Genomic DNA, 115,009 nt, shown 5'->3' on the forward strand with positions numbered 1-115,009 from the left:
TCTCCCCATCCCCCGGACGTGAGCCGCACGCCGGTGATGCCGACGACGACGTCAAGGAGGGCAGCCGTGGCCACCTCATCCTCAACGGCACCTGCCGCACCCGCCGCCAAGCGGGACCGTACCCACTACCTCTACATCGCGGTCATCGCCGCGGTGGCCGCCGGTATCGCCGTGGGCCTGATCGCCCCGGACTTCGCGGTCGAGCTGAAGCCGATCGGTACCGGCTTCGTCAACCTGATCAAGATGATGATCTCGCCGATCATCTTCTGCACGATCGTGCTCGGTATCGGTTCGGTACGGAAGGCCGCGAAGGTCGGCAAGGTCGGCGGTATCGCGCTCGGCTACTTCGTGCTCATGTCGTTCGTCGCGCTCGGCATCGGCCTGGTCGTCGGCAACATCATCGAGCCGGGCACCGGCCTCGCGCTGACCGACGCCGTCAAGGAGACCGGCCAGGCCCAGGTCTCGGCCGAGGCCAAGGACACCACCGAGTTCCTGCTCGGGATCATCCCGACGACGTTCGTGGCCGCGTTCACCGTGCCCGAGGTCCTCCAGACGCTGCTGATCGCCCTGCTCGCCGGGTTCGCGATCCAGGGCATGGGCTCCACCGGCGCGCCGATCCTGCGCGGCGTCGAGCACATCCAGCGCCTCGTCTTCCGCATCCTCGGCATGGTCATGTGGGCCGCGCCCGTCGGTGCGTTCGGCGCCATGGCCGCGGTGACGGGGTCCGCCGGCCTCGACGCGCTCAAGCAGCTCGCCATCCTGATGCTGTCCTTCTACCTCACCTGTTTCCTCTTCGTCTTCCTGGTGCTCGGCGCGCTGCTGAAGATCTTCACGGGCCTCAACGTCTTCTCGCTCTTCAAGTACCTGGGCCGTGAGTTCCTGCTGATCCTCTCGACCTCCTCCTCCGAGTCCGCGCTGCCGCGCCTCATCGCGAAGATGGAGCACCTGGGCGTCAGCAAGCCCGTGGTCGGCATCACCGTCCCGACCGGCTACTCGTTCAACCTCGACGGCACCATGATCTACATGACCATGGCGTCCCTGTTCATCGCCGACGCCATGGGTACGCCGATGTCGGTCAGTGAGCAGATCCCGCTGCTCCTCTTCCTGCTCGTCGCCTCGAAGGGCGCGGCGGGTGTCACCGGCGCCGGTCTCGCGACCCTGGCCGGCGGTCTCTCCTCGCACAAGCCCGCCCTGGTGGACGGCCTCGGCCTGATCGTCGGCATCGACCGCTTCATGAGCGAGGCCCGCGCCCTCACGAACTTCGCGGGCAACGCGGTCGCCACGGTCCTGATCGGCACCTGGACCAACGAGATCGACAAGACGCGCGTCGCGGAGGTCCTCGCCGGTCAGCACCCCTTCGACGAGAAGACGCTCATCGACGAGAAGGACGGCTTCCACCCGGACTCCGAGTCCGCGGACGTCCCCGAGCAGGGCGGCGAGAAGGAACTCGCCAAGGCCTGACCCAGGCCAGGCCCGGTCCGCCACAACCCGGTCCGGGCCCGTCGACTCCGGGCGGCTGAGGTGCTCCCCCGTCCCTCAGCCGCCTGGGCACAGCACCCCTGGCGGTGCGGAACAGCAGTCAGATCCCGAAAACCCCGGGCGGCCCGGACACTCCCCAGTAGTCCAGCCCCCCGGCCTGGGGCCCCCGGCAGGTCCGCCGGAGCCCCGGGACCTCGAAAAACGCCGAGCGGCCAGGCACTCCCCCGAAGCCTGGCCGCTCGGCCATTTCCGTGCCCGGTGCGACAGTTCACCGGTACGGCGGTCAGCTGACCCGTTGTTCGGACGGCACTGCGGTCAGTGGGCACGTCGCTCGGTCGGCACGTCGCTCAGCTCGGCCACCAGTGCGGTGGCCCGGGAGGCGGGGACGCCCGCCGCCGACAGCAGGGTGACCGCGGCTGAGCGGCCCGCCTCCTCCGGTGCGAGGAGCCCGTCGTTCACCGCCTCCATCAGCGCGAACAACATCTGCTCGTGCGCATACGCCAGCGCCGGCGCAGGCAGGGGTGAGGTGAAGACGCCCTCCTCCAGGCCCCGTCGGAGCACCTCGACAGCCGCCTCCCGCACCGGGGTGAACCGGTCGCGGATCCCCTGCACGGTGACACTGCGCTGGGCGAGCCCGACGAGGATGCGGTAGCGGTCGGCGACCTGCCAGACCGCAAGCGTGGACCGGGCCACGCACTCCGCCGGATCCTCGGCGGCGCCCTCGGTGCCCTCCGCGTGCGCGGCGGCAACCGCCTCGACGGCGCCGTCGAGCAGCGTGCTGATGAGCGCCTCCCGGTTCGGGAAATGCCCGTACACGGTCCGTCGTACGACACCCGCGGCGCGCGCGATCTGGTCCATCGAGGCGTCGGGGTCGCGCAGCAGCTCGGCGAGAGCGACATCGAGAATGCGGCGGCGATTCACGTCGGCGCGGCTGGTGGTGCCCGTGGTCATGGCTGACATTGTGCCTTCCTTTCCTTCTATTTGCACACCACTGTGCATCGGGGTATGTTGCACAGTATTGTGCAACTGCACGTCAATGTGCAAAAGGATCAGTCACCAGCCGGTGATCACCAGCCAGCAAGGAAGGCGACCCCGTGGCCATGCGACTTGTCAGGACGGAACCCGTCGAGGGGGCGACCCGCCCCTACGCCCGGCGCTGGTGGGCGCTCCTCGTGCTGTGCCTGAGCCTGCTGATCATCGTGATGGCGAACACCGCCCTCACCGTCGCCGCCCCCGACATGACCCAGGACCTGGGCCTTTCCAGCGCCGATCTCCAGTGGGTCATAGACGGCTACACCGTCCCGTACGCGGCCCTGATGCTGCTGCTCGGCGCGATCGGCGACAAGTACAGCCGGCGCGGGGCGCTCGTCCTCGGCCTGGTCGTCTTCGGCGCGGGGTCGGTCGCGGGCTCGCTGGTCGGGTCGGCCACCGGGGTCATCGCGGCCCGTGCCGTCATGGGCGTGGGCGCCGCACTGATCATGCCCGCGACGCTCTCCCTCCTCGCCGCGACCTTCCCGCGCGCCGAACGCGCCAAGGCGATCACCCTGTGGACCGCCACCGCCGGCCTCGCCATCGCGGCCGGACCGCTGGTCGCGGGCGCGCTGCTGGAGAACCACGGCTGGTCCTCGACGTTCCTGATCAACGTGCCGATCGCCGCGCTCGCGATCGTCGGCGCCCTCGTCCTCGTACCGCCGTCCAAGGCCGGGCACCACGACCGGATCGACTACGTCGGTGGGCTGCTGTCCGTGGTGTGGATCGGCGCGCTGGTCTACACGATCATCGAGGGTCCGCACTTCGGCTGGGGCGTCAAGGCGGTCACGGCGGCGGTCGCCGCAGGTCTCGGCCTCGTCCTCTTCGTCGGGTGGGAACTGCGCCACCCGCGCCCGGTCCTCGACGTACGCCGCTTCACACAGCGCCGGTTCGCGGGCTCCAACCTCGCGGTCGCCCTGTTCTTCCTGGCGGTCTTCGGCGCGTTCTACTACCTCACCCAGCACCTCCAGTTCGTGCTCGGCTACGACGCCCTGGACACCGGCCTGCGCATGCTGCCGCTGGCGGGTGCGGTCTTCGTCGGCTCGGCCCTCACCGGCTACTTCACCCCGCGCGTCGGCATGAAGGTCACGGTCACGGCGGGCATGGTCGGCGGTACGGCGGCCCTCGCGCTGCTCTCGCAGGTGGACTCCGGCTCGTCGTACGGAACCTTCGTCGCCCCTCTCGTCGTCCTCGGCCTTGCGATCGGCCTCGCGCTCTCCCCGTGCACGGACGCGATCATGGGGGCGTTCCCCGAGGCCGAACTGGGCGTCGGCGGCGCGGTGAACGACACCTCGCTGGAGCTTGGCGGCTCGCTCGGCATCGCGATCCTCGGCTCACTGCTCTCCACGTCGTACGCCTCCCATCTCGCCGACGCGACGAACGGCAGCAAGCTGCCGGCGGGCGCGCTGAGTTCGGCCCAGGACTCGGTCGGCGCGGGCTACCAGGTGGCCCAGGCGATCGGCACACAGGCCCGGCAGCTCGCGGCACAGGCGTCGCAGGCGGCGAGCGCGGGAAACACCGGGCAGGCTGCCGAGTTGAAGGCGCAGGCCACCCAACTCGCCCAGGGGGCGCGGCAGATGGCGGACGCGGTCGGCTCGTCCTTCTCGGATGCGGTGGCCCACACGAGCCTGATCGGGGCGGTGATCCTGGGGGTGGGGACGGTGCTGGTCGCTGTTCTGCTGCCGGGGAAGGGGAGCGTGGACGGCGGTCGTACGGAGGAAACCGAAACGGAGTCGGAGCCGGAAACGGATTCGGGGCCGGAGTCGGATTCGGGGCCGGAGTCGGACTCCGGGGCGGATGTACCCGCCCGGTCATCCAAGTCCTCAGGGTCATCGGAGTCGTCCGAGGCGTCAGACTCATCCGAGTCCGACGACGCGTCCGAGCTCACGCGTACGGGTCGGTGATCTCCCTCAACAGCGTGAGTGCCTGGCGGAGTTGAGTCATCCGGCGCTTGCCGAGGTGGGCCTCCCACTCCGCCTCCACCTCGGCCACCACCCTGGCGGCGACGGGCTGCGCGGCACGAGCCCGCTCCGCGAGACACACCAGCCGGGCCCGTCTGTCGGACGGGTCCGGCTCTCGTGTCACGTAGCCCGCCTTCTCCAGCTGGTCGACCAGGAAGCCGGCGGTCTGCTTGGTGATCTGGGCCTGCTCGGCGAGTTCGGTGAGCCTGGTGCCGTCCGGGCCGACGCGCTGGAGTACGCGGGCCTGGGCGGGCGTGAAGTCGTCGAAACCGGCCTCGGAGAGCACGGCGAAGATGCGGCTCTCCAGGGCCCGGTACGGGAGGAAGAGGAGCAGTCCGGTGCTGAGCTCACTCTCGGGTGCGGTGGGTACGGCGGTCATGGCCGACACTCTCCTCCAGCTTGACTTGGTAAGAGTCCCTGACTAATTTGGTCAGAGAAGCTTACCACTTGAGTCGGCGGTGATCCCCATGGGTGTCGTGCTGGAGACGGACGAACGCTGGCAGGTGGTGGATGCCGAGCGGACGAGTCTGGCGGAGCTGCTGGCAGGGCTGAGCGTGGCGGAGTGGGAGCGGCCCACCCGGTGCGGCGACTGGCGCGTACGGGATGTGGCCGCGCATCTGACCATCGCGGCACGCATGTCGTACGGCACGGTGGCGCGGGAATTCGTCCGAGCCCGGGGGAACGTCGACCGGATGATCCACGACACGGCGGTCCAGGAGGCGCGGCTACCGGTCGAGGAGATCGTCGCCAACCTGCGCGCGACGATCGGCTCCCGTCGGCTGGCGCCCGGTACGACCCGCCGCGAACCCCTCCTCGACATTCTCGTCCACGGCCAGGACATCGCACAGGCGCTGGGCAGGGAGCGCGTGATGCCTCCGGCGGCGGCGCGGGATGCGGCGGACCGGGTGTGGACGATGCGGTTTCCGCCGAGGCCGTGGCCGTTGCCGGAGGGGCGGTTGGTCGCCACGGACATCGAGTGGACGCGGGGAGAGAAGGGCAGGGAGATCCGCGGGCCGATCTCGGAGCTGCTGCTTCTGCTGACGGGGCGGGGGTAGGGGGTGGGTTGTCTTCCATCCATCCACCCACCCACCTGCCTGCTTGCCCGCCCGTCCGTCCGTTTGCTGCGTATTCAGGGATCAGAGCCGGAGGTCGGCCACGAGCCGGAACCGTTCCAGTACCGCCGGTGTCGTGTCGTCCACGGTGAACCCGGGGTCGTCCAGGGCAGCCCGCATCTCGGCACTGTGCCAGAACCGCTCATGGCCTGCCCGCCACGCGGCCACATCGGCGTAGCCCTCGCCCTCGTCCAGCGCGTGGGCGAGATCCACCTCGGCCAGCGGGACCACCCGTACGCCCGTGACCTCGATGATCCCGACCGGTCGGTCCTCGGAGTCGACGACCACCGAACGGCTCCCGACCTCCGGCAGAGACTCACCCTCGTGCTCGTAGTCGACGATGAGTCCGGTCGTGGATGTCTTCGAACCGTCGAGAACCGCGGCGACGAGCTGGTCGCGCAGCGGACCGGGAAAGGCGAACTCGGCCTTGGGAAGCCCCTCGGGTGCCGGAAGCCCTTCCGGCGTCGGGAGGCTCTCCGGTGTCGGAGGGTTCTCGGGCTGGGGCGGCTGCTCGGCGGTCGTCATGCCGTCACGGTAGAGCGGCGCGCTCGTTCCGGGCGCGCCCATTACCTGCGTTGCCGCTGCCTGCGTCAACTGCTGCCTGCGGTACCGCAGGTCACCTAAGGGCAATGCCGTTGTTCTAGTTGCGGGCGTACGCTGCTGCGTAGTGCTTCCCGGGGGTGGTGCGGGTGTCGGCGAGTTATCGGGGCTGGGGCTGCTGACCTGGGTGTATCGGCCTGGGTTGGTGGATCGTGTGGTGGCTGCCTGTGGTCGTGCGGAGCATCGTAGACGTCTGCTGCCGGCCCGGCTGGTGGTGTATTTCGTGCTCGCCCTTGCCCAGTTCTCGCCGGCACCATATCTGGAGGTGATGCGGCACCTGGTCGAGGGCCTGCGGAGCCAGGGGCTGTTGGGCGAGTGGCGCATCCCTGCGAAGTCGTCACTGTTTCGGGCCCGCCAGCGCCTGGGATCGGAGCCGTTGCGGGTGCTGTTTGCCACGACCGCGAAGCCGATGGGCACCGGGGCCACTCCCGGGGTGCTTCTGGCGGGGGATGCGGCTGCTGGCGGTGGACGGCACGTGCTGGGACGTGGCCGACAGCGCGGCACCTGGCCCACGCGGTACGCAGGCCACTACTCGAACGCGCCATCCTGCCCGAAGAGTGCTTCGCTCCGTTGATGGCCGCCGCCGTCTATGACCCAGATCCGAGCTTCTGCCGCTGGTTCGTCGAGCCGGCGCTCTACACATTCGGACGCCGCAGGGTAATGACAGCACTGCTCGACTACCTCCGCTCGGGCACGGACGCAGAGCGAGCAGGCGCCGAGCGCGCTTGGTACTGCACTCACTTGCCACTGCGCGCGGATCGGTCCCCGGCCTACGCACCCGATGGGAGACGCGATCTGCTCCTGGACGAAGCCCACGACGTGATGAACGAGTGGCTGGCAGCTTCCGAAGCTCAGGTGCGTGATCGCGCCGTATCAGTGGGACGAAACGAAGACTGAGGCTCCCGTAGCCACGGGGCTGTCGCTCGGCGCTTGAGGGTTACCGGACAGCCCTTACTCGCCCCCGTTGTGGTTTGCCTCGTACGTCGCCATCCGACGGGACCGGGCGTGGCTCGGCCGAACGGACACCGCCAACGCCGCCGGATCGGCCGTTCGGCCGATCCTCACCAACTTCCCTCTCCCTACGGTGAGCGATGTCAACCCCAGCCGCTGGGACACGCGATTCGGCTGGTGAACTGCTGTTCCTGCTCTGCGTACCGCCAAAGAACAGGAACCCGAGGCGTCTCCGGTCGATTCAGGAGCGAAGAAGGAAAATGGAGATGTCTGGTGCTGAAATGCCTGCAGCGGTGGTGACGCCAGGACTCGACCGCCATGCCGAGCTGAGGGAGTTCCTGCATTCGCGCAGGGCCCGGCTCAAGCCCGAGGACGTGGGCCTGCCGACGCACGGTCGTCGTCGCGTTCCCGGGCTGAGGCGCGAGGAGCTGGCGCAGCTGGCGGGGGTGTCGTTCACGTACTACGTGCGATTGGAGCAGGGGTACGGCGACGGCATCTCGGTCCAGGTGCTGAACGCGGTAGCCCGCGCCCTGCGCCTGACCGAGGACGAGCATGCCCATCTGATCGGGCTGGCCCAGGCCGAGCGGCAGAGCGCGGCGCAGGTCGAGGGTCGGCAGCGGTTGCGGCCTGTCGTCCAGCACCTCCTCGACGCACTCGGCGTCCCTGCCTTCGTCGTCGGCCGGCGTTTGGACGTCCTGGGACGAAACCCGCTCGCCGCCGCCGTGTTCGGGAACTGGACACCTATGTGGCCCGAGGAGCGCAGCCTGCCCCGGTTGTTCTTCCTGACTCCCATGCTGCGTGAGCGTTGCGCCGACCCCGGTCGTGTGGCGGCCATGATCGTCGGCACTCTGCGTGTGTGCGTCGGCAAGTATCCGGACGACCCGCATGTCGCCATGCTGGTGGGGGAGTTGTCGGCGAAGAGTGCGGAGTTCCAGCGGCTGTGGGCACAGCACGACGTGGGCTGTGGGCGCAACGGCCGCATTGTGCGAATGGAGCACCCTTTGGTGGGAGAGTTTCAACTCGTCCCCGTGTCCATGGTGCTGTCCGACGACTGTTCCCAGCGCTTGTTGACTTTCCATGCCGAGCCGGGCTCCTCGTCGGAGAAATCCCTTCGGACGCTGGCGGACGGGGAGTCGGAGCCGCTTCGCTGAGCACCATGCTGGGGCATAGCAGTGAAGGGCTCAGTCCTGTCGGCGGCGGAGCGGCATGGAGCATTCTGCGGCAGGAAACGCCGCTGGATCGTGTTCCTCTTTCCAGGCCGGGAGGTCGTTCTGGCCGCGTTCACGACGGTACGGAATGACCACTCCGGCGCCCAAGGGGGCACTGTCGGGGATCGCGATCGTCCCGCCGACGGCGAGAACGAGTCGGACGTCGGCGTCGATGACGACCTGATGGCTTGTCGAGTCGAACTGCGGAGTGAGTCGGTACGGGGTGAGGTTGGTGCACCAGCACACAGCGACCAACAGAACCCGGTCCTCATACGTTCGTGCCCGGCAGCTACGGGACAAGTCGTGGGCAACGTAGAAATTCGGGGATATGCCTTGACTGAAACGAACACTTCGGCCCTGTTCGACACTTTCCGTGAAGGAGAGCGTCGAACAGGGATCGAGAAGGGTCGCTGCGAGTGGGAAAGCTGAATCCCGCAGAAATCTTGACGCCTCTTGCGGGTCAGAGGTGAGCGAGGTCCGGGACGAAGCGACCCTGGATGGTCAGATCGTGACGTACTTCAGGCACTGCATTTTCACGTAATAATTACCGTCGTGCCGGTAGAAGGACTTCAGCGGACCCGCGTGCTCGCCGAATTCCGAACAATGGAAGGCTGCGTCCTTCATCGCCGCCTTGTAGCCGGCCGGATCAGTTGGGCGCGCCCTGCCCTCCAGCACTCTGCCGGGGACCTCCCAGCGGTGGGTCGCAGCCGCTGCGGCGAGCAGCCTGCAAGACAGCGTGTCGCAAGCGGCGCTCGCCGGGGAGGCGGCGGCGATGCCGAATCCGGTTGCCGCGATGATGGCGGCGCTGAGCGTGCCCAAGATCTTTTTTCGCATGCGAATTTCCTTGAGGCTCGAAGTGTAGGTGACTTCCGCGGAGCCGGCTGAAGTGGATGTGGGCATTGCGTGCCACGTTTTTCATTTCCACTCCTGTGGCGTTGCCGCTGAGAAAGATATTCGCAGGGAAAAAGCCGGCCATCCAGTCGTCTCTTCCTGTATAACTCGGCTTGATATGATTGTCGGTGGTACCTCTGGCAGTGACAGTCACGGACAGTGAGCAGGCCGCGCGAGAGTTCACCGGCCCTGACGACACCAGCATGGAGCTCAGCCACTGCTGAACCCGATCGAGGCGAACCGGACCAGATCGCTTTGAGGCAAGCGCGCGCAGTGTGTCTCACGTTTGGAGTCCGACTTCCTGGAGCGCGTAGCACGTCAACTGCGCTCCATCGGTGATGCCATGGCATGGCGGGCCTTCCGGTACGACCGACGTCACATTCTTACGCTGCGCCGCAACGAATCTCCTGGACCCATGACCCGCCGCAAGGAGGGCACGGTCCACGAGATCCAATTGCCCTTAGCCCTCCCCGAACCCCTTCCTTCCCGCCTCCGCCCCGAGCGTCTCGGCGACCGCGCGGGGCAGCCATTCCTGTACGCGGCCGAAGGTGAACCCGAGCTCCGTGGCCCGGGAGTTGTCCATGCCGTACGAGCGCGAGAAGGAGAACGGGGACACCTTGCCGACGTCGACGTTCCGGAAGACGGTCCTGCCGTTCGGGATGTGTCGGGCCACGGCCGCGCACAACTCCTCGGTGGTCAGCAGGCCGTGGGAGGCCGCGTTGACCGGCCCGGTGAAGTCCTCGCCCACCGTCCAGAACAGGAAGTCGGCGATCTCCTCGACGTGGATGTAGGTCGCGGGCCGGTTTTCGGTCGGTACGGCTATGGGTGTGCTCGTACGGATGCGCTGGGCGTAGTGGTCGAGCCGGCCGGTGAAGTCATCGTCCCCGCCCAGGACATGGGCCACACGCACGGCGCTGTACGGGAACTCCGTACCGCCGGCCGCCGTGGAGGCGGAATCGGTGTCGGAGCCGGTGCCGGTGTCATCGGCGGATGCGGATGCGAAGACCGCCTCCGCCTGGCGCTTGCCCTCGCCGTAGTGCGTTTCGCGGAACTCCGGCTTGTGCCAAGGGAGTTCAAGACGGACGGGGACGGTACGCGGATCGACGGCGTCCTCGCGCACGGGGACAACGGTGTCTTCGTAGACGAGGGAGTCCTCGTACTCGTACACCTCGACCGTGGACGTCATCACATAGCGCCGGGTACGGCCGCCGCCGAAGACGCGCCGGGCGATCACCGCCTGGCGGGGCGTGTAGCAGACCTGGTCGACGACGGCGTCGAAGGCGCGGTCGCCGAGAGCGGAATTCAGGGCGGCCTCGTCGTCGCGGTCGGCGACCAGGTGAATTGCACCGGCCGGCGGGGGAGCGGAGCCCCGGTTGAGAACAGTGACCCGGTCTCCGGCGGCGATCAGCCTGCCGATGAGACGTTTTCCGAAATAGCGATTACCGCCGATGACCAATACGTCACGCATGACGTCCCCTCCCCGTTGTGGACCTTGCGATTGCGATCATAATTCTCCTGGCGCACGAACAAGTTCTGAAGGGGGAGTCATGGGACATCCGGCCGGGGTACCGAAAGAACCACGGCAGTCGCGAGCCGCCGCCAACGAAACGTCGGTGGCCTTCGACGCGCTGGACCGGCAGATCCTGGAGCACCTCCAGACCGACGGCCGGATCAAGCTGAGCGAGCTGGGCAGGAGGGTGCGGCTGAGTCCGGCGGCGGTCACGGAGCGCGTACGCCGGCTGGAGTCGGCGGGCGCGATCACCGGATACGGCGCCCGCGTCGCCCCCGCGCGCCTCGGCTACGGCATCCAGGCCTTCATCCGGGTCGACCCGCACGGCGGCTACACCCTGAAGCACCCCAGGACCCTGGAGCTGCTCGCCCGTCCCGAGATCACCGAGGTGCACCACGTGGTCGGCGAGGACTGCTGGATCCTCAAGGTGGCGGTGGAGAACACGGCCCATCTGGAGGACGTCCTTGAACAGACGTCGGCGCTGGGCCGCACGACGACGTCGATCGTGCTGTCGTCCCCGGTCGAGGGGAAGCCGCTGCTGCCCCCGGGATGAGCCGCCAGAGGTTGCCTTGACGTCGGCGTCAAGGACTACGTTCGTACGTATGCGAATCGGCATGCGAATCGGGGAGCTTGCGGCGCGGGCCGGGACCACCACACGGACCCTGCGGTACTACGAGTCGCGGGGGCTGCTGCCCGCGCGGCGCACGGACAACGGCTACCGCGCCTACGACGAGGACGACCTGAAGCTGCTCCGGCAGATCCGGACGCTCCAGGACTTCGGGTTCGACCTGGAGGAGACCCGGCCCTTCGTGGACTGCCTGCGGGCGGGCCACCCGGAGGGCGACTCCTGCCCGGCGTCACTCGCCGTCTACCGCCGCAAGCTGGACGAACTCGACGCGCTGATCGGCGAGTTGCAGTCGGTACGGGCGAAGGTCGGCGAACAGCTGACGCGGGCCGAGCGGGCGCGCGACGAGTTGGCGGCCGAGGCGACGGTTCCGGGCGGCCCGGAACCGGCATGCGAATGGGGAGGACGAACGCGATGATCAAGGCAGCGGGTGTGGCCGAGGTGACGGACGCGGACTTCGAGGCGGAGGTGATCCGGGCGGAGTTGCCGGTCCTGGTGGAGTTCACGGCCGACTGGTGCCCACCGTGCCGCCAGATGGCCCCGGTGCTGAGCGCTCTGGCGGCGGAGGAGTCCGACCGGCTGAAGGTGGTCCAGCTGAACGTCGATCTCAACCCCCTGACGACCAACGCGTACCGGGTGCTGTCCATGCCGACGTTCATGGTGTTCCGGGGCGGCGAGCCGGTGCGGTCGATGGTGGGCGCCCGCCCGAAAAGGCGGTTGCTGGAGGAGCTGTCCGACGTGGTCTGACGCACTCACCATGCAATGACCTGACGGAGAGTGAGAACGACTCCGATGGCCGGCTGGTTCCCCGTCCAGCAGGCGGGCGGGCGGACGATTCTCGAACTGCGGGTGCCGGCCGAGGAGCTGGACGAGTTCAACGCCCACGTCGTCGGCGAGATCGAGGTCGTCCACCGGGGCCGGTGAACCCGTGACCGCCGACGACTGTCGGCGGAAACAAAAGAAATCCCCCGAGCGATTGCGCTCGGGGGATTTCTTTGCGTATATTCAATGGTTCGCGACTTTCATGGAATTGGGTCGCGATAAGTTCATTGAGCAGAGTATATCCGAGCGGGAGCGGAATTGTCAAACAGGGGCGCAAACACGGAATCAACTCACGATGAATTGCGGAGTGAGCAGGAATTCGTCGACGGGCTCTACGTCCGCGTCGACGCCCTGCGCGGCGACACCGAGCACTCCGTCACGGACGCGCTCGCGCAGGGCAGTACGCCGATGCAGGCCCGGCTGGAACGGGATGTGCTCGTCGCCGAGCGGTCGGGGCTGCTCGCCGCGCTGAACGCCGTCGACGGGTCGCTCTGTTTCGGGCGGATCGATCTCACCTCCGGTGTCACCCACCACATCGGCCGTATCGGACTGCGCGCCGACGACGCCGAGCGCACCCCGATGCTCATCGACTGGCGGGCCGAGGTGGCCCGGCCGTTCTATCTCGCCACCGGGCACACCACGATGGGGCTGCGCCGGCGTCGGCACATCAGTACGGACGGGCGGCACGTCACCGGACTGCACGACGAGATCCTCGACCTCGGGGACGAGCTGCGCACCGGCTACGAGGACCCCTCCGGCGATGCCGTACTGCTCGCCGCCCTCGACTCCGCCCGCACCGGGCGGATGAACGACATCGTGCAGACCATCCAGGCCGAGCAGGACGAGATCATCCGTGCCCCGCACCGAGGTGTGCTGGTGGTGGAGGGCGGGCCCGGTACCGGCAAGACCGCCGTCGCGCTCCACCGGGCCGCCTATCTGCTCTACGAGCACCGTGAACTCCTCGCCAAGCGGGCCGTGCTGATCGTCGGGCCCAACCCCGCCTTCCTCGGCTACATCGGTGAGGTGCTGCCCTCGCTCGGGGAGACCGGTGTGCTGCTGGCAACCGTCGGCGAGCTGTTCCCGGGCGTGAAGGCCACCGCGGCCGACACGGCCGAAGCCGCCACGGTCAAGGGGCGGGCCGGGATGGCCGACGTGCTGGCAGCCGTCGTACGGGACCGGCAGGCCCTGCCCGACCCGGTCATCGCCATCGAGCACGACCGGGACATCCTCATGCTCGACGCCGGACTGGTGAGCATGGCGCGGGAACGCACACGCGAGGCGAAGCTGCCGCACAACGTGGCGCGTGAACACTTCGAGGGACACATCCTCAACACCCTCACCGAGATGCTGGCGGAGCGGATCGGCACCGACCCCTACGACGGCAGCAACCTCCTCGACCCCAGCGACATCACCCAGATCCGCGACGACCTGGCCGAGAACCGTGAAGTCTGGGCAGCCATCGACCAGTTGTGGCCCCGCGTCACCCCGCGGCGACTGCTCGCGGACTTCCTCGCCGCACCTGAGGGGTATGTGTCCGAGGCCGACGCCGAGGCCATCCGGCGGCCCGTCACCCGGGCCTGGACGACGGCCGACGTACCACTGCTCGACGAGGCAGCGGAGCTGCTCGGCGAGGACGACCGGGTGGCCCGGGCGCGGGCGGAGCGCGAACGCAGCAGCCAAGTCGCCTATGCGCAAGGCGTGTTGGACGTTTCCTACGCCTCTCGTACGTATGAGTTCGAGGACCTGGACGCGGAGGACTCCGAGGTGCTGTCCGCACACGACATCATCGACGCGGAGCGGTTCGCCGAGCGGCACGAGGAGGACGACCTGCGCAGCGCCGCCGAACGGGCGGCGGCAGACCGGAGCTGGGCGTTCGGGCACATCATCGTCGACGAGGCACAGGAGTTGTCGCCGATGGCGTGGCGGCTCCTCATGCGGCGCAGCCCGACCCGGTCGATGACCCTGGTCGGCGATCCCGCGCAGACCGCCGAGCCGGGCGGCGTCGGGACCTGGGAGGACATCCTCGCGCCGTACGTCCAGGACCGCTGGGAGCACGCCCGACTCGGCGTCAACTACCGCACACCGGCCGAGATCATGGACGTCGCGGCGGCCGTGGTGCGGGCGGAGCGCCCGGACTTCGAGCCGCCGAGGTCCGTACGGTCGACCGGGGTACGGCCGTGGGTGCGTGCCGTCGACGGTGATCGCGCGGATCTCGCGGGGGCCGTGGAGAAGGCCGTCGGCGAGCTGGCGCCCGACGAGGGGCGGCTCGCCGTGATCGCGCCGCGTGAGCTGCACCGGGAGCTGGCGGCGCGGCTGGACGGTGTGGAGGCGGGGGCGGAGCCCGATCTGACGCGGGATGTCGTGCTGCTCGATCCCCGGCAGGCCAAGGGGCTGGAGTTCGACTCCGTGCTGGTGGTGGAACCGGGGGCCTTCGGGACGAGTGACCTGTATGTCGCGCTGACCCGGGCCACTCAGCGCGTGGGCGTGCTGCACCAGGGGGAGTTGCCGGTGGCGTTGACCGCACTCGGGACCTGAGGGGTGGCGGGCGGCCGGATGCACTGCGGAGCGCGTACACCTAGGGTCACCAAGACGTAACAGTTCGCGCCATGGTCACTGCACGTGCACGGCCGGTGCGGTATGCGTGTGCGTATGGAAGCCCACCCGTTCGCGACCGCACCTGTCGACAGCCCGGCGCTTGAGTCGTTGCCCGTGGAACCGCTGTTGACGTCGGAGTTCGACGCCGACCCGGGCGGCGTCTACGCGCGGCTTCGGCGCACCTACGGACCCGTGGCGCCGGTGGGCCTGATGGGCGTACCGGTGTGGCTGGTTCTCGACTACCGCGAGGTGCTGGAGGTACTGCGGAACGAAAGTGTGTGGCGGCGTGACGTGCGGTACTGGAGGGCCCGGGCGCAGGGACTGCTGCCCCCGGGCTGGCCGCTGCTCGCGGGCTACGAGGTGCGGCAGACGATGTTCATGGACGACGAGGAGCATCTCGCCGCCCGGCACACCCATCACTCGGCTCTGCGGCCGTTCCAGGACGGACACACCCCGCAGGGCTGGGAGCTGCGGGCGACCGTCGCGCGGTACGCCGACGAGCTGATCGGGATGCTGGCGGCCGAGTCGGGCACGGTGGGGTTCGCCGACCTCGGGGCGCAGTACACAAGGCCGTTGCTGCTGATGGTCACCACGAAGCTCTTCGGATGCCCTGTCGAGCTCGGGGACGAGCTGGTCATGGACCTGTGGCGGATGCTGGACGGCGGGCCGGACGCGGGGCCGGCGACGGGGCGGGCGCTGGCCGCCATGACAAGGCTGGCCGCGCACCGGCGGGCCCGGCCCGGGGACGACCTGACGTCGTACATGCTGCTGTCCGACCCGGAGCTGTCGGACGAGCAGTTGGGGCGTGAGCTGTTCATGAACGCCGTGTACCTGAACGACATCACCGGGAACATGGTGCTGAACACGCTGCTGGAGGTGTTGCGCGGGAACGCGACGGTGCGGCGCAGTCTGTCCGCCGGGCAGCTCGGGGAGACGGTGAACCGGGCGGCGCTGGTGAATCCGCCGGTGGCCAACATGTGCTTCCGGTTCGCGGCACGTGATGTGGCGTTGGGGAACTTCTGGATCCGCGGCGGGGACATCGTGTCACCGTCGGCTGCGGCGGCGCACGGGGACCTGATGGCGATCGGCACGTCTCACCTGGTCGGATCGACGGTGAGTACACGGGCGCATCTGGGATGGGGGGCCGGGGCGCATCAGTGTCCCAGTGCGGCGCGGGAGTTGGGCGGGATGATCGTGAGTACGGCGGTGGGGCGGATCTTCGATCACCTGGAGAAGGCGGAACTGACGTTGCCGGCGGACCAGTTGCCGTGGCGTTCGGGGCCGGTGGTGCGGGGGCTGCGGTTGCTGCCGGTTCGGTACGAGTTGAGTGCGCGGGGGGCGGGGCAGGGGTTTGGGACGGTTGATACCGCTACTGGTGTCGGTGTCGGAAGTCGGCAGGGAGACGCGGGTGGCGTGGGAGAGGCGGGGGTGTCCGGCGGGGACGGGCAGTTGAAGGGGTTGTTGGGGGCCTTGCGGAGGTTGATGTTCGGGGGGCGGTGAGACGGGGGTGCGCGGCGGGGTGTTTCGCCCCCGCCGCACTTACCCGTCCCGTCCCCCGGGGGCTGCGCCCCCGGACGGGCCGAAGTGGCGCCTTACGCCGGGCGCAGCCACACCGTTGCCAGTGGTGGCAGGGTCACGCGGATGCTGGCCGCGCGGCCGTGCCAGGGCTGGGGGTCCGGTTTCAGGGGGTCCGGGTTGTGGATGTCGCCGCCGCCGTACCGGGAGGCGTCCGTGTTCAGGGTCTCGTGCCAGGCCGGGACCGTGTCCGGGACGCCGATGCGGTAGTCGCTCCGGACGACCGGGGAGAAGTTGCTGACCGAGACGAGAGGGGTGCCCTCCGTGTCGTAGCGGACGAAGGCGAAGACGTTGTCCTCGGCCGCGTCCCCGACCAGCCACTCGAAGCCCGAAGGATGCGTGTCCAACTGCCACAGGGCCGGGGTGTCCTGGTACACGATGTTCAGGTCGCGGACCAGATCCCGTACGCCCCTGTGGTCGGCCTCGGCGCCGTAGGCGGGGTCGAGCAGCCACCAGTCGGGACCGTGGGCCTCGGACCACTCCGCGCCCTGGGCGAACTCCTGGCCCATGAAGAGGAGTTGCTTGCCGGGGTGTGACCACATGAACGCCAGGTACGCCCGCTCGGTGGCCCGTTGCTGCCACCAGTCGCCCGGCATCTTCGACACCAGCGACCGCTTGCCGTGGACGACTTCGTCGTGGGAGATCGGCAGGACGTAGTTCTCGCTGTACGCGTACACCATGGAGAACGTCATCTCGTGGTGGTGGTGCTTGCGGTGGACCGGGTCGTGCTGGACGTAGCCGAGCGAGTCGTGCATCCAGCCCATGTTCCACTTCAGACCGAAGCCCAGGCCGCCGAAGCCGCCGGGGCCCGTGTGGTGCGTGGCCCGCGTGACACCGTCCCATGCCGTGGACTCCTCGGCGATCGTCACGACCCCCGGGACCCGCCGGTACACGGTGGCGTTCATCTCCTGGAGGAAGGCGACCGCGTCCAGGTTCTCCCGGCCGCCGTGCTCGTTCGGCACCCACTGGCCCGGCTCGCGCGAGTAGTCGAGGTAGAGCATCGAGGCGACCGCGTCGACCCGCAGGCCGTCTATGTGGAACTCCTCGCACCAGTAAACTGCGTTCGCCACAAGGAAGTTGCGGACTTCCTTCCTGCCGAAGTCGAACTCCAGGGTGCCCCAGTCGGGGTGAGCGGCACGCAGCGGATCCGAGTGCTCGTACAGTGAGCGGCCGTCGAACTCGGCCAACGCCCAGTCGTCGCGCGGGAAGTGGGCCGGGACCCAGTCCATCAGTACGCCGATGCCGGCGCGATGGAGGGCGTCCACCAGGTACTTGAAGTCGTCCGGAGTGCCCAGGCGGGCCGTGGGTGCGTAGAAACCGGTGACCTGGTAGCCCCACGAACCGCCGAAGGGGTGCTCCGCCACCGGCATCAGCTCCACATGCGTGAAGCCCAGGTCCCTTACGTAGGCGGGCAGTTGGTCCGCCAGCTGACGGTAGGTCAGGCCTGGTCGCCAGGACGCCAGATGGACCTCGTAGATCGACAGCGGGCCCTCGTGCGCCGGGACCCGCGACCGCCGCGCCAGCCACTCCCCGTCCTCCCACTCGTGGCGCGAACTGTGCACGATGGACGACGTGTTGGGCGGAACCTCGGTCCGACGGGCCATCGGGTCCGCGCGCTGTGTCTTCGAGCCGTCCTGGCGAGTGATCTCGAACTTGTACAGCTCGCCCTCGCCGACGCCCGGCGCGAACAGCTCCCACACCCCGGTGCCGCCCAGCGACCGCATTGGATACGCCGTACCGTCCCAGAAGTTGAAGCTCCCGGTCACCCGTACTCCGCGCGCGTTCGGCGCCCAGACGGCGAAGCGGGTGCCGGTGACGCCCTGGTGGGTCATCGGCTCGGCGCCCAGCGCCTTCCACAGCTCTTCGTGGCGGCCCTCGCCGATGAGATGCAGGTCCAGATCGCCCAGCGAGGGCAGCAGCCGGTACGCGTCCTCGGTCTCCTGCACATGCTCCTCGTACGAGATGACCAGCCGGTATTCCGGGACGCCCCGCAGCGGCAGCGCCCCCGAGAAGAAGCCGTCGCCGTCGTCGTGCAGTTCGGCCCGCAGATCCCCGGCCACGACGGTCACCGACCGGGCGTAGGGCCGCAGCACCCGGAAGGCGACCCCACCCGGCAGCGGATGCGCGCCCAGGACGGAGTGCGGGTCGTGATGCGTGCCGGCCAGCAGCCGCTGGCGGTCGGCGGCGTCCAGCGCGGGGGAGGAGAGCAGAGCGGACTCCTCCGGAGTGGCCTCGTCGCCCGGTCGCGGGGCGGACTTCTCCGCCACCACCGGCTCCGCCACCGCCACCGGCTCCGCCTCCGCGACGGTGACAGGCTTCGCCGCCGTCGCTGGCTCCGTCACCGTGGCTGTGTCCGGTTCCGTCACCGGTTCCGGTTCCGTCACCGTGTCCGGCTCCGTGATCGTGCCCGGTTCCGTCACCGTCACCGGTTCCGGCTCCGTGATCGTGTCCGGTTCCATCCCCGTCACCGTGTCCGGCCCCGGTTCCGTGATCGTTCCCGGTTCCGTAACCGCGACCGACTCCGCAACCACCACCGGCTCCGTGACCGGCTCCGTGACTGGCTCCGGGTTCGTCTCCGGGTTTGTCTTCTGGGCCGTCTGTGGTGGTGTCGTTTCCGGCTTGGGCTTCGACTTCTTCTCCAACGTCTTCTCCAACTCCTTTGCCGCCTGCCTCGCCACCGCCTCCTTCTCCTTCGCTGCCCGCTTCTCCGCCTTCTTCCCAGGGTCCTTCTTCGCGGACGTCTTCTTCGGGTTCTTCGAGCCGCTGGACGGGGAGTGCGGGGTCACGGGCGGGGGCCTTTCGGAGGGGAGGCAGGGCGAGGAAGGTGACGCGGGGCGGGGTGTCGCGGGAGGTCAGCCGGGCGCGGCCAGGCGTTGTACCGCCGACATCGGTACCGGAAGCCAGTCCGGGCGGTGCCGCGCCTCGTACACCACCTCGTACACCGCCTTGTCCGTCTCGTACGCCCGCAGCAGGACCGGATCGGTACGCGGGTCCCGGCCGGCGGTCTCCGCGTATCCGGCGCAGTACGCGGCCCGGCACACCGCTGCCCAGCCGGGCAGCCGGGGGTGGAGCGAGTGGGCCGCGTAGTCGAAGGAGCGGAGCATGCCCGCGATGTCCCGGGCCGGTGGCTGCGGCAGCCGCCGTTCCGCGAGCGGCTTGGACGGCTCGCCCTCGAAGTCGATCAGCGACCACTCCCCGGACGGCGAACGCAGGCACTGTCCGAGGTGCAGATCGCCGTGGATGCGCTGGGCCGTCCAGGTCTGGCCCTCGGCGGCGAGATCGGCCAGCGCCTCGTAGGCCGAGCGCAGACCGGGCGCGTACGGGTGGAGGGCCGGTACCGTCCGGACAGCCGCGTCCAGGCGTTCGATCATGCCGTCGATCAGTGGGCGCAGCTGCGCGTGTCCCAGGGTCACGGTGGGCAGGGCGCGGGCGAGAGCCATGTGCACCTCGGCGGTGGCCCGCCCGAGTGCGCGCGCCTCCGCGCTGAAGTCCTCCCCCTTGGCCAGCTCACGCAGGGCCAGCTCCCAGCCGTCGGAGGCACCCCGCACGAAGGGCTGGAGGACGCCGAGTACGTAACTGTCGTCGGCGTTCCTATCGGCGTTCGTGTCAGCGTCGGGGCCGGTCGCCGCGTCGGCGTCGGTGTGTATCCACGCCACCGGGGCCGGAACCCGGGGGCAGCCCTCGCGGGCGAGCGCCAGCGGTAGTTCCAGGTCGGGGTTGACGCCCGGCATGACCCGGCGGAGCAGCTTCAGGATGAACGTATCGCCATAGACGATCGACGAGTTGGACTGCTCCGCGGTCACCATCCGGGCCACCAGCCCCGCCGGTATCTCGCCCTCGCCGTCGTCCCCGGCAGCGCCCTTGCCGCCCCCGTTCCCGCCCCCCTTCCCGTCTCCGTCCGCGTCTCCGTCCCGGTCGAAGCGCAGCGCGCCGATCCGGGCCCGGGTTCGCATCGCCTCCAGGAGCACCTCGGCCGGCCGGGCGTCGTACAGGGCGTCGTACACCGTCCGTCCGGTCAGCGGACCCCGGTCGACGTGTCCGATCAGCGCGGGCGCCAGCCGGGGTGGCAGCGCCTCGCGCGCGCCTATGAGGAGCTGGTAGCAGTCCCCGGGGCCCTGCAACGCGGGCTGATGGGCGCGTACGAGGAGGTGGTAGAGGCCGAGCTGGGTGGTGACCGGCAGTAGTTCGGTGGCCGCCACCAGGGAGAAGTCGGTGACCGGACGTCCCTTGCCGGCGAACCAGCGCTGCCTCGGCAGCCATTCGCGCAGCAGTGGTTCCAGGGACGTGAGGAGGTCGGGACTTGTCGTGGCGGAGCGGGTGATGGCTTCCGACATGGCGTCGCGTCCTTTCCCCGGGGCGGGGTGTGACTGATGCGTGCCCCGGGCGGGACGGGAGAAACCGGCCCGCCGGGGTTCGAAACGTACGACGCGTACTGCGTGGCGTCTACGGCCGTGTGGTCCGACCGTCCACACCGTGGACTACGCGGCGTCCTTCCCGTCCTTCCGCAGCCGGAACCAGTAGAAGCCGTGCCCTGCGAGGGTGAGGAGGTAGGGCAGTTCACCGATGGCGGGGAAGCGGACTCCACCGATCAGCTCGACCGGGTGTGTGCCGCTGAAGGCGCGTAGGTCGAGTTCGGTGGGTTGGGCGAAGCGGGAGAAGTTGTGGACGCACAGGACGAGGTCGTCCTTGTGTTCGCGGAGGAAGGCGATGACGGCGGGGTTGGTGGAGGGGAGTTCGGTGTAGGAGCCGAGGCCGAAGGCGGGGTTCTGTTTGCGGATCTCGATCATGCGCCTCGTCCAGTGCAGGAGCGAGGAGGGGGAGGACATGGAGGCTTCGACGTTGGTGACCTGGTAGCCGTAGACGGGGTCCATGATCGTGGGCAGGACGAGGCGGCCGGGGTCGCAGGAGGAGAATCCGGCGTTGCGGTCGGGGGTCCATTGCATGGGGGTGCGGACGGCGTCGCGGTCACCGAGCCAGATGTTGTCGCCCATGCCGATCTCGTCGCCGTAGTAGAGGATCGGCGATCCGGGCAGCGACAGCAGCAGGGCCGTGAACAGCTCGATCTGGTTGCGGTCGTTGTCCAGGAGCGGGGCCAGCCGCCGGCGGATGCCGATGTTGGCGCGCATACGCGGGTCCTTGGCGTATTCGGCCCACATGTAGTCGCGTTCCTCGTCGGTGACCATTTCCAGGGTCAGTTCGTCGTGGTTGCGCAGGAAGATGCCCCACTGGCAGTGGGAGGGGATGGCGGGGGTCTTGGCGAGGATCTCGGAGACGGGGTAGCGCGATTCGCGGCGTACGGCCATGAAGATGCGGGGCATGACGGGGAAGTGGAATGCCATGTGGCATTCGTCGCCGCCGCTGCCGTAGTCGCCGAAGTAGTCGACGACGTCCTCGGGCCACTGGTTCGCTTCCGCCAGGAGCACTGTGTCGGGGTAGTGGGCGTCGATCTCCTTGCGCACGTGCTTGAGGAAGTCGTGGGTGGCCGGGAGGTTCTCGCAGTTGGTGCCCTCGGCCTGGTAGAGGTAGGGGACGGCGTCGAGGCGGAAGCCGTCGATGCCGAGGTCTAGCCAGAACCGCAGCGCGGAGATGATCTCCTCCTGTACGGCCGGGTTCTCGTAGTTGAGGTCGGGCTGGTGGGAGAAGAAGCGGTGCCAGTAGTACTCCTTGCGGACCGGGTCGAAGGTCCAGTTGGAGGCTTCGGTGTCGACGAAGATGATCCGGGCGTCCTGGTACTGGTCGTCCGTCTTCGCCCACACGTAGTAGTCGCCGTAGGGGCCTTCGGGGTCGTTGCGGGATTCCTGGAACCAGGGGTGCTGGTCGCTGGTGTGGTTCATGACGAAGTCGATGATGACGCGCATGCCGCGTTGGTGGGCGGCGTCGACGAATTCGACGAAGTCGGCGAGGTCGCCGAACTCGGGGAGGACGGCGGTGTAGTCGGAGACGTCGTAGCCGCCGTCACGCAGGGGTGATTTGAAGAAGGGGGGCAGCCACAGGCAGTCGATGCCGAGCCACTGGAGGTAGTCGAGTTTGGCGGTGAGGCCTTTGAGGTCGCCGATTCCGTCGCCGTTGCTGTCCTGGAAGGAACGGACGAGGACCTCGTAGAAGACGGCGCGTTTGAACCACTCGGGGTCCCGGTCCTTGGCGGGAGTGTCCTCGAAGGTGTCCGGGACAGGCTCGTTGACGATCATGTTGTGGGTGACCCTCCGATCTGCGGGGTGGACGGTCGCAGGACGGTCAGGATGTGCGCGGGGCGCGTACCCGGTTCCAGGCGCACGTAGTTCGTCCTGCCCCATTGGTAGGTCTCACCGGTGAGCTCGTCGCGCACCGGCAAGGACTCGTGCCAGTCCAGGCCGAGTTGCGGCATGTCCAACGAGACCGTCGCCTCCTGGGTGTGGTGAGGGTCGAGGTTCACGACCACCAGAACCGTGTTCGATCCCCGGCGTTTCGAGTAGACGATCACCGCCTCCTGGTCCGCGTCGTGGAAGTGGAGGTCACGCAGTTGCCGCAGGGCCGGGCTGCGCCGCCGGACCGCGTTGAGCTTGCCGATCAGTGGCGCGATGCTGCGTCCGTCACGCTCGGCCGATTCCCAGTCCCTGGGCCGGAGTTGGTATTTCTCGGAGTCCAGGTATTCTTCGCTGCCCTCGCGCAGGGGGGTGTTCTCGCACAGTTCGTAGCCGCTGTAGATGCCCCAGGTGGGCGAGAGCGTCGCGGCCAGCACGGCACGCGCCTCGAACGCCGGACGGCCGCCCCGCTGAAGATACGCGTGCAGGATGTCGGGGGTGTTGACGAAGAAATTCGGCCGCATGTACGCCGCCGCCTCACCCGACAGTTCGGTCAGGTACTCGGTCAGCTCCGCCTTGCCCGTGCGCCAGGTGAAGTAGGTGTACGACTGCTGGAAACCGACCTGGGCCAGCGTGTGCATCATCGCCGGCCGGGTGAACGCCTCCGCCAGGAAGATCACGTCCGGGTCGGTGCCGTTGATGTCCGCGATCACCCGCTCCCAGAAGAACACCGGCTTCGTGTGCGGATTGTCGACCCGGAAGATCCGCACCCCGTGCGCCATCCAGTGCCGCAGCACCCGGGTGGTTTCCGCGACCAGACCCGGCAGATCGGCGTCGAACGCGATGGGATAGATGTCCTGGTACTTCTTCGGCGGGTTCTCCGCGTACGCGATCGTCCCGTCCGGCCGGTGATGGAAGAACTGCGGATACTTCTGCACCCACGGATGATCCGGCGAGCACTGCAGCGCGAAGTCCAGCGCCACCTCCAGCCCGTGCCGGCCGGCCTCCGCGACGAAGAAGACGAAGTCCTCCAGCGTCCCCAAGTCGGGGTGTACGGCGTCGTGCCCGCCCGCCTCGGAACCGATCGCCCACGGCACCCCCACATCCTCCGCCGACGCCGACAGCGTGTTGTTGGGACCCTTGCGGAAGGTGTGCCCGATCGGATGGATCGGCGGCAGGTAGAGGACGTCGAAACCCATCGCGGCGATCGCCGGCAACCGCCGCGCCGCCGTCCGGAACGTCCCGTGCGGCTGCTCCGGCGTGCCCTCGGAACGCGGGAAGAACTCGTACCAGGCCCCGTACAGGGCCCGCTCCCGCTCCACCGTCAGCGCCAACGCCTCACTCGACGTGACCAGCTCACGCAACGGATACCGACGCAACACCTTGTCCACCGCCGGGGTGAGGGCGGCCGACAGGCGGGCCGGTGCAGGGCGTCCGATGTCCCGGAGGGCCTCGGCGGCGGCCAGGACCACGTCCCGTTTGCCCTTGTTCTTCGGTACGCCGGCGGCGGCGCGCTCGTAGAGCTGCGCGCCTTCCTCCAGCACCAGTTCCGTGTCGATCCCGGCCGGGATCTTGATGCCCGCCTGATGCCGCCAGGTACTGACCGGGTCGCTCCACGCCTCCACTGTGTACGTCCAGTCGCCGGGCACGTCGGCCTCGACGGTGGCGCCCCAGCGGTCGGTGCCCGGGGCGAGTTCGCGCATAGGCGTCCAGCGGCCGGGGCGGCCCTTCGGGTCGCGGAGCACGACGTTGGCGGCGACCGCGTCATGGCCCTCGCGGAAGACGCTGGCCGAGACCTCGAAGGCCTCGCCGACCACCGCCTTCGCCGGACGGCGCCCGCCCATGACGAGGGGCCGGACGTCCAGGACGGGGATACGGCCGACCGCGGTGCCCGTGACCGCGGGGCCGGGCGGGGCGCCCTGGGGGGCCGCGGCCGGTTTCGCGGCTGGAGGGGTGGTGGCGGACTGTTTGCCTGTGGCCGGTTCGCCCTTGGCCGAGGGCGCGCCCGGGGCCGGCCCGCCCTTGGCGGAGCGGGTGTCGCGGGCCGTCGGACCGGGGTCGGAGGGTTGCTCCGGAGCCGTGGGCCGGGCGGCGGACGAAGCCTCCGGAGCCGGAGAGGGTGTCTCCGGCGCGGCCGGTGGGACGGCACTGTCCGTCGGGCGTATCGGTGGTGTGCCCGAGGTGGTGGGCGTCGAGGGTGGTGACGAGTGGTGCGTGGCGGGCATTACCGCTCCTGTCCGCGTCAACGTGGGTGGGCGGATGGATGTGGGGAGGGTGTCCTGCGTGGTGTACCCCAGTCGTGTACCGGGGGAGCCTTCCCACCCTATTCGGGTAGGCAATCCGGCACTTTGCTAACTACTCGCGCGTATGTCTGCACCCAGGATCAGCCAGGTCGGAGAACGACATCGGCCCCGTCCGGCGGACGGGGCCGACAACAGCACAGTGCTCCTAGGGGAGCGGTGTACGCAGGAGTTTGTTCGGTGAACCGGCCTTCTTGTCGGAGACTTTCCCGGGCGTCGCCAGAGTCGTCAGAGCCTTGGCGACCTGCGCCGGAGTGGATTTCGGTCGATCCGCCAAGTAGAGGGCCGCCGCGCCCGCCGCGTGCGGCGCCGCCATCGACGTACCGGAATAGGTCACCCGGCCGGTGTCGCTGGCATACGACGCAGAGGTGATCGAGACACCCGGGGCGAACAGGTCGAGAGCCGGTCCCCAGTTCGAGAAGTCGGCCCGGGCGTCCGTCGGCCCGGTCGCGCCGACCGTGATCGCCTCCTTGACCCCGGCCGGCGAGTAGGTCTCCGCCGGCTCCCCGGCGTTGCCGGCGGCGACCGTGTACGTCACCCCGGACGCGATCGAGTTCCGTACGGCCGTGTCCAGTTGGGTGTTGCGGTAGCCGCCGAGGCTCACATTGGCGACGGCGGGCTTCCTGGCGTGTTTCGTCACCCAGTCGATACCCGCGATGACCTGCGCCGTCGTACCGCCGCCCGCGTTGTCGAGGACCCGTACGGAGACGACCTTGGCCTTCTTCGCGACACCGAGGGCCGAGCCGGCGATCGTCGCCGCGACATGCGTGCCGTGGCCGTTTCCGTCGCCGGCCCATCTGTCGCCGCCGACGAAGTCCCAGCCGTAGCTCGCCCGCCCGCCGAAGTCCTTGTGCGAGATACGGATACCGGTGTCGATCACATACACCGTGACGCCCCTGCCCGCCGACTTCGGCCAGCTGTAGCTGCCGTCGAGCGGCAGCCCTGCCTGGTCGATCCGGTCCAGGCCCCAGGACGGCGGATTCTGGCGGCCGCGTTCAGCGGCGCGTTCGTAGGTGATCCGGGTGTCCTGGGCGACCGAGGCCACATGGGAGTCCGCCGCGAGACGCCTGGCCTGTTGCTCGTTGGCCTGAACGGCGTAGCCGTTGAGGGCGGTGCTGTAGATGTGGCTTATTTTCGCCCCGTACTTCGCGGCGAGACTTCTGCCGTCCGCCGACGAAGCCGTCGTGCCTCCCTTGAGTGTCACCAGGTAACTTCCGCCGACGGAGCCGGGTTCACCGGCGCCGGCTATGCGCCCCTCCGGGGCGGCCTGGGCGGGTGCGGTGACCGAGAGCACCGAGACCGCGGTCACCGTGGTCAGGCCCGCCGCCCAGCGCAGACGTCTGGTACGCGTCCGTTTCATGCCTGGAGTTCCCCCCTCCTCGGCCGCCAGCGCCGGGCGGCCTTCTGGGCAGCCTCTCGTGTGGGGAGAAGTGTCACAAGGTGGCCTACGGGGGTGGAATCGGCCATATCGGCAGTCGGCCCTGACGGGGGGCGCGCAATACGCGCCATGGTTCCCACGCTCCCTCACCGATACCGTCAAGGGGATGATGACGGGACGCACATGGTCGTGCGTCCCGGTATGTACAGGCTTGACATCACGCACGACCACCGAGGTGGCATGTGAAGGCGATCCGTCGGTTCACCGTCCGTCCCGTTCTCCCCGAGCCCCTCCGGCCGCTCAGTGACCTGGCCCGCAATCTGCGCTGGTCCTGGCATGCGGAGACCCGCGAACTCTTCCAGTCCGTCGACCCCGAGCGCTGGACAGACTCGGAGTGCGACCCCGTACGGCTCCTCGGCAGCCTCTCGCCCGAGCGGCTCACCGAACTCGCCGAGGACCACCGCTTCCTGCGCCGCCTCACCGAGGCGGCCGACGACCTGCACGACTACGTCACCGGCACCCGCTGGTACCAGACGCAGGCGCAGACCCAGGGCCAGGGAGGTGAACTCCCTGCCGCCGTCGCCTACTTCTCACCCGAGTTCGGTATCACGGCAGCCCTGCCGCAGTACTCCGGCGGCCTGGGCATCCTCGCCGGGGACCATCTGAAATCGGCCAGCGATCTGGGCGTACCGCTGATCGGCGTCGGACTCATGTACCGGCACGGCTACTTCCGCCAGTCGCTCTCCCGGGACGGCTGGCAGCAGGAGCACTATCCGGTCCTCGACCCCAACGAACTCCCCGTCGCCCTCCTCAAGGAACCCGACGGCTCCGCGGCCCAGGTCGCCCTGGCCCTGCCCGGCGGCCGGTCGCTGCGGGCCCGGATCTGGCTGGCACAGGTGGGCCGTGTGCCCCTGCTCCTCCTCGACTCGGACGTGGAGGAGAACGACCTCGGCGAACGGGGCGTCACGGACCGGCTGTACGGGGGCGGCAGCGAGCACCGGCTGCTCCAGGAGATGCTGCTCGGCATAGGAGGAGTGCGCGCGGTCCGGACGTACTGCCGCCTCACCGGCCATCCCGCCCCCGAGGTGTTCCACACCAACGAGGGCCACGCGGGCTTCCTCGGCCTGGAGCGGATCGCCGAACTCTGCGACAAGGGGCTGGACTTCGACGCCGGGCTGGAAACGGTCCGCGCCGGGACGGTCTTCACGACGCACACGCCCGTCCCGGCCGGCATCGACCGCTTCGACCGCGAACTGGTCGCCCGCCACTTCGGCTCCGACGCCGAACTCCCGCGCATAGACGTGGAACGCGTCCTGAGCCTGGGCATGGAGACCTACCCTGGCGGCGAGCCGAACCTCTTCAACATGGCCGTGATGGGCCTGCGGTTGGGGCGCCAGGCGAACGGCGTGTCCCTCCTCCACGGCCAGGTGAGCAGGGAGATGTTCGCGGGACTGTGGCCGGGCTTCGACCCGGCCGAGGTCCCGATCACCTCGGTCACCAACGGTGTGCACGCGCCCACTTGGGTCGCCCCGGAGGTGTTCAGACTCGGTGCCCGCCAGATCGGCGTGGAACGCACCGAGGACGCGCTGACGGTCGGCGGCTCGGACCGGTGGGACGCCGTCGCGGACATCCCCGACCAGGACATCTGGGAGCTACGACGGTCCCTGCGCGAGCAGCTGGTGGTGGAGGTACGAGAACGGCTGCGGGCGTCCTGGCGTCAACGCGGCGCGGGCAGCGCGGAGTTGGGCTGGATCGACGGAGTGCTCGACCCGGACGTCCTGACCATCGGATTCGCGCGCCGGGTTCCCTCGTACAAACGCCTGACCCTGATGCTGCGTGACCGCGACCGACTGCTGGATCTGCTCCTCCACCCGGAACGGCCGATCCAGATCGTCATCGCGGGCAAGGCGCACCCGGCGGACGACGGCGGCAAGCGGCTGATCCAGGAGCTGGTGCGCTTCGCGGACGATCCACGCGTCCGCCATCGCATCGTCTTCCTCCCGGACTACGGCATGGCGATGGCGCAGAAGCTGTACCCGGGCTGCGACATCTGGCTCAACAACCCGCTGCGCCCGTTGGAGGCGTGCGGGACGAGCGGTATGAAGGCGGCGCTGAACGGCTGCCTCAACCTCTCGGTCCTGGACGGATGGTGGGACGAATGGTTCCGGCCGGACTTCGGCTGGGCGATCCCCACGGCGGACGGCGTCGCGGGCACCGACCCCGACCACCGTGACGACGTGGAGGCCGCGGCCCTGTACGACCTGCTGGAGCAGCGCGTCACCCCGCGCTTCTACGAGCACGGTGACACCGGCCTGCCCGACCGTTGGATCGAGATGGTCCGCGAGACCCTGACCCACCTGGGCCCGAAGGTCCTGGCCGGCCGGATGGTCCGCGAGTACGTGGAGCGCCTGTACGCCCCCGCGGCCCGTGCCCACCGCACCATGACCCCGGACACGGCAAGGGAGTTGGCGAGCTGGAAGTCCCGGGTCCGCGCCGCCTGGCACACGGTGACGGTCGACCACGTGGAGACCTCGGCGGCGACAGCCCCCGCCCTGACGGCGGAACTGGGGAGCACGCTCTCGCTCCGCGTCCGGGTGGGACTGGGTGAACTGGCTCCGGACGACGTCGAGGTCCAGGCGGTCTCGGGGCGGGTGGACTCGCAGGACAGCATCACCGACGCGACGACGGTGCCGCTGAAGGCGGTCGGCGGGCCGGACCAGGAAGGGTGCTGGATGTACGAAGGGCCGTTGTCGCTGCATCGGACGGGGCCCTACGGCTACACGGTCCGGATTCTGCCGGCGCACCGATTGCTGGCGTCCAGCGCGGAGATGGGGTTGGTGGCGGTGCCTTCGGAAGAGCTGGGGGAGGGGGCCGGCGTTCTGATGCGGTGACCGCCGGACCTGGTCGGCTGGTCCTGGCGGTGTGTCAGGACCAGCTCCACGCCTGGTTGCTGTTGGCCGCGCAGCTCCAGCCCTGCACCGCCCGGCCCTCCTGGCCCGAGGTGGCGGCCTCCGCGTCCAGGCAGTAGCCGTTCGGGATGCTCACGAGTGTCTGGCCGTCGTTCTCGCCGGCGTCGCCGAGCCGCCAGTGCTGGGCGCTCAGACCGTCGCAGGCTCTGGCGCCGATCTTCTGGCCGTTCGCGGAACTGGTGCCCGCGTCGGCGTCCAGGCAGCGGTGGGTGCCCTGGTTGACGACGAGGTACGTGGCGGCCGGACCGGGCACGCGGTACAGGGCCCACTTCTGGGTGGACGTGCCCCTGCATGTCCACACCCCGACGGTCGGGCTGTCGCGGGCATCGAGGCATCTGGCGACCAGGGCGCCGTTGTTCTCGACAACCGTCAGTGAACCGGTGCGGACCTGTCCGCGGGCCGTGGCGTACAGGGCCTCCTTGGTCTGGGCGCCGACCCTGCCGTCCACGGCGACCCCTGCCTCGGTCTGGAAGGCCCTCACCGCGGCGAGGGTCTCCTGCCCGAACCGGCCGTCCACCGTGACGTACAGGCCGTGGCCGCCGAGGAGGAGTTGCAGGCTCTCGACGCAGTCGCCGTCGGCTCCCGGCGCGAGTTCCGCGGCGCACGTGGCGGACCGGAGGTCCAGCGTCGCGGGGTTCTGGTCGGTCGTAGGGCTCGACTCCTGCTCCGGTGTTCGGTCGACCGGCTTCGAGGGAGTGGTGGGCGCAGCCGCGTTGCGCGGGGTGGCGGACGCGGACTGCGCCGTGGGCGGGGATGTCGGCGGCTCCGCGACCGGCGCCGTGCCGGTGCCGGTGTCGGGAGCGGCGGCGGTCGGTGTCCGGTCGTCGTCCTGTCCCAGGAGTGCCAGGGTGATGCCTCCGGCGGCCAGGACGACTGCCGCGGCGACGGCAACTGCCGTCACTCTCCTGCGACTTCCGCGCCTCGCGGGTGTGGCGGGCGTTGCGGTCGTGGTGGGTTCGGCGGCCGGGGGCGGCGCCTCGGGCAGGCCCTTCGGCCGGGGCCGACTCGTGCGGGCGGGCGACGGCGCCGACAGCTGCTGCCCGATGGCCGTCCTGAACACGGTCTCCGGCAGGGGGCGCCGCTCCGGATCCTTGTCCAGGCAGGTGCGGATGAACGCGGCCAGTTCCGCGTCGACGGCCGCCACCTGGTCGAGGATCTCCTCGCGGGGCGGCTCGAAGGCCACCCCGAACAGGACGTCCACGCCCGTCCCCTCACCGAACGGCGCGTGCCCCGTGACGGCGTACGTCAGGGTCGAGGCCAGCGAGAAGACGTCGGAGGCGGCGGTCACCTCGCGGCCCCTGGCCTGCTCCGGGGACATGTAGGCGGGGGTGCCGACGTTCTGGCCCGTGGCGGTGATCGTGGTGCCGTCGGGGGCCTGGACGACGCCGAAGTCGATGACGCGGGCACCGTCGGCGCCCAGGATCACGTTGGACGGCTTGAGATCGCGATGGACGTGCCCCGCCTGCCAGATGGCCTCGATCGCGCGCCCCACGTCGGCCAGCAGCCGCCAGGCCGCCGCCGGATCGATCGGCCCGCGCGCGTTGACGACGTCGGAGAGCGTGGGCCCCGGTATGTACTCGGTGGCGACCCAGACCAGGTCCTCGTCACAGCCGCTGCCCAGCAGCCGCACGATGTGCGCGCCCTGGATGCTGTCCAGCGCGCCGACCTCCCGCTCGAAACGCTTGCGGAAGAGCGGGTCCTCCGCGTACTCGGGGCGGATCACCTTCACGGCGGCCGGGCCCGTTCCGCCGGTGACGTCCCGGCCCAGATAGACCCGGCCCATGCCGCCGCTGCCGAGCAGCGACTCCAACCGGTAGGGGCCCGCCTGCCGCGGATCGTTCCTGCGCAGCGGGACCACGGGAGGCGGTTCCATACCGGCTGCCGCATAGGCCATCTCTTCGGTGCGGCTGCGGTGCTCGGGTGGCATGAGGGCCCTGGTCTCTCGCGTGGCACGGGTGACCGAGAGATTAGCGCAGCACACCTGTGCGAAACGGGGAGTTGGGCCGGTTCCTCGGCCAGGAATTCGCGCAGCCGTCGGCCCGCCTCGGTGTGGGGGAGTCGGCCGGCGGTCCGCGTCGGACGCGTCAGTCCTCTTCGTATCCCCCGCACAGCCGCCGCAGGACCAGCCCGCACCGGCGCGCATAGGCATGCTGCAGTCCCCGGGTCGCGGGACCGCCCGCCTTGGTGTACCACTTCGCGGGGCGGCTGAACGCGCTTATGGTCAGCCACACCGTGCCGTCGCCCGTGCGGTCCACGACGAAGGACTCCTCGCCGCACTCCGGGTGACCGGCCAGGGTGCCGTACGCCCAGCCGGCGCGGCGGTACTCCTCCACCGTCCAGACCACACGGCAGGGGGCCTTTATGACGCCGGCGAGGGTGACGGTCACATCGACGTCCGGTGCCGCCCGTTCGGAGCCGGCGTCGATGCCCACGCCCATCGCGCGGTGCATCTCCCAGGTCAGGACGGCCTCGGCGGCACGCCGGAAGACCTCCTCGCCCTCACCGAGGCGGGTGCGCACATGCATGGGGTGGAAGCCGGGCGGGCAACGGAAGCCGCGCTCGCGGGTCGCGCCGACCTCCGCGTACGTGAAGGACATGGGACCCAAGGGTAGGGCGGGGGGTGCGGGCGGCTTCGCGGCGGGGTGCGCGATACGGACGCACGTACGACGGGGCGGTCCCCGGAAATGCCTTCGTTCCGGGTACCGCCCCGCCGGTCACCTGCTCACCCGCCGCTCATGCCGAGCGGCACGCGTCACTCGTCACGCCGTGACGTTGACCGCCGCCCAGGCAGCGTTCACCGCCGCGTACTCGGTGCTGCTGGCGCCGTACAGGGCCGAGGCCGCCGACAGGGTCGCCGTGCGGGCGCCCTTGTAGTTGGTCGTCGACGTCATGTAGGTGGTCAGCGCCTTGTACCAGATCTGGACGGCCTTGGCGCGGCCGATGCCCGTGATCGTGGAGCTGTTGTACGTCGGGGAGTTGTAGCTGACCCCGTTGATCGTCTTCGAACCGCTGCCCTCGGAGAGGAGGTAGAAGAAGTGGTTCGCGGGACCCGACGAGTAGTGGACGTCGAGGTTCTTGACCGTCGACGACCAGTAGTTGGCCGAGCCGCCGTCCTTGCTCGGCTGGTCCATGTAACGCAGCGGCGAGCCGTCGCCGTTGATGTCGATCTCCTCGCCGATGAGGTAGTCACCGACGTCGGAGGAGTTCGCCGCGTAGAACTCGACCGCCGTGCCGAAGATGTCGGACGTCGCCTCGTTCAGGCCGCCGGACTCGCCCGAGTAGTTGAGGCCCGCCGTGTTGGCGGTGACGCCGTGGGTCATCTCGTGACCGGCCACGTCCAGCGAGGTCAGCGGGTTGACGTTGCCCTCGCCGTCGCCGTATGTCATGCAGAAGCAGCTGTCGTCCCAGAACGCGTTGACGTACGCGTTGCCGTAGTGGACGCGGGAGTAGGCGGCGACCCCGTTGTTCTTGATGCCGGAGCGGCCGAACGTGTCCTTGTAGAAGTCCCACGTCTTCTGCGCGCCGTACGCGGCGTCGACGGCCGCGGTCTGGTCGGTGGTCGAGCTGGAGGCCGCGCCGGTGCCCCAGGTGTCGTCGGCGTCGGTGAACAGGGTGCCGGCGGAGGAGCTGGTGCCGTGCGCCTTGTTGTACGTCTTGTGGCCGCCGCGTGTGCCGTCGGTCAGCTGGTACGTCGAACCCGACAGCGTCGTGCTCAGCGAGACGGTGCCCGAGTAGAGGCTCTTGCCGGTGCCGGTCTCGATGCCCTGGTACTCGTACAGCTTCTTGCCGGTGGCCGCGTCGGTGATGACGTGCAGCTCGTTCGGGGTGCCGTCCTCCTGGAGGCCGCCGACGACGGTCTCGTAGGCGAGGGTCGGGGTGCCCGAGGCAGCCCAGATCACCTTGCGGGGGGCGTCGGACGCCGCCGACTTGGTGGAGCCGGCCTTCTTGGCGAGCGTGACGGCCTGCTTCTCGACGGCGGCCGTGGTGACCTCGGGGGTGAGGTCGGTGACCTTGATGGCGGCGTTGTGCGCTCTGGTCACGCCCTTGGTCACGCCGGCCGCGTTCTCGTGCACGACGAGGTCGCCGCCGAGGACCGGCAGGCCCGCGTAGGTGCGCTCGTAGCGGGTGTGCAGCGTGCCGTCGGCGTCCTTGACGACGTCACGGACGACGAGCTTCTCCTTGGCGCCGAGGCCTATCTCGTCGGCGGTCGCCGGGGCTTCGGCGGCGGCCTCCTTGATGAGGGCCGTGCGCGCGGCGGGAGACAGCGTCACCGGGACGGCGGAGACCTTGGCCTTGGCGCCGGCCGGCTCGCTCTCCGCGGAGGCGCCCGTGGTCAGACCGGTGGTGAGGAGGGCTCCGGCCGCGACGGCGGTGGCGATGGCCAGGGTGGTTCGCTTGTGACGCGCGTAGAGGGGGGTCACGCGGACTCCTTTTGTGGGGGTTCCGGGCGGTCTTGGGGTGAACACCCGGAAGTGCTTGTGAACTTGGAGTGCTGCTGCGGCGTGCGTTGGAAGAGTGACATTGGGGGCGCGTACATGTCAGGACCCCAAAGTGATGTTGGCCGAAAATCGACTGTCCGGCGAACGTTTCATGTATGTAACACGGCGCGATCTTGGTAAAGCGACAACAAAGACCGGGCACGGTGCCAACAAAAGCGCAGTACGGGGGCGGCAAAGGAAGCGCCGCCCCGGTGAGTAGATCCACCGGGGCGGCGCCCTGCCGCTTACGCGTCCTGAACGGTGCTTGAACGGGCCCTTACGGGCGGTGTGTTCAGGCCGTCGGGAACGTGAGACTCCAGCCGTTGATCCGGCCGGTGTCCTGGGCCGCGTTGTCCTGGACCCTCAACTGCCAGATGCCGTTGGCGACCTCGGAGGAGGCGTTCACCGTGTACGTGGTGTTGATGTTGTCCGTGCTGCCGCCGGTGCCGTACGCCTTCAGCGTGTACGCCGTGCCGTCGGGCGCGATGAGCTGCACCTGAAGGTCGCCGATGTAGGTGTGGATGATGTCGACCGCGACCGGGAGGCTTGCCGGCGCGTTGCCTGTCCGCCCGGAGACGGTGATCGACGACGTGACCGCCGCCCCGTTGTCCGGAATCGATACGTCGGCGGTGTTCTCGAACACCGTTCCGCCACCGCCACCACCGCCCGGACGCGTACCGACGTTGATACCGGCCCACGCGTTCTGCACGGCCGTGTACTCGGCGCTCGTCGTGCCGTACAGCTCACCGGCCGCCGCGAGGGTGCCGGTGCGGGCCGCCGCGTAGTTGGTGGTCGACGTGAACTTCGTGGTGAGCGCGCGGAACCAGATCTTCTCCGCCTTGTCCCGGCCGATGCCGGTCACCGCGAGCCCGTCCGAGGTGGGCGAGTTGTAGCTGACGCCGTTGATGGTCTTGGCGCCGCTGCCCTCGCTCAGCAGGTAGAAGAAGTGGTTCGCCGGGCCGGACGAGTAGTGCACGTCGATCGAGCCGATACCCGAGTACCAACTGTCCTTGGACGAGCCGTCCTTGCTCGGCTTGTCCATGTAACGCAGCGGCGTGCCGTCGCCGTTGATGTTGATCTCCTCGCCGATGAGGTAGTCACCGACGTCGGAGGAGTTGTTCGCGTAGAACTCGACCGTCGAGCCGAAGATGTCCGAGGTCGCCTCGTTCAACCCGCCCGACTCACCGCTGTAGTTGAGTCCGGCAGTGTTGGAGGTGAGGCCGTGCGTCATCTCGTGCGCGGCCACGTCGATCGACGTCAGCGGGTTGGCGTTGCCCGAGCCGTCGCCGTACGTCATGCAGAAGCAGCTGTCCGACCAGAAGGCGTTGACGTAGTTGTTGCCGTAGTGGACGCGCGAGTAGGCGCCCACACCGTCGCCCTTGATGCCGGAACGGCCGTGCACGTTCTTGTAGTAGTCCCAGGTCAGTGCGGCGCCGTAGGCGGCGTCCGCGCCGGCCGACTCCAGGTTGGAGGCGAGGCCGTTGCCCCAGATGTCGTCGGGGCCCGAGAAGAGGGTGCCGGTGCCGGAGGTGCCGCGGTTCAGGTTGTACGTCTTGTGGCTGCCGCGCGCGCCGTCGGTCAGGTTGAACGTCGAACCCGACTGCGTGGTGGTGAGGTTGACCGTGCCGCTGTACACCGTGTTGCCGGTGCCGGTCTCGATCGCCTCCCACTCGAACAGCTTCGCGCCGGAGGTGGCGTCCGTGATGACGTGCAGCTCCTGCGGGGTGCCGTCGTGCTGGAAGCCGCCGACGACCGTCTCGTAGGCGAGGACGGGGGTACCGCTCGCCGCCCAGATCACCTTGCGCGGCGCCTTGTTGACGTCGGGGCTCTTGGCCTCCTCCGCCTTCGCCGCGCCCAGCGCCTGGCTCTCGGCCTTCGCGGCGGCGATCCTCGGCGTCAGGGACGCCACCTTGATGGTGGCCCGCGACGCCTTCACGACGCCTTCGGTGGCACCCGACTTGGCGGTGTCGACCACCAGGTCGCCGCCGAGGACGGGCAGACCGTCGTAGGTGCGCTCGTAGCGCGTGTGCACGGTGCCGTCGCCGTCCTTGAGGACGTCACGGACGACGAGCTTCTCCTTGGCGCCCAGACCGAGTTCCCTGGCCGTCTCCACCTTGGTGGCGTTGGCCTCGGCCAGCAGCGCGGCGCGCTGGGCGGGGGACAGCTTGACGGACTCGGCGCCCGGTATGACCTTGCCCGCGGCCGACGGTGCCTTCTCCGGGGCTGCGGTGGCGGCACCGGACTGAACTGCCGCTGCCAGTAGGGCTGTTACCGCGACGAGGGCGCCGGTGGCGACCCGTCGCTGGGTGGAGCGGGAGAACTCGGTGGAGCTGGTGTGGGAGGTTGCGTGGGGGGCGCGTCTGTGGGACTGGCGTCTCAACACTGACTCCTTCTGCTTGGCCGCTGGTCGAGCGGCCAGGGGGGACCGAACGGTGGTCGTCCGTCCGGGGCAGAACAGGTGCGTGAGGATGCGCGGCGAAGAACACAGCGGTATGCCTGTGGAGCCGCTGTGAAGGTGCCGTGGGAAGAGTGGCAGGCGGGCGCCCGGGCTGTCAGGACCGCGTCAACAAGTTGGCTGGAAATGGTCCGTTGTCCGGATGGTCATGTTCGCTATACGGTCTGTTCGCTTTGCGGCCAATCGGCCTTTTCCGTCGGGTCGGCCCTGTGTGCCGAGGTCGGTTGTTGCTCCCCGTGCCACGACCGCCACAGCGCCGCGTACGCCCCGTCCGCCGCCACCAGCCCCTCGTGCGTGCCGAGTTCGGTGATCCGCCCCTCCTCCATCACGGCCACCCGGTCCGCGTCGTGCGCGGTGTGCAGCCGGTGCGCGATCGCGATCACCGTCCGCCCCTTGAGTACGGCGGCCAGCGCGCGCTCCGTATGACGCGCGGTCGTCGGATCGAGCAACGCCGTCGCCTCGTCCAGGATCAGCGTGTGCGGGTCGGCCAGCACCACGCGGGCCAGGGCGAGTTGCTGGGCCCGCGAACCGTCGGTCGACTCACCGTCGGGGCCCAGCCCGGTGTCCAGTCCGGCGGGCAGCTCGCGCACCCAGCCGGCGGCGCCGACAGCGGCCAGCGCCGCCCACAACTCGGCGTCCGTGGCCGCCGGTTCGGCGATCAGCAGATTCTCCCGGACCGTGCCCAGGAAGACATGGTGCTCCTGTGTGACGAGCACGACCTGCCGTCGCAGCTCCTCGGGCCCGAGCGAGGAGACCGGTACACCGCCCACGGTCACCGTGCCCGAACGCGGCTCGTCGATCCCCGCGAGCAACCGGCACAGCGTCGTCTTGCCCGCACCCGACGGCCCCACCACCGCGAGCCGTTCACCCGGCCGCACCGTCAGATCGACCCCGCGCAGGACCTCGCCCCCACGGTCGTACGCATACCGCACCCCTGTCACGTCGATCCGGTCGCCCACCGGCACGGGCGACGCCTCGGCCCCGCCCCTGGGCGCCCGTCCGAGCCCCTCCACCCGGGCGAACGAGGCGCTGCTGGACTGCAGTTGCTCCATCCAGGTCAGCACCTCGTCGAGGGGCGACTCCAACTGCCGCAGATACAGGGCGGCCGCCACCACCGCGCCCAGGCTGATCGCCCCCTGCCCGTGCAACGCGCCGCCCACCACCAGCACGACGACCACGGGAAGGACGTACGACACCTCCACCGGCGGAAAGAACACGGTCCGCAGATACAGCGTGTGCAGGCGCCGGCGCCGGGAGTGGTCCAGCGCCTCACGGCTCACCGTCACCCGCCGCTCCGCCAGCCCGAACGCCTCGACCGTGCGCGCCCCCGACGCGGTCGCCGAGAGAATTTCGGCCACCTCGGAGTTCGCGGAGCCCTCGGCGAGATACGCGGTGCGGGCCCGGCGCAGATACCAGCGCAGCGCGAACCAGATGCCGGTCTGCGCGAGCACCGCGGCCAGACCGAGCAGCGGATCGAGCGCGAACACGGCACCGACGATGAACAGACACTGCACCGAGGCGATCAGCAGATCAGGCCCGGCATCGCGCAACGTCGTGCCGACCGTGCCGACGTCGGCCGTCCCCCGGGCCGTCAGATCACCGGTCCCGGCTCGCTCCACCACCGACGCGGGCAGCGCCAGCGCCCGGTCCACGAACTCCTCCCGTACCCGCGCCAGCGTCCGCTCCCCGAACCGGTACCCCACGAACCGCGCCCAGCGCGCCAGCAGCAACTGCGCCACCGCGCACCCCACGATGACCAGCCCGAGCCGGTCCACGGCCGAGACCCCGGCACCCGCCCGCACCTCGTCGATGATCCGCCCGAGCAGCCAGGGCGCGACGAGCCCGGCCCCGGCTGCGGCCGAGTTCAGCAGCAGAAGCGCGACGAAGGCACGGCCGTCGGCGCGAATCAGCCGGACGGCGGCCCGGCGGACGTCCGCCGTGGTGGCGATGGGCAGTTGGGCATTCACCGTGCGGGCTCCTCGATGCTCTCCAGGTCCCCTTCGACCGCCAGGTCTGCCGGGTCGTCCGTCTCGTCCGCGTCGCGTGCCACCAGGGCCCGGTAACCCGGTTCCTCCGCGAGCAGCCGCTGATGGCTGCCGACGGCCGCCGTCTTGCCGTCGACCAGGTAGTACACGGTGTCCGCCCGGTCCAGCATCAGGGGGGAGGTGGAGGCCACGACGGTCGTGCGGTCCGTGCGCTCGCCCCGCTCGGCGCGCAGCCGTTCCGCGACGGCGGCCTCGGTGTGCGCGTCCAGCGCCGACGTCGGCTCCACGGCGAGCAGCACCTCGGGGTCGGCGAGCAGCGCCCGCACCAGCCGTACGCGCTGTCGCTGCCCGCCCGAGAGGTTGCGGCCCTGCGCGTCGATCGCCGAGTCCAGCCCCTCCGGCAGCCCGAGGACGATGTCGTCGGCGACGGCCGCGCGCACCGCCCGCGCGATGGCCTCCTCGCCGGGTTCCCCGCGCCCGGAGACCAGTTCGCGCAGCGTCCCGGCGAACAGGTCCGCCTCGTTGTCGGCGACCAGGATGCGGGCGCGCACCTGGGCGAGGGCGACCTCGTCGAGCCGTACGCCGCCCCAGGTCGCCGCCGACGGCACGAACCGGCCGAGCCGGTCGACGACGTCGGCGGCATCGGCGGGCCGGGCACCGGCGAGCGCGGTCAGCCGCCCCGGCAGGACGGTCACGCCGGAATCGGGGTCGTGCAGCGGGGCGGGTGATCCGGGCGCGTCCAGCCCCCGGCCGGCGCCGCTGCCGTCGTCGTCGGGCTCAAGTGCCAGGAACCGTACGACCCTTCGGGCGGCCACCAGGGCCCGGCTGATCTGGAATCCGCACTCGATGAAGAACGCCACCGGCATGATCAGCACGGCGACATAGCCGTACACCGACACCAACTCGCCCACGGTGATGGTCCCTTGGGCGGCCAGCCGGGCCGCGAGCCAGGTCACCAGGGCCAGGAACAGCGTCGGCAGCCCGACCCCGAGCGCCTGGATCCAGCTGCTCACCGCCCCGACCCGGTACCCCTGCTCCTGGAGGCGGCGCGAGTCACGGCGGAAGGCGTCGGCGAACAGCCCCTTGCCGCCAAGCCCGTTGAGGACCCGCAGCCCGCCCGAGAGATCCCCGATCCGGGCGGTCAGGACACCCTGCCGCTCCCGGTACGAGGACTCCACCCCCTGAAGCCGGCCGAGCAGCGGCCCGACGAGTACGGCGAGGACGGGCACCCCGAGCAGGATCACGGCGGCGAGCGTCGGCGACACCGACAGCAGCAGTCCGGCGACCACGCTGTAGGAGACCATCGAGCCGATGCCGGGCCCGACGAAGGTCAGCGACTGGGCGATCGTCGACACGTCGCCGACGCCGATCGTGACGACCTCCCCGGCCCCGACCTGCCGGGGCAGCGCGGCCCCCAGCCGCACGGCCTGCCCGACCACGACCTTGACCGTACGGAAGTTGGCGTCCATCCGGACCCGGGTCATCGTGCGGTGCCGCATGATGCTCAGCCACGCACTGAACGTCCCGGCGGCGAGCATCGCGCCGGCCCAGCCGGCCAGCACGGCCTGGTCGCCCGGTTCGAGACCGTCGTCGACGGCCCGGGACATCAGATACGGCGACAGCGCCATCAGCGTCGTCCAGGTGCTGGCCAGCACCGCTCCGACCGCACACCGCCGCCACTGCTGCCGCACCAGCCACAGCAGATAGCGCGCGGGGCCGCGGGAGTCGGGCGTGCCGGGATCCTCGTACGCGTCGATCATTTCTCCGCCGTTCCCCGTCCCGTCCTGCGCCTACAGGCATACACAGTCACGCGCTCACGCACTCGGCGAACTCACGCCAGGCTGTCCCGCCAGGCCCGGTGCAGATCCGCGAACCGGCCCGTACCGGCGATGAGTTCCGCCGGGGCGCCGTCCTCGACGACCCGCCCGTGTTCCATCACCAGCACCCGGTCGGCGATCTCGACGGTCGACAGCCGGTGCGCGATCACGACGGCCGTACGGCCCTTCAGGACCGTCGACATCGCGCGCTGCACGGCCCGTTCACCCGGGATGTCGAGCGAACTGGTCGCCTCGTCGAGGATCAGCACCGCCGGATCGGCGAGCAACGCCCGCGCGAACGCGACCAGTTGGCGCTGCCCGGCGGAGATACGGCCGCCTCGCTTGCGTACGTCCGTGTCGTAGCCCTCGGGCAGCGAGGTGATGAAGTCGTGGGCGCCGATCGCCTTGGCCGCACGCTCGATCTCCTCGCGCGGGGCGTCCGGGGCGCCGATGGCGATGTTGTCCGCGACGCTGCCGGAGAACAGGAAGGCCTCCTGCGTCACCATCACGACCCCGCGCCGCAGATCGGCGCCCGACAGGTCGCTCAGGTCGACGCCGTCGAGGAGGACATGGCCCTCGGTGGGGTCGTAGAAGCGGGCCAGCAGCTTGGCCAGGGTGGACTTGCCGGCGCCGGTCGAGCCGACCACCGCGACGGTCTGCCCGGCCGGGAGGGTGAGGTCGAAGCGGGGCAGCACCTCGCCGCCGGTGCGGTAGGCGAACCGGACCTTGTCGAAGACGACCTCGCGACCCGGGTGCTCGGACTCGAGTACCGGAAGCTCGCGCGGGGTCGACGGTTCCGGGACGGACGGCACCTGGGCGAGGAGCCCGGAGATCTTCTCCAGGGAGGCGGTGGCCGACTGGTACGAGTTGAGGAACATACCGAGCCGGTCGATCGGGTCGTACAGCCGGCGCAGGTACAGCACGGCGGCGGCCAGCACACCCAGCTCCAGCGAGCCGTCCGCGACCCGGTGGGCGCCCCACAGCACGATCGCGGCGACAGCGGTGTTGGCGACGACCCGGGAGCCGACGACGTAACGGGCCATCTCCAGGAGCGCGTCGCCGTTCTTCCGCTCGTGGTCCCGGTTGAGGGCCTCGAACTCCACGTCGTTGGCGGCCTCCCGGCGGAACGCGCGCACCGGCCGGATGCCGTTCATCGTCTCGACGAACTTGACGATCACGGCGGCGATCGCGGTGGACCGCAGCGCGTACACCCGGCCGGCCCGGCGCCGGTAGACGCGGACGAGGACGTAGAGCGGCACGAAGGAGGCGATGGCGAGCGCGCCGAGGCTCAGATCCAGCCAGAGCAGGACGGCCGAGATGTAGGCGAAGGACAGGGCGATGGTGACGAGTTCCTGGAGCCCGTCGTTCAGCAGCTCGCGCAGCGACTCGACGTCCGCCGTGGAGCGCGAGATCAGCCGGCCCGAGGTGTAGCGCTCATGGAAGTCGAGGCTCAGCGCCTGCGCGTGCCGGAAGATGCGCCCGCGCAGATCGAGCAGCGCGTCCTGGCTGACCCGGGCGGCGGCGGAGACGAACCAGTACTGCAGCGCGCCCGAGGCCAGCGCGCAGAGCAGATAGCCGATGCCGACGGCGACGAGCGGCCCGTTGTCGTGGTCGCGGAAGGCCGGTACGGCACGGTCGATCGCGTACGCGACGAGCAGCGGGCCCGCCTGGACGGCCGCCTGCTGGAGCAGCAGGAGCACGGCGGTGAGGGCGACGCGGCCCTTCATCGGGGCGAGAAGGGACCGGAGCAGTCCGGCGGTGGCGCCCTTGGGGGTGGGCAGGTCGTCCTTGTCGAAGGGGTCGTCGGCGGTGGGGGACCGGGGAGCGGCGGTGGCAGCCTCGGTGTCCGGCCCGGCAGCCGGGCCGGCGGCCGGACCCGGGGGCTGTTCGTCGTCGGGGGTCGGCGCGGTGGTCGTGGGCGCCGTCATCGGGCCGCCTCCTCGAAACTGTCGGTGCCGTGGGGGGTTTCGCCGCGGTCGCTCTCCTCGTCCGCGCCGGCCATCAGCCAGGCGTACTCGGCGTTCGTCCGCAGGAGTTCGTGATGCGTGCCCACGGCGGCGATCCGGCCGCCGGAGACAAGGGCGACGCGGTCGGCGAGCAGGACCGTGGACGGTCGGTGCGCCACGATCAGGGCCGTGGTGTCGGCGAGGACCCGGCGCAGCGCGGCCTCGACGGCTGCCTCCGTGTGCACGTCCAGCGCGGACAACGGGTCGTCGAGGACGAGGAACCGGGGCTTGCCCACGACCGCCCTGGCCAGCGCGAGCCGCTGCCGCTGGCCGCCGGACAGGCTGAGACCCTGCTCGCCGACCTGGGTGTCCGTGCCCTGCGGAAGCGAGTGCACGAATTCGGCCTGCGCCACGGAGAGCGCGTGGCGCAACTCGGCCTCGCCCGCGGAGTCCTCGGCCCCCATGAGGACGTTGGCGCCGACGCTCGCCGAGAAGAGGGTGGGTTCCTCGAAGGCGACGGCGACCAGGGAACGCAGTTCCTCCCTGGGCAGGGTGGTGATGTCGCGCCCGTCGAGGGTGATGCGCCCCGAGGTCACCTCGTGCAGCCGGGGGACGAGCGCCGTGAGCGTGGTCTTGCCGCTGCCGGTCGTACCGACGAGGGCCATGGACTCGCCGGGCCGGATGTGGAGGTCGACGCGGTCGAGGACGGGAGGGGAGTCGGCGGGGGCGTCGGGATACCGGAAGGAGACACCGTGGAAGCGGAGGCCCCGGTCGGCGTCGGAGACAACGGCGGGACCGGGACAGGAACCGGAGTTGGTGGAACCGGCGCCGTGAGCGACCTCCCCCACGCCCTCCGGATCCTCGTCCATCACCTCGAAGTACCGTTCCGTGGCGGTGGCCGCGTCCTGGCTCATCGCGAGCAGGAAGCCGATGGAGTCGACGGGCCAGCGCAGGGCGAGGGCCGTGGACAGGAAGGCGACCAGCGTGCCGGCCGACAGATCGCCGTCGGCCACCTGCACGGTCCCCAGCACGAGCGCCGCCCCGATCGCCAGCTCGGGCAGCGTGACGATCACCGCCCAGATCGCCGACAGCAGCCGGGCCTTGTGCAGCTCGGTCCCGCGCAACGTCCGCGACAGCTCACGGAACGCCCGTGCCTGGCTCCGGTGCCGCCCGAACCCCTTGATGATCCGGATGCCGAGCACGCTCTCCTCGACGACCGTCGTCAGGTCGCCCACCTGGTCCTGTGCGCGCCGGGCCACGAGGTGGTAGCGCCGCTCGAAGACGATGCACACCACCAGGACGGGGATGGCGGGTCCCAGGATCACCAGCCCGAGCGACCAGTCCTGGATCAGCATGATGATCACGCCGACCAGGATCGTCACCGCGTTGACGAACAGGAACGTCAACGGGAAGGCGAGGAACATCCGCAGCAGCATCAGGTCCGACGTCGCCCGGGACAGCAACTGCCCGGACGGCCACCGGTCGTGGAAGGCGACCGGCAGCCGCTGGAGCCGCCGGTACAGGCTCGCCCGCATCGCCGCCTCGACGCCGGCCAGCGGCCGGGCCACCAGCCACCGCCGCAGCCCGAACAGCAGCGCCTCCCCGACCCCGAGCAGCAGCAGCCACAGCGCCCCGAACCACACACCCCGGGAGTCACGGTCGGCGATCGGCCCGTCCACCATCCACTTGAGGACGAGCGGGATCACCAGCCCCATGCACGACGCGAGGACGGCTATGAAGGCTGCGGTGAACAGCCGTACCCGCACCGGCCGCACATAGGGCCACAGACGCAGCAGAGTGCGTACGGCGGAGCGGCCGGTGTGGACCTCGGGGTCCTTTGCGGTTGTACGTGTCGTGGACATCGATCCGAGCCTACGGACCACCACTGACAGTGCCTACCGAGTTTTGACCCGAACTCGGTCGGTCGCAGGTCCTACGACCTGCGTGTTCGAGAAGTCGTACGGGCGCATCAACCGATCGGCTGATGCCGGTCCGAGCGCGTCGGCCGATGCGCCGCCCCTTCCCGTACCGCGACGCTGGTCGCATGTCCGTCATCGAAGTGAACGAACTGCGCAAGTCCTACGGTGGCCGTCGTGTCGTGGACGGTGTCTCCTTCGCCGTCGAGGAGGGCGAGATCTTCGGCATCCTCGGCCCGAACGGCGCCGGCAAGACCACCACCGTCGAATGCGTCGAGGGCCTGCGCGTGCCCGACGGCGGCCGGGTCCGGGTCACCGGCCTCGACCCGGTCACCGACCACGAGGCCACCAGCCGGGTCCTCGGCGCCCAGCTCCAGCAGAGCGAACTGCAGGCCAAACTGACCGTCCGCGAGGCCCTGGAGCTGTACGCCGCCTTCTACCCACGTCCGGCCGACTGGCGCCCACTGGCCGAGCGACTGGGCCTGGCAGACCGTCTCGACGCCAGGTTCGGCAAGCTCTCCGGTGGCCAGAAACAGCGCCTGTTCATCGCGCTCGCACTCATCGGCAACCCCCGGGTCGTCGTCCTCGACGAACTGACCACGGGCCTCGACCCGCGCGCCCGCCGGGACACCTGGCAGCTCATCGAGGACGTACGGGCGGGTGGGGTCACCGTTCTCCTCGTGACGCACTTCATGGAGGAGGCGCAACGGCTCTGCGACCGGATCGCCGTGATCGACAAAGGGCGGCTGGCCGCCCTGGACACCCCGGCCGGCCTGATCCGCCGCTCGGCGGGCGCCACGGTGATCAGTTTCACGCCGTCCGTCCCGCTGGCCGAGGAAGCCCTGAACGCGCTTCCGGCGCTCGCGTCGGTCGACCACAGGGACGGCCGCGTCACCCTCTCCGGCACGGACGAGACCGTCAACGCGGTCATCACCCTCCTCGCCCGCAGCCATGTCACCGCCCACCAGCTCCGCGTCACCGACGCCACCTTGGACGACGCGTTCCTCGACCTCACGAAGGAGGAAGCGGCATGAGCGCCATGAGTACATCAGTCGTCGACAGCGCCGTACTGCGGACCGAGATCCGGCTACTGCGCCGCGAGCCCGGTGCCCTCTTCTGGATCCTGCTGTTCCCGACCCTCCTCCTGGTGATCCTCGGCTCGATCCCCTCCTTCGGCGACCACGAAGCCGACCTGGGCGGCCTGCGGACGATCGACGTGTACGTGCCGGTGGCCGTGCTGCTCGGCCCGATCGTCGGCGGGCTCCAGGCCATGCCGCAGACCCTCACCGGCTACCGCGAGCGCGGCATCCTGCGCCGGATGTCCGCCACCCCGGTCCGCCCGGCCGCCCTGCTCTCCGCGCAGATGCTGGTGTACGGCGGTGCGGCCCTGGCCTCGTCGCTGCTCGCCCTCGCGGTCGGACGCCTCGCCTTCGACGTACGACTGCCACGCCAGCCCTTCGGCTACGCCCTGGCCCTCGTCCTGACGGTCCTGGTCGCCCTCGCGCTCGGCGCGGTGGTCTCCGCGCTGTCCCGGACGACGAAGATCGCGGGCGCGATCGGCTCGGCCGTGTTCTTCCCGGCGATGTTCTGCGCGGGCCTGTGGGCGCCGGTGCAGACCATGCCGCACGTGCTGGCCAGGATCGTCGGCTGGACCCCGTTCGGTGCGGCGGCCGAGGCGCTGAACCGGGCTGCGGCGGGGGACTGGCCCGGCTGGGACCACCTGGGCGTGCTGGTTGCCTGGACGTCGCTGCTGACGGCGGGCGCCACGCGCTTGTTCCGGTGGGAGTAGGCGGAGGGGAGGGAGCGGAGGGAGCGGAGGGAGTGGGGGACGGCCTGCGGCCCGTGCAGACTGGGGACATGACCGCGGTGGACACAGGGACCGACCGGCGCATGGAGCACCTGCACATCTGGGGGCCGTACGGGCTGCTCGGTGTCAGCGCGGTCCTCGCGGTGGTCTCCGCCGACCTGATCGACGGCCCCGTCGAGTGGCAGGCCGCCGGGGCTTTGGTCGGCGCCGCGCTCGCGCTCCAGCTCTGGTGGCACGGCACCCGCTCCCGGCGGGCGAACCGCGGCCGTACCCCGTCCCGGGCGGGGACGGCGTACTACATCGTCCGCTGGGCGATCGCGTTCCTGCTCACCTGGATCAACCCGTTCTTCGCGTTCTACGCCGCCACCGGCTACATGGACGCCGACGAACTGATCCCGGGTATGTGGCGGCGGCTCGGACTGTTCGCCAGCGCGGTCACCGTGGCCGCGGCGCAGGCCGGTGGGCTGTTGTTCGAGAGCGGGGTCCAGTGGGCCGCGTTCGCCGCGCTGCTGGTCGTCAACTTCGGTCTGCAGGCGCTGGTCGCCCACGCCACCGAACAGGAGGAGCAGCGCTCCCGCGACCGGGCCGCCACCATCACCGAACTCGAACAGACCAACACGGCGTTGCAGCAGGCCCTCGACGAGAACGCCGCCCTGCACGCCCAACTCCTCCACCAGGCAAGGGAAGCGGGCGTCGCGGACGAACGACGCCGGCTGGCCGCCGAGATCCACGACACCATCGCCCAGGGCCTGACCGGGATCATCGCCCAGCTCCAGGTCGTGACCAACACCCCGGACCGGACCCTGGCGCGCGAACACGTGGACCGTGCCATGAAACTGGCCCGCCACAGTCTCGGCGAGGCCCGCCGCTCCGTGCAGAACCTGGCCCCCGTGGCCCTGGAGAGCGACGACCTGCCGGAAGCCCTGAAGAAGACGGTCGCGGACTGGGCCGAACGGACCGGCGTACGCGCCGAGTTCACGGTGACGGGCCCGGCGGAACAGCTCCACGCGGAACTCGCGGCGACCCTTCTGCGCATCGCCCAGGAAGCTCTGTCGAACGCCTCCCGCCACGCCCGGGCGTCAAGGGCCGGCGTCACCCTGACGTTCCTCGGCGACGAGGTGATCCTCGACATCCGCGACGACGGCGAGGGCTTCGACCCGCTCGCCGTCCGCGAACGCACCGGCACCGGCGGCTTCGGCCTCGACGGCATGCGAGCCCGCGCCGAACGCGTCGCGGGCACGCTCACCGTGGAGTCCGAACCGGGTCACGGCACGGCGGTCTCGGCACGCGTACCGTTGGTCCCCCATGACCACTGACGCACCCATCACCCTCCTCATCGTCGACGACCATCCCGTCGTACGGGACGGTCTGCGCGGCATGTTCGAGTCGGTGCCGGACTTCACGGTGCTGGCCGAGGCGTCGAACGGCGTGGAGGCGGTAGGACTGGCCGCCACGCTCGACCCCGACGTCATTCTGATGGACCTGCGGATGCCGGGCGGCGGCGGAGTCGACGCGATCGCCGAACTGGCCCGCCGCCGGTCCAGGGCCCGCGTCCTCGTCCTGACGACGTACGACACGGACTCCGACACCCTTCCCGCGATCGAGGCCGGCGCGACGGGCTACCTCCTGAAGGACGCCCCGAGGGACGAACTCTTCACGGCGGTACGGGCGGCGGCCCAGGGCCGCACGGTCCTCTCCCCGGCGGTGGCCTCCCGTCTGGTCTCCGCGGTCCGCACCCCGGGCAACGAGCCCCTCTCGGCCCGCGAACGCGAGGTGCTGGCCCTGGTCGCCAAAGGCACGTCGAACCGGGAGATCGCCCGTGTCCTGTTCATCAGCGAGGCCACGGTGAAGACCCATCTGACCCACCTGTACACCAAGTTGGGCGTCAAGGACCGTGCGGCGGCGGTGGCGACGGCGTACGAGAGAGGCATCCTCGGCCCGGCCGGCCCCTGACCCGGATCAGGGGCCGGACCCGGACAGGCCCTAACTCGGGTACGGCAGAAGTCCGTTCGCGATCGTCTCCCACGAGGCCTTGAGCTCGGCGAGCAACTCCGGCTCGTCGGGCGCCAGATCGGCCTGCTCGCGCTGGTCGGCGGCCAGGTTGTAGAGGTGGTCGGCCTTGGCGGCGTCCTGGTAGTACTTCCAGTCGCCGCGCCGGAGCGCCCGGTTGGCCCGCACCCGCCAGAACAGGTCCCGCTCGGGCAGCTCCTGGCCCCGCACCAGGTACCCGGCGAGACTCGTCCCGTCCAGCGGGTAGGCGGGGTCGGGCCGTGCGCCGCCCAGTTCCAGGAAGGTCGCCGTCCAGTCGGGGGAGAAGTTCGGCTCATGGCTGACCTGGTGCCCGTCGATTCCGGCGGGCCAGCGCACGATGGTCGGTACCCGGATGCCACCCTCCTGGAGCACGAACTTCTCACCGCTCAGCGGCCACAGGTACGACCAGCGCTCCCCGCCGTTGTCGCTGGCGAAGTACACCAGCGTGTTCTCCTCCTGCCCCGACCGGCGCAGGGCGGCGAGCACCTCACCGACGGCCGAGTCCAGGCTCTGCACCATCTGCGTGTACTTCTCGACGGAGCCGCCGTCGTAGTGGTTGAGGGCCTTGCTGACGTCGGCCTGGCTCTTCGCGGCCCGGATCTTCGCCGCGATCTCGGCACCGGTGGCCTCGTCGTCCTCGGCGAGCCAGGGCCAGTGCGGAGTGGTGAAGTTGAGGTTGAGCAGCCAGGGCCTGTCACGGTGATCCCGGCCGACGTACTCGACGGCCCGTTCGGTCAGGACCTCCGTGTAGTAGCGCAGGTCCTTGTAGGTCGCGTCGCCTTCGTACAGGTCGTAGTCGCCGAGCTGCCCCAGCTTGGAGAAGTACTCCAGCACACCCCCGTGATTGCCGAAGAACTCGTCCCACCCCGACTTGGTGGGGCTGTAGTCGGGCAGCCAGCCGCAGTGCCACTTGCCGATGAGCGCGGTGGCGTAGCCGGCCTTCTTCAACAGGGAGGCGAGCGTGGGGTGGTTGGGGTCGAGGCCCTGCGTCCTGTTCGCGATGGGCTCGGCGAGCCCGCCCGGCGTACGGCCCGGATAGCGCCCGGTGTACAGGCTGAACCGCGTCGGCGAGCAGGTGGCGGACCCCGAGTACGCGTCGGTGAACCGCACGCCCTGCCGGGCCAGCCGGTCCAGGTGAGGTGTCTTGATGTGCGGGGCGCCGTAGGAGGACAGGTCGGCCCAGCCGAGGTCGTCGCCGAGGATGACGAGGAGGTTGGGACGGCGTCTGCCGTGCTTTCCGGCGGTACGGGCCTGGAACGGGCGCTCGGCGGGGGCGGCAGCGGCGGCGGTCGTACCGGCGGCACCGACAGCGGTGACGGCACCGCCACCGACCAGACCACCGAACGTACGGCGGGATATTTCGGGCATGCGGGAGTTCCTTGGGGCAGAGGGGGCCCACGACGAGGACACCCAAGGGAAGAGGAGAAAGGAAAGAAGGAAGGAGGAAACGAGGTGAGGGTGGGGAGACCGTGGGCTCAGCGACAGATGGCGCTGGACTGCCGGCACAGGTCGACATGGCGCCGTTCCACCAGCGCGACGTGCGCGCGGCGGTGATCGGCGGAAGTCCTCATGGTCAAGGACGGTGCCAGGGGGACGGCGGGGGCGTCAAGAAGGTGTCCACGGAGCGGAACCCACGCCGAATTCGCGCGACAGGACGACCAGGACTCTGGAACCGTACGGGACCGGCAACGTCTTCCTGTTCTGGATTGGTGATCGATGAGCTTCACGCTGGACGGCCCCGTTCTTGAGGGCTCGCTGGTCCGACTGGAACCACTGGAGCACCGTCATGCGCGGGACCTCGCCGTCGCCGCGGAGGAGGACCGCGCCTCGTACCGGTTCACCTGGGTGCCGAGGGCGCCGGAGGTCGGCGGGTACATCGACGCCCAGCTCGCCCGCGCCGCCGCGGGGCAGCTGGCTCCGTACGCACAGGTGGACCGGGAATCGGGGCGCGCGGTCGGAGCCACGGCCTACTGGGAGCCGCGGCTGTGGCCGGAGGGCGAAGCCCTGTGCGCGATCGAGGTCGGCTTCACCTGGCTCGCGGCATCCGCCCAGGGCACCGGGCTGAACACCGAGGCCAAGTACCTGCTGTTCCGGCACGCGTTCGAGAACTGGGACGTGGCACGCGTCGACCTGAAGACGGACGCGCGCAACGGCCGTTCACGAGCCGCGATCGAGAGGGCGGGCGCCCGCTTCGAGGGCGTGCTGCGCAACTGGTCCCGCTCCTGGGTACCGGGCGAGGACGGCCGCCTCCGCGACTCCGCGATCTTCTCCATCACCGCGGAGGAGTGGCCGGACTGCCGGGCGGGCCTCGAACGGCGCCTCACGCGGGCGACATCGGGGCCGACCCTCACCTGACCACCCGCAGCAGCAGAACAGCCCGCCCCGGCACCCCGATCTCGTCCCCCGCCCGACAGCCCACCCCCGGCGCCTCGCCCTGCTCCTCCCTCGACGTGTCGACGACCACCTCGTACCGCTGTGCCCAAGGGGCCCCCGGCAGCGCGAAGTTCGTCGGGCGGTCGCCCGTGTGGAGGATCACGAGGAAGCTGTCGTCGGTGATCGGCACGCCCCGGGCGTCGCGGCCCGGGATGTCGCTGCCGGAGAGATACATGCCCAGCGTCTCCGTCGGCGCGTACCAGTCCCCTTCCGTCATCTCCGAGCCCCGGGCGGTGAACCAGGCAAGGTCCCGCAGCCCGTCCGCCGAATGCGCCCGGCCGGAGAAGAACGCCCGCCGGCGCAGTACCGGATGGCGGTGCCGCAACTCGATGAGGCGGGCGGTCAGTTCGGTCAGCGCTCGCCAGCCCGGGTCGTCCAGCAGGCTCCAGTCCACCCAGCTGATCTCGTTGTCCTGGCAGTACGCGTTGTTGTTGCCCCCCTGCGTACGCCCCAGCTCGTCGCCCGCGACCAGCATCGGAACGCCCGTCGACAGCAGCAGGGTTGTCAGCAGGTTCCTCAACTGGCGGCGCCGCAGGGCCAGTACGTGCTCGTCGTCCGTCTCGCCCTCCGTGCCGCAGTTCCAGGCGCGGTTGTCGTTCGTGCCGTCCCGGTTCCCCTCCCCGTTGGCCTCGTTGTGCTTGCGCTCGTACGACACCATGTCCCGCAGTGTGAAACCGTCGTGCGCCGTGACGAAGTTGACCGAGGCGTAGGGCCTGCGACCGCCCCACGCGTACAGGTCGCTCGACCCCGACAGGCGGTAGCCGAGATCCCGCACGTCCGGTAGCGCGCCCCGCCAGAAGTCTCGTACCGCGTCGCGATAGCGGTCGTTCCACTCCGTCCACAGCGGGGGGAACGCACCCACCTGGTAGCCCCCGGAGCCGACGTCCCACGGCTCCGCTATCAGCTTCACCCTGCGCAGTACGGGGTCCTGGGCGATCACCGCCAGGAAGGGGGAGAGCATGTCGACGTCGTGCATCGAGCGGGCCAGGGCCGCCGCCAGGTCGAAGCGGAAGCCGTCCACCCCCATCTCCGTCACCCAGTACCGCAACGAGTCCGTGATCAGGCGCAGTACGTGCGGCTGGACCACGTGGAGCGTGTTCCCGCAGCCCGTGTAGTCCGCGTAGCGGCGCGCGTCGCTCTGCAGCCGGTAGTAACCCCTGTTGTCCATGCCCCGCAGCGACAGCGTCGGGCCGTGCTCGTCCGCCTCCGCCGTGTGGTTGTAGACCACGTCGAGGATGACCTCGATGCCCGCCGCGTGCAGTGCGCGCACCATGCGCTTGAACTCGCCGACCTGCTGGCCCGCCGTACCCGTCGCCGCGTATCCGGCGTGCGGGGCGAAGTAGCCGATCGAGTTGTAGCCCCAGTAGTTCTTCATGCCCCGGCGCAGCAGGTGGTCCTCGTGCGCGAACTGGTGCACCGGCAGCAGTTCCACCGCCGTCACGCCCAGCTTGGTCAGGTGTTCTATCGCCGCCGGGTGCGCGAGGCCCGCGTACGTGCCCCGCAGTTCCTCCGGTATGTCCGGGTGCAGCTTGGTGAAGCCCTTGACGTGGACCTCGTAGATCACCGAGTCCGCCCAGGGGGTCTTCGGGCGGCGGTCGTCCGCCCACTCGTCGTCGGGGGCGTCGTCGTGGACGACGACTCCCTTCGGGACGAACGGCGCCGAGTCGCGGTCGTCGCGCACGGTGTCCGCGATCTGCTGCTGGGGCCAGTCGCGGACATGCCCGTACACCTCGGGCGGCAGCTCGAAATCGCCGTCCACGGCGCGCGCGTACGGGTCGAGAAGCAGCTTCGCCGGGTTCCAGCGGGCGCCGGTCCATGGATCCCAGCGGCCGTGCACGCGGTAGCCGTACCGCTGGCCCGGCATGATCCCGGGCACGAAGCCGTGCCAGATCTCGTGCGTCAGTTCGGTGAGGGGGACGCGGGTCTCGACCTCTCCGCCGCCCCCGTCGCCTCCCTCCACCTCTCCGAACAGGCACAGCTCCACGGCCTCCGCCCCGCCCGCCCACAGCGCGAAGTTGGTGCCCGACACCCCGTCCGGGCCCGTGCGGAAACGTGCGCCCAGGGGCATCGGAGTCCCCGGCCACACGGGCACGGCGGGCAGCGCGGCGCGTGCCGCGCCGTTCGGCGCGCTGTCGGTGCCGGTTCGGGTACCGGTGTCGAGTTCGGTGTCGGGCAACACGGCTTCAGGGCGCCTTTCCTCGACGGCACGCTGTTTCGCGACCGCCTTCTGCTCGGCTGCGCTGGACACGACTCCGCCTCCCGCGACTCGTGGAACGAGTAAAACGAAGCGAGCACAGCTTGAACAAGTGTGCGGCGTCCCGGCCGCGGCGCCCTGTTGGGTTGTTCTTCGCGTCGTTTCTCCCCCCTGTTCTGCCCAGCGCGCGGCTCGCACTCACGTTTCCCCAGGGCGGGCCGCGTCGTTGGGTGCGGTGTGAGGCACGTACAAGGGCGCGCTGGGCGCGCGAGGGCCGGGCTGGTCGCCGTCATGGCATGGGCAGGACTGCTGGCCGGAGTCGCCGGCTGCACTTCGGAGGGGGTGGGCGGGGCTGACTCGGTGTTCGGGAAACCCCGGGCGCCGATGGACGTGATCCGCGTCTCACCCGACGACGGCAGCCGTTCCGTGCGCCCCGACAGTCCCCTTCTCGTACGGGTGCCCGGTGGGCGCCTGGAGTCGGTGAAGGTCGTCAGGGCCCAGGACGCGCAGGATTCGGAGGTGCCGGGGCGGATCTCCGAGGACGGGCTGTCCTGGCGGCCCGACGAAGCGCGGCTCGCGCTGGCCGCCAGATACACGGTCGACGTCGTGGCGCTCGACGCCCACGGACGCCGCTCGGCCCGCCACACGACCTTCACCACCTACGTGCCCGACGAGCGGTTCATCGGATACGTCACCCCGGAGAACCGCGCCACCGTCGGCACCGGAATGATCGTGTCCCTGGAGTTCAACCGCGGGATCAGGAACCGGGCGGCCGTCGAACGCGCCGTCCATGTCACCGCGGAGCCCGCCGTCGACATCCGGCCGCACTGGTTCGGCGACGAGCGCCTCGACTTCAGGCCCGAGGAGTACTGGGCGCCGGGCACCAGGGTCACCGTCGATCTGGCGCTGCGGGACGTCGAGGGCGCGCCGGGGGTGTACGGGATCCAGCGCAAGACGTTCTCCTTCACCGTCGGCCGCAGCCAGGTCTCGCTTGTCGACGCCGCCGCGCACACCATGGAGGTGCGGCGCGACGGCGACCTGCTCACCACGGTGCCGATCACGGCGGGGTCGCCGAAGAACACGACGTACAACGGGAAAATGGTGGTCATGGAGATGCTGGAGCTGACCCGGATGAACGGTGCCACGGTCGGCTTCAGGAAGAAGGACGGCAAGGGCGAGTACGACATCCCGGACGTGCCGCACGCGATGCGGCTGACCACCTCCGGCACCTTCCTGCACGGCAACTACTGGGGCGGCGACGCCTTCGGCAACACCAACGTCAGTCACGGCTGCGTCGGGCTGCGGGATGTGAAGGGCGGCAGTTCGGACAGTCCGGCGGGCTGGTTCTTCGACCGGAGCCTGATCGGGGACGTCATCGAGGTCGTCCACAGCAAGGACAAGAAGGTCGCCCCCGACAACGGGCTCGGCGGGTGGAACATGGGCTGGAAGGAGTGGACGGCGGGCGGTGCCGCGAAGTAGTGGCGAATTCGGCGGCGCAACGGTCATCGGAGCGACGTGAACGGTCGGGTCCGACAATCTGATGATGTTGGGACGGAATGGTGACCTTACGGGGCCGCCGGGCGGCGTGACCTTGTGCTTAATATGCGCCCGGGTGCGCGGGACGCGCCGTGGATGAGGGCCTGAGTCAGGCCACGGGGAGGGGAGAGGGAGCTTGAACGCGCGACCGATATCGGGGGCTTCGGCGGCGGCACGGCGGGGCGGGGTACGGGCAGGCGGGACACGGGGGAGCAGAGGGCCACTGGCGCTGCTCGCCGGTGTTCTGCTCGTCGCCGTCACCGCGTGCGGTGGGGGCGGGGGCTCGGACTCCGGGTCCGACGACGCCAAGCCGAAGGGCAAGGACTCCACCACCGCACAGACCCAGCAGTCGCAGGCGGTCGTCACCATCGCGCCCAAGGACGGCGCGAAGTCCGTGAACACCAGTGGCGCGCTCACCGTCAGCGCCGCCAAGGGCAAACTGACCGAGGTCAAGGTCGAGGACTCCAAGGGCAAGGCGGTCGAGGGCACGCTGACCGCCGGCGACACCAAGTGGGCGCCCGCGACGCATCTCGCGGCGTCGACCACGTACAAGGTGCACGTGGTGGCGAAGGACACCGAGGGGCGTACGGCGGCGGAGGAGTCCTCCTTCACCACCCTCACCCCGAAGAACACGTTCGTCGGTACGTTCACGCCCGAGGACGGTTCGAAGGTCGGCGTGGGCATGCCGTTCTCGGTCCGTTTCACCCGGGGCATCACGCACCCCGAGGACGTCGAGAAGGCCATCACGGTCAAGACCGAGCCGGCCGTCGACGTCGAGGGTCACTGGTTCGGCAACGACCGCCTCGACTTCCGCCCGGAGAAGTACTGGGCGTCGGGTACGAAGGTCACGGTCACCCTCGCTCTCGACGGCGTCGAGGGACGGCCCGGCGTCTACGGCAAGCAGGCCAAGCAGGTCTCCTTCACCATCGGCCGCAGCCAGGTCTCCACGGTCGACGTCAAGACCAAGAAGATGGTCGTCCGACGGGACGGCAAGGTCATCAAGACCATCCCCGTCACCACCGGCGCGCCGGGCTACGAGACCTGGAACGGCCAGATGGTCATCACCGAGCGCCTCGAAGTGACCCGGATGAACGGCGAGACGGTCGGCTACGGCGGCGAGTACGACATCAAGGACGTCCCGCACGCCCAGCGTCTGACCACCTCCGGCACCTTCATCCACGGCAACTACTGGGGCGGCGACGCCTTCGGCAACTACAACGCCAGCCACGGCTGCATCGGCCTGCGGGACGTGCGCGGCGGCTACGACAGCGGAGTGGCCGCGGCCTGGTTCTTCAACCGGTCGATGATCGGCGACGTGGTGATCGTGAAGAACTCCAACGACCGGATCGTCGATGCGGACAACGGGCTCAACGCCTGGAACATGTCCTGGGAGAAGTGGAAGGCGTAGCCCTTCCTCTCCTTCGCCACGACGTTCGACGGGCCCGGTGCGACCGACAGCACCGGGCCCGTTGTCGTCGGCCCCCGTGCTGTGACCGACGGCACCGGTCCTGTTCCCGTTAGCCCCCGTTAACCTGCGTACATGACTGTGCATCTCGAAGTCGCCGAAGGCGTCGGCACGATCCGGCTGGACCGGCCGCCCATGAACGCGTTGGACGTCGCCACCCAGGACCGCCTCAAGGAACTCGCGGAGGAGGCCACCCGCCGAGCGGACGTACGGGCGGTCGTCGTGTACGGCGGGGAGAAGGTGTTCGCGGCCGGCGCGGACATCAAGGAGATGCAGGCCATGGACCACGCGGCGATGGTCGCCCGGGCCAGGGACCTGCAGGACTCCTTCAGTGCCGTCGCCCGTATCCCCAAGCCCGTCGTCGCCGCGGTGACCGGCTACGCGCTCGGCGGCGGCTGCGAGTTGGCGCTCTGTGCGGACTACCGCATCGCCGGAGACAATGCGAAACTCGGTCAGCCGGAGATCCTGCTGGGAGTGATCCCCGGTGCGGGCGGTACGCAGCGACTCTCCCGGCTGATCGGCCCGTCCAGGGCCAAGGACCTGATCTTCACCGGACGAATGGTCAAGGCCGACGAAGCGCTGTCACTCGGCCTGGTGGACCGCGTGGTACCGGCCGCGGACGTGTACACCGAGGCGCACGCGTGGGCGGCGAAGCTCGCGCAGGGACCGGCGATCGCACTGCGCGCGGCGAAGGAGTCGATCGACGCGGGTCTGGAGACGGACCTGGAGACCGGGCTGGCGATCGAGCGGAACTGGTTCGCGGGCCTGTTCGCGACGGAGGACCGGGAGATCGGGATGCGGAGCTTCGTGAAGGAGGGTCCCGGCAAGGCGAAGTTCCTCTGACTCGCGCCGAGTTCCACCGGAATTCGTGGAGTTCCGTCGATTTCCGTCGAACAAAGTACTTGCAGTTGACGCGATGTCTTATCCGGGTCCCTCGATCGGGCGGTTTATGGGAGCCTTAAGCCAACCTTAAGTCTGTCTTGTCGAGGGGGCCTGTCGCTTGCCCGAAAGTGAGCTTCCGTCGCAGGTCGGAGGGTCTTTGGGGGCCGATGGAATGCCATCGGCATATGCCGAACAGTCTATTCGGAATGACGCGTTCCGGGGGGCGTATTCCTGCGGAACGGCACCCGGGGACGGCTCGGGCGGCCATGATGGGGGCATGGCGGGGCTGGAAGGCATGGAACAGCCGCGGGGACACGGCCGTGCGACCGCGGCGCGGTGGTCGCCTGCGGTGGAGGACGAACGAGCGCTCAAGGCGCTCGAGTTGTTCGGAAACCCGACGGAGGCCGAGGTTCCGCTGCCGTCCCGCCCCGAGTCCGCCGCGACCGCGCGCCGCCTCGCCCAGGTCGTCGTGCTCCGCCAGTGGGGGCTGAGCCCCAAGATGACGGAGGACGCGGTACTGCTCGTCTCCGAACTGGTCGGCAACGCGGTGCGTCACACCGGCGCGAGAGTGTTCGGCCTGCGGATGCGCCGACGCCGCGGATGGATCCGGGTGGAGGTCCGGGACCCCTCGCGAGGGCTGCCGTGTCTGATGCCGGTCCAGGAGATGGACATCAGCGGGCGGGGGCTGATGCTCGTCGACAAGCTCTCCGACCGGTGGGGCGTCGACCTGTTGCCGCGCGGGAAGACGACGTGGTTCGAGATGCGGGTCGCCGACCGGTAGGGCGCGCGAGCAGACGCGGGACGAGTGCCGCGACCGTGCGGCGGCGGCTCATGAGCTGCTGCGGGTCGCCTCGGTGCGGGACTCCGTCGACCGCGAGGGCCTGACCGTATGGGCGGGCCGCCGATCGGGCTAATCGCCTGCTTTCCGGACCAACTCCCCTTAAATGGTGCGGGTGACCACGACCGACCGTCGGGCGGTGCTGCGCGCGGGCGCCGGAATCGCTGCCTCGGGGGTGCTGACCACCGGGTGCGCGACCGGTACCGCCCCCGGCGGCGCCGCCGCTCACCCCGCCGATCCCTCCTCCCGCGCACCGGCCTCCCGTACCCCCGCCCCCGCTCCCGAACTCCTTCTCCGCCACCCCGCCCAGATCCCCCACGGCCCCCGCGACCGCCCCATGGTCGCCCTCACCTTCCACGGCGACGGCGACCCCGCCACCGCGAACGCGCTGCTCTCCGCTGCCGAGAAACACGGCTCCCGTGTCACCGTGTTCGCCGTCGGGACCTGGCTCGACGCCCATCCCGGCCTCGCCCGCCGCATCCTCGACGGCGGTCATGAACTCGGCAACCACACCCTGCGCCACCTCGACATCAACGCCATGCCGGAGGCGGACGCCGACGCCGAGATCCGGGGGTGCGCCGAGCGGCTGAAGGCGCTCACCGGGTCCATCGGCACCTGGTTCAGGCCCTCGCGGGCCGCCCGCGCCTCCCCGCTCGTCGAACGGCTCGCCCGGCGGGCCGGCTACCCGCACGTCCTGTCGTACGACGTCGACTCCCTCGACTTCACCTCGCCGGGCGGCCCCGCCGTCGTACGCAACGTCATGGCCGACCTCCGCGCCGGATCGATCGTGAGCCTGCACTTCGGTTACGCGGACACGGTCGCCGCGCTCCCCGGCCTCCTTCACGAACTCGACCGCCGCGGCCTGCGCGCGGTGACCACCACGGAGTTGCTGACCTGATGCCCCCCACCCCCACCGCCGCCGTCATCGCCCGCGCCCTCGTCACGGGGGCCGCTCTCACCGTCCTCGCCGGACTCGCCGGCTGCGGCACCGAGGCCCGCGACCAGCCGGACCGGACCCTGGCCACGGTCAAGCCCGCCCGGCCCGCCGTCCCCGCCGAGCCCGTGGTCCGGGGACTGCCCGGGATGCCGCCCGTCCTCCACCCGCGTGATGTGTACGCCGCCGACCGACCGGGCAGGCTCTCGCCGGTCGTCCGGGACTTCCCGTCCCGGGTCTACGTGCCCAACACCGAGTCCGACACCGTCTCCGTCATCGACCCCAAGACGTACGAGATCGTCGAGACGATCCACGTCGGGCGCCAGCCCCAACACGTCGTGCCCTCCTGGGACCTGAAGACCCTCTGGGTCAACAACAACCGCGGTCACACCCTCACGCCCATCGACCCGAGGACCGGGAGGGCGGGCGAACCGGTCGACGTCCACGACCCGTACAACCTCTACTTCACGCCCAACGGCAGATACGCCGTCGTCATGGCCTCCCTCGACCGCGAGCTCGTCTTCCGCGACCCGCACACCATGAAGATCGCCAAGACCGTGCCCGTCAGCTGCTACGGCGTCAACCACGCCGACTTCTCCCTCGACGGCCGGTACTTCATCGTGTCCTGCGAGTTCAGCGGCGAGCTGCTGAAGGTCGACACGGAGAAGATGGAGGTCGTGGCGCAGCAGAAACTGCCGTACGAGGGCGCGATGCCGCAGGACGTCAAGATCTCGCCGGACGGGAAGCGGTTCTACGTCGCCGACATGATGGCCGACGGCATGTGGGTCCTGGACGGCGACAAGTTCACCCGGCCCACCCTTCTGCCCACCGGCAAGGGCACCCACGGGCTGTACGTCAGCCGCGACTCCCGCGAGATGTACGTCTCCAACCGGGGTGAGGGCACCGTCTCCGTCTTCGACTTCGAGAAGGGCGAGGTCACGAAGAAGTGGCGGCTGCCCGACGGCGGCAGCCCCGACATGGGAGGCGTCTCCGCCGACGGCAAGGTCCTCTGGCTGTCCGGGCGTTACGACGACGAGGTGTACGCCATCGACACCCGGACCGGGAAGCAGCTCGCCCGAATCCAGGTGGGCAGCGGCCCGCACGGTCTCGCCGTCTACCCGCAGCCGGGCCGCTATTCACTCGGCCACACGGGCATCTTCCGCTGATCCGGGACGAGTTGTGTGACACGCCGCCGATCGAGTGACGATCCCCGGTCCGTCGCCGCAGACCCGACATGGTGCCCCCATGATCACAACTCGCCTGCGGCGGCGGACCGCTGCCGTCGCCTTCTCCCTGGCCGCCGTCTTCGCGACCTCGGCCGCCACGGTCCCTGCTGCCGCCCCGAAGGCCGTGACGAAAGCCCCCGCCTGCCCCCAGTTCGACGACCCGATCAAGGCCGCCGTCGACCGTCGCGTCGACGTCGACCGCATCACGCCCGAACCGGTCTGGCGCAAGACCTGCGGCACCCTCTACCGCAGCGACGGCCGCGGCCCGGAGATCGTCTTCGCGGAGGGACTCAAGCCCAAGGACGTCATCAACGGGCAGTACGACATCGAGAAGTACGTCCTGGTCAACCAGCCCTCCCCGTACGTCTCCACGACGTACGACCACGATCTGTACAAGACCTGGTGGAAGTCGGGCTACAACTACTACATCGACGCCCCGGGCGGCGTGGACGTGAACAGGACCATCGGCGACACCCACAAATGGGCCGACCAGGTCGAGGTCGCCTTCCCCGGCGGTATCGACCGGAAGTACATCATCGGCGTCTGCCCGGTGAACAAGACCACCAAGGTCGAGATCATGAGCGGCTGCGAGAGCAACCCCCACTTCGAGGCCTGGCACTGAGAGCGCCCTGCCACTACCTCTCCCGGCGTCCTCGCCGGGCGAGCAGCAACGCCTCCCCGCCCACCGGCACGAACCCCGCCGCCTGGAACGCCCGCACACTGCGGGCGTTCCCGGGAGCCATCTGCGCCCACACCGGCTCCCCACCGCTCAGCTGCCGCGCGGCAGACGCCAGCGCCCGCCCCAGCCCCCGGTGCCGTACCGCCTCCGTCACCTCCACCGCGGCCTCCAGCCGGCCCGCGACGCCGCGCCCGAGGATGAGCACCCCGCCGTCGGCCGCCCACACCCGGACGTCGTCACGGTGCCTGTGGGCCCGGGCGATCCGGTGATGCCCCGGGTCGTCGGTCTCCGTCAGCGTCAGTGGCGGGTCCCCCTGGAGAGGGGAGGCGACCGCGAGGAGGTCGATCGTCTCGTTCGAACGGCCCGTACGGTCCATGAGGGCGGCCAGGAAACGCGGGTTCATCGGCGCGGAGAGCGCGTCGCTGTCGACGCCGGCCAGGGTCCGGCGTACCCACTCCGGGTCCTCGTCGGTGAAGACGACCGCGTGCGCGGTGAAGGCGAGGACCCCGGCGTCGCGGTGGGAGGCCTGGGGCACGATCGTCGTACGGCCGTCGGGAGGCGGGAAGACGCCCCGCGCCACGGAGTCGAGAATGTCCTTCAGCGTTTCCCCCACAGCGCCCCTCCCGGCCTCTTGAGTCTCCACCCACTGGAAGGCCCAGACTCACGAACATGATCGACGACGGCACCGGACATCTCACCATCGGCGAACTGGCCCGGGCCACCGGACTGACCGTACGGACCATCCGCTACTGGTCCGACGAGGGCGCCCTGCCGCCCGTGACCAGGTCGTCCGGCGGCTACCGGCTGTACGACGCCGGCTCCGTGGCCCGCCTCGAACTGATCCGCACCCTGCGCGAACTGGGCCTCGGCCTGGACCACGTACGCGCGGTGCTGGCCGGGGAGACGACGGTCGCGGAGGTCGCCGCCGCGCATGTGGCGGCGCTGGACGCGCAGATCCGGACGCTGAAGGTGACCCGTGCGGTGCTGTCGTCCGTGGCGAGACGCGGTTCGACCGCGGAGGAGATGACGCTGATGAACAAGTTGGCGCGGCTGTCGGCCGCCGAACGCAAGCGGATCATGGAGGAGTTCGTCGAGGAGCTGTTCCACGGGCTCGACTCCGTCGACCCGGCGATCCGGGACCGGATGCGTTCCATCGCGGTGGACCTGCCGGAGGACCCGACCGCCGAGCAGGTGGACGCCTGGGTGCAACTGGCGGAGCTGATCCAGGACCCGGAGTTCCGGGCGCAGATGCGGCAGGTGATGGAGTTCAACGCGGCCGACCAGGGCCGCGGTGCCCCCGCCGGGCGATCCACGTGGTTTCCCATGCGTCTGGTCCAGTTGGCGGCGGAGGCCCGTGAGCGGGGCATCGCCCCCGAGGCGCCGGAGGCGGAGGCGATCCTGCGGGAGGTGCTGGGGGACGGCGACCCCGCCGTCGTGCTCGAACGCATCGAGTCGGCTTCCAACGAACGGCTCGCCCGGTACCGGGAGTTGCTGGTCAAGGTGAAGGGCGCGGAGCCCGCCGCCGCGCACCGCGAGGAGTTCGCGTGGGTGGTCGCGGCGCTGCGTGCGCGCTCGGCCAGCTAATCTGACCTCGTCAGCAGTACGTACATGAAGGGGCGGGTCCCGGTGGCGGACATCGAGGAAGCACGCAAGCAGTTCGAGCGGATCGACACGAACGGTGACGGTTTCATCACGGCCGCCGAGTTCAAGTCCGCCCTGGCGCAGGAGGGCGACTGGAACGTCACCGAGTCCGTGGCCGAGGTCATCATCGCCTCCCGCGACCTCGACGGTGACAAGCTCCTGTCGTTCGACGAGTTCTGGACGTACCTGAACAAGTAGCGCGAAGCGGTACGAAGCAGTACGTGTGGGGCGCCCGCCGGATCGTCGGCGGGCGCCCTCTCACGTTTCCCTCCGCCTCGCGGGTACGGCCCTGTCGCCCGTCAGTCGAAGGCCGCCCACTCCTGCAGTGCCTTCTTGGTCGCGAAGTCGCCGACGTTCGTGTCGACCGGGTCGTCGGTGTACTGGTGGAAACGCCACGGCGCCTGGATTCGGGGCTCGCCGGCCGTCACGTAGTCGGCTATCCACAGTCCGTCGCCCGCGTAGGAGGTCGTGTCGACGTTCAGCCAGTAGTTCCTGTTGCAGTAGAGGACGACCCGGTTGTCCGGCCGCAGCTCCTTCAGCCTGCGGATGAAGGTGTCCTTCTCGGCGTTCGAGGCGTGGGTGCCGTCGCCCGTCGTCTCCCAGTCGACGGCGAGGATGTCGGCGCCCGCCCGGTCCGAGGCCTTGCTGAGGAAGTACTCGGCCTGGGCGGCGAGGTTGCCGGGCCAGAGGAAGTGGTAGAAGCCGACCACGCAGCCGGCGTCGCGGGCCCGCTCCGTCTGCGCCGCGAGCTTGGGATTGACGTACGAACGGCCCTCCGTCGCCTTGATGAAGACGAACGAGAGGCCGTCCGTGTCATAGGTGGAGGACTGGTACGCGCTCACGTCTATGCCGCGCAGCATGGGGTGCTCCCTGAAGTGCCGGTGGGGGGACAGGAGTTGCTGGCTCTCCACCTTTGCACAAGTGATTCCGCGGCACCGGTGATTGCCGGTTCAGCGCCCCAGGTGGACGACCCCGGCCCAGTGCGCCGGCGACGTCATGCTGTCTCCTTTCCGCCGCAGGGAGGCCTCGAAGCGGGCGACCCGTTCCTCGAAGGCACGGGCGAGTGGTTCCGGGAATCGGGCGGGGGCGCGGCGGTCGGGGTCGCGCATCCAGCGCTGGGCGCGGCGCAGTGCCTCGGCGGGTTCGTGTCCGGTGTGCAGGTGGTAGTGGAAGACGGCCATCAGGAAACCGGTGGTGGCGTTGGTCAGCGGCCACAGCGAGGCGATGACCGCCCCGGCACGCGCCGCGAGGAAGGCCGAGGCGACGGTGAAGCCCTCGTCGGGACGGCTGAGACTGACGTTGCTCGCGCAGCAGGCCAGTGAGACGCAGACACCGCGCGGTGGGCGGTCGTCGACCGCGGTGCCGGCCAGATCGAGGGCGCTGATCTGGTCGATGCGCAGACCGCCGTCGGCGAGCTCGATCCGCGCCCGCCAGGACTCGGTCACATCCGCCACGAGGTGCGCCGCGATGTCCACCACCGTGAACCGGTGTGCCGCGTCGGAGAGTTGGCGCAGCAGCCAGGGGCCGGTTGCCCGCGTCGCATCCGCTACGGTCGCCTCGGGATAGACCGCCTCGTGCAGGGTGCCGGTCGCCGCCCAGTCGGCCTGGCCGCCGGTGAGGCCGTTGACGAGCAGGGTGTCCTGGTCGGCCCGGACCCTGGGAAGCGCGGCGGCGGCGATGAACTGACGAGCGCCGCACACCGTCGTCATCACCAGGCGGTCCACCGCCGGTGTGCCCCGGTCCAGCACTGCCGCCGCCCACGGGACGAAGGCGAGGTCGCCCACCGGGACCAGCACCACGCGGTGCCGCCCGTCGGCACGCCGCCCGCAACGGATCGTCAACCGGCTCAACAACGGAGACAGTTGACTGCTGCCCGCCCGCTCCGCCAGGTCCGCGAGCGCGATCCGCCAGGGTGCGACGGCGGCGTCCCGCTCCTTGTCGTCCGAGGCCGGCCGGGTGCGGACCCGCAGGGCCTCCACATAGTGGGACAGCGCCTCGTCGTCACCGGGTGCGGCGGGCATGGCGACCCACTCGGCGTTCCCGTCCGGCGTGATCAGGACGGCGCCTCGCTCCAGCATGTCCTTGGCGTCCGGCGGCGGGGAGGGCAGCAGATAGACGAGCGCGTGGGCGCCGACCGCCCGCAGAGCGGCGGCCACGGACGCCACGGTCGGAGTGTCCTCGGCACGGCCGTGGCGGTCGGCCTCCAGTACCCGGGCCACCCGCGCGGCGAGCTGGTCCGGGATGCTCAGGCCCCGGCCGGGGTCACCGGGCCGGTAGGGCTGGGTACCCGCCGCTGCCGGGGGCCGCCGATCCCAGCGGTCCGCGAGGTCGTGCTCGCCGAGGGCGCGCAGCCGGGCGGCCGTGTCGGGGCGCAGCCTGGTCCGCTCCACGATGGCGCGGCCGGTCTCCAGGGCCCGTACCACGTCGTCCCACGCCCGGTCGTACGCGGCCCAGCGCGCCGCCCGCCGCGCCAGCGCCCCGGCGTCGCGAGCGAGGATCAGGGCGTCGGCGGTGTCCTCCTGTCCCATGACCGTACGGGCGTACTCGCGCAGGCAGTCGAGGGCGATCAGCCGGGACTGCGCGAAGTCGGCGTCGGGGTCGGGGCCGCCGGGGTCCGGCTGCGAGACCCGCGCGGCACGCACCTGCTCGAAGCGGGCGCGGGCCAGTTCGAGCAGCGGGGCCACACCGGGCGGCGCCGAACCGGCGGGCAGGGCGGCGTCGAACGCCTCCATGCGTGTCGTCCAGGCGTGGCTGAGGGCGCGCTTGCGCAGTCCCTCGGCGAGCCGCATCGGCCCTTCGATACGCAGTTCCCACAGCGGGCTCTGCCCGGCCTCCGCGGCGGCGGCCCGTAGTTCGGCGACAGTGGAGTCGTTGGCCGCGGCTCCGGCCAGACCGATGAGGCCGCGCAGGAGCCGCGCGAATCCGGCTTCGGGGTCGGCGTCCGGGCCGGACGAGGCCGCCGGCCCGGTGAGTGATCCGGCATGGGACAGCAGCCGTTGCCTCGCGTCCCCGCCGTCGCCGGAGACCAGCAGGAGCCAGTCGCGCAGCACCAGGACGTGCTGGTGGTCGGTGGCGTTGGGCCGGGCGCCGGCGCAGGCACGCTCCGCCCAGGGCAGCGCCTCGGTGGCGAGAGCGGCGCTGTCGCGGCCGGCCAGCTGACCGGCCAGTGCGAAGCACTGGGCGGCGAGTTGGCAGGCGACCGCGGCCAGCACCTCGCCCATCCGGGCCTTCTCCAGCCGGTCCATGGTGCGCCGGACCGTCAGGAGGGCCGCGTCCACGTGGTTGACGCCGGGGCTGAGCGGCGTACCGCAGTCCACGTCCTCACTGCCCGCCCGCTGGTGGAAGACGAGGTGGGACAGCGACTGGAGAAGGCGCAGGAGCACAGCGGCCGGTCCGGTCTGGAGGGTGTCCGACGTGTACCGGTTGAGCAGGACGAGTGCCTTGCGGACGTCGGCCATGGAGCCGGTGGTGTGGCCGCGCTGCAGGAGTGAGTGACTGAGGACGAGCAGCGCGTTGGCCACGCCGGGATGGTCGGGCGGTACGAGCGGCAGAGCCCGGGTCACGTCGTCGATGACACCGGCGATGGCGTCGTCGGAGAAGGAGTAGCGCACGAGTACGCCGCGGGCCATGGCCCGGACCAGCAGGGCGCTGGGGTATTCGGAGTCGTGGGGCGGGAGCCCGGCCAGCGCGGTGTCGCACGCCCCGACGATGTCCGGGGCACGGGAGGCCTCCAGGAGACCGACGTTGACGGCGTGGGTGGCGCCCTCCGCGAAGAGCACGGACTCGCGCAGCGCGGGCTCGTCACCCCGGTGCCGGACACCTTCGAGATAGTCCAGGACCGAGAGCAGGCCGGCCCTTCCCTCGGGCGTGTCCAGCCGGTGCTCCAGGTTCCACTTCAACTCGACGCGCGCTTCGAGCAGGCGCAGCGTCCGTGCGACGTCGGGGGCGACACCGGAATCCCCGCGGATCCGCCGCGCCTGTTCCAGAATCCCTTCGGCCCGTCCCGAGGCCATGCCCTCCTCGTCCCCGAGGAGCCGCTGAAGCTCGGTCAGTACGTCCATCACCGACAGCAGGGCCAGGTCCTGGTCGTCGGCCGGGGTCAGCCGCCGCATCTCGGCGAGGACACGCTGCCTGCGCAGCCGTAGCTTGCCCGCCAGCTTCCGGAGTGCGACGGAGCCGGGTGCGCTCTCCTCGGACAGGACCTCGGCCCGGAACTCGTGCGCCAGTTCCAGCAGATCGTCCAGCCGGACATGCACCTGGAACAGGAGGTGGAGGACCTCCAGCGGCTCCGGCGAGGCACCCCCGGTGGATTCCGCCGGGTTCTGCGAGGCCGGGTCGGCGACCAGCGACTCGTACGCGTCCTCCAGCAGGTGCAGAGCCTCCAGGCACTCGGTGACACGGAGTGCGGGATTGCCCTCCGCACGCTCGCCCGTCAGGCCCCCGGAGTGGAAGAGCAGCAGGGCGAGGCTCGTCTGGCGCGTCACCCGGTCGTGGACCCGGGTCGCCGGGGTGGTGCGACGGAGCAGAGCCGCGGTCCGGCACCGCAGCCGGTGCAGCGGCGGGGCAAGCGGCTCGGCGCGCTCGTAGTGGTCCACCTCGGCGGCGACCAGGACGGCGAGGTCCGTCATCAGCTCCGCCATGCCTGGACCGTCGGGGCCGACGGCCCACGCCCGGGCGAGGATCTCCGTCAGGTACCAGGCGTCCTTCTCGTCGGCGACCGCTCCGCCCAGCGGAAGGCCGTCCGGGCCGGCGGGAGTGGCGGGCACGGATGCCGTCATGGTGTCGCCCCACCGGTCGGGGCGGGCGAGGGGAGGGCGGGCACGGTGGCACCGGTGGCCGGGGAGGCGGCGGCCGGGAGCGGTGCGAGCGCGAAAGCCGTCGCGGGTCCGGGCTCCGGAGGCAGGGCGAACTGCGTGTGCGGCGCCTGGGACCCGCGGCGGCTGAGGTAACCGCTCAGCGTGGCACCCCGCTCGCGCTCCTCGGCGGGTGTGCCGGGGGCGGGCCAGCCGGCCACCCGGTAGATGTCGGCGCGGGCGGCGACCAGGACGGCCTCCACGCTGTCGCAGTACACGTCGACGGCGGCGCACAGCCCCCGGAAGAGCAGCAGTGCGGCGAGGGCGGCTCCGGCGGCGGCGGTCGAGAAGGCGCCGAGCACTGGTGCTCCGGCGTCGTCCCGCCACACCGCCACGCCCAGGCCCGCCACCGCTACCGGGCAGGTCAGCGCCGCCCACAGCAGGTTCTGTCCGCGCGTGGTCAGTCGGTCGGAGTCGGCCCGGAGGCGACCGCTCAGCCGGTCGGGAAGCGCCAGGTCGATCAGTTCCCAGCACGCCGCGAGGTCCCAGCCGTGTCTCCCGGTCACCCGTTCGGTCATCGCGGCGAGGCTGTTGCCGATCCGGGTCGGCGCGATCAGCAGCCGCCTCGGGTAACGGCGCCGCCGTGCCCGCGCGCGGTCCAGCGTCAGCCGGGTCAGCTCGGGGTCGGGCAGGGCGGGAGCACCCGCGCCCGGGGCCACGGGGTCGGCTGCGAGCAACTGGTCGAACACGTGTCGGTGTCGCCGTACACGCCAGGCCGTCCAGTGCCGGAACACGGAGGTCACCGGCCACGAGGTGCCTGCGAGGAAGCGGATCACGGGAGCGGAGGCCGCCGCCACGACGAGAGTCGAGCCCACCGCCGCCGCGATCGCCAGCACTCCGTACACGCACAGGGTGACGACGTCGAAGCGGCTGCCCTGGCACCACAACCCCGCGCTGTCCGGCGCGTCCGCGCAGCCGCGCGCCGGCGGGAGCCAGGACCGCACCGCCAGACCGGCCACCGCCCAGAAGACAAGGGCGCCACCGCTGATCCGGGCGAGCCAGCCCTTGGCGCGACCCACCGCGTACGTGCTCAGCAGCTCCAAGCGTTCCCCACCCCTCTCGCCCGCCTGTTCCCTCAGGGCAGGCGGTACTCGAGCCGGAGGCCGGTGTGCACCGGGCACTCCTCGATTCCGCTGTCGGTCCAGTCGGCCGTACCGCTGTGGGCCTCCGCGCAGCCGGCCGCGTTCCTGCCCCGGCAGCGCCAGGCGTAACCGTGCTCCAGGGAAGGGCCCTCGGCCGGCGGGAAGGTCGAGGCGAGATCGGCGTGTGCGCCGTCGAGGTCGTCGTACCCCGGTTCGTCCCCGGGGCGCGTCGCGGAGTCGTTCATGGTCGTCCCTGGTCGTCTGTGGCCGTCGGTCCATGACGGCGGCGGGGGCTGCGCGGCTCACCGGGAACCGCCCGGCCGGCGCGGGCCGGCGGGGCCCCGGCGGAGTCCATCATGACCTACGGTTTCCACCGAGGCATCCCAAATCCCTTCACTAGTAACGATCTTGACGATCCGTCCGATATTGTGTGCGCCTCGCGTACCGCACCTGTGCGCGGCGGGACATCCGGGGGGATGCATGAGTTCGTCGGTGTTCATCGACTGGAAGCAACTCGCGGCGGAGGAGCGCGACCGGTGTCTGCGCCTCCAGCAGGACTTCGTCGAGACGCGCGCGTACGCCCGCAGACTGGCCCGCCGTTGCGCCGCGACCCAGGCGGTCACCGGAGCCCGTATCGGCGTACCGCTGGTCGTCACACCGGGTATCGAGGAGGGTTCCGGCGCGCTGGCCGAGCAACTGGGCGCGTTGCGCGCGCGGCTGACCGAGGTGGAGGAGCAACTGGACTCCGCCGCACGGGGGTTCGCCCGCGAGCGGGCTGCGGCCCGCCCCGCGCGACAGGCGGCGGCGCCCCCGGCCCGCCCGAGTTCCACGGCTGCGGGGGAACTCGCCGCGTGGCGCGAGCGGGAGAACGCGCGCCGGCGGGCCGAGGCCGAGGCGGCAGCCGAGCGGGCCCGAGCCGAGACGGCCGAACGCGCGGCGGCGACCACGCTCGCCCGCGCCGCCGAACTGGCCGAGGCGCTGCCCGGCCGTGCCGAGGAGGTGCACGGCGCGGCCCGCGCGGTACTGGCCGGCGCACCCGGTGCCGAGGACGCCTTCGCGCGGCTCGCCACGGCGGGCCGGGAGGCGGAGCGCGCCGCACGCGCCCGGGAGGAGGCCACGATGCTGCGCGAGCGGCTCGCGCTGGTGACCGCGCAGGTCTCCGCCGCCCGACACCCCAAGGCCGCCGGCTACGCGGACACGCTGCGGGCCCGCGAGGCCGAGTGCGAGGACGACGCCGCGCGGCTGGGCGACCTGCTGCGGCTCGCGCAGGAGGTGCTCGGCAGGCTCACCGCCGCCGAGAGCCGCGCCGAGCTGATCGCGGCGGTGCACGCGGCGATGAACGAGGTGTGGTCCGTCACCGACGAGACCGGCCCCATGACCGCGGAGCACCACGAAAGCGCGGCGGGGCACCCCGACAACGCGCTCTTCGTCCCCCTCCCCGGCACGTTCCCGCACCACGCCGTCCGCTTCGACCTGGACGACGCGGACCTGCTGACCGCGGAGATCGTCCGGACGCACGACGGAGACCCGGCGGCGGACCGGGCGGCTCAGGAGCACATGTGCGCGGACATGGACGAGCTGACCGCGCGGCTCGCCGCCCGTGGCTTCGCGAGCACCTGGCGGGAGCAGGCCCCGGCGGGAGCGTTCGCCGCCGAGACCGTCGCCCGCTCGGAAAGCGGCGCGGAGGCGGCGGGACGCGCGGAGGCCGAGGCCGCCGCGATCAGCCGGGCCCGGGCGGCGGCCCGGCAGACGGCGACGCAGCGCAGGGACCCGGCGCGAGGTGACGGATGAGCACTCCCCCCGACGCACGGACGGCCCTGCCCGAGGCATGGATGCGCGAGGTGGACCTCTCGCTGTCCCTCGCACCGCATCTGCTGCTCACCGGCAATGTCCGTGACTTCCATCAACTGCCGACGCCCGACGGCCGCGTACGGCTGCTGACCGTGCAGGAGGTGCTGTGGGAGGTGTGCGGCGCACGGCAGTACGGCGCGATGCTGGCCCTCGACCCGTTGCGCGGCCTGGAGCGGGTGGACGACCCGGAGGAGCCGCGCACCCCCGCCCTGCGGACCGCGGACGAGAGGGTCGCGGACCTGCTCCGGACGTACGAGGACGCGGAGTTCGACTCGGTCCAGCTGCGCGCACTCCTGGTGGCCCTGCACGATCTGTTCAGCGGGGCGGACGGACTGACCGTGCCGGTCGCCCTGGTGGTCCCCTACGCCGCCCACGCCCTGCCTGGCGACACCGTGATGCGCGCCGACCGCATGCTGTTCACCGCGATCGAGGCACTGGGCCACACCGCCCCCACGATCCCGATGCAGGGCCGTCCGGGGCAGGGGACGTTCGGGCTCACGCTGATCTGGGTGTGCGAGCAGCAGGACCAACTGCCCCCGGCCTTCCCGGTGGCCAGCGACTCGGTTCGGGTGATCCGGCTGCTGCGCCCGAACCTCGACCGCCGTACCCAGCTCGCGGCCCGCTTCGTCGGGCGCGTGTTCAACACCGAGGCGCGGGAGGAGGAACTGAAGTCGGTCGCGGGTGCCACCGACGGGATGACCGCGCGTCAGCTGCGTACGACCGTCCTGACCGCCGCCACGCTGCCACCGGGACCCACCGTCTTCTCCGACGCGGCCCGGCTGGTGCGGGTGGGCATCACCGACGACCCCTGGGCGGGCGACACCGTGCGCCGCCAACTCGCCGGTGCCGACGCCTACTTGTCGCAACGGGTGCTGGGCCAGCCGACGGCGGTGCGCAAGACCGTGGACGTACTCACCCGAGCCGCGGTCGGACTGACCGGTGCGCAGTCCTCGGCGGCCCGCAACCGCCCGCGCGGTGTCCTCTTCCTCGCGGGGCCCACAGGTGTCGGCAAGACGGAACTGGCCCGGGCGGTCACCACGCTGCTCCTCGGCGAGGAGGCACAACCGGTGCGCTTCGACATGTCGGAGTTCCGCGTGGACGAGAGCCGCCAACGCCTCATCGGCGCCCCGCCCGGCTACGTCGGGTACGACTCCGGCGGCGAACTCACCAACGCGGTACGGGCGCAGCCCGCCTGTGTGCTGCTCTTCGACGAGATCGAGAAGGCCCACGAACGCATCCTCGACCTGTTCCTCCAGATCCTGGACGACGGCCGGCTCACCGACAGCCGGGGCAGCACGGTGTACTTCTCCGAGTGCTTCATCATCTTCACCTCCAACCTCGGCACCCAGCCCACGAAGCAGGAGAACGGGAACGACCCGGACGCGGCCGTTGGCCTGGCCGAGGACCTGCTCAAACAGTTCACCGAGGACCCGGCGGGCTACTTCGGTCACTTCCGGGCCGCGTACGAGGACTTCTTCGACCGCAAGATCGGCCGTCCGGAACTGCGCAACCGGCTCGGCGACAACTACGTCACCCTCGGGTTCATCGAGGAGAAGGCCGCCGGCCAGGTCCTGGACCGCTCGCTCGACTCGGTGGTGGCACGGGTCCGGTCGGTTCACAAGACCGAACTGGTCATCAGCGAGGACGCGCGCGACGACCTGATGGACGCTGCCATGGCCAATCTCGGCCTCGGGGCCCGGGGCATCCTCAACATCGTGGAGAGCGCGGTGGTCAACCCGCTCAGCCGGGAGCTGTTCCGGACACCGAGGGGTGAGGGCACCCGGATCACCCTGTCGAACCTCCTCCAGGAGAACGACGGTTGGAGACCGGTATGGGACTGACCGACGGGGAGCAGGCCGCAACGGCTGCGGGGAGCACGGCGCTTCGGATCAACCGCATGCACTTCCCGGTCACCGCCCTGGGGCCCGGCCGACGGCTCGGCGTGTGGACCCAGGGCTGCTCGGTGCGCTGCGCGGGCTGCCTCGCCCACGACACCTGGTCGTCCGAGAACGGGTCCGTTCTCACCGCCGAGGACTTCAGGGACATCTGGCGGCGGGCGCTCGACGGGGGCGCGGACGGGCTCACCGTGTCCGGCGGCGAGCCGGGCGACCAGCCGGAAGCACTGACCGCACTGCTGAGGGTCGCCCGCGAGGAGACGGCCGACCGCCCCGCAGACCTCCTCGTCTACACGGGCCACCCACTGGAGGTCCTGGAGCGGCGCGCCCCCCAGGTGACCGGCGGCCTCGCGGACGCGGTGATCAGCGAGCCCTTCCGGGCCGACGCGCCGACCACCCTGATCTGGCGCGGCTCGGCCAACCAGATCGTCACCCCGCTCACCCCCCTCGGACGGGAACGCTACGGCCCGTGGCTGGAGCACCACCCCGAACGCGCGCCGATGCAACTGGTGACGTCGGACAGCGACGCCTGGCTCATCGGCGTACCCAGGTCGGGCGAACTGCCCCTGCTGGAAAAGGCGTTGCGTACGGCCGGCTTCCGCCATGGACAGGTGTCCTGGCGCCCCGCCCGTCGTACAGCCCCGGCCGCCGGGCCCGAACCCGGCGATGAACCCCCGGCGGTCACCCCGCCCACCGCCCCGTCCGGCCCCGCCAAGAAGGAGACCGACCGGTGAAGTACTTCTGCCGGGACGGTGAGCACGCCAGCGCCACCGCCTACTGCGACGAGCACGACTGCGACACCGTGAAGGTCAGGCGTGCGCAGGACACCACGCCCCCGCGCACCGGACCGGCCGGAAACAGCGATACGGCGGATCCCATCGACGACCTGCTGCGCGACGCGGGCACGGCGGGTACGAAGGACTCGACGCGGGAATCCGCGAGCGAGCCGGACGAAGGGCAGGTGGAACTCCCGCCCGGCGTCAGGCGCCACTACCGGCTCCTGGAGATGCTCCCCGCCGAGGCCGCCGTCGGCGGGCGCCTCTGGCTGGCCGCGCCGGTGGACAGCCCACAGGGGATCGTCCTGCTCAAGGTGCACGCACGCGGTTTCCAGCCGAGCGCGGCCAAGGACCGGCTGCGGAACGGCGACCCAGGTGCCGTGGCCCGTCTCGCCGGCGGAGTGGAGACCATGCCCGACGGCAGCCGAACCGTCACCTGGGAGACATTGCGGCCACCCGGCGGCGGAACACTGCGGAAGGCGCTGGACGACTCGCTCACACGGCCGGGTGGCCCGCCGGGCCGTCTCGGCGGGCTGGCCGAACCGACCGTCCGGGCCCTGCTCACCGGCTTGGCGGAGCTGCTGGAGACCTGGGAACGCGACTTCGCGGCGGTCCCCGTGAACATCTCGCCGGACACGCTGTACCTGCGCGAGCCGGGCGGCTCCCAACTGGTGCTCCCGGACCTGGACGGCGCGGCCGTGCTGGGCGAGGAGTGCGCGCGGGGGCCGCGCCCGCCGCTGACGCGCTATCTGGCCCCCGCCCATCTGGTGCCGCAGGGACGCTGGGGGGTCCGCAGCGCCTGGGCGAGTGTGGCCGCCGTGGTCCACGAACTCCTCACCGGCCGACCACGGATCGAGCCGGGCCAGGATCCCGACGAGCTGACGGACGCACTGCTCCACCCGCCGGCCGCCGACACCGGCGACGCACACTGGAACGGCCTCCTCGACCAGCTGGCCGGTGGCCGCCTGGGGGCGGCGGAAGTACGGGCCTGGTGCGCGGAACGGGAGTCCGCGACAGCCCCCGTCGAGCCGTTCCTGTACGGCGACCGGCCCTACGACGACCCGGCGGAACTGGTGTCGGCCCTGATCGATTCGGGCACGCACGGCCTGCTCTGGCTCGGCGCGCCGGACAACACCGAGCGGCTGGCCGGGTGGCTGGAGACCCGCGCGCCCCAGTCGGACCGGAGCCCGCTCGACCGGTTCCTCCACTCACCGGGCAGCCCCTACGCGGCGGACCAGGCGCTGGCGGCACTCGCGGCGGAGTTCGTCCCCTTCGTCCAGCCACGCTTCCGGGGCGATGTCATCGACGAGGACGGTCTGGTGGCGCTGGCCGCGCGCGAGGACATCACGGTGTTGCGCATGGTGCTCGACAGCGGTGTGCTGGCCGGCGCGGCCCGCCAGACCTGCGCCCGGCACGGTGGCGAGCCCGGCTGCCCGGCGCTGCGCGGCCTGGCCGAGAAGGTGTCCAGGGCCCTGGAGACGGCCGCCCAGGAGACCACTCGCACCGCGCAGGCGCTGGAGCGCGAACGCGCGGACGAGACAGACGGGTTGCGGGCCGACGCGGCCCAGCACCTGATCCCGGCCGGCCCCGGCTGGTACGACCAGGACACCGCCCTGTCCACCGTGGTCCGGCTGGTCGCCGGCGACGAGGACTTCCTCGGGCACTGCCGTGAACGCCTGTCGAAGGCACGGCCCGTCGCGGGCACCCCACGCTGGTGGAGCCGTCTGCACGACCAGACGACCGAATCGCTGGGCCGTGATCCAGCGGGCCCGCTCGGGGCGACGGCGGCGGGGCTGGTGGCGGCGGCGCTGGCCTTCGACCGTCAGGTCATGGCGTTCCGCCGCGACCTGCGGCGGGCCCGCCGCATCGACACCGGCCGCCGCCTCAACGAGGGTGTCCGGCGGGCGACCCGGAGCGTGCGCTCCCGCTTCTCCCGCTCCGCGCAGGACCGGGACGAGGCCCGTACCCGGCGCCGGCAGTCCATGGACCTGGTGCACAGCAGACTGCTGAGCCTGAGATGGCTCTGGCTGACGGTGTTCGCCATCGGCCTGCTCGACGTGATCGGCTACACGGCGTACGGCTGGGTGCCTTACACCCCGCCCCCGCCCCCGCCCGCGGCGTCGGCCGCCGCACACCACACCACCACGGCGCGCACGCCGTTCACCGCTTCCGGGATCGCCCTGACCGACCGGCGGGGCAAGCAGACCGGCAAGCCCGGGCCCACGCCGAAACCGGAGGACACGTCCCCGACCTGGCGCTCCCGTTCCCAGCTCTGGCACGAAGCCACCACCGACGCGGCACCGAAGGCGGCCGAACTGGTGACGTCCCTCCACGACTTCTCCGACCAGGTGACCGAGGACCGCCCGGACTGGACCGAGGACGGCGCGTTCTTCGCCTTCGGCACCCGGGCACCGGACGAACTCCCGTGGCTGCTGCCCACCCTGCTCATGCTCGGCTCGGCGGCGGGCCTGCGCTGGGCGGTCCGGGGCCGCACCCGCGCCCTCCGCCTCACCTGCGCCGTCGTGGCCACCCTGACCACCGCGGCCGTCCTGTGGCACCTGTGGGCGGACGGCCTCACCCACACCCTCCTGGCCACGGCGTACGCCCTCGACTTCTGGCACGGGACGGCTTGGGTGGTGGGGGCGCTGGGCGTCGCGCTGTGGGTGTGCGGCGGGCGGGGGACCGCACCGGTGCCGATGCGGAGGAACGTCGGCTATGGGTGACCCCAGGGGTGGCGAGGCGGCAACGTACACGGCTTTCGCCTGGCAGGACCGGCCGCACCGGAGGACAGGAACGCGCCGGTCGGGCCCGCCCCTCAGCACTCGATGATGTTGACCGCAAGCCCGCCCCGGGCCGTCTCCTTGTACTTGACGTACATGTGGACGGCTGCTGATCACGGGGTTGACCTGCGGTTTTGATATACCCAGGCTTGCCTTGAATCACGTCAGGGACTTTTTGGGGACTTCTTGGCGGGGCTGATCACAACGTATTCCATGCTGCGTGAGACGCCTGTGGGGTTGGGTCGTTGATGCTTGGGCGGCATCCGATGACTTCGGTGAGCCCCGCACTCGTAATGCGTAGGTTGCAGGTTCGCCCTTGAAGCCTGGCCGGTCGGCCGGGTCTGGTTCATGACCACGTGAGGGTCGCCGCACTCCAAGTGAGGGTGATGGCATCGTCGTTGAGAAGTGTGTCGGCGAAGGCGGTGACCTGTAGGACGACGTCGGTGAAGCGTTCGGGGTAGCCGGTTGCGGCGGGGCCTTGTCGGCGGCGCCAGGCGGTGTACGAGGTCTGGCGGCGCTCGCCGAGGTCGCTGATGGCGGTGCTGAGGGGTTTCAGGGTGATGCCGCGGTGTGCGGCGGTGGCGGTCAGCGCGGTGGTGAGTTCCTGGCCGTCGAGGTCGTTGAGGGTGAGCAGCCGGTAGAGATCGCCGTAGTCGCGGTCGCGGGTGTTGAGGTCGCCGAGTGAGACGGCGGTGGAGAGTTTCTCGGCGATGACGGTGGCGAGCGGGTAGCCGAGGAGCTGGAAGCTGTCCGTCGTGAGTTGCTGTGGGTAGTCGATGATTCGGGGGCCGGGAGTGACTGGATCGCCGAAGCTGACATCAAGTTGGAGCTTGAGTCGTGCTCGGGCGATGGAGGCGCCCATGGACAGACGCAGACCGTGGTACTCGTCCTCCTCGCGGATGGGCACAGTCTTGAGCGTCGCAGGATCGAATGCGACGCCGTCGTCGATCTCGGTGGCGGCGATGCCGGCGATCCTGCGAATGATCTCCGCTTCGTCGCCTGCAAAAGAGCGGCCGAGGATGTCGATGTCGCGGGTCATCCGGCGTGCGCCGAACTGGGCGAGGAGCAGGCCGCCCTTGAGTACGAAGTGTTCGCGGCCGAGGGGTGACGCGGCCAGGCGGTAGAGGAAGCGTTCGAGGACGTACTCGACCATGATCTCGTCCGTGGACCGGCTGGCGCGGCAAGCCAGGTTGCGCAGGTCGTTGTAGACGCGGCCGGCGGTGGTGTCACGAGTGGGGTTGGCCATCAGGCGAGCACCGCCTCAACGGCAGGGCGGATAACGGAGAGAGCACCCAACTCGCGCGCGACGTCCTGGAGTTCGCCGATGTTACGGCGTCCGCCCTGGCGCAGATAGCGGCCGAGCGCGGACAGGGCGAGGGTCTCGCCGATGCGGCTGCGGTGGCGCATTGCGTCGACGACGCTGCGGGCGGCGCTGTACACGGGGATGGTTTCTCCTGGGGCTGCTTCGAATCGTTCGACGCCGAGGGCGAAGGTCGTCGGGGCGTACTGCGCCACTACGGTGGGTGGGTAGGAGATTGTGGGGCGGCGTGTACCGCGCGGCACGGCGATGTGTACCGCTGCGGGGATGTCGTCGATCAGCTCGTGCAGGGCCAGAGCGGACTCGCCGCACACGACGGCGCGAGGAGTCCGTGCGCACACGGCCAGCAGATCCGCGTGCGCGGTCTCTGGTGCGTCTGCCCGTCGGTAGACCCCCCGGGACAGTTCGTCTATCTCTCCCGCCGCGACCAAGGACGCCAGATCACGAGGGGAGAGCAGGACCTGACGTGCTTGCGCCGTAGTGAACGTGGGGGAGAGGCCGGTCAGCCGCTGCTCCAAGCGCGGGTTCTCCGCAGCACTCATGTATCGAATGGTACCCCTCTGGAGGTTTCAGGGGATCGATTTGATACATCCTGGCGACGGTTGGCGGTCAGGGCGAGTCGGAACAGCGATCGAAGAGGTTACGAACCTCCAGGTCAGGCTCCCGCCCCATGGGATTTCCTGGGGACTTTCGGGGATTTCCCGCCGCATAAGCAGGGAAGGCCCCGACAGCACCGAAAGACACGAACGTGCTGGTTAGGGCCTGTTGCCTCAGCACTCGATGATGTTCACCGCAAGCCCACCCCGCGCCGTCTCCTTGTACTTGACGCTCATGTCGGCCCCCGTCTCCTTCATCGTCTTGATGACCTTGTCCAGGGACACCTTGTGCGAGCCGTCTCCCCGCATCGCCATCCGTGCCGCCGTGACCGCCTTCACGGCGGCCATGCCGTTGCGTTCGATGCACGGGATCTGGACCAGGCCGCCGACCGGATCGCAGGTCAGGCCGAGATTGTGTTCCATGCCGATCTCGGCCGCGTTCTCGACCTGTTCGGGGCTGCCGCCGAGCACCTCGGCCAGTGCGCCCGCCGCCATCGAGCAGGCCGAGCCCACCTCGCCCTGGCAGCCGACCTCCGCGCCGGAGATGGACGCGTTCTCCTTGAACAGCATGCCGATCGCGCCGGCGGCGAGCATGAAACGGACCACGCCCTCCTCGTCGGCGCCCGGTACGAAGTTGATGTAGTAGTGCAGGACCGCCGGGATGATGCCCGCGGCCCCGTTCGTCGGGGCCGTCACAACCCGGCCGCCCGCCGCGTTCTCCTCGTTCACCGCCATCGCGTAGAGCGTGATCCACTCCATCGCGCGCGCCAACGGCTCGCCCTCCGCCCGGAGTTGACGCGCCGACATGGCCGCGCGGCGGCGGACCCGGAGTCCGCCCGGCAGGATGCCCTCGCGGGACATACCGCGGGACACACACGTCTGCATCACGCGCCAGATGTCCAGCAGCCCGGAGCGGATCTCGTCCTCCGTGCGCCAGGCCCGCTCGTTCTCCAGCATCAGCGCGGAGATCGACAGACCCGTCTCCTTCGCCAGGCGCAACAGCTCGTCGCCCGTACGGAAGGGGTACTTCAGCGCCGTGTCGTCGAGCTTGATCCGGTCGGCGCCGACTGCGTCCTCGTCGACGACGAATCCGCCGCCCACCGAGTAGTACGTCTTCGAGAGGAGTTCGGCGCCCGAGGCGTCGTACGCCCACAGGGTCATGCCGTTCGCGTGGTAGGGCAGTGTCTTGCGGCGGTGCAGGACCAGGTCGTCGTCGAAGGAGAAGCCGATCTCGTGGTCGTCCAGCAACCTGAGCCGCCCGGACTCCTTGATCTGCTCCACCCGTTCGTCGGCACCCTCGACGTCCACCGTGCGCGGTGAGGCGCCCTCCAGGCCGAGCAGCACCGCCTTGGGGGTGCCATGGCCGTGTCCGGTCGCGCCCAGCGAGCCGTACAGCTCCGCGCGGACCGACGCGACCGCCCCGAGGACGTCCTCGTTGCGCAGTCGGCGGGCGAACAGCCGGGCCGCGCGCATCGGGCCGACCGTGTGGGAGCTGGACGGGCCGATACCGATCGAGAACAGGTCGAAGACCGAGATGGCCACGGGAACTCCTCAGAACGGGGGCGGTGGGCTCCGCACGGGGCGGAGCCCACTCACTCCAGGGGTGCTACTTGGTCAGGCCGGGGTACAGCGGGTGCTTGTCGGCCAGCGCCTTCACGCGTGCCTTCAGAGCATCGGCGTCGTACGACGGCTTCAGGGTCTCGGCGATGACGTCCGCGACCTCGGTGAAGTCCTCGGCCGTGAAGCCGCGGGTGGCCAGCGCCGGGGTGCCGATCCGCAGGCCCGACGTCACCATCGGGGGACGCGGGTCGTTCGGGATCGCGTTCCGGTTGACGGTGATGCCGACCTCGTGGAGACGGTCCTCCGCCTGCTTGCCGTCCAGCTCGGAGTTGCGCAGGTCCACAAGGACCAGGTGGACGTCCGTACCGCCGGAGAGGACGGACACGCCGTGCTCGGCGACGTCCGCGCGCACCAGACGCTCGGCGAGGAGCCGCGCGCCCTCGACCGTACGCTGCTGGCGCTCCTTGAACTCCTCGCTCGCGGCGACCTTGAAGGAGACGGCCTTCGCGGCGATCACATGCTCCAGGGGACCGCCCTGGAAGCCCGGGAAGACGGACGAGTTCAGCTTCTTCGCGAACTCCTTCTTCGCCAGGATGATGCCGCCGCGCGGGCCGCCCAGCGTCTTGTGGGTCGTCGAGGTGACGACGTCCGCGTACGGCACCGGGTTCGGGTGCAGGCCCGCCGCGACCAGACCGGCGAAGTGCGCCATGTCGACCCAGAGGTGGGCCCCGACCTCGTCCGCGATACGGCGGAACTCCGCGAAGTCCAGCTGCCTCGGGTACGCCGACCAGCCCGCGATGATCACCTTCGGGCGGTGCTCCTTGGCGAGCTGCTCCAGCTCGGCCATGTCGACCAGACCGGCCTCGTCCACGTGGTAGGCGACCACGTCGAACTGCTTGCCGGAGAAGTTCAGCCGCATCCCGTGGGTGAGATGGCCGCCGTGGGCCAGGTCCAGGCCGAGGATGGTGTCGCCGGGCTGGGCCAGCGCGAACAGCGCGGCCTGGTTGGCGGAGGCGCCCGAGTGCGGCTGCACGTTGGCGTACTCGGCGCCGAACAGTTCCTTGACCCGGTCGATCGCGATCTGCTCGGCGACGTCGACGTGCTCGCAGCCGCCGTAGTAGCGGCGGCCGGGGTAGCCCTCGGCGTACTTGTTGGTGAGAACCGAGCCCTGGGCCTCCATGACGGCGACCGGAGCGAAGTTCTCCGAGGCGATCATCTCCAGGGTGGACTGCTGGCGGTTCAGCTCGGCGTCGACGGCGGCGGCGATGTCCGGGTCGAGCTCGTGCAGGGGAGTGTTCAGAAGCGACATGGGGTCAGTAGGTCCTTACGTCCTTGTGCCTGGGGGACTCAGCTGCCGGAGAACGCGGTGTACTCGTCCGCGGAGAGCAGGTCGCCCGGCTCGTCCGCGACGCGCACCTTGAAGAGCCAGCCGCCTTCGAAGGGGGCGGAGTTCACCAGTGACGGATCGTTGGAGACGTCCTCGTTGACCTCGGTGACCTCACCGGTGACCGGGGAGTACAGGTCGCTGACGGACTTGGTCGACTCCAGCTCACCGCAGGTCTCGCCCGCGGTCACCGTGGCGCCGACCTCGGGAAGCTGTACGTACACGACATCGCCGAGCGCGTTGGCCGCGTGCTCGGTGATACCGACCGTCGAGACGCCGTTCTCGGCGCCCGACAGCCACTCGTGCTCCTTGCTGTAGCGCAGCTGCTGGGGGTTGCTCATGGCCTGAATTCTCCTGTACGCGGGGGACTGGTCATGCATGGGGTTACTACAGGCACTGCCCGTCAGCAGGGCAGGACACGGGATACGGGATACCGGTTGCTTCTGACGCCGGGGTGACGGCCGGGGCTACTTCCGGCGCTTGTAGAAGGGCAGCGCCACGACCTCGTACGGCTCGTGGCTGCCCCGGATGTCCACGCCCACGCCCGCCGTGCCCGGCGCCGAGTACGCGGCGTCGACGTACGCCATCGCGATCGGCTTCCCGAGGGTGGGGGAGGGGGCGCCCGAGGTGACCTCGCCGATCACCCGGCCGCCGGCGACGACCGCGTACCCGGCGCGCGGGACGCGACGGCCCTCGGCGACCAGACCGACGAGTACCCGCGGCGGCTCGTACGAAGCGCGCTCGGCGGCCTCGCGCAGGGCCGCCCGGCCCACGAAGTCGCCCGCCTTCTCGAACTTCACGACCCTGCCGAGGCCGGCGTCGAAAGGGTTGAGGGAGGTGGTCAGTTCATGGCCGTACAGCGGCATGCCCGCCTCCAGGCGGAGCGTGTCCCGGCAGGACAGACCGCAGGGGACCAGCCCGACGGGCGTGCCCGCGTCGGTCAGCGCCTGCCACACCTTCTCCGCGTCGTCCGGCGCCACGAACAGTTCGAAGCCGTCCTCGCCGGTGTAGCCGGTGCGCGCGATCAGGGCCGGGACACCGGCGACCGTGCCCGGCAGGCCCGCGTAGTACTTCAAGCCGTCGAGATCGGCGTCGGTGAGGGCGGCGAGGATGCCGGGGGCCTGAGGGCCCTGCACGGCGATCAGCGCGTAGGCGTCCCGGTCGTCGCGGACCAGCGCGTCGAAGCCGTCGGCGCGCTCCAGCAGGGCGTCGAGCACTACCTGCGCGTTGCCCGCGTTGGCCACGACGAGGTATTCGGTCTCGGCCAGGCGGTAGACGATCAGGTCGTCCAGGATGCCGCCGTCGGCCCGGCAGATCATGGTGTAGCGGGCGCGCCCGACGGCGACCGACCCGATGTTGCCGACGAGGGCGTGGTCAAGCAGGGCGGCGGCCTCGGCCCCCGTCACGGTGATCTCGCCCATGTGGGACAGATCGAAGAGGCCGGCCTTCGTGCGCACGGCCAGGTGCTCGTCGCGCTCGGAGCCGTACCGCAGGGGCATGTCCCAGCCGGCGAAGTCGGTCATGGTCGCGCCGAGCGAACGATGCAGGGCATCGAGGGCGGTCAGACGCAGAGGGGTGCTGCTCATCGGTAGTGCTCCCAGGGCATGACGGCGAGGTCGTTCCTCCCCATCTGTCATCGGAACCTGAGAGGTTCATCGTGACCCGAAGCGTGAAAACGCAGGTCACAGACTTGCACCTTGGGTGGGACCACTGGTCACGACGACCCGCGGCCCGCTTTTCAGATGTGCCTCGCCCGCGCGGTAACGGGGCCTGAGAGATTCAAGGGAGGGACTTGCTCCTTCGGCGCCCGGGTACCCAGAGGTACCCGGAACTCTCCCGCGCGGATTCAAGCGGCCGGTATGCAGTTGGCGGGCACATCATCGCACGCATTGCTTCGGCACGGCAGGGGGACCCTTCACAGAGGGGACACAGGCCTTTCATGGATGCGCATACCGGCCTGTAGCAGGCCTGTTGCAGTAAGCGGACCCAACCGAGAGCCACCGCGTATTACCTTCTCTTTACACTCGACGGGGACGGTACTTCCCGACCCCATGGGAGGACGATCACGGTGAACAGGACCACGGCGTATGCGACGGCCTCGGCTCTCGCGCTGACCGACGCGCTGCCCAAGCAGCCCGCCGCCCCCGCCCGGGACGCGCGCGCCTCGCGCCCGGAACCCGTGATCCGCGACCTGCGGGAGCGCTCGGGCCACAGCCCGCACGGCCTCACCTTCGGCGCCCGCGACCTCGTGGTGGTCACCGGCCTGCCCGGCAGCGGCAAGTCCACGCTGATGCGCCGGGCGGTGCGCGCCACCGGCATCGACTCCCAGAACACCCGCGACCACTGGGACGCCCGTACGCCCTCCTTTCTCCCCTACGCCGTCTACCGCCCCCTCGTCCGCCTCGCCCACTACGCCGGACTGCGCCGCGCCCTGCGCTCCGGAGCCGGAGTCGTCGTGCACGACTGCGGTACGCAGGCCTGGGTGCGTGGCTGGCTGGCCCGTGAGGCCCGCCGCCGGGGCGGCATCCTGCATCTGCTCCTCCTCGACGTCACCCCGGACGAGGCCCTGGAGGGCCAGCGCGAACGCGGCCGGGGCGTCTCGCGGTACGCGTTCCTGCGCCACCGTCAGGCCGCCTCGCGGCTGCTGCGCTCGGTGGAGAAGGGGAATCTGCCGGAGGGCTGCGGCTCGGCGGTGCTGATCGACCGGGACGCGGCGGACACCCTGCGCAGGATCGACTTCGCGGACTGACAGCCGTACTCGCCGGGGCCGGTTAGGGTTTTGCCCATTAAGGGACTCCCACCAAGGGACTCACGACAGCGGTTCACAGCAGGCGGTAGGCAGATGGACATCCCGGCGGACTTCCCTCCGGACTTTTCCGGGGGCTTCCCCGCACCGGCACACCCGCATTCGCACGGCGGCTGGCCGGGCAACGAGCTGGAGGAGGTGCTCTCGGCCTCCCTCGGCGTCCCCGGCGCGGGCGCCCGCATCGTCGAGGTCCTCGGCCGCAGCTTCGTCTGGGTCCCGCTCCCGTCCGGCGGTGGCCCCTACACCGGCCCCCTCGACCTGCCCACGATGGACATCCAGGGCCAGGCGTACGTGCCGGTCTTCAGCTCGGAGGAGCAGTTCCGGCAGGTCGTCGGCGCCCATGTGTCGTACACCGTGGCCCCCGCCGTCGAGTTCGCCAGGGGCCTGCAGCCCCAGGTCGGCATCGCCGTGAACCCGGACGGCGTGGTCGGAGTCCCGCTGCCCCCGCAGGCCGTGGCCCAGCTCTGCCGCTCCGGCCGCACCGTCCTCGACGGCACCGGCGGCGGACGCGTCCGCCTCTACGAGCCCGACTGGCAGGAGGACCCGGTCGACTTCCTCGCCGCCGCGGCGACGGAGTTCGCGGGCACGGGCGTGGTCCGGACGGCCCGCCGCTGCCTGGCGGCGATCGAAACGGCAGCCCCCGTCATGTTCGTCGGCGTCGAGCTCTCCCCGTGGGACCCGCTGGCCCGCACCATCCCGATGGACGCGGTAGGCAGGGCGCTGGGCCGATCGCCCTCTCCCTGGCCGGTGAACCTGGTCTTCCTGGACGCGGCCCAGGACCCGGTGACCGACTGGCTGAGGGACAGGGTCCGCCCCTTCTATCAGCATGGATACTGACGAACGCGCCCCAGGGGCAACCCCCGGGGACGCGGGGAACCGCGCGACAAGCCACGAATCACCCGCACTCCGCCGACAACACCAGGCCCCGAGCTCTCAACGGCCTGACCAGCGGAGCGCATAAGCTAGAACGCACAACTCGGTCAGGGTTACGAAGGGGCGGTAATGGTGAGCGCGTCGGGCACGGCCGCGGCCGGTCAGGTCGAGCACATGCTGCGCCAAGTGACGCCCGGGCGTTACGACGCCTACGAGGCGCTTCTGCGCGCCCTCGCGACCCCCTCCTCCGGCCAGATCTGGATGCTGCTCTGGCACGGCCAGGCCGGTTCCCCCGACGCGCAGTACGGAAACATGCAGGTCGACGGGTACGGCTACGCGCCCTGTGTGACCTCCGCCCAGGAGCTGTCGGTCAGCGGCTGGAACAGGTCGTACGAGGTGGTCGACGGCCTCGACGTGGCCCGCACCCTCTACCCGGACCAGTACGGCCTCTGGCTCAACCCGCACTCCCCGGGCGGCGGCGTCGGTGTCCCCTGGCTCGACCTGCGCCGGATCGCGGCGGGCCTGGAGCGCCAGCCCGCCGGTCCTCTGCGACTGGCCGAACCCGGCATCGAGATCCCGCAGTTCTACGCCCTCCTCTCGCAGAACGCCCACCGCACCCCGGCGGTCCGCTCCCTGCGCCGCGCCTGGGTCCAGCCGGCGCTCGGCGCGCCGTATCTGGCCATCGGGCTGGATGTGTACGACACCTCACCGCCCGCCGTGGACTCGGTGCGCGCGATGATGCAGCAGTCGATCGGGGCGGTCCCCGACGGGCTGCCGGTGTCGACGGTCGCGATGTCGGACGAGCAGGACCCGGTCGTGATGTGGCTGCGCGTGAACGCCCGGCCGTTCTACGACCGGGAGGCCCACGCGATCGCCGCCCCGCCCCAGACCCCGCAGGCTCCGGCCGGCGGATACGGATATCCGCCCGCGCGGGGTCGTTACTGAGCGGATCTTCACACGTTCGGCCGAATTTACGCGCCACTGTCTTCGCGCGTAGAACACGGCGGAGTGTCGCGATAGTATTCGCATGTCCCTTCTGTCCCAACTGCCCCGCGTCCGAGGGCCGTTACCCGCTGTTCGGATAACGGAATCCACAGGACAGCATCACGGTTGCGCATACTTTCGCCGACAGACCTTTCACGTGATCGCCGAATCACTGAAGACTCGCCTGTCAGACGATGGGGTCATCGATCCGGCCAGTCGGCGAAGCATGGCTAAGTCGACTAATCAGCACGGATCGTCAGCAGGAACGAAAAGCCGGATCGCCGGGCCGCATCATCTGCGTCCCGTGTCCGGCGAGCAAGTGAATCAAGCCGCAGACAGCGGCAGGCGTAGGCCGGTCACCACCGGCGAGAGGGGTCGGGTCCTGTGACCGCACCGATCGAGACCACCGCAGCGGCAGCCGAGGCACAGCCGGAGGCTGTGCTCGCGGGTGCCGGTAAGGGGCAGATCGAGGGCCGTTCCCTGGGGCAGATCGCCTGGTCCCGGTTCAAGAGGGACAAGGTGGCGGTCGCCGGCGGCGTCATCGTCATCCTGCTGGTCCTGTTCGCGCTCCTCTCCCGGCCCATCCAGGCACTTTTCGGCCTCGACCCGAACGCCTTCAACCAGGACCTGATCGACCCCAACACCTCCCTCCCCAAGGGTGACTTCGGCGGCATGAGCTGGGACCACCCGCTCGGTGTCGAACCGAAGTTCGGGCGTGACATCGCCACCCGCATCCTGGAGGGCTCCTGGGTCTCGCTGGTCGTCGCGTTCGGCGCCACGATCCTGTCCAACGTGATCGGCACGGTCCTCGGAGTGGTCGCCGGCTACTACGGCGGGCGGGTCGACACGATCATCAGCCGGCTGATGGACACCTTCCTCGCCTTCCCGCTCCTGCTGTTCGCCATCGCCATCTCCGCCACGCTGCAGGGCGGCGCGTTCGGCCTGGAAGGGCTCCCGCTGCACATCAGCGTGCTGATCTTCGTCATCGGCTTCTTCAACTGGCCCTACCTGGGACGCATCGTGCGCGGCCAGACCCTGGCCCTGCGTGAGCGCGAGTTCGTGGACGCCTCCCGGGGAATGGGCGCCAAGGGGCCGTACATCCTCTTCCGGGAGCTGCTGCCGAACCTCGTCGGTCCGATCATCGTCTACTCGACGCTGCTCATCCCGACCAACATCCTCTTCGAGGCCTCGCTGAGCTTCCTCGGCGTCGGTATCCAGCCCCCGCAGGCTTCCTGGGGCGGCATGCTCAACCAGGCGGTCACCTACTACCAGGTCGACCCGCAGTTCATGATCGTGCCCGGCCTCGCCATCTTCGTGACCGTCCTTGCGTTCAATCTGCTCGGCGACGGTCTCCGGGACGCACTCGACCCGCGCAGCCGCTGATGCGGCCGTGTCGGGAGTTCAGCAAGTTTCCACTAATGGAGGAGAAGCAGACCATCATGCGAAGGTCAGCGCTGGCCGCGGTTGCGGCGATCGGATCTGCGAGCCTGCTGCTCGCGGGCTGCAGTAAAGCCGATGACGGTAAGACGGACGACGGCACCAAGGCAGCTGGGGCCAACGCAGCGACCACGAGCGTCGTCAACGCGTCCGACCAGAAGGGGGGCACGGTCACCTACGAGCTGTCCGACGTCCCGGACTCCTTCGACCCCGGCAACACGTACTACGGGTACGTGTACAACTTCAGCCGGCTGTACGCCCGCCCGCTGATGACCTTCAAGCCCGCCCCGGGCGAGAAGGGCAACGAGCTCGTCCCGGACCTCGCCGAGAGCGCGGGCGTGCCGAGCGACGGCGGCAAGACCTGGACGTACAAGATCCGTTCGGGTCTGACGTACCAGGACGGCACCGCGATCACCTCGAAGGACGTCAAGTACGCCGTCGAGCGCTCCAACTTCGCGCGTGACGTGCTCTCCCTCGGCCCGAACTACTTCCAGCAGTTCCTCGAGGGCGGCGACAAGTACAAGGGTCCGTACAAGGACAAGAGCGCCGGGGGCCTGGCGTCCATCGAGACGCCGGACGACACCACGGTCGTCTTCAAGCTCAACCGCGCCTTCCAGGAGTTCGACTACCTCGTCGCGACGCCGCAGACGGCTCCGGTGCCCCAGTCCAAGGACAAGGGCATCGACTACGTCAAGAACATCGTGTCCTCGGGCTCGTACCAGTTCCAGAGCTACGACGAGGGCAAGCAGGCCGTCCTCGTCCGTAACCCGAAGTGGGACGCGAAGACCGACCCGCTGCGCAAGCAGTACCCGGACAAGATCGTGGTCAACCTGAAGGTCAACCCGGAGACCATCGACCAGGACGTCCAGGCCGGCAACGCGATCGACCTCGGTGGTACCGGTGTCCAGGCCGCGACCCAGGCCGATGTCATCAGCAACGCCGACAAGAAGGCCAGCACCGACAACTCCTACGGTGGCCGTCTCGTCTACCTGGCGATCAACACCAAGCTGAAGCCGTTCGACAACGTCGACTGCCGCAAGGCCGTGCAGTACGCGATCGACAAGGTCTCGGTGCAGACCGCCGAGGGCGGTCCGATCCGCGGTGACATCGCCACGACCGTCCTTCCGCCCGACATCCCGGGCTACCAGAAGTCGGACGTCTACGCCACCAAGGACAACAAGGGTGACGTGGCCAAGGCCAAGGACGCTCTCAAGGCCTGTGGCCAGACCACGATCAACACCAGCATCACCGCGCGCAGCGACCGTCCGGCCGAGATCGACGCGGCCACCGCGATCATCAACTCGCTGAAGAAGGCCGGTATCAACGCCAGCCTGAAGCAGTTCCCGTCGGGCAAGTACTTCACCGACTACGCGGGTGTCCCGAAGTGGGACGCGGACAACAACGTCGGTCTGATGATGATGCAGTGGGGTGCCGACTGGCCGGCCGGCTTCGGCTTCCTCCAGCAGATCCTGAACGGATCCGCCATCGGGGCCTCGGGCAACACCAACCTCTCGCAGTTCGACGACAAGAGCGTCAACGACCTGCTGGACAAGGCGATCGGCACCGAGGACAAGGCCACGCGTGAGGGCATGTACGCCGAGATCGACAAGAAGACGATGGACGCGGCCGCGCTTGTCCCGCTGACCTACTTCAAGGTCCTGCTGTACCGCCCGGCCAACTTCACCAACCTGGTGTCGACGGCGGCCTTCAGCGGTCAGTACGACTACCTCAACATCGGCACCACGAAGAAGTAGCAGCCCCGGAAGGCAGGTGAAGGCATTGGTGCCCGCGGGCTTCGCAGCCCGCGGGCACCAGGCCGATCCCCGTGATCTCGTACATCCTCCGTCGGACGTTCGCGGCAGTGATCCTGCTGCTGGTCGTCACCGCGGTGACCTTCGCCATCTTCTTCCTGCTGCCACGGCTCGCCGGCCAGACCGCCGACCAGCTGGCCCAGCAGTACATCGGGAAGAGCCCGTCGGCGGCGGACATCGCTGCGGTCAAGAGCAACCTCGGTCTGGACGACCCCCTCTATCTCCAGTACTGGCACTTCATCAAGGGGATCGTGTCCGGTGCCACCTATGACCTGGGGCCCACCACGACGCATTGCAACGCGCCGTGCTTCGGCTACTCCTTCAAGACCCACGTCGAGGTCTGGCCGCAGCTCACCTCCCGCCTTCCGGTGACGATCTCGCTCGCCGCGGGCGCGGCCGTGATGTGGCTGGTGTCCGGTGTGGCGATCGGTGTGATCTCCGCGCTGAAGCCGGGTTCGGTCTTCGACCGGTCCTTCATGGGAGTCGCCCTCGCCGGTGTCTCGCTGCCCATGTTCTTCACGGGCAACCTGGCACTGCTGCTCTTCACCTACCAGTGGCCGATCTTCGGCCGCACCTATGTGCCGTTCACCGAGAACCCGGCGCAGTGGGCCAACACGCTGTTCCCGGCGTGGTGTTCGCTCGCCCTTCTCTACTCCGCCATCTACGCGCGGCTCACCCGCTCCGGGATGCTGGAGACGATGAACGAGGACTTCATCCGCACGGCCCGTGCCAAGGGTCTGCGGGAGCGCAAGGTCGTCGTCCGGCACGGTCTGCGGGCCGCGCTGACGCCGATCATCACCGTGTTCGGCATGGACCTGGGCCTGCTGCTCGGCGGCGCCCTGATCACCGAGACGGTGTTCTCGCTGCACGGTGTCGGCGAGTACGCGGTGCAGGGCATCAAGGACAACGACCTGCCGCCGATCCTCGGAGTCACCCTGCTCGCGGCCCTCTTCGTCGTTGTCGCAAATCTTCTGGTGGACCTGCTCTACGCGGCCGCCGACCCGCGGGTGAGGCTCTCGTGACCGAACTGACTCCTTTGTCCGCGAACGGCACCGCGGTGGGCGAGCCCTCGCCCTCGAACGCGCCCAGTGCCTTCCTCGAGGTCCGCGACCTCAAGGTCCACTTCCCGACCGACGACGGCCTGGTCAAGTCCGTCGACGGGCTCAGCTTCCAGCTGGAGAAGGGCAAGACCCTCTCCATCGTGGGCGAGTCCGGCTCCGGCAAGTCCGTCACCTCGCTGGCCATCATGGGCCTGCACCGGCTCGGCGCACGCGGCAAGAACGTGCGGATGAGCGGGGAGATCTGGCTCGACGGCAAGGAACTCGTCGGTGCCGACCCCGACGAGGTGCGCAAGCTGCGGGGCCGCGAGATGGCGATGATCTTCCAGGATCCGCTGTCCGCGATGCACCCGTACTACACGATCGGCAACCAGATCGTGGAGGCGTACCGCGTCCACCACGACGTCAGCAAGAAGGTCGCCCGCACCCGCGCGATCGAGATGCTCGACCGGGTCGGCATCCCCGAGCCCGCCAAGCGTGTCGACGGCTACCCGCACGAGTTCTCCGGCGGTATGCGCCAGCGCGCGATGATCGCGATGGCGCTGGTCAACAACCCCGAGCTGCTCATCGCGGACGAGCCGACGACCGCCCTCGACGTGACCGTCCAGGCGCAGATCCTCGACCTGATCCGCGATCTCCAGAAGGAGTTCGGCTCCGCGGTCGTCCTCATCACGCACGACCTCGGTGTGGTCGCCGAGATCGCCGACGAGGTGCTGGTGATGTACGGCGGCCGGTGCGTGGAGCGCGGTCCGGTCGACGAGATCTTCGAGCAGCCGCAGCACCCGTACACCTGGGGTCTGCTCGGTTCCATGCCCCGCATCGACCGGGAGACCTCCGACCGGCTCATCCCCGTCAAGGGGCAGCCGCCGAGCCTCATCAACGTCCCCTCGGGCTGCGCCTTCCACCCGCGCTGCCCGTACGCGGACATCCCCAAGGGCGACGTCACCCGTACCGTGCGCCCGGAGCTCCAGCAGGTCGCCGGCGGGCACTTCTCCGCCTGCCACCTCTCGCCGGAGGACCGTACGCGGATCTGGACCGAAGAGATTGCGCCGAAGCTGTGAGCGAGACGAAGAAACCTGAGGCGTCGACCGCTGCGGCGGCTTCCGACGAGCGCGAGGTCCTGCTCAAGGTCGAGGGCCTGGTCAAGCACTTCCCCATCAAGAAGGGGATCCTGCAGCGTCAGGTCGGCGCGGTCAAAGCCGTCGACGGCATCGACTTCGAGGTGCGCAAGGGCGAGACCCTCGGCGTGGTCGGCGAGTCGGGCTGCGGCAAGTCGACCATGGGCCGGGTCATCACCCGCCTCCAGGAACCGACCGCCGGCTCGATCCACTTCGAGGGCCAGGACATCACCCGGCTGAGCGCCGCCGGGATGCGTCCGCTGCGGCGGGACATCCAGATGATCTTCCAGGACCCCTATGGCTCCCTGAACCCGCGTCACACCATCGGCTCGATCGTCTCGGCGCCCTTCCGGCTCCAGGGCGTCGAGCCCGAGGGCGGGGTGAAGAAGGAGGTCCAGGGCCTTCTGGAGCTGGTGGGCCTGAGCCCCGAGCACTTCAACCGCTACCCGCACGAGTTCTCCGGCGGCCAGCGCCAGCGCATCGGTATCGCCCGCGCGCTCGCCCTGAAGCCGAAGCTGGTCGTGGCGGACGAGCCGGTGTCCGCGCTGGACGTGTCGATCCAGGCGCAGGTCGTGAACCTGATGGACGACCTCCAGAAGGAACTCGGCCTGACCTACGTGATCATCGCGCACGACCTCTCCGTCGTACGCCATGTCTCGGACCGGATCGCGGTGATGTACCTCGGCAAGATCGTCGAACTCTCGGACCGGTCCTCCCTGTACGAGGCGCCGATGCACCCGTACACCAAGGCCCTGATGTCGGCGGTGCCGGTTCCGGACCCCAAGCGCCGGGGCACCAAGAGCGAGCGCATCCTGCTCAAGGGCGATGTCCCGTCGCCCATCGCGCCGCCGAGCGGCTGCCGTTTCCACACCCGGTGCTGGAAGGCGACGGAGATCTGCAGGACGACCGAGCCGCCGCTCCTGGAGCTGAAGCCCGGCCAGCAGGTCGCCTGCCACCACCCGGAGAACGCCGAGGACCAGGCCCCGCAGGACACGGTGCTGCTGTCGGCGGCGAGGGAGGCGGTGGAGCTGGTGACTCCGGCCGGCCCGCGGACGAAGACGGACGACGCCCCCACCGCACCGCCGGAGGCGGAAGCGGAAGACGACCGTCAGGAGTCAACTGACAAGTAAGGCATGACGAGTTGGCAAAGTCATGCACATGCTCGAACGGGAGAGCGCAGAGTCGTCCGTGTCCGTCTTGTCCGACCGGCACACGCTCGAAAGGGACGACTCATGGCACTCTCCCGTTCGGCACGTTTAGGGGCCGTCGCCACCGCGGCGGCCTCCTTCCTCGTCATCGCCGCTTCCTCCGCTCCGGCCCCCGGCGCCGACGGCATCGGTGACTCCTACTTCCCGCAGCTGGGCAACGGCGGCTTCGACGCCCGCCACTACGCCCTCGACCTCGCGTACAACCCCGACACCGACCGCCTCGACGGCCGAACGACCATCACCGCCCGCGCCACCCAGAACCTCTCGTCCTTCGATCTCGACCTCCAGGAGCTGGAGGTCACACGGGTCGAAGTGAACGGCAGACGCGCCCAGTTCACGCGCGACGGCGACGAGATCCGCATCACGCCCCGCGGCCACCTGTCCAAAGGACGGGACTTCAGGGTCGCCGTCACCTACGGCGGGGTGCCCGAGCCGCTGGGCGGGCCCATCGTCTTCGGCTCCAGCTACGGGTGGATGAAGACAGGCGACGGCGTCTTCGTCGCCTGCGAACCCAACGCCGCCTCCACCTGGTTCCCGTCCAGCGACCACCCTTCCGACAAGGCCGCCTTCGACATCCGGATCAAGGCGCCGAAGGGGCTGACCGCCGTCTCCAACGGCCGGCTGGTCTCGACGTACGACAAGGGCGGCTCGACGTACACGCACTGGCGCGAGAAGAAGCAGATGGCGACCTACCTCGCCACGGCGACCATCGGGAAGTTCGACGTGAAGACGGGTGTCACACCCGGTGGGACGCCGATCTACGTCGCCATCGACCCGGTGCTCGCGAACAGCAACAACGTCGACGTGTACGCGGTGACCGCCGAGGCCACCGACTACTGGTCGAAGGTCTTCGGGCCCTATCCGTTCGAGGAGACCGGCGCGATAGTCGACGACATGCCGGCTGCCGGGTTCTCGCTGGAGACGCAGACGAAGCCGGTCTACTCGGCCGTGCGCAACGAGACGACCATCGTGCACGAGCTGGCCCACCAGTGGTTCGGCGACTCCGTGTCGACCGAGCGCTGGAAGGACATCTGGCTCAACGAGGGCTTCGCGACCTACTCCCAGTGGCTGTGGGCCGAGTACAAGGGCACCCGCTCGGCGCACGACTCCTTCCTCGCCGGGTACAACGCCCGCCCCGACACCAGCGCCTTCTGGCAGATCGTCGTCGGCGATCCGCAGCGCGACACCATGTTCGCCTCGGCGGTCTACCAGCGCGGCGCGATGACCCTCCAGGTGCTCCGCGAACGCATCGGCGACGCCGCCTTCTTCAAGCTCCTGCCCACCTGGACCAGGCTCCACCGGTACGGCAACGCGAACACGGACGACTTCGTCCGGCTCGCGGAGAAGATCAGCGGGAAGCAGCTCGACGACCTTTTCCAGACCTGGCTCTTCACCACCGGTAAGCCTGCCATCTAAGAGGTCTCGCGCGTCTGGCCTTGCTTTGTAAGGTGCACAACCATTTTCGGGTAAGAATACGGGGGTGATTCAGCAGCTCTTCAGCCCTTCCGTCCAGCACACCCTGGACCTCGTCGGCATCTTCGTCTTCGCGATCTCCGGCGCCCTGCTGGCCGTCCGGAAGAACTTCGACGTCTTCGGGATCGCCGTACTCGCCGAGGTCACCGCGCTGGGCGGCGGGCTGCTGCGCGATCTGGTCATCGGGGCGGTGCCCCCGGCGGCGTTCACGGATCTCGGGTACTTCCTGACGCCGCTGCTCGCCGCCCTGCTCGTCTTCTTCCTCCACCCGGAGGTGGAGCGCATCCAGGCGGGGGTGAACGTCTTCGACGCGGCGGGGCTCGGACTGTTCTGTGTCACCGGCACGGTGAAGGCGTACGACTACGGTCTCGGTCTCACCGCCTCCGCCGCCCTCGGTCTCGCGACGGCCGTGGGCGGCGGAGTGCTGCGTGACGTACTCGCCAACGAGGTTCCCTCGCTGCTGCGTTGGGACCGTGACCTGTACGCGGTCCCGGCGATCGTCGGCTCCGCGCTGGTCGTCCTCTGCATCCGCTACGACGTGCTCAACCCGTTCACCAGCGGGTTCGCGGTCGTCACGGCTTTCGTTCTGCGGCTGCTCGCGATGCGGTTCCACTGGCGAGCGCCGCGCGCGTGGCACCGGCGGTCGACGGCTCGTGAGGACGAGTCCGTGCGGTAGGGGAGCCGGCCGCCTTGTCACCGCCCGCGTCGAACTGCTGGGTCAGCCAGCGGAACACCGTGGTGATCTGGGGCCGCCACAGCGCCATGTTGTGGCCGCCGTCGCTGCGCGGCAGGTACACCACGTCCACCGCCGTCGGCGCCTTCGCCACCTTCTGCAGGGCGAGACCGGCCTCGTAGCCGTCGCCGGACTCGCCCGACACGTAGAGCGCGACGGCGGGAGCGACGCGGTCGTGCTTGAGGATCAGATACGGGTTGTTCGCGGCCCTCAGCTGCGGCGTCCGGGCGGCCAGTGAGAGGGGTTCCCCGGCCGGGTCGTTGTAGCCGGACATGGACACCGCGGCCCGGTAGCGGTCCGGGTGTGCGACGGCGAGCTTCGTCGCGCAGTGCGCTCCGGCCGAATATCCGGCGACGGCCCAGCCGCCCGGCCCGCCCTCGGCGCGGAAGTTGTCCGTGACCATCTTCGGTACGTCGACACTGAGCCAGGTGTCCGCGTTGACCCGGCCGGCGATGTTGGCGCAGCCCGTGTCCGCGTCGGCGATGAGGGTCGTGCGCGGCGACACCAGGATGAAGGGCGTGATCTGGCCGCTCTTCATCAGCGGCAGCAGTTGCTGGGGCGCGTGCAGCGAGCCGAACCAGGACTTCGCCGAGCCCGGGTAGCCCGGCAGCAGCTCGACGACCGGGAACCGGCGGTGCCGGTAGGCGGCCTGGTGGTACTGCGGTGGCAGCCAGACGTAGACCTCGGCGTCGACGCCCGAGACCTGGCCCTTGAGGTCGGTGACGTCGACGCCGCCCGCCGCGTGCATGCCAGGACCGTCGGCCTCGCGGAACGTCTGCTTCACCTTCGGCAGTCTGCGCAGCGAGATGCCGCCGGTGCCGTCGGGGCCGAGGTCGGCGGCGGCCTGGACATGGTCGCCCGTGCCGAGGAGGTCGCCCCAGTTGTCGTACAGGTTGTTGGAGTTGTTCACCAGCAGGAACACCAGGGTGACCGCCGTGGCCTGGGCGAACAGCACCATCAGCAGCCGGGCGGCGCCACGCACGAGCGCGGGCCCGCGTACCCGGGACCAGAGGGCGAGGGGCAGCAGTACGGCGACGGCGACGAGCGCGATCGTCGTGAGGAGGAACGGCGTACCGGTGAGGCTCATGTCTGGGAGGAGGACGATCCGGCGCCGGAGGTCACGGCGGCGGACGAACCCTTACCCAAGACATTCCGGGCACTTACCAAGGAGCGAATTCCACCCGTCCGAAAAAAGCTACCGCTTAGTATTCCCCTGCTGTACCGTTCACGTATGCCAGAAGCAGCCTCCGCCCAGACCGCGCGAGCCACCATCGGCGACAGCGAGTTCGACCGCGACACCGCCGTCACCCGGCGCGCGACCGGTGTCTACGACACCGAGCTCTCCGCCGGCTGGACCATCATCAACGCCGTCAACGGCGGCTATCTGCTGGCGGTGCTGGGCCGCGCCCTCGCGGACGCCCTCCCGCACGGCGACCCGTTCAGTGTCTCCGCGCACTACCTCACCGCGTCCCGTCCGGGCCCGGCGGTCGTCCGCACGGACGTGGTCCGCACCGGACGCTCACTGTCGACCGGCACGGCCTCTCTCTTCCAGTACGACGACGAGGGCCAGGAGGTCGAGCGGATCCGTGTCCTCGCCTCCTACGGCGACCTGGACACCCTTCCCGACGACGTCCGCACGACCGCCGAGCCGCCCGCGCTGCCGCCCATGGACCAGTGCTTCGGCCCGCAGGACGCGCCCGCCCCCGTCCCCGGCAGCTCCGCCATCGCCGACCGGCTGATGCTCAAGCTCGACCCGGCCACCCTCGGCTGGGCGCTCGGCGCGCCCTCGGGCAAGGGGGAGATGCGGTCCTGGTTCGGGCTCGCCGACGGCCGTGACGCCGACCCGCTCGCGCTGCTCCTCGCGGTCGACGCGCTGCCGCCGACCGCGTTCGAGATCGGCCTGTCCGGCTGGGTCCCGACGGTCGAGCTGACCGTGCATGTGCGCTGTCGGCCCGCCCCGGGGCCGTTGCGGGTCTCGATCACGACCCGCAACCTGGCCGGCGGCTTCCTGGAGGAGGACGCCGAGGTCTGGGACAGCGCGGACCGACTCGTCGCCCAGTCACGGCAGTTGGCGAGCGTACGGCTCGGATGAGGGCCGCGCGACGGCTTCCGTCACGGACCTGTATCAGCGGGTAGTTGGCACTCCGGAGAGAAATCGCAGGTCAGGCGCTTCCTTGTAGGCGCGCTTTACCTGACGCACAGGCAGTGAACAGGGCGTGCTCAAGAAAGCACCAGGTGTCGTTGATTCGATGCCCGCCTCGGCACTCCCTCATCTTTCCTGCATCTTTCCTGGAGTTGTTTCTCATGAAGCGTGTGCGTCTCGTCCCCGCCGTGGCCCTGCTGGCGCTGTCCCCGCTGATGCTCACCGCCTGCGGTTCCGGTGACTCCTCGACCTCGAACAGCGGCAACTCCGGTACCTCCGGGCAGAGTTGCCAGGCCCCGTCCGGCGCTCCCTCGGGTGCGCCAAGTGGTGCCCCGTCCGGTGCGCCGACCGACGGCACCTCAGGGGCTCCCTCCGGTCGGCCGACCGGCGCGGCTCCGTCCGGAGCGCCCTCGGGCATGCCGTCCGGCGGTCCCGGCGGTGGTGGCGGCCAGGGTGGCGGCGGTGGTCAGGGCGGCGGCTGTGGCGGTGGCCCCGGCGGCGGCCAGGGTGGCCAGGGCCAGCAGGCTCAGCAGCAGGGCTGACGGCGCGGGGGCCATGGGCCCCGCGGGTACGACATGGGCGGCGCGCTCGACGGACGGGCGCGCCGCCCACGTGTGTTCCGGGTGTGTTCCGCCGGGATCAGGCCAGCCAGTGTCCGCGGCCGATGGCGATCAGGCGCATCCGACGGGTCGCCAGGTGCGCCACCTCCTCGCGCCGCGCCGCCGGGGCGTCCAGCGTCTCCAGGAACTGGGAGGCCGTCACCAGCATCTGGTCGACGTACAGGCCCGCCAGCATCAGCAGGTCCTCCTCCGTCCAGCCCTCGGACTCGGGCTGTTCGGCGAGCGCGTCCCGCACCTCCTCGGCGAACCGGGCCAGTTGGTCGCGGATGGCCTCGCGGACCGGCTGGACCCCGCCGTGCCGCTCGCGCGCGATGAAGCGGACGTGGGCGGGCTGCGCCTGGACGTGACCGGCGATCAGGTCGACCGCGCGGACTATGCGGTCCTCGCTGTCGCCGGACCCGGAGACCGTCGTACCGATCATCGGATGGAGGCTGCCGAGCGCCTCCTCGACGAGGGCGATGCCGAGGTCGGCGGTGGAGCGGAAGTGGCGGTAGAAGGCGGTCGGGGCGACGCCCACGGCGCGGGTGACCTCACGCAGACCGAGGCTGCTCAGGCTCTGGTCCTCCAACAGGCCGAGCGCCGCGTCCAGGAGCGCCTGCCGGGTCTTCTGCTTCTGGACCTGTCGGATGCCGAGGGTGTGACTCATGCCATGCAGTTAACAACTGTTCTCTGTAATTGAAAAGCCGGGAGACGCGCTAGACTCAGGAGTCAGTGAACAAGTGTTACTACAAGCGTTCACTGAAATGTAACGAACGAAAGGGATCTCCTCCCATGTTCATCCTCGTGGCCGTCCTTCTGCTGCTGGGCATGGTGCTGGGCACCGTCGCCCATCTCCCGGTCTCGTTCACCGTCCTGGCCGCTGCCGGCATCGCCGCCTGGCTCGCCGTCTTCGCGCTCCGTGAGCGCCTCGCCCGTCGGAGCTGATCACCATGCAACTCACCGCATCGGCCACCGGCCGTACCGAGAGCACCGCCCCCCGCGACGCCGACGGCATGGCCGTCGCGTCCTTCGTCCTCGGCCTGCTGGGGCTGCTGGTCCTCAACGTCGTCCTCGGCCCGGTCGCCATCACGCTGGCCGCCGTCGCCCTCTGGCGCGGCACGAAGAGGCCCGGCCGCGCCGTGCTCGGCCTCGGTCTCGGCGTCGCCGACCTGGTCGTACTGGTCACCCTCATGGAGATGGACAACTCCGTCTCGTGGAGCTTCTGACCACCGCCCCGGAAGGTCAGGCGTGCCGTGAGCGGTAGAGCGCGGCCTTCGCCCGGTTGCCGCAGCGCGTCATGTCGCACCAGCGCCGCGAGCCGCGGTGGGACCGGTCGACGTACAGCCGGGTGCACGTGGGTGCCGCGCACTCCTTCACCTGCTCCGGCGTGCCGGTGATCAGCTCGACCGCGTCACGGGCCAGCGTCGACAGGACGGCCCCGATCGTGCCGTGGCGTACGACAGCGCCGTCGGGCAGCAGTTCGCAGCGCACCGGGTTACGGCCGGCGGCGCGGTTGACGACGGCGCAGTCCTCGAGGGCGAACGGGGATCCGTCGGTCGAGGCGACCACCAGCCGGTAGATCGCCTCGCGCAGGTGCAGTGCCGTGGCCAGGTCGGCCCTGGTCGCCGACGCGGGGGAGTCCAGGGTTCCGGAGGCGACCGCCCAGTCGGTGAGGTCGGCCGGTGCGGTGAGCAGGTCCAGCGCGTCGTCGCGTCGGCTCTGGACCGTCCCGACGAAGTCGAGAGCCGCGCTGCCGCTGACGAATGCGAACTTCATGCCCCGAGAGTAACCGCAGGCGTAACCGCATTGACTGGTTCGCCGGGCGCCCATAGGGTCTGAGTAACCTGATTGGCCGGTTACTTCTTGATGGGGGCACCCCGTGGCGGACCGCGACCACCTGGAACTCGCCGAGGTCGAGGCCGGGGCCGAGGCGGATGCCGGGTCCCGCACCGCGGTGGACGCCGCCGCGCCGACGCGGGCCACCGCGGCGATCCCCGCCGTCTTCGTGGTCCTCTGGAGCAGCGCCTTCGTCGCGGCGGTCATCGGCACCGACGCCGCCCCGCCCCTGCTCCTGACGTTCTCCCGCTTCGCCGTCGCCGGTGTCCTGCTGGCGATCGTCGCCCTGGCCGCCAAGGTGCCCTGGCCCAGGGGCCGGATGCTGCTCCATGTGATCGTCGTCGGTCTGCTGATGCAGGCGGTGCAGTTCGGCGCCTTCTACACGGCCATCGGCGCGGGCCTGCCCGGCGGTGTCGTCGCGCTCGTCCAGGGCTTCAACCCCGTACTCATCGCCCTGCTGGCCGGGTTCCTGCTGGGTGAGGAGATCACCGGGAGGCAGTGGCTCGGCTTCGCCATCGGTGGCGCGGGGGTCGCGCTCGCCGTCGCCGGGGCGTTGCACTTCTCCACCGGAGCCATCGTGCTGTCCTTCGTCGGTCTGCTCGGCCTGAGCGTCGGCACGGTCTACCAGAAGCGCTACACGCAGGGCGTGGACGTCCGCAGCGGTACCGCCGTGCACTTCCTCGCGGGCGCCCCGGTGATGGGCGTGCTGACCCTGACCCTGGAGGACCCCGAGGTCACCGACTGGGGTGCCTTCGGCGGCGCGCTGGCCTGGATCGTGCTGATCAACTCGGTGGGCACGTTCCTGCTGCTCAACTTCATGCTCAAGAAGCAGAGCGCCAGCCGCGTCGGCACCCTCTTCTTTCTGACCCCGGCCGTCACCGCCCTGCTCGCCTGGATCGTCATCGGCCAGACGCTGAGCCTGTCGGCGATCATCGGCCTGCTCCTGGGCGGCGCCGGCGTACTGCTCGCGGCCCGCAAATAGCGCGGGCGGCAACGGGGTTGCCTTCTTCGTCCAGGCTCCTCAGGGCGGCGTTCGCCCAGGGAGCCGCCTCTTCGCCGACGGCACGAAGGCCGCGGCGCGGCGCGTCCCGCACGACGAACTGCCGGGCCCCGCCGGTCCAGGTGCCGCAACACGGGATGCGCGCACCTCACACGGACGAGGCGGGGCCGGAAAGGACTCGGCCGTGGGCGGGTCACCGGGGCGCCGTAGAATCACGGCACCATGGCATACCTCGACCACGCCGCGACCACCCCGATGCTTCCGGAGGCGGTCGAGGCAATGACCGCGCAACTGGGCGTCACCGGTAACGCCTCCTCACTCCACGCGGCCGGCCGCAGGGCCAGGCGCACGGTCGAGGAGGCTCGGGAGACGCTCGCCGAGTCGCTCGGCGCCCGGCCCAGCGAGGTCGTGTTCACCTCCGGCGGCACCGAGGCCGACAACCTCGCCGTCAAGGGGCTGTACTGGTCCCGCCGGGACGCCGATCCGGCCCGCGTCCGCGTTCTCGCCAGCCCCGTCGAGCACCACGCCGTCCTGGACGCCGTGCACTGGCTCGGTGAGCACGAGGGTGCCGTCGTCGAATACCTCCCCGTCGACCCGCACGGCCGGGTCCACCCCGACGCCCTGCGCGAGGCCATCGCCCGCGACCCCGGCAGTGTGGCGCTGGCCACCGTGATGTGGGCCAACAACGAGATCGGCACGATCATGCCGGTCCGTGAACTCGCCGACGTGGCACGCGAGTTCGACGTTCCCCTGCATGCCGACGCCGTGCAGGCCTTCGGCCAGGTGCCCGTCTCCTTCGCGGACTCCGGGCTCGCCGCGATGACCGTCTCCGGCCACAAGGTCGGCGGACCGTACGGCATCGGCGCGCTGCTGCTGGGCCGCGAACACACCCCCGTACCGGTGCTGCACGGTGGCGGGCAGGAGCGGCATGTACGGTCCGGGACCCTCGATGTGCCGGCCGTCGCCTCCTTCGCGGTGGCCGGGCGCATCGCCGCCGAGCAGCAGGAGTGGTTCGCGCACGAGATCGGCGCCATGCGCGACTCCCTGATCGAGGAGGTGCGCAGGGTGGTGCCGGACGCCGTGCTCGGCGGTGACCCGGTCGACCGGCTGCCCGCCAACGCGCACTTCACCTTCCCCGGCTGCGAGGGCGACTCCCTGCTGCTGCTCCTGGACGCCCAGGGCATCGAGTGCTCGACGGGATCCGCCTGTACGGCCGGTGTGGCCCAGCCCAGCCATGTCCTCCTGGCCACCGGCACGGCCCCCGACCTGGCCCGCGGCACCCTCCGCTTCTCCTTCGGCCACACCTCCGTACAGGCGGACGTGGAGGCGGTGTCGAAGGCGATCGGCCCCGTGGTGGAACGGGCCAGGGCGGCCGGGCTCAGCTGACCGAGGGGGCTTCGGCCGCGGGTGCGTCCGTCGGGCGGCGTCGCCAGGGCTCTGCCGGGCCCCGGCAGGCTGTCGGCGGGAGCGGAACCGCCGACGACAGCCTGCCTTCGGGCCGCGGGCATCGGTCAGCTGTCCATCACCATGAGGGCGGCCATCATGCCCTCGTCCTCGTGTTGCAGCAGATGGCAGTGGAGCATGTACATGTACGTGTCGTCGGTGAAGTCGGTGAACTTCATCGCGATCTTGATGGAGCCGCCGCCGACCACCTCGTAGGTGTCGAACCAGCCCAGGTCGGTGCCGGTGGGCGCGACTCCGTTGATCTCGATCAGCTGGAACGGCACGTCGTGCAGATGGAAGGAGTGTTCCAGCTGGGTGGCGTTGGTGACCGTCCAGATCTCCTCGGCGTCGAGAGTGGTCATGATCGTCGCCATCGACTCCATGGTGGTGCCGGCCGAGCCGTTGATGAGCATCGTGGTGCCCCGCTGCCCGAGGGTGATCGTGCGGGCGGTGAAGTCGGTCGTGTCGTACCGGGTGATCGTGTTGAGCGAGCTCGGCAGGTCGGCGGGGGTGTCGGAGGCGTCCGGCGTGACGGTCAGGAAGTTGTACGTGCCGCTGCCGCCGCGCACCCAGCCGGTGGTGACGACGGTCTGCAGGGTCACCGCGTCGCTGAGGTCGAGCACGAACTCGGCGCGGGCGCCCGCCACCAGCCGGATGGAGGTCACCTCGGCGGCCGTGGTCAGGTACCCCTGGTCGGTGGCGATCTGGGTGAGGGTCCCGCCGTCGCTGCGCTGGATGGTCATGATGTCGGAGGGGGAGGCGTTGAGCACCCGGAACCGCGTACGGGTCTTGGTGGCCGTGAAGTTGAGGGTGGTGGCGTCGACGTTGGTGCCGTTGCACAGCACCGGATAGACCAGGCCGGAGGTGAGGTAGCCGGTCAGGTCGTACTTGACGTCGCCCGAGGTGCTGGAGGCCAGGCACTGCAGGATCAGCGGGATGTCGTCGACGCCGTACTCGCTCGGCAGCGCGGCCGAGGCGTCCGAGTCGTCCTCGACGATGATCATCCCGGCCAGGCCGTGGACGACCTGCTCGGCCGTGGTGCCCAGGGCGTGCGGGTGGTACCAGAGGGTCTTGGCCTCGTCCTTGATCTCGAAGGTCGGGGACCAGGTCTCGCCGTCGGCGAAGGCGTTCTGCGGGCCGCCGTCCATCTTGGGCGGGATGTGGGCGCCGTGGAAGTGGACGGTGGTGTCGGCGCCGAGGTCGTTGGTGATGTTCAGCAGGACGGTGCTGCCGTTGGTCCACTTCATGGTCGGCCCGAGGTACGACCCGTTGTAGCCGGCCGACGTGCTGCTGACGCCGCTGACCACCTCGTGAGTCCCGGTCTGCGCGGTCAGGGTGAAGGTGGTGGTGCCGTCGGACGTGGTGCCCTCCAGCAGGTCCGGGATGTTCAGGGTGTTGTCGGCCGCCGCGGCCTTGAAGGTGTTGCCGTCGGTCAGCAGGGCGAAGGTCGCCCCTGCCGCGCCGACGGCCGCCAGTCCCGCCGCCCCTGCCATTCCGCCGAGAAACTTCCGCCGGTGCAGGCCCTTGCTCTTCGTTTCGCTCATGGCAGCGGAGCTTTGGGCTAAGGGCTGTGTAAAGACTGAGGCGAACTTTGGAAGTCCCACGAGAACCTGTGGAAACCGGGAGCGCCTACCTGATCCTCAACTCCGTAAGAGCGAAGGCGAGTTGGCGTCGCGCAGGTCAGGATCGGGGGACGGGACACTTCGGGCGGCCGGCGCTCATCAATCGCTCATGATCCCTGTGGCTGTGACATGCATCACGTTGATCTTCAGGTGGCGGTGGTGGAAGCGTCCTCGACGAGCCGCAGGTACTTCTTCCAGTCCCAGCCCTTCCCGGGATCGGTGTGGTCCGTGCCCGGCACCTCCACATGCCCGATGATGTGCTCCCGGTCGACGGGTATGCCGTACCGCGCGCAGACCCTGGCCGTCAGCCGCGCCGAGGCGGCGTACATCGCGTCCGTGAAGTCCTCGGGCTTCTCCACGAAACCCTCGTGCTCGATGCCGACGCTCCGCTCGTTGTACTCCCGGTTGCCCGCGTGGAACGCCACGTCCAGCTCGCGGATCATCTGGGTGACCCGCCCGTCCCTGCGGACGATGTAGTGCGCCGCCGCGCCGTGCGCCGGGTCCTGGAAGACCTTCACCGCGCTCGCGTAGCCGCCCTGTGTGACATGGATGATCACCCGGTCCACGCCGTAGTCGTCGGGCCGGTCCGCCATCCGCCAGTTCGCCGACGAGGCCGCCACCCAGCGCGCCCCCGCGTAGTCGACCTCGCCCTCCTTGCGCGGTTTCGCCACCCCGGGCACCCGCCACCACAGCCGGGCCAGCTCGTCCCGCGCGAGCACGCCCGTGGCGACGGCGGCCACCGCCCCGCCGATGAGCAGGGCGCGCCGCCCGATCCGCCGGTCGCCGTCCCGCGGAGCCCGTCCGTGGCCCTCGCTCCGCAGCTGCCGGGGGACGTCCTGCGAAAGGCCGCGGCCGCTGTCCTGCCGAGCCTGTGTTTCCTCCATGTCAGCGTGAACGGATACTCGCGCGCCCCGGTTCCCGGCGCCCCGTACCCTTGAAGGGTTATGACTCACACCTCGCAGCAGCCCCTCCGCGTACTGGCCGCCATGTCCGGCGGCGTGGACTCCGCAGTAGCCGCCGCCCGCGCGGCGGAAGCCGGCCACGACGTGACGGGCGTCCACCTCGCCCTGTCCGCGAATCCGCAGTCCTTCCGCACGGGTGCGCGCGGCTGTTGCACCATCGAGGACTCCCGCGACGCCCGCCGCGCGGCCGACGTCATCGGCATCCCCTTCTACGTGTGGGACCTCGCCGACCGCTTCCGCGAGGACGTGGTGGACGACTTCGTCGCCGAGTACGAGGCGGGGCGCACCCCGAACCCGTGCCTGCGCTGCAACGAGAAGATCAAGTTCGCCGCGCTCCTCGACAAGGCCCTCGCCCTCGGCTTCGACGCGGTCTGCACGGGCCACTACGCCCAGGTCGTCACCCTGGCCGACGGAACGCGCGAGCTGCACCGAGCCTCCGACATGGCCAAGGACCAGTCGTACGTCCTTGGGGTGCTCGACGACCGTCAGCTCGCCCACGCGATGTTCCCCCTCGGCGACACCCTCACCACGAAGGACGAGATCCGCGCGGAGGCCGAGCGGCGCGGCCTCGCGGTCGCCAAGAAGCCCGACTCGCACGACATCTGCTTCATCGCCGACGGCGACACCCAGGGCTTCCTCGCGAACCGCCTGGGCCGCGCCGAGGGCGACATCGTCGACGAGTCCGGCGCGAAGATCGGCTCCCACGAGGGCGCGTACGGCTTCACCATCGGCCAGCGCAAGGGCCTGCGCATCGGCACCCCGGCCGCCGACGGCAAGCCGCGCTACGTCCTCGACATCTCCCCGGTGAACAACACAGTGACGGTCGGCCCGGCCGCATCCCTCGACGTCGACGCCCTCACCGCGATCAGGCCCCGCTGGTGCGGAGCCGCCCCCACCGGCCCCGGCACCTACACCGCCCAGCTGCGCGCGCACGGCGGCGAGACCGAGGTGAGCGCCGAACTGGTCGACGGCACACTGGAAGTCACGTTCACCGAGCCCGTGCGCGGGGTGGCGCCGGGCCAGGCGATCGTCCTGTACGACGGCACACGCGTCGTCGGCTCGGCGACGATCGCCACGACGAACCGGGCCGCGGCGGGCGTGGTCTGAGCCGCCGTACCGACGACTGCCGGCCGCCGGGGCCGCGGCCCCGGCGGCCTACCGGGTCTCGACCTCGTAGAAGCAGAGGTGGTCCTTTATCCGGGCCACCTCCGGCTTCGGATCGGGGTACGCCCAGACGAGGTCGGTGGCGTCCGGGAGGGACCAGTAGGACGCCGTGCCCTTGAAGGGGCAGTAGGTGTGGGTCTCGGAGGGAGTCAGCAGGTCGAGCCGGACGTCCTCGGCAGGGATGTAGTAGCGCGGTGGACAGCCCGTCTCGTGGAGTACGAGGGCGCGCCCGCTCTCGGCGAGCACCTGGCCGCCGTGGACGGCCCGTACGCGGTCGGCGGTCTGCTCGATGGTGATCGTGTGTCCTTCGGTCATGTCTGAGGAGCGTTCACGGAGCCCGGGTTGTTCCGGATCCGCCCGCGTACGGTGGACAGCATGAACATCTGTGTCTTCCTCTCCGCCGCCGACCTGGACGACCGATACACGCGCCCCGCGCGGGAGTTCGCGAAACTGCTCGGCAAGGGCGGGCACACCCTGGTCTGGGGCGGCTCGGACGTGGGCCTGATGAAGGTGGTCGCGGACGGGGTCCAGGAGGCGGGCGGCCGACTGCTGGGCGTCTCGGTGGACTTTCTCGCGGCGAAGGCACGGCCGGGCGCCGACGAGATGGTGATCGCACGGGATCTCGGGGAACGCAAGCGGCTCCTGCTGGAGAAGGCCGACGCCGTCGTGATCATGGTCGGCGGCACCGGAACGCTCGACGAGGCGACGGAGATCCTGGAGCTGAAGAAGCACGGCAGGACGGACATGCCGGTGGTGCTGCTGAACACGGCCGGCTTCTACGACGGCCTGAAGGAACAGTTCCGCCGTATGGAGACCGAGGGATTCCTGCCCCGCCCGCTCACCGACCTGGTGTTCTTCGCGGAGGAGCCGGTCGGGGCGCTGGCGTACCTGGAGGAGAGCCGGGGAGTGGTGTGACGGCCGTCCCCGTGATGCGAGCATGGCGGGCATGGCTACTCATGTGATCACCGGGGCGGGTTCGGGCATCGGTGCGGCGGTCGCGAGGCGGCTGCACGCGCGCGGGGACGAACTCGTGCTGCACGCGCGTGACGCGGGGCGGGCGAAGGAGTTGGCGGCGGAGTTTCCGGGGGCGAGGACCCTGGTGGGCGACCTGGCCGACCCGGATCGCCTCTCCTGGGCGTTCTCGCACCAGACGCTGCCGGACCGGGTGGACTCCCTGCTGCACATCGCGGGCGTGGTCGATCTGGGCCCGGTCGGCGACCTGACCCCCAAGACCTGGCGCCACCAGCTGAATGTCAACCTGATCGCCCCCGCCGAACTGACCCGACACTTCCTGCCCCAACTCCGGGCCTCCCAGGGCCAGGTGGTCTTCGTCAACTCCGGTGCGGGCCTGAACGCGAGCGCCAACTGGTCCGCGTACGCCGCGTCCAAGCACGGTCTCAAGGCCCTGGCGGACTCGTTGCGCCAGGAGGAACACGGGGCCGGGGTGCGGGTGACGACGGTGTATCCGGGGCGGACGGCGAGCCCGATGCAGGCGAAGGTCCACCAGCAGGAGGGCAAGGAGTACGACCCGTCGAAGTGGATCGACCCCGAGTCGGTGGCGACGACGGTCCTGCTGACCCTGGACCTCCCCCGCGACGCGGAGATCAACGACGTGACGGTACGCCCGGGCCGGTGATTCTCAGCCCGTCCGGCGTTCGAGGACGAGCGCGTTCAGCGCGATGGGGGCTGGGGGCGCGGCCCTCAGGGACGGGACAGGATGGGACGGGTAGGGGCGGCGGGGGCGAAGAAACATAGGCTGCTCCACGTGAACGCGAACCCCACCTTCGGCCCCGCCACCGGCATCGGTTCCCTGCCCGGCGGCGACGCCCGGGAAGCCGTCAAGGCGGCCACCGGGACCTTCGACGACTTCCCCTTCCTGCCCGAACTCCCCGCCCGCGGCCCCGGCGCCGACATGATCGGCCGCACCGCCGGAATGCTCGTCGAGATGTACGCGCGCGTGGAGCCCAGCGGCTGGCGCCTCGGGGACCGCCCGGGCCGGGACACCAAGCGGGCCCGTTCCTGGCTCGGCGAGGACCTCGACGCGCTGGAGGAGTTCACACAGGGGTACGAGGGACAGGTGAAGGTGCAGGCCGTGGGCCCCTGGACGCTCGCCGCCGCACTGGAACTCAGGAACGGCGAGCTGGCCCTCTCCGACCTCGGCGCCTGCCGCGACCTCGCCGGGTCCCTCGCCGAGGGCATCCGCCTGCACCTCGACGAACTGCGCCGCCGCATCCCCGGCGCCCAACTCGTCCTGCAACTCGACGAACCGTCCCTCATGGCCGTACTGCGCGGCCAGGTGAGGACCGCCAGCGGCTACCGCACCCACCGGATCCCCGACCGCCAGATCGCCGAGGCGACCCTTCGGGACGTCATCGGCGCGCACGACGACGGGCCCGTCGTCGTGCACTCCTGCGCGCCGGACGTCCCGTTCGCCTTCCTCCGCAGGGCCGGCGCCGCCGCCGTCTCCTTCGACTTCTCGCTCCTCACCGAGCGTGACGACGACGCGATCGGTGAGGCGGTGGAAGGCGGTACGCGGCTCTTCGCCGGTGTCGTACCCGGCACGGACGGCCCGTTGTCAGACCCTGCCGGTAGCGTCAGTGGTGTCAGAACGCTGTGGCGCAGGCTGGGGCTGCATCCGGGGCTTCTCGCGGAGGCGGTCACGGTCACTCCGTCGTGCGGACTCGCGGGCGCTTCCCCGCAGTACGCGTGGCAGGCGCTCGCCCACTGCGTCCAGGCGGCGAGATCACTCGCGGACAACCCAGAGTAACGGGAGGACAATACGGTGGCCGGCGAACAGCACGCACAGACCACATCGGTGCCCGCCGAGGCGCGCGACAGGCACGCCCAGCTCGCCGAGCGCATCGAGGAGCACCGCTTCCGGTACTACGTGAACGACGCTCCCGTCGTCAGCGACGCGGAGTTCGACAAGCTCCTGCGCACCCTGGAGGCGCTGGAGGAGGAGTATCCGGAGCTGCGCACGCCCGACTCCCCGACCCAGAAGGTCTCGGGGGCGTACGAGACGGAGTTCACCTCCGTGGAGCACCGCTCGCGCATGCTCTCCCTCGACAACGCCTTCGACGACCTGGAACTGGCGGCGTGGGCGGAGCGCGTCCACAAGGACGTCGGTGCCTCCGAGTACCACTTCCTGTGCGAGCTGAAGGTCGACGGCCTCGCCGTCAACCTGACGTACGAGCACGGGCGTCTCACGCGCGCGGCGACCCGTGGTGACGGCCGCACCGGCGAGGACATCACGCCCAATGTGCGCACGATCGCCGAGATCCCGGACCGGCTGACCGGCGACCGCGTCCCGGACCTGGTGGAGATCCGCGGCGAGGTCTACTTCCCGATGGAGAAGTTCGAGGAGCTGAACGCCCGTCTGGTGGAGGGCGGCGACAAGCCGTTCGCCAACCCGCGCAACGCGGCGGCCGGTTCACTCCGCCAGAAGGACCCGCGCGTCACGGCCACGCGACCGCTGCACATGGTGGTCCACGGCATCGGAGCCCTGGAGGGCTACGACCCGCTCACCCGTCTCTCCGAGGCGTACACCCTGCTGCACGAGTGGGGCCTGCCGACCACGCGGTACGCGAAGCAGGTCGACGACCTCGACGGCGTACGGGAGTTCATCGCGTACTACGGCGAGAACCGGCACTCCGTGGAGCACGAGATCGACGGCGTCGTCGTCAAGCTCGACGAGATCCCGCTCCAGGGCCGCCTCGGCTCGACCTCGCGCGCCCCCCGCTGGGCGATCGCCTGGAAGTACGCGCCCGAGGAGGTCAACACCAAGCTCATCAACATCCGCGTGGGCGTGGGGCGTACGGGCAGGGTCACGCCGTACGCACAGGTCGAGCCGGTGACGGTGGCCGGCTCGGAGGTCGAGTTCGCCACGCTGCACAACCAGGACGTCGTCAAGGCCAAGGGCGTGCTCATCGGCGACACCGTGGTGCTGCGCAAGGCCGGTGACGTCATCCCGGAGATCCTCGGCCCGGTCGCCGACCTGCGCGACGGCACGGAGAAGCCCTTCGAGATGCCCGCCGAGTGCCCCGAGTGCGGTACGCCGCTGCGGCCCATGAAGGAGGCCGACGTCGACCTCCGCTGCCCCAACGGGCAGAGCTGCCCGGCCCAGTTGAGGGAGCGGCTGTTCTATCTCGGCGGGCGCAAGTGCCTGGACATCGAGAACTTCGGCTACGTGGCCGCCGCCGCGCTCACCAGACCGCTGGAGCCGGCCGAGCCGCCGCTCGTCGACGAGGGCGACCTCTTCGACCTCACCATCGAGCGACTGCTGCCCATCAAGGCGTACGTCCTCGACCAGGACAGCGGGCTGCCCAAGCGGGACCCGAAGACCGGCGAGGAGAAGATCGCCACGGTCTTCGCCAACCAGGAGGGCGAGCCCAGGAAGAACGCGGTCTCGATGCTCGCCAACATCGCCGCCGCCAAGGACCGACCGCTGGCCCGGATCATCACCGGTCTGTCGATCCGGCATGTCGGTCCGGTCGCCGCCGAGGCGCTGGCCCGCGAATTCCGCTCGATCGAGCGGATCGAGCAGGCCTCCGAGGAGGAGTTGGCCACCACGGACGGGGTCGGCCCGATCATCGCGGCCTCGCTCAAGGAGTGGTTCGCGGTGGACTGGCACCAGGAGATCCTGCGCAAGTGGCGGGCCGCCGGGGTCCGGATGGAGGAGGAGGGCTCCGGCGAGGACGAGGGGCCGCGCCCGCTCGAAGGGCTCACCGTCGTCGTGACCGGCACGCTCGAACACCACACCCGGGACGGCGCGAAGGAGGCGCTGCAGAGCCGTGGAGCAAAGGTGACCGGTTCTGTTTCGAAGAAGACGTCATTTGTGGTTGTGGGTGACAATCCTGGTTCGAAGTTCGACAAGGCCATGCAGTTGAAGGTGCCTGTTCTGAACGAGGACGGCTTTGCCGTACTGCTCGAACAGGGACCCGAGGCAGCGGCCGAAGCAGCGCTTCCGAACGAGGAGTAGGGGTTGAAGACCACCCGATCGGCGCATACCAGATGCATACGGGTGGCTGGGTCGCATTCGGGCAACCGTCGACGACCGCTGCCCGTGGAAGCCTTCTGCGGCCTACTGTTGACGTATGCGCCTGCCGTGCCCGGATGTGGTTTCGGACGCGGTGCCGGTGACGGTTGACGGACATCGGACCGCGTGGCGTGGGTACCGCCGGCTGTGAGAGGGACGGGAATGGAACCGACCGAAAGCGCCGCCCCTCCCTCACGGCTGCGCAGACGCCGGATATCCGGCGTCTGGCACTGGGGATCCGCCCGCCTCACGGGCCGTCCCGAGCCCGGCAGTGAACCGGGTGCGGCCCGCCGGACGGCACGGTTCCTGGAACGGGCGGGCATCGGTGTCCGGGCAGCCGGAGGGACGAGCGGAACAGGTGCGGCGGGCGGCACCCGGCAGCGCATCGTCGCCGACAGCAGGGTGTCGACCCCGCTGACGGCCCACCTCACCGCCGAGGAACGCGTCGCCCACCTGCACGCCCACGACCCCGCACGCCAGCTGTCCTGGCCCGCGCTGCCCGCGGCGGTCGTCGCGTCGGCCGGCCTCGTCCTCGGCGCCGGCTTCTACCGCGGCTTCACCGGCCACAGCGCGCTCTTCCCGTCCGGCACCGTCGGCTGGGCCCTCGCCGTGCTCACCGGTGTCATCGTCGGTCATCTCGTCGCCCTCGGCCGCGCCCGCTGGTGGGGCGGGACCGGCTCGGGCGCCGCCCTCACCCTCTCCGTGCTCCTGCTGTTCGGGTGGGTGCCGGCCGGGATGGTCAGCCTCACCGTCGTCGCCCTGGTCGGCGTGGCCCGGCGCCACCGCTGGCGGCAGGGCCTCCTGCACGGCGCGGTGGACATCCTCGGCATCGGCGCCGGCGCGCTGGTGCTCGCCGCCTTCGGCCGGGTCCCGTCCGTCGAGACGCCCTGGGACCCGCAGACCTGGAGCGTCTACACGGCGCCCGAGGTGGTGCTGGTCGCGGTCACCTACCTCGCGCTCACCCGCACCCTGCTCTGGTATCTGCACACCCCGCGCGGCGGACTGCCCACCGCCGCCCGCTCCGCCCTGGTCAGACAGGGGCTGGTCGCGGTCGCGCTGCTCGCCATCGCGCCACTGATCTGCGTCGTCGCCGTCGCCCTGCCGATCCTACTGCCACTGTTCGCCATCCCCCTCATCGCCCTCGACTCCACCCTGTGGATAGCCAGGGCCCGGGCCGAGGAGCAACTGCGCGACCCGCTGACCGGGCTGCCCAACAGACAGTGGCTGCTGGAACGGACCTGGACGGCCCTCGACGATGCCGAACGCATCGATGCGCGGGCCGCGTTGATGCTCATAGACCTGGACCGCTTCCGGTCCGTGAACGACACGCTGGGCCACCTCGCCGGTGACCGTCTCCTCCTCCAGATAGCCGACCGGCTGCGCCTCGCACTGCCGCGCGGCGCGGAGGCCGCACGGCTCGGCGGCGACGAGTTCGCCGTTCTGCTGCCGGTCGTCGACTCCACGACGTCGGCCACCCGCGTCGCCCGCAACCTGGTCACCGTGCTCGGCTCCCCGCTCGATCTCGACGGACTCACCCTCGTCCTGGAGGCCAGCGCCGGCCTCGCCGTCTTCCCCGACCACGCGCTCGACGCGGAGGGACTGCTGCGGCGCGCCGACGTGGCGATGTACCAGGCGAAGCGGGACCGTACGGGCGTCGAGGTGTACGAGTCCAAGCGGGACTCGAACACCCCGGACCGGCTCGGCCTGCTGGGTGATCTGCGGCGCGCACTCGACGCGCACGAGGTCGAGCTGCACTACCAGCCCAAGGTGCGCTTCGACGGGCAGGTCGCCGGCCTGGAGGCGCTGGTGCGGTGGGTGCACCCGGAGCGCGGGAAGGTGCCGCCGGACGAGTTCATAGCGATCGCCGAGTCGTCCGGGCTGATGCCCCACCTCACGGAGTACGTGCTGGAGACGGCGCTCGAACAGGTCGCGAAGTGGCGCGCCCAGGGCCTGTTCGTCCCGGTCGCCGTCAACGTCTCCCCGCGTGACGTCCACACCCCCGGCTTCGCCGGTTCCGTCGCCGCCCGGCTGGCCCGGCACGGGGTCCCGGCGGGAGCGCTCCAACTGGAGATAACGGAGCACGTGCTCCTGGAGGACCCGCAGAAGGCCGCGGACACGCTGGCCGCGCTGACCGGGCACGGCGTGAAGATGTCGCTGGACGACTTCGGTACGGGGTACTCGTCGCTGGTGCATCTGCGGCGGCTGCCGGTGAGCGAGCTGAAGATCGACCGGTCGTTCGTGGCGCGGCTGGCGGTGGACACGGAGGACGCGGAGATCGTGCGGTGCACGGTGGATCTCGCGCATTCCCTGGGGCTGCTCGTGGTCGCCGAGGGCGTCGAGGACGACGAGACGTGGGAGCGGTTGCGGGACATGGGATGTGACGCGGTGCAGGGGTGGCTCGTCGCCGCGGCGATGCCTCCGGAGGAGGCCACGGCCTGGTTGCTGGCGCGGGGGACACGTGGGTGGCAGCGGCCCCGGGCGGCCTTGCCCGCCGCGGAGTCCTAGGGAGATCTCCCACCCGCGCACCGCCCGTTTACCGCCCGTTTCAGAGGTGAGCTCTCCTGTGGGGGCTCGGCCGCGTCGGCGGCTGCGGCTGCGTGGAAGCAAACCCGTGCGCGGGTTGGCTTCCCTGCCCCCTAGGATTGGGGCCAAAACCCACACCGCAACTCACCCCAGAGGATCGCTGCATGCCTGGCATCACGCGCGAGGAGGTCGCCCACCTCGCACGGCTGGCGCGTCTGGAGCTGAAGGGCGAAGAGCTCGACCACTTCGCAGGCCAGCTCGACGACATCATCGGCGCGGTCGCCCGCGTCAGCGAGGTCGCCGACCAAGACGTACCGCCGACCTCGCACCCGCTGCCGCTGACGAACGTCATGCGCGCGGACGAGGTCCGTCCGTCGCTCACCCCCGAGCAGGCGCTCTCCGGCGCCCCGGCCCAGGAGCAGCAGCGTTTCAAGGTGCCGCAGATCCTGGGGGAGGACTAATCACCATGACGGACCACAGCAGCATCATCCGGCTCACCGCCGCCGAGACCGCCGCGAACATCGCCTCCGGCGTACTCACGGCCGTCGAGGTCACCGAGGCCCACCTCGCCCGTATCGAGGAAGTCGACACGAAGGTGCACGCCTTCCTGCACGTCGACCGGGAGGGCGCCCTCGCCCAGGCCCGTGCCGTCGACGCCAAGCGCGAGCGCGGGGAGACGCTGGGCCCGCTGGCCGGCGTACCCCTCGCGCTCAAGGACATCTTCACCACCGAGGGGATCCCGACCACCGTCGGGTCCAAGATGCTCGAAGGGTGGATCCCGCCGTACGACGCGACCGTCACCCGGAAGCTGAAGGCGGCCGACGTCGTCATCCTCGGCAAGACCAACATGGACGAGTTCGCCATGGGGTCCAGCACCGAGAACAGCGCGTACGGGCCGACCGGCAACCCCTGGGACCTCACCCGCATCCCGGGTGGCTCCGGCGGTGGCTCCTCGGCAGCGCTCGCCTCCTTCCAGGCGCCGCTGGCCATCGGTACGGACACCGGCGGTTCCATCCGCCAGCCCGCCGCCGTCACCGGCACGGTCGGCGTCAAGCCGACGTACGGGGCAGTGTCGCGGTACGGCATGGTCGCCTTCTCGTCGTCCCTCGACCAGGGCGGGCCCTGCGCCCGTACGGTCCTGGACGCCGCGCTCCTCCACGAGGTGATCGCCGGGCACGACCCGCTCGACTCCACCTCGGTCGACGCGCCGGTCCCGCCGGTCGTCGAGGCCGCCCGCAACGGCAGCGTCGAGGGCATGCGCGTCGGCGTCGTCAAGCAGTTCCGCGGCGAGGGCTACCAGGCCGGCGTCATCCAGCGGTTCGACGAGTCCGTCGCCCTGCTGAAGGAGCTGGGCGCCGAGATCGTCGAGCTGGACTGTCCGTCCTTCGACCTGGCGCTGTCCGCGTACTACCTGATCGCGCCGAGCGAGTGTTCGTCCAACCTCGCCCGCTTCGACGGGCTCCGCTACGGCCTGCGCAGCGGTGACGACGGCACGCACTCCGCCGAAGAGGTCACCTCGCTCACCCGCGCGGAGGGCTTCGGCCCCGAGGTCAAGCGCCGCATCATGCTCGGCACGTACGCGCTCAGCTCCGGCTACTACGACGCGTACTACGGCAGTGCCCAGAAGGTCCGTACGCTCATCACCCGCGACTTCGAGAAGGCGTTCGAGTCGGTTGACGTGATCGTCTCCCCGACCACGCCCACCACTGCCTTCCCGATCGGCGAGCGTGCCGACGACCCGATGGCGATGTACCTCGCGGACCTCTGCACCATCCCGACCAACCTGGCCGGCAACTCGGCCATGTCCCTGCCCTGCGGTCTCGCACCGGAGGACGGGCTGCCGGTCGGGCTCCAGATCATCGCCCCGGCCCTCAAGGACGACCGTCTCTACAAGGTCGGCGCAGCCGTCGAGGCCGCCTTCGTGGAAAAGTGGGGGCACCCGCTGCTAGAGGAGGCTCCGTCGCTGTGAGCAATGCTCTTTCGAAGGCCAAGGGCTTCAAGAAGTCCAAGTCCGGCACGTACCTGTCCATCGCGACCACCGCGTTCGGTGCCCTCAGCGTCGCCAAGCAGGCCAAGAAGGCCCGCTCGGAGAACGACACGCTGCGCCTCATCGACGCGGCCGTGTCCGCCGCCGCCATCGTCACCGGCCTCGCCATCCTCTACCGCGAGCTGAAGCGGCTGGGCGACGACGACGTCCTGCTGGGCTGAGAGGGAAGTTTTCACCGTGACCACCACGACCGACGAGTTGGTTTCGTACGAGGACGCCCTGGCGACGTACGACCCCGTCATGGGCCTTGAGGTCCATGTCGAACTCGGCACCAAGACCAAGATGTTCTGCGGCTGTTCGACCGAGCTGGGCGGCGAGCCCAACTCGCAGACCTGCCCGACCTGCCTCGGCATGCCCGGCGCACTCCCGGTCGTCAACGCGATCGGCATCGAGTCCGCCATCAGGATCGGCCTCGCGCTGCACTGCGAGATCGCCGAGTGGTGCCGCTTCGCCCGGAAGAACTACTTCTATCCGGACATGCCGAAGAACTTCCAGACCTCCCAGTACGACGAGCCGATCGCCTTCAACGGCTACCTCGACGTCCAGCTGGAGGACGGCGAGACCTTCCGTGTGGAGATCGAGCGCGCCCACATGGAGGAGGACACCGGCAAGTCGCTGCACGTCGGCGGCGCGACAGGCCGTATCCACGGCGCCTCGCACTCGCTGCTCGACTACAACCGTGCCGGCATCCCCCTCATCGAGATCGTCACCAAGCCGATCGAGGGCGCCGGTGAGCGCGCTCCCGAGGTCGCCAAGGCGTACGTCGCCGAGCTGCGCGAACTCATCAAGGCGCTCGGTGTCTCGGAAGCCCGCATGGACCAGGGGCAGATGCGCTGCGACGTGAACCTGTCGCTGCGCCCGCACGGCCGCGAGAAGTTCGGCACCCGCAGCGAGACGAAGAACGTCAACTCGCTGCGTTCCGTGGAGCGTGCCGCCCGTTTCGAGATCCAGCGGCACGCCGCCGTACTGAACGCGGGCGGCACGATCATCCAGGAGACCCGGCACTTCCACGAGGACACCGGGTCGACGACCTCGGGCCGCGTGAAGGAGGAGGCCGAGGACTACCGGTACTTCCCCGAGCCGGACCTGGTGCCGGTGGCCCCCTCCCGCGAGTGGGTCGAGGAGATCCGCGCCGGACTGCCCGAACTGCCGCTGGCCCGCCGCAACCGGCTCCTCGCGGAGTGGGGCGTCACGGCCGTCGACATGCAGTCGATGCTCAACGCCGGCGCCATCGACCTGATCGTCGCCACCATCGACGCCGGTGCCGACGCCGCCTCCGCCCGCAAGTGGTGGATGGGCGAACTCGCGCGCAGCGCCAACGAGTCGGGCACCGCGATCGACGAACTGGCCATCACGCCCGAGCAGGTCGCCCGGGTCGCCGCGCTGGTCACCTCCGGCGACCTGAACGACAAGCTGGCCCGTCAGGTCATCGAGGGCGTTCTCGCGGGCGAGGGCACCCCGGACGAGGTCGTCGAGAAGCGCGGCCTGAA

Annotated in this window: 95 protein-coding genes and 2 riboswitches (1 of these 97 only partly in view); of the genes, 57 read left to right on the forward strand and 38 right to left on the reverse strand. The window is 70.2% G+C overall.

Features of this window, described 5'->3' with window-relative positions; genetic code table 11:
* Positions 1–36: 36 nt before the first annotated feature.
* Complete coding sequence (locus tag OHN74_RS30515; protein ID WP_443060582.1) at positions 37–1,461, forward strand: cation:dicarboxylate symporter family transporter; 1,425 nt, start codon at positions 37–39, stop codon at positions 1,459–1,461.
* A gap of 333 nt (positions 1,462–1,794) precedes the next feature.
* Here OHN74_RS30515 and OHN74_RS30520 read toward each other — a convergent pair whose 3' ends face one another.
* The gene (locus OHN74_RS30520; protein WP_327697785.1) at positions 1,795–2,439 is read right to left on the reverse strand and encodes a TetR/AcrR family transcriptional regulator; all 645 of its coding nucleotides are present in this window, start codon (positions 2,437–2,439) and stop codon (positions 1,795–1,797) included.
* A gap of 140 nt (positions 2,440–2,579) precedes the next feature.
* Between OHN74_RS30520 and OHN74_RS30525 the strand changes: the two genes are divergently transcribed.
* Positions 2,580–4,412: an MFS transporter gene (locus OHN74_RS30525; RefSeq protein ID WP_327700335.1), complete on the forward strand. Its 1,833-nt coding sequence runs from the start codon at positions 2,580–2,582 to the stop codon at positions 4,410–4,412.
* Here the strand turns inward: OHN74_RS30525 and OHN74_RS30530 are convergent.
* Positions 4,393–4,848 (reverse strand): MarR family winged helix-turn-helix transcriptional regulator, encoded by a 456-nt coding sequence (locus tag OHN74_RS30530; protein WP_327697786.1) that lies wholly within the window; start codon positions 4,846–4,848, stop codon positions 4,393–4,395. The two genes, OHN74_RS30525 and OHN74_RS30530, sit on opposite strands and share 20 nt — an antisense overlap.
* A gap of 88 nt (positions 4,849–4,936) precedes the next feature.
* On the opposite strand from OHN74_RS30530, the gene OHN74_RS30535 reads away from it, so the two are divergent.
* Positions 4,937–5,524, forward strand: coding sequence for a maleylpyruvate isomerase family mycothiol-dependent enzyme (locus OHN74_RS30535; protein WP_327697787.1), 588 nt, complete (start codon positions 4,937–4,939; stop codon positions 5,522–5,524).
* 81 nt (positions 5,525–5,605) lie between these two features.
* On the opposite strand, the gene OHN74_RS30540 is transcribed toward OHN74_RS30535, so the two are convergent.
* Entirely contained in the window at positions 5,606–6,106 is a 501-nt protein-coding gene (locus tag OHN74_RS30540; protein ID WP_327697788.1) for an ASCH domain-containing protein, read from the reverse strand.
* Positions 6,107–6,248: 142 nt separating this feature from the next.
* On the opposite strand from OHN74_RS30540, the gene OHN74_RS42945 reads away from it, so the two are divergent.
* The 3 genes from OHN74_RS42945 to OHN74_RS30550 all read left to right on the forward strand — a co-directional run bounded on the left by OHN74_RS42945 (position 6,249) and on the right by OHN74_RS30550 (position 8,283).
* A complete protein-coding gene (locus OHN74_RS42945) occupies positions 6,249–6,755 on the forward strand; it encodes a transposase domain-containing protein (protein WP_443060473.1) in 507 nt (168 codons plus the stop codon).
* Positions 6,755–7,078, forward strand: coding sequence for a hypothetical protein (locus OHN74_RS30545; RefSeq protein ID WP_327697789.1), 324 nt, complete (start codon positions 6,755–6,757; stop codon positions 7,076–7,078). Before OHN74_RS42945 ends, OHN74_RS30545 begins: the two co-directional genes overlap by 1 nt.
* 335 nt (positions 7,079–7,413) lie before the next feature.
* Entirely contained in the window at positions 7,414–8,283 is an 870-nt protein-coding gene (locus tag OHN74_RS30550) for a helix-turn-helix domain-containing protein (RefSeq protein ID WP_327697790.1), read from the forward strand.
* A 558-nt stretch (positions 8,284–8,841) separates the two neighbouring features.
* Here OHN74_RS30550 and OHN74_RS30560 read toward each other — a convergent pair.
* Entirely contained in the window at positions 8,842–9,174 is a 333-nt protein-coding gene (locus OHN74_RS30560; RefSeq protein ID WP_327697791.1) for a hypothetical protein, read from the reverse strand.
* A gap of 517 nt (positions 9,175–9,691) precedes the next feature.
* Complete coding sequence (locus tag OHN74_RS30565; protein WP_327697792.1) at positions 9,692–10,699, reverse strand: NAD-dependent epimerase/dehydratase family protein; 1,008 nt, start codon at positions 10,697–10,699, stop codon at positions 9,692–9,694.
* A 79-nt stretch (positions 10,700–10,778) separates the two neighbouring features.
* On the opposite strand from OHN74_RS30565, the gene OHN74_RS30570 reads away from it, so the two are divergent.
* The 6 genes from OHN74_RS30570 (at position 10,779) to OHN74_RS30595 (ending at position 16,283) form a co-directional block, all read left to right on the forward strand.
* Positions 10,779–11,294, forward strand: coding sequence for an Lrp/AsnC family transcriptional regulator (locus tag OHN74_RS30570; protein ID WP_443060474.1), 516 nt, complete (start codon positions 10,779–10,781; stop codon positions 11,292–11,294).
* 61 nt (positions 11,295–11,355) lie between these two features.
* Entirely contained in the window at positions 11,356–11,784 is a 429-nt protein-coding gene (locus OHN74_RS30575) for a MerR family transcriptional regulator (RefSeq protein ID WP_327700337.1), read from the forward strand.
* Between the two features lie 14 nt (positions 11,785–11,798).
* Positions 11,799–12,113, forward strand: a complete 315-nt coding sequence (locus OHN74_RS30580; protein WP_327700338.1) for a thioredoxin family protein — start codon at positions 11,799–11,801, stop codon at positions 12,111–12,113.
* Between the two features lie 45 nt (positions 12,114–12,158).
* Positions 12,159–12,290, forward strand: coding sequence for a hypothetical protein (locus OHN74_RS30585; protein WP_327700476.1), 132 nt, complete (start codon positions 12,159–12,161; stop codon positions 12,288–12,290).
* A gap of 138 nt (positions 12,291–12,428) precedes the next feature.
* Positions 12,429–14,723: a HelD family protein gene (locus OHN74_RS30590; RefSeq protein ID WP_327700339.1), complete on the forward strand. Its 2,295-nt coding sequence runs from the start codon at positions 12,429–12,431 to the stop codon at positions 14,721–14,723.
* Between the two features lie 114 nt (positions 14,724–14,837).
* The gene (locus tag OHN74_RS30595) at positions 14,838–16,283 is read left to right on the forward strand and encodes a cytochrome (protein WP_327697793.1); all 1,446 of its coding nucleotides are present in this window, start codon (positions 14,838–14,840) and stop codon (positions 16,281–16,283) included.
* Between the two features lie 92 nt (positions 16,284–16,375).
* On the opposite strand, the gene glgB is transcribed toward OHN74_RS30595, so the two are convergent.
* The 5 genes from glgB to OHN74_RS30620 form a co-directional block, all read right to left on the reverse strand.
* The gene (glgB, locus tag OHN74_RS30600; protein ID WP_443060583.1) at positions 16,376–18,817 is read right to left on the reverse strand and encodes a 1,4-alpha-glucan branching enzyme; all 2,442 of its coding nucleotides are present in this window, start codon (positions 18,815–18,817) and stop codon (positions 16,376–16,378) included.
* 393 nt (positions 18,818–19,210) lie between these two features.
* Positions 19,211–20,692, reverse strand: a complete 1,482-nt coding sequence (locus OHN74_RS30605; protein ID WP_327697795.1) for a maltokinase N-terminal cap-like domain-containing protein — start codon at positions 20,690–20,692, stop codon at positions 19,211–19,213.
* Between the two features lie 144 nt (positions 20,693–20,836).
* The gene (treS, locus tag OHN74_RS30610) at positions 20,837–22,546 is read right to left on the reverse strand and encodes a maltose alpha-D-glucosyltransferase (protein ID WP_327697796.1); all 1,710 of its coding nucleotides are present in this window, start codon (positions 22,544–22,546) and stop codon (positions 20,837–20,839) included.
* The gene (locus OHN74_RS30615) at positions 22,543–24,864 is read right to left on the reverse strand and encodes an alpha-1,4-glucan--maltose-1-phosphate maltosyltransferase (protein ID WP_327697797.1); all 2,322 of its coding nucleotides are present in this window, start codon (positions 24,862–24,864) and stop codon (positions 22,543–22,545) included. The genes treS and OHN74_RS30615 overlap by 4 nt, the downstream gene beginning before the upstream one ends.
* Positions 24,865–25,087: 223 nt before the next feature.
* Positions 25,088–26,299 (reverse strand): S8 family peptidase, encoded by a 1,212-nt coding sequence (locus OHN74_RS30620; protein ID WP_327697798.1) that lies wholly within the window; start codon positions 26,297–26,299, stop codon positions 25,088–25,090.
* Positions 26,300–26,559: 260 nt separating this feature from the next.
* On the opposite strand from OHN74_RS30620, the gene glgP reads away from it, so the two are divergent.
* Positions 26,560–29,208, forward strand: coding sequence for an alpha-glucan family phosphorylase (gene glgP, locus OHN74_RS30625; protein ID WP_327697799.1), 2,649 nt, complete (start codon positions 26,560–26,562; stop codon positions 29,206–29,208).
* A gap of 34 nt (positions 29,209–29,242) precedes the next feature.
* On the opposite strand, the gene OHN74_RS30630 is transcribed toward glgP, so the two are convergent.
* The 8 genes from OHN74_RS30630 to OHN74_RS30665 form a co-directional block, all read right to left on the reverse strand.
* Positions 29,243–31,213 (reverse strand): protein kinase domain-containing protein, encoded by a 1,971-nt coding sequence (locus tag OHN74_RS30630; RefSeq protein ID WP_327697800.1) that lies wholly within the window; start codon positions 31,211–31,213, stop codon positions 29,243–29,245.
* Between the two features lie 157 nt (positions 31,214–31,370).
* Positions 31,371–31,883: a DUF1990 domain-containing protein gene (locus OHN74_RS30635; protein WP_327697801.1), complete on the reverse strand. Its 513-nt coding sequence runs from the start codon at positions 31,881–31,883 to the stop codon at positions 31,371–31,373.
* 162 nt (positions 31,884–32,045) lie between these two features.
* Entirely contained in the window at positions 32,046–33,707 is a 1,662-nt protein-coding gene (locus OHN74_RS30640; protein ID WP_327697802.1) for a M4 family metallopeptidase, read from the reverse strand.
* 349 nt (positions 33,708–34,056) lie between these two features.
* Positions 34,057–36,147, reverse strand: a complete 2,091-nt coding sequence (locus OHN74_RS30645; RefSeq protein ID WP_327697803.1) for a M4 family metallopeptidase — start codon at positions 36,145–36,147, stop codon at positions 34,057–34,059.
* A gap of 227 nt (positions 36,148–36,374) precedes the next feature.
* On the reverse strand, positions 36,375–38,186 hold the full coding sequence (locus tag OHN74_RS30650) for an ABC transporter ATP-binding protein (RefSeq protein ID WP_327697804.1): 1,812 nt from the start codon (positions 38,184–38,186) through the stop codon (positions 36,375–36,377).
* Entirely contained in the window at positions 38,183–39,964 is a 1,782-nt protein-coding gene (locus OHN74_RS30655) for an ABC transporter ATP-binding protein (RefSeq protein WP_327697805.1), read from the reverse strand. Before OHN74_RS30655 ends, OHN74_RS30650 begins: the two co-directional genes overlap by 4 nt.
* A gap of 71 nt (positions 39,965–40,035) precedes the next feature.
* Positions 40,036–41,949 carry an ABC transporter ATP-binding protein gene (locus OHN74_RS30660; RefSeq protein ID WP_327697806.1) on the reverse strand — a complete coding sequence of 638 codons (1,914 nt, stop codon included), beginning with the start codon at positions 41,947–41,949 and terminating at the stop codon, positions 40,036–40,038.
* The gene (locus OHN74_RS30665) at positions 41,946–43,829 is read right to left on the reverse strand and encodes an ABC transporter ATP-binding protein (RefSeq protein WP_327697807.1); all 1,884 of its coding nucleotides are present in this window, start codon (positions 43,827–43,829) and stop codon (positions 41,946–41,948) included. Before OHN74_RS30665 ends, OHN74_RS30660 begins: the two co-directional genes overlap by 4 nt.
* Before the next feature lie 182 nt (positions 43,830–44,011).
* Here OHN74_RS30665 and OHN74_RS30670 point away from each other — a divergent pair, with 182 nt between their 5' ends.
* The 4 genes from OHN74_RS30670 to OHN74_RS30685 all read left to right on the forward strand — a co-directional run bounded on the left by OHN74_RS30670 (position 44,012) and on the right by OHN74_RS30685 (position 47,643).
* Entirely contained in the window at positions 44,012–44,917 is a 906-nt protein-coding gene (locus OHN74_RS30670) for an ABC transporter ATP-binding protein (protein WP_327697808.1), read from the forward strand.
* Between the two features lie 5 nt (positions 44,918–44,922).
* Positions 44,923–45,672: an ABC transporter permease gene (locus tag OHN74_RS30675; RefSeq protein WP_327700340.1), complete on the forward strand. Its 750-nt coding sequence runs from the start codon at positions 44,923–44,925 to the stop codon at positions 45,670–45,672.
* Between the two features lie 68 nt (positions 45,673–45,740).
* A complete protein-coding gene (locus OHN74_RS30680; protein WP_327697809.1) occupies positions 45,741–47,006 on the forward strand; it encodes a sensor histidine kinase in 1,266 nt (421 codons plus the stop codon).
* The gene (locus OHN74_RS30685) at positions 46,996–47,643 is read left to right on the forward strand and encodes a response regulator transcription factor (RefSeq protein WP_327697810.1); all 648 of its coding nucleotides are present in this window, start codon (positions 46,996–46,998) and stop codon (positions 47,641–47,643) included. Before OHN74_RS30680 ends, OHN74_RS30685 begins: the two co-directional genes overlap by 11 nt.
* 30 nt (positions 47,644–47,673) lie before the next feature.
* Here OHN74_RS30685 and OHN74_RS30690 read toward each other — a convergent pair whose 3' ends face one another.
* Positions 47,674–49,089 (reverse strand): sulfatase family protein, encoded by a 1,416-nt coding sequence (locus tag OHN74_RS30690; RefSeq protein WP_327697811.1) that lies wholly within the window; start codon positions 49,087–49,089, stop codon positions 47,674–47,676.
* 107 nt (positions 49,090–49,196) lie between these two features.
* Positions 49,197–49,292, reverse strand: a complete 96-nt coding sequence (locus tag OHN74_RS42950) for a putative leader peptide (protein ID WP_443060475.1) — start codon at positions 49,290–49,292, stop codon at positions 49,197–49,199.
* Positions 49,293–49,437: 145 nt separating this feature from the next.
* On the opposite strand from OHN74_RS42950, the gene OHN74_RS30695 reads away from it, so the two are divergent.
* Positions 49,438–50,076 carry a GNAT family N-acetyltransferase gene (locus OHN74_RS30695; RefSeq protein ID WP_327697812.1) on the forward strand — a complete coding sequence of 213 codons (639 nt, stop codon included), beginning with the start codon at positions 49,438–49,440 and terminating at the stop codon, positions 50,074–50,076.
* On the opposite strand, the gene glgX is transcribed toward OHN74_RS30695, so the two are convergent.
* A complete protein-coding gene (gene glgX, locus OHN74_RS30700; RefSeq protein WP_327697813.1) occupies positions 50,069–52,402 on the reverse strand; it encodes a glycogen debranching protein GlgX in 2,334 nt (777 codons plus the stop codon). The two genes, OHN74_RS30695 and glgX, sit on opposite strands and share 8 nt — an antisense overlap.
* 237 nt (positions 52,403–52,639) lie before the next feature.
* On the opposite strand from glgX, the gene OHN74_RS30705 reads away from it, so the two are divergent.
* From OHN74_RS30705 to OHN74_RS30735, 7 genes are all read left to right on the forward strand, one after another.
* A complete protein-coding gene (locus OHN74_RS30705; RefSeq protein ID WP_327697814.1) occupies positions 52,640–53,827 on the forward strand; it encodes a L,D-transpeptidase in 1,188 nt (395 codons plus the stop codon).
* Between the two features lie 193 nt (positions 53,828–54,020).
* Complete coding sequence (locus OHN74_RS30710) at positions 54,021–55,292, forward strand: L,D-transpeptidase (RefSeq protein ID WP_327697815.1); 1,272 nt, start codon at positions 54,021–54,023, stop codon at positions 55,290–55,292.
* A 132-nt stretch (positions 55,293–55,424) separates the two neighbouring features.
* The gene (locus OHN74_RS30715) at positions 55,425–56,192 is read left to right on the forward strand and encodes an enoyl-CoA hydratase/isomerase family protein (protein ID WP_327697816.1); all 768 of its coding nucleotides are present in this window, start codon (positions 55,425–55,427) and stop codon (positions 56,190–56,192) included.
* A 316-nt stretch (positions 56,193–56,508) separates the two neighbouring features.
* Positions 56,509–57,012, forward strand: a complete 504-nt coding sequence (locus OHN74_RS30720) for an ATP-binding protein (protein WP_327697817.1) — start codon at positions 56,509–56,511, stop codon at positions 57,010–57,012.
* Between the two features lie 163 nt (positions 57,013–57,175).
* Positions 57,176–57,967 carry a polysaccharide deacetylase family protein gene (locus OHN74_RS30725; RefSeq protein ID WP_327697818.1) on the forward strand — a complete coding sequence of 264 codons (792 nt, stop codon included), beginning with the start codon at positions 57,176–57,178 and terminating at the stop codon, positions 57,965–57,967.
* Positions 57,967–59,169: a YncE family protein gene (locus OHN74_RS30730; RefSeq protein WP_327697819.1), complete on the forward strand. Its 1,203-nt coding sequence runs from the start codon at positions 57,967–57,969 to the stop codon at positions 59,167–59,169. Before OHN74_RS30725 ends, OHN74_RS30730 begins: the two co-directional genes overlap by 1 nt.
* A 79-nt stretch (positions 59,170–59,248) precedes the next feature.
* Entirely contained in the window at positions 59,249–59,851 is a 603-nt protein-coding gene (locus tag OHN74_RS30735) for an ADP-ribosyltransferase (protein WP_327697820.1), read from the forward strand.
* A gap of 13 nt (positions 59,852–59,864) precedes the next feature.
* On the opposite strand, the gene OHN74_RS30740 is transcribed toward OHN74_RS30735, so the two are convergent.
* A complete protein-coding gene (locus tag OHN74_RS30740) occupies positions 59,865–60,521 on the reverse strand; it encodes a GNAT family N-acetyltransferase (RefSeq protein ID WP_327697821.1) in 657 nt (218 codons plus the stop codon).
* Positions 60,522–60,577: 56 nt separating this feature from the next.
* On the opposite strand from OHN74_RS30740, the gene OHN74_RS30745 reads away from it, so the two are divergent.
* Entirely contained in the window at positions 60,578–61,492 is a 915-nt protein-coding gene (locus OHN74_RS30745; protein WP_327697822.1) for a helix-turn-helix domain-containing protein, read from the forward strand.
* 42 nt (positions 61,493–61,534) lie between these two features.
* Positions 61,535–61,747: an EF-hand domain-containing protein gene (locus OHN74_RS30750; RefSeq protein WP_235479883.1), complete on the forward strand. Its 213-nt coding sequence runs from the start codon at positions 61,535–61,537 to the stop codon at positions 61,745–61,747.
* Positions 61,748–61,848: 101 nt separating this feature from the next.
* Here OHN74_RS30750 and OHN74_RS30755 read toward each other — a convergent pair whose 3' ends face one another.
* The 4 genes from OHN74_RS30755 to OHN74_RS30770 all read right to left on the reverse strand — a co-directional run bounded on the left by OHN74_RS30755 (position 61,849) and on the right by OHN74_RS30770 (position 67,729).
* Complete coding sequence (locus OHN74_RS30755; RefSeq protein WP_327697824.1) at positions 61,849–62,409, reverse strand: glycoside hydrolase family 25 protein; 561 nt, start codon at positions 62,407–62,409, stop codon at positions 61,849–61,851.
* Between the two features lie 90 nt (positions 62,410–62,499).
* Positions 62,500–66,327, reverse strand: a complete 3,828-nt coding sequence (locus tag OHN74_RS30760; RefSeq protein ID WP_327697825.1) for a CHAT domain-containing protein — start codon at positions 66,325–66,327, stop codon at positions 62,500–62,502.
* Positions 66,324–67,445: a hypothetical protein gene (locus OHN74_RS30765; protein ID WP_327697826.1), complete on the reverse strand. Its 1,122-nt coding sequence runs from the start codon at positions 67,443–67,445 to the stop codon at positions 66,324–66,326. Before OHN74_RS30765 ends, OHN74_RS30760 begins: the two co-directional genes overlap by 4 nt.
* 32 nt (positions 67,446–67,477) lie before the next feature.
* Entirely contained in the window at positions 67,478–67,729 is a 252-nt protein-coding gene (locus tag OHN74_RS30770; RefSeq protein ID WP_327697827.1) for a hypothetical protein, read from the reverse strand.
* Positions 67,730–67,964: 235 nt separating this feature from the next.
* Between OHN74_RS30770 and OHN74_RS30775 the strand changes: the two genes are divergently transcribed.
* From OHN74_RS30775 to OHN74_RS30790, 4 genes are read left to right on the forward strand one after another with little or no spacing between them, the layout of a single operon-like run.
* The gene (locus OHN74_RS30775) at positions 67,965–69,275 is read left to right on the forward strand and encodes a hypothetical protein (RefSeq protein ID WP_327697828.1); all 1,311 of its coding nucleotides are present in this window, start codon (positions 67,965–67,967) and stop codon (positions 69,273–69,275) included.
* Positions 69,272–71,176, forward strand: a complete 1,905-nt coding sequence (locus OHN74_RS30780; protein WP_327697829.1) for an AAA family ATPase — start codon at positions 69,272–69,274, stop codon at positions 71,174–71,176. The genes OHN74_RS30775 and OHN74_RS30780 overlap by 4 nt, the downstream gene beginning before the upstream one ends.
* Entirely contained in the window at positions 71,167–71,964 is a 798-nt protein-coding gene (locus OHN74_RS30785) for a 4Fe-4S single cluster domain-containing protein (protein WP_327697830.1), read from the forward strand. The genes OHN74_RS30780 and OHN74_RS30785 overlap by 10 nt, the downstream gene beginning before the upstream one ends.
* A complete protein-coding gene (locus OHN74_RS30790; RefSeq protein WP_327697831.1) occupies positions 71,961–74,729 on the forward strand; it encodes a hypothetical protein in 2,769 nt (922 codons plus the stop codon). Before OHN74_RS30785 ends, OHN74_RS30790 begins: the two co-directional genes overlap by 4 nt.
* A gap of 403 nt (positions 74,730–75,132) precedes the next feature.
* Here OHN74_RS30790 and OHN74_RS30795 read toward each other — a convergent pair whose 3' ends face one another.
* The 6 genes from OHN74_RS30795 to gcvT all read right to left on the reverse strand — a co-directional run bounded on the left by OHN74_RS30795 (position 75,133) and on the right by gcvT (position 81,230).
* Positions 75,133–76,032, reverse strand: a complete 900-nt coding sequence (locus OHN74_RS30795) for a nucleotidyl transferase AbiEii/AbiGii toxin family protein (RefSeq protein WP_327697832.1) — start codon at positions 76,030–76,032, stop codon at positions 75,133–75,135.
* Complete coding sequence (locus tag OHN74_RS30800) at positions 76,032–76,646, reverse strand: type IV toxin-antitoxin system AbiEi family antitoxin domain-containing protein (protein ID WP_327697833.1); 615 nt, start codon at positions 76,644–76,646, stop codon at positions 76,032–76,034. The genes OHN74_RS30795 and OHN74_RS30800 overlap by 1 nt, the downstream gene beginning before the upstream one ends.
* Before the next feature lie 228 nt (positions 76,647–76,874).
* Positions 76,875–78,242, reverse strand: a complete 1,368-nt coding sequence (locus OHN74_RS30805; protein ID WP_327697834.1) for an L-serine ammonia-lyase — start codon at positions 78,240–78,242, stop codon at positions 76,875–76,877.
* Between the two features lie 64 nt (positions 78,243–78,306).
* The gene (glyA, locus tag OHN74_RS30810; RefSeq protein ID WP_327697835.1) at positions 78,307–79,569 is read right to left on the reverse strand and encodes a serine hydroxymethyltransferase; all 1,263 of its coding nucleotides are present in this window, start codon (positions 79,567–79,569) and stop codon (positions 78,307–78,309) included.
* A 38-nt stretch (positions 79,570–79,607) separates the two neighbouring features.
* Positions 79,608–79,985, reverse strand: coding sequence for a glycine cleavage system protein GcvH (gene gcvH / locus OHN74_RS30815; RefSeq protein WP_327697836.1), 378 nt, complete (start codon positions 79,983–79,985; stop codon positions 79,608–79,610).
* A 126-nt stretch (positions 79,986–80,111) separates the two neighbouring features.
* Positions 80,112–81,230, reverse strand: coding sequence for a glycine cleavage system aminomethyltransferase GcvT (gene gcvT / locus OHN74_RS30820; protein ID WP_327697837.1), 1,119 nt, complete (start codon positions 81,228–81,230; stop codon positions 80,112–80,114).
* Positions 81,231–81,264: 34 nt separating this feature from the next.
* Positions 81,265–81,392: riboswitch (glycine riboswitch) on the reverse strand.
* A riboswitch (glycine riboswitch) is annotated at positions 81,393–81,493 on the reverse strand.
* A gap of 213 nt (positions 81,494–81,706) precedes the next feature.
* On the opposite strand from gcvT, the gene OHN74_RS30825 reads away from it, so the two are divergent.
* The 10 genes from OHN74_RS30825 (at position 81,707) to OHN74_RS30870 (ending at position 93,088) form a co-directional block, all read left to right on the forward strand.
* The gene (locus tag OHN74_RS30825) at positions 81,707–82,393 is read left to right on the forward strand and encodes an AAA family ATPase (RefSeq protein WP_327700341.1); all 687 of its coding nucleotides are present in this window, start codon (positions 81,707–81,709) and stop codon (positions 82,391–82,393) included.
* Positions 82,394–82,486: 93 nt separating this feature from the next.
* Positions 82,487–83,287, forward strand: coding sequence for an enhanced serine sensitivity protein SseB (locus tag OHN74_RS30830; RefSeq protein ID WP_327697838.1), 801 nt, complete (start codon positions 82,487–82,489; stop codon positions 83,285–83,287).
* A gap of 168 nt (positions 83,288–83,455) precedes the next feature.
* Positions 83,456–84,268 (forward strand): enhanced serine sensitivity protein SseB C-terminal domain-containing protein, encoded by an 813-nt coding sequence (locus tag OHN74_RS30835; protein ID WP_327700342.1) that lies wholly within the window; start codon positions 83,456–83,458, stop codon positions 84,266–84,268.
* Positions 84,269–84,691: 423 nt separating this feature from the next.
* On the forward strand, positions 84,692–85,690 hold the full coding sequence (locus OHN74_RS30840) for an ABC transporter permease (protein WP_327697839.1): 999 nt from the start codon (positions 84,692–84,694) through the stop codon (positions 85,688–85,690).
* Positions 85,691–85,746: 56 nt separating this feature from the next.
* A complete protein-coding gene (locus OHN74_RS30845; RefSeq protein ID WP_327697840.1) occupies positions 85,747–87,498 on the forward strand; it encodes an ABC transporter substrate-binding protein in 1,752 nt (583 codons plus the stop codon).
* A 71-nt stretch (positions 87,499–87,569) separates the two neighbouring features.
* Positions 87,570–88,577: an ABC transporter permease gene (locus OHN74_RS30850; protein ID WP_327697841.1), complete on the forward strand. Its 1,008-nt coding sequence runs from the start codon at positions 87,570–87,572 to the stop codon at positions 88,575–88,577.
* A gap of 5 nt (positions 88,578–88,582) precedes the next feature.
* Entirely contained in the window at positions 88,583–89,674 is a 1,092-nt protein-coding gene (locus OHN74_RS30855) for an ABC transporter ATP-binding protein (RefSeq protein ID WP_327700343.1), read from the forward strand.
* Positions 89,671–90,861 (forward strand): ABC transporter ATP-binding protein, encoded by a 1,191-nt coding sequence (locus OHN74_RS30860; RefSeq protein ID WP_327697842.1) that lies wholly within the window; start codon positions 89,671–89,673, stop codon positions 90,859–90,861. The genes OHN74_RS30855 and OHN74_RS30860 overlap by 4 nt, the downstream gene beginning before the upstream one ends.
* A 102-nt stretch (positions 90,862–90,963) precedes the next feature.
* Positions 90,964–92,355 carry a M1 family metallopeptidase gene (locus OHN74_RS30865; protein ID WP_327697843.1) on the forward strand — a complete coding sequence of 464 codons (1,392 nt, stop codon included), beginning with the start codon at positions 90,964–90,966 and terminating at the stop codon, positions 92,353–92,355.
* Positions 92,356–92,419: 64 nt separating this feature from the next.
* On the forward strand, positions 92,420–93,088 hold the full coding sequence (locus tag OHN74_RS30870) for a trimeric intracellular cation channel family protein (protein ID WP_327697844.1): 669 nt from the start codon (positions 92,420–92,422) through the stop codon (positions 93,086–93,088).
* Here the strand turns inward: OHN74_RS30870 and OHN74_RS30875 are convergent.
* A complete protein-coding gene (locus OHN74_RS30875; RefSeq protein ID WP_327697845.1) occupies positions 92,985–94,232 on the reverse strand; it encodes an alpha/beta hydrolase in 1,248 nt (415 codons plus the stop codon). The two genes, OHN74_RS30870 and OHN74_RS30875, sit on opposite strands and share 104 nt — an antisense overlap.
* A gap of 144 nt (positions 94,233–94,376) precedes the next feature.
* Between OHN74_RS30875 and OHN74_RS30880 the strand changes: the two genes are divergently transcribed.
* Entirely contained in the window at positions 94,377–95,237 is an 861-nt protein-coding gene (locus tag OHN74_RS30880) for a thioesterase family protein (protein ID WP_327697846.1), read from the forward strand.
* A gap of 212 nt (positions 95,238–95,449) precedes the next feature.
* A complete protein-coding gene (locus OHN74_RS30885) occupies positions 95,450–95,830 on the forward strand; it encodes a hypothetical protein (protein ID WP_327697847.1) in 381 nt (126 codons plus the stop codon).
* A 97-nt stretch (positions 95,831–95,927) separates the two neighbouring features.
* On the opposite strand, the gene OHN74_RS30890 is transcribed toward OHN74_RS30885, so the two are convergent.
* Entirely contained in the window at positions 95,928–96,554 is a 627-nt protein-coding gene (locus OHN74_RS30890) for a TetR family transcriptional regulator (protein ID WP_327697848.1), read from the reverse strand.
* 125 nt (positions 96,555–96,679) lie between these two features.
* Here OHN74_RS30890 and OHN74_RS30895 point away from each other — a divergent pair, with 125 nt between their 5' ends.
* Positions 96,680–96,832, forward strand: coding sequence for a hypothetical protein (locus OHN74_RS30895; RefSeq protein WP_327697849.1), 153 nt, complete (start codon positions 96,680–96,682; stop codon positions 96,830–96,832).
* Between the two features lie 5 nt (positions 96,833–96,837).
* Positions 96,838–97,113, forward strand: a complete 276-nt coding sequence (locus OHN74_RS30900; RefSeq protein ID WP_327697850.1) for a DUF4190 domain-containing protein — start codon at positions 96,838–96,840, stop codon at positions 97,111–97,113.
* Between the two features lie 16 nt (positions 97,114–97,129).
* Here OHN74_RS30900 and OHN74_RS30905 read toward each other — a convergent pair whose 3' ends face one another.
* On the reverse strand, positions 97,130–97,663 hold the full coding sequence (locus OHN74_RS30905) for a CGNR zinc finger domain-containing protein (protein WP_327697851.1): 534 nt from the start codon (positions 97,661–97,663) through the stop codon (positions 97,130–97,132).
* A gap of 103 nt (positions 97,664–97,766) precedes the next feature.
* Between OHN74_RS30905 and OHN74_RS30910 the strand changes: the two genes are divergently transcribed.
* Positions 97,767–98,705, forward strand: a complete 939-nt coding sequence (locus tag OHN74_RS30910) for a DMT family transporter (RefSeq protein ID WP_327697852.1) — start codon at positions 97,767–97,769, stop codon at positions 98,703–98,705.
* A gap of 240 nt (positions 98,706–98,945) precedes the next feature.
* Complete coding sequence (locus tag OHN74_RS30915; protein WP_327697853.1) at positions 98,946–100,109, forward strand: cysteine desulfurase family protein; 1,164 nt, start codon at positions 98,946–98,948, stop codon at positions 100,107–100,109.
* Positions 100,110–100,234: 125 nt separating this feature from the next.
* Here OHN74_RS30915 and OHN74_RS30920 read toward each other — a convergent pair whose 3' ends face one another.
* Positions 100,235–101,710 (reverse strand): multicopper oxidase family protein, encoded by a 1,476-nt coding sequence (locus OHN74_RS30920; RefSeq protein WP_327697854.1) that lies wholly within the window; start codon positions 101,708–101,710, stop codon positions 100,235–100,237.
* 224 nt (positions 101,711–101,934) lie between these two features.
* The gene (locus OHN74_RS30925; protein WP_327697855.1) at positions 101,935–102,672 is read right to left on the reverse strand and encodes an N-acetylmuramoyl-L-alanine amidase; all 738 of its coding nucleotides are present in this window, start codon (positions 102,670–102,672) and stop codon (positions 101,935–101,937) included.
* A 60-nt stretch (positions 102,673–102,732) separates the two neighbouring features.
* Between OHN74_RS30925 and mnmA the strand changes: the two genes are divergently transcribed.
* A complete protein-coding gene (gene mnmA, locus OHN74_RS30930) occupies positions 102,733–103,857 on the forward strand; it encodes a tRNA 2-thiouridine(34) synthase MnmA (protein ID WP_327697856.1) in 1,125 nt (374 codons plus the stop codon).
* Positions 103,858–103,905: 48 nt separating this feature from the next.
* On the opposite strand, the gene OHN74_RS30935 is transcribed toward mnmA, so the two are convergent.
* Entirely contained in the window at positions 103,906–104,229 is a 324-nt protein-coding gene (locus OHN74_RS30935) for a DUF427 domain-containing protein (RefSeq protein ID WP_327697857.1), read from the reverse strand.
* 60 nt (positions 104,230–104,289) lie between these two features.
* Between OHN74_RS30935 and OHN74_RS30940 the strand changes: the two genes are divergently transcribed.
* The 9 genes from OHN74_RS30940 to gatB all read left to right on the forward strand — a co-directional run.
* Positions 104,290–104,829: a TIGR00730 family Rossman fold protein gene (locus OHN74_RS30940; RefSeq protein WP_327697858.1), complete on the forward strand. Its 540-nt coding sequence runs from the start codon at positions 104,290–104,292 to the stop codon at positions 104,827–104,829.
* 22 nt (positions 104,830–104,851) lie between these two features.
* Positions 104,852–105,550 carry an SDR family oxidoreductase gene (locus OHN74_RS30945; protein WP_327697859.1) on the forward strand — a complete coding sequence of 233 codons (699 nt, stop codon included), beginning with the start codon at positions 104,852–104,854 and terminating at the stop codon, positions 105,548–105,550.
* Positions 105,551–105,679: 129 nt separating this feature from the next.
* A complete protein-coding gene (locus OHN74_RS30950) occupies positions 105,680–106,681 on the forward strand; it encodes a methionine synthase (protein WP_327697860.1) in 1,002 nt (333 codons plus the stop codon).
* Between the two features lie 15 nt (positions 106,682–106,696).
* The gene (gene ligA / locus OHN74_RS30955) at positions 106,697–108,892 is read left to right on the forward strand and encodes an NAD-dependent DNA ligase LigA (protein WP_327697861.1); all 2,196 of its coding nucleotides are present in this window, start codon (positions 106,697–106,699) and stop codon (positions 108,890–108,892) included.
* A 219-nt stretch (positions 108,893–109,111) separates the two neighbouring features.
* Positions 109,112–111,454, forward strand: a complete 2,343-nt coding sequence (locus OHN74_RS30960; protein ID WP_327697862.1) for a putative bifunctional diguanylate cyclase/phosphodiesterase — start codon at positions 109,112–109,114, stop codon at positions 111,452–111,454.
* Between the two features lie 182 nt (positions 111,455–111,636).
* Positions 111,637–111,933, forward strand: a complete 297-nt coding sequence (gene gatC / locus OHN74_RS30965; RefSeq protein WP_015036350.1) for an Asp-tRNA(Asn)/Glu-tRNA(Gln) amidotransferase subunit GatC — start codon at positions 111,637–111,639, stop codon at positions 111,931–111,933.
* A gap of 5 nt (positions 111,934–111,938) precedes the next feature.
* Complete coding sequence (gatA, locus tag OHN74_RS30970) at positions 111,939–113,441, forward strand: Asp-tRNA(Asn)/Glu-tRNA(Gln) amidotransferase subunit GatA (RefSeq protein WP_327697863.1); 1,503 nt, start codon at positions 111,939–111,941, stop codon at positions 113,439–113,441.
* Positions 113,438–113,680: a hypothetical protein gene (locus OHN74_RS30975; RefSeq protein WP_105970571.1), complete on the forward strand. Its 243-nt coding sequence runs from the start codon at positions 113,438–113,440 to the stop codon at positions 113,678–113,680. The genes gatA and OHN74_RS30975 overlap by 4 nt, the downstream gene beginning before the upstream one ends.
* Positions 113,681–113,696: 16 nt before the next feature.
* On the forward strand, positions 113,697–115,009 hold the 5' portion of the coding sequence (gene gatB, locus OHN74_RS30980) for an Asp-tRNA(Asn)/Glu-tRNA(Gln) amidotransferase subunit GatB (RefSeq protein WP_327697864.1). 205 nt of this gene lie beyond the right edge of the window; the window shows 1,313 of its 1,518 coding nt (coding positions 1–1,313); it begins with the start codon at positions 113,697–113,699; the stop codon falls past the right edge of the window.

The sequence above is a fragment of the Streptomyces sp. NBC_00459 genome, assembly GCF_036013955.1.
Taxonomy (GTDB): domain Bacteria; phylum Actinomycetota; class Actinomycetes; order Streptomycetales; family Streptomycetaceae; genus Streptomyces.

What these genes read in the sequence shown, in the direction of transcription:
- OHN74_RS30535 (WP_327697787.1), top strand. Translation starts at nt 4,937, where the DNA reads ATGGGTGTCGTGCTGGAGACGGACGAACGCTGGCAGGTGGTGGATGCC.
- OHN74_RS30685 (WP_327697810.1), top strand. Translation starts at nt 46,996, where the DNA reads ATGACCACTGACGCACCCATCACCCTCCTCATCGTCGACGACCATCCC.
- OHN74_RS30515 (WP_443060582.1), top strand. Translation starts at nt 37, where the DNA reads ATGCCGACGACGACGTCAAGGAGGGCAGCCGTGGCCACCTCATCCTCA.
- OHN74_RS30635 (WP_327697801.1), bottom strand. Translation starts at nt 31,883, where the DNA reads ATGTCCTTCACGTACGCGGAGGTCGGCGCGACCCGCGAGCGCGGCTTC.
- OHN74_RS30760 (WP_327697825.1), bottom strand. Translation starts at nt 66,327, where the DNA reads ATGACGGCATCCGTGCCCGCCACTCCCGCCGGCCCGGACGGCCTTCCG.
- OHN74_RS30920 (WP_327697854.1), bottom strand. Translation starts at nt 101,710, where the DNA reads ATGAGCGAAACGAAGAGCAAGGGCCTGCACCGGCGGAAGTTTCTCGGC.
- gcvH (WP_327697836.1), bottom strand. Translation starts at nt 79,985, where the DNA reads ATGAGCAACCCCCAGCAGCTGCGCTACAGCAAGGAGCACGAGTGGCTG.
- OHN74_RS30780 (WP_327697829.1), top strand. Translation starts at nt 69,272, where the DNA reads ATGAGCACTCCCCCCGACGCACGGACGGCCCTGCCCGAGGCATGGATG.
- OHN74_RS30675 (WP_327700340.1), top strand. Translation starts at nt 44,923, where the DNA reads ATGAGTACATCAGTCGTCGACAGCGCCGTACTGCGGACCGAGATCCGG.
- OHN74_RS30880 (WP_327697846.1), top strand. Translation starts at nt 94,377, where the DNA reads ATGCCAGAAGCAGCCTCCGCCCAGACCGCGCGAGCCACCATCGGCGAC.
- OHN74_RS30830 (WP_327697838.1), top strand. Translation starts at nt 82,487, where the DNA reads ATGGACATCCCGGCGGACTTCCCTCCGGACTTTTCCGGGGGCTTCCCC.
- OHN74_RS30525 (WP_327700335.1), top strand. Translation starts at nt 2,580, where the DNA reads ATGCGACTTGTCAGGACGGAACCCGTCGAGGGGGCGACCCGCCCCTAC.
- OHN74_RS30890 (WP_327697848.1), bottom strand. Translation starts at nt 96,554, where the DNA reads ATGAGTCACACCCTCGGCATCCGACAGGTCCAGAAGCAGAAGACCCGG.
- OHN74_RS30735 (WP_327697820.1), top strand. Translation starts at nt 59,249, where the DNA reads ATGATCACAACTCGCCTGCGGCGGCGGACCGCTGCCGTCGCCTTCTCC.
- OHN74_RS30875 (WP_327697845.1), bottom strand. Translation starts at nt 94,232, where the DNA reads ATGAGCCTCACCGGTACGCCGTTCCTCCTCACGACGATCGCGCTCGTC.
- OHN74_RS30785 (WP_327697830.1), top strand. Translation starts at nt 71,167, where the DNA reads ATGGGACTGACCGACGGGGAGCAGGCCGCAACGGCTGCGGGGAGCACG.
- OHN74_RS30680 (WP_327697809.1), top strand. Translation starts at nt 45,741, where the DNA reads ATGACCGCGGTGGACACAGGGACCGACCGGCGCATGGAGCACCTGCAC.
- OHN74_RS30725 (WP_327697818.1), top strand. Translation starts at nt 57,176, where the DNA reads ATGGTGCGGGTGACCACGACCGACCGTCGGGCGGTGCTGCGCGCGGGC.
- OHN74_RS30960 (WP_327697862.1), top strand. Translation starts at nt 109,112, where the DNA reads ATGGAACCGACCGAAAGCGCCGCCCCTCCCTCACGGCTGCGCAGACGC.
- OHN74_RS30795 (WP_327697832.1), bottom strand. Translation starts at nt 76,032, where the DNA reads ATGGCCAACCCCACTCGTGACACCACCGCCGGCCGCGTCTACAACGAC.
- OHN74_RS30900 (WP_327697850.1), top strand. Translation starts at nt 96,838, where the DNA reads ATGCAACTCACCGCATCGGCCACCGGCCGTACCGAGAGCACCGCCCCC.
- OHN74_RS30800 (WP_327697833.1), bottom strand. Translation starts at nt 76,646, where the DNA reads ATGAGTGCTGCGGAGAACCCGCGCTTGGAGCAGCGGCTGACCGGCCTC.
- OHN74_RS30745 (WP_327697822.1), top strand. Translation starts at nt 60,578, where the DNA reads ATGATCGACGACGGCACCGGACATCTCACCATCGGCGAACTGGCCCGG.
- OHN74_RS30755 (WP_327697824.1), bottom strand. Translation starts at nt 62,409, where the DNA reads ATGCTGCGCGGCATAGACGTGAGCGCGTACCAGTCCTCCACCTATGAC.
- OHN74_RS30530 (WP_327697786.1), bottom strand. Translation starts at nt 4,848, where the DNA reads ATGACCGCCGTACCCACCGCACCCGAGAGTGAGCTCAGCACCGGACTG.
- OHN74_RS30730 (WP_327697819.1), top strand. Translation starts at nt 57,967, where the DNA reads ATGCCCCCCACCCCCACCGCCGCCGTCATCGCCCGCGCCCTCGTCACG.
- gcvT (WP_327697837.1), bottom strand. Translation starts at nt 81,230, where the DNA reads ATGAGCAGCACCCCTCTGCGTCTGACCGCCCTCGATGCCCTGCATCGT.
- treS (WP_327697796.1), bottom strand. Translation starts at nt 22,546, where the DNA reads ATGATCGTCAACGAGCCTGTCCCGGACACCTTCGAGGACACTCCCGCC.
- OHN74_RS30660 (WP_327697806.1), bottom strand. Translation starts at nt 41,949, where the DNA reads ATGACGGCGCCCACGACCACCGCGCCGACCCCCGACGACGAACAGCCC.
- OHN74_RS30925 (WP_327697855.1), bottom strand. Translation starts at nt 102,672, where the DNA reads ATGGAGGAAACACAGGCTCGGCAGGACAGCGGCCGCGGCCTTTCGCAG.
- OHN74_RS30565 (WP_327697792.1), bottom strand. Translation starts at nt 10,699, where the DNA reads ATGCGTGACGTATTGGTCATCGGCGGTAATCGCTATTTCGGAAAACGT.
- OHN74_RS30540 (WP_327697788.1), bottom strand. Translation starts at nt 6,106, where the DNA reads ATGACGACCGCCGAGCAGCCGCCCCAGCCCGAGAACCCTCCGACACCG.
- OHN74_RS30630 (WP_327697800.1), bottom strand. Translation starts at nt 31,213, where the DNA reads ATGCCACCCGAGCACCGCAGCCGCACCGAAGAGATGGCCTATGCGGCA.
- OHN74_RS30545 (WP_327697789.1), top strand. Translation starts at nt 6,755, where the DNA reads ATGGCCGCCGCCGTCTATGACCCAGATCCGAGCTTCTGCCGCTGGTTC.
- OHN74_RS30895 (WP_327697849.1), top strand. Translation starts at nt 96,680, where the DNA reads ATGTTCATCCTCGTGGCCGTCCTTCTGCTGCTGGGCATGGTGCTGGGC.
- OHN74_RS30705 (WP_327697814.1), top strand. Translation starts at nt 52,640, where the DNA reads ATGGCATGGGCAGGACTGCTGGCCGGAGTCGCCGGCTGCACTTCGGAG.
- OHN74_RS42950 (WP_443060475.1), bottom strand. Translation starts at nt 49,292, where the DNA reads ATGAGGACTTCCGCCGATCACCGCCGCGCGCACGTCGCGCTGGTGGAA.
- gatC (WP_015036350.1), top strand. Translation starts at nt 111,637, where the DNA reads ATGCCTGGCATCACGCGCGAGGAGGTCGCCCACCTCGCACGGCTGGCG.
- mnmA (WP_327697856.1), top strand. Translation starts at nt 102,733, where the DNA reads ATGACTCACACCTCGCAGCAGCCCCTCCGCGTACTGGCCGCCATGTCC.
- OHN74_RS30715 (WP_327697816.1), top strand. Translation starts at nt 55,425, where the DNA reads ATGACTGTGCATCTCGAAGTCGCCGAAGGCGTCGGCACGATCCGGCTG.
- gatA (WP_327697863.1), top strand. Translation starts at nt 111,939, where the DNA reads ATGACGGACCACAGCAGCATCATCCGGCTCACCGCCGCCGAGACCGCC.
- OHN74_RS30915 (WP_327697853.1), top strand. Translation starts at nt 98,946, where the DNA reads ATGGCATACCTCGACCACGCCGCGACCACCCCGATGCTTCCGGAGGCG.
- OHN74_RS30615 (WP_327697797.1), bottom strand. Translation starts at nt 24,864, where the DNA reads ATGCCCGCCACGCACCACTCGTCACCACCCTCGACGCCCACCACCTCG.
- glgB (WP_443060583.1), bottom strand. Translation starts at nt 18,817, where the DNA reads ATGGAACCGGACACGATCACGGAGCCGGAACCGGTGACGGTGACGGAA.
- OHN74_RS30885 (WP_327697847.1), top strand. Translation starts at nt 95,450, where the DNA reads ATGAAGCGTGTGCGTCTCGTCCCCGCCGTGGCCCTGCTGGCGCTGTCC.
- OHN74_RS30935 (WP_327697857.1), bottom strand. Translation starts at nt 104,229, where the DNA reads ATGACCGAAGGACACACGATCACCATCGAGCAGACCGCCGACCGCGTA.
- glyA (WP_327697835.1), bottom strand. Translation starts at nt 79,569, where the DNA reads ATGTCGCTTCTGAACACTCCCCTGCACGAGCTCGACCCGGACATCGCC.
- OHN74_RS30720 (WP_327697817.1), top strand. Translation starts at nt 56,509, where the DNA reads ATGGCGGGGCTGGAAGGCATGGAACAGCCGCGGGGACACGGCCGTGCG.
- OHN74_RS30670 (WP_327697808.1), top strand. Translation starts at nt 44,012, where the DNA reads ATGTCCGTCATCGAAGTGAACGAACTGCGCAAGTCCTACGGTGGCCGT.
- OHN74_RS30575 (WP_327700337.1), top strand. Translation starts at nt 11,356, where the DNA reads ATGCGAATCGGGGAGCTTGCGGCGCGGGCCGGGACCACCACACGGACC.
- OHN74_RS30905 (WP_327697851.1), bottom strand. Translation starts at nt 97,663, where the DNA reads ATGAAGTTCGCATTCGTCAGCGGCAGCGCGGCTCTCGACTTCGTCGGG.
- OHN74_RS30605 (WP_327697795.1), bottom strand. Translation starts at nt 20,692, where the DNA reads ATGTCGGAAGCCATCACCCGCTCCGCCACGACAAGTCCCGACCTCCTC.
- OHN74_RS30665 (WP_327697807.1), bottom strand. Translation starts at nt 43,829, where the DNA reads ATGTCCACGACACGTACAACCGCAAAGGACCCCGAGGTCCACACCGGC.
- OHN74_RS30570 (WP_443060474.1), top strand. Translation starts at nt 10,779, where the DNA reads ATGGGACATCCGGCCGGGGTACCGAAAGAACCACGGCAGTCGCGAGCC.
- OHN74_RS30945 (WP_327697859.1), top strand. Translation starts at nt 104,852, where the DNA reads ATGGCGGGCATGGCTACTCATGTGATCACCGGGGCGGGTTCGGGCATC.
- OHN74_RS30865 (WP_327697843.1), top strand. Translation starts at nt 90,964, where the DNA reads ATGGCACTCTCCCGTTCGGCACGTTTAGGGGCCGTCGCCACCGCGGCG.
- OHN74_RS30550 (WP_327697790.1), top strand. Translation starts at nt 7,414, where the DNA reads ATGCCTGCAGCGGTGGTGACGCCAGGACTCGACCGCCATGCCGAGCTG.
- OHN74_RS30560 (WP_327697791.1), bottom strand. Translation starts at nt 9,174, where the DNA reads ATGCGAAAAAAGATCTTGGGCACGCTCAGCGCCGCCATCATCGCGGCA.
- OHN74_RS30620 (WP_327697798.1), bottom strand. Translation starts at nt 26,299, where the DNA reads ATGAAACGGACGCGTACCAGACGTCTGCGCTGGGCGGCGGGCCTGACC.
- OHN74_RS30940 (WP_327697858.1), top strand. Translation starts at nt 104,290, where the DNA reads ATGAACATCTGTGTCTTCCTCTCCGCCGCCGACCTGGACGACCGATAC.
- OHN74_RS30655 (WP_327697805.1), bottom strand. Translation starts at nt 39,964, where the DNA reads ATGATCGACGCGTACGAGGATCCCGGCACGCCCGACTCCCGCGGCCCC.
- OHN74_RS30775 (WP_327697828.1), top strand. Translation starts at nt 67,965, where the DNA reads ATGAGTTCGTCGGTGTTCATCGACTGGAAGCAACTCGCGGCGGAGGAG.
- OHN74_RS30770 (WP_327697827.1), bottom strand. Translation starts at nt 67,729, where the DNA reads ATGAACGACTCCGCGACGCGCCCCGGGGACGAACCGGGGTACGACGAC.
- OHN74_RS30595 (WP_327697793.1), top strand. Translation starts at nt 14,838, where the DNA reads ATGGAAGCCCACCCGTTCGCGACCGCACCTGTCGACAGCCCGGCGCTT.
- OHN74_RS30845 (WP_327697840.1), top strand. Translation starts at nt 85,747, where the DNA reads ATGCGAAGGTCAGCGCTGGCCGCGGTTGCGGCGATCGGATCTGCGAGC.
- OHN74_RS30690 (WP_327697811.1), bottom strand. Translation starts at nt 49,089, where the DNA reads ATGCCCGAAATATCCCGCCGTACGTTCGGTGGTCTGGTCGGTGGCGGT.
- OHN74_RS30585 (WP_327700476.1), top strand. Translation starts at nt 12,159, where the DNA reads ATGGCCGGCTGGTTCCCCGTCCAGCAGGCGGGCGGGCGGACGATTCTC.
- OHN74_RS30695 (WP_327697812.1), top strand. Translation starts at nt 49,438, where the DNA reads ATGAGCTTCACGCTGGACGGCCCCGTTCTTGAGGGCTCGCTGGTCCGA.
- OHN74_RS30520 (WP_327697785.1), bottom strand. Translation starts at nt 2,439, where the DNA reads ATGTCAGCCATGACCACGGGCACCACCAGCCGCGCCGACGTGAATCGC.